This window comes from Picosynechococcus sp. NKBG042902 (assembly GCF_963864045.1).
Classification (GTDB): domain Bacteria; phylum Cyanobacteriota; class Cyanobacteriia; order Cyanobacteriales; family MRBY01; genus MRBY01.
In genome coordinates this window covers 57,672-173,014 of the sequence record NZ_CAWLTV010000073.1, presented here as the reverse complement: position 1 = coordinate 173,014, position 115,343 = coordinate 57,672, and the positions used below count along the sequence as shown (strand labels likewise).

Below are 115,343 nucleotides of genomic sequence, written 5' to 3'. Positions count from 1 at the left end.
AAATAAGGGCCGTATCCCCTTCGAGATCCGTGGCATTGACCACCGCCCCAGCAGCCAACAGCATATCAACGACCTCATCGTAACCCGCAATAACTGCGTGCATGAGGGGGGTCTTCCCGTCACTACTGGGGAGATTCACATTTAACCCGGCCTTGAGTAGGACTTCTAAACAGGCGATCGCCCGCTCCGACACGGCCACTGTCATCGCCCCTAGGCCTTGGTAAGGGTTAGCCCGCTGGGCCAGGAGTATCTGCACCACCACCGGGTATTGCCCTTGAATCGCTAAATTGAGCGCCGTATCTCCATCGAAATCTTCGTGGTTGATTTTGGCTCCGGCCTTCAACAAAATTTCTACGGTGGCGATCGCCCCCCGATAGGCCGCCACCATCAGCGCGGTACTGCCGTCTTCATTAGTTGCGTTAGGATTCGCGCCTGCCCCAATCAAAAAATGTAGGACTGCCGTTTGTCCTGCTGCCGCCGCCACCATCAGCGCCGTGAGGCCATATTTTCCTCGTAATTCTAAATCTGCGCCGTGGGTGAGGCAGAGTTTAACAAGATCCAAAGCCCCAACTTGGCAGGCATACATCAAAGGACTCGTGCGATCGCCATCCAAAATATTGACTGGTACCCCCTGGGTGAGCAAGGCGGCCACTCGATCCACATTTTGGGCGCGAATTGCCTGGAATAACTGGGCGCGGTCCACGGGGGCTGTCATCGCGAAACATACAATAAAGGTTAATTTCTATTGTAGAAGTATCCCGGATCGATCCTGTCCCAAGCCGTCCCAGATTCTAGTTGATAATTTCCATTTACCAGGGGAATCGGTTAAGTTTTATAAAGATTTCAGCATCCTGAACGAAGGAGAAAACACCCATGAGTTTTGAAATTCCAGAGTCCGTCAAAGTCTGGTCCCAGTTTGGTCACCCCATTATGATGTGGGTCTTGTTTGGGCTTTGTATTTATGCGATGTACCTCGGCATTCAGATCCGTCGCATCCGGAGTGCCGATAAAGAAGTCCGCAAAGAATTGGTCAAAAAACAATTTAACTTCAAGCACCACCAGGTGGGTTCGGCCCTGCTGGCATTTATGGTTTTGGGCACCATTGGCGGGATGGCCGTCACCTACATCAACAACGGGAAATTATTCGTTGGCCCCCACCTCCTTGTCGGTTTAGGGATGACCGGTTTAATTGCCATCTCAGCCTCTTTAGTGCCTTTTATGCAACGGGGCAACGACTTGGCGCGGGTAACCCACATTGGCTTGAATACGTTGCTGGTGGCTCTGTTTGGTTGGCAGGCAGTGAGTGGTATGGATATTGTGACGAAAATTATTGGCCGTCTGTAGGTAGCGTCCAGGCAAAATTTTCGGGGGGGACAGGGGGACTGTCCTCTTTTTTGTGGGTTTCTGGATTGTCTTCGGGAGGACGAATGACGGTACAACCTCGACCACTCTTGAGGGGTAAGGGGAGATTGAAACAGTCGTGGAAGTCTTGCTGAACTTTTGTGGTGAGGCGCGGCGAAACCTGGGAAACAATGGTCGCGAGGAGGCGATCGCCTGTGGTTTTCAGTAGACCCTGGGGCAACTTGTAGATAAACCGGGGAAACTGAACCAGCACCTGTAAATGCAGCTCCCAATTCACCTGGGTAATCACCGGCGGCATCGGGCGATCGCCGAGTAGTTTGTGTGCCTGGGCATCGTTGGCAAGTACCTGTTCCCAGGGGAGATGATCGAGGCACATTAACGCATCATAATCAATGGCATAGCCCTGGGATTGGGCCTCAGGGAGGGGCACATTGTACATTCTGTAGGCATTTTCAACGGGGGGGTCAAAAACCACCGCCAGTTTTGGTTCTACTTCATAGCCGAAATTGCCAAACTTGCCCACCGTCAGAATATAGCCATTCTCGGTGAGGGGTTCTACCTGCATCGGTTTTGCACAACGGTGAAACCAACCGCCATGGCGGTCTAGGTAGGCCGCAACCTCCTCTAGGGGCGCGTACATTTGCATGATCCCTCGATAGTGGGTCTCAAAATGCATCGGTGGCGTTTCGGGGTTACCGTCACCAAAGGCCGTGAATAGACGAGACGATTCCGCAGGGTTCATAGCAGCAAAAGACAAGAAATAAACTTGTTGTACCTAAAATCATGCCCGCTTTTCTGTAAAGTTGCACCCCAAGACCGAGGAATTCAGGGTAATAATTGTAAATCGAAGGCAAATTTCCGCCAGCGATTTTAGGAGGTTAACGAGGATGAAAGTTTTAGTGGTCGGGGCGACGGGGGAAACGGGACGGCGCGTTGTCGAAACCCTAATTGCTCAAAATATCCCGGTGCGGGCCATGGTGCGGGATCTCACCAAAGGCAAAGAAATTTTGCCCTCGGACGCGGAATTAGTCGTTGGCGATCTCCTCGATAAAAAATCCCTCCCAGGGGCGATCGCCGACTGTGACCACATCATTTGTGCCGCCGCCGCCCGACCCAGTTTGAACCCTGCCGCATTTTTTCAAGTGGATTATGTCGGCACCAAATCGCTGATCGATGCTGCCGTGGCCCAGGGAGTTAAGCAATTTGTCCTCGTCACGTCCCTTTGTGTATCTAAATTTTTCCATCCGTTGAATCTATTTGGTCTGGTGCTGTTCTGGAAAAAACAAACCGAGGCTTACCTCATCAACAGTTCCCTCAATTACACGATTGTCCGTCCCGGTGGCTTGAATGCCGAAGCCGCAGCGCCCCTGGTACTCGCCCAAGCCGATACCCTGTTTGAAGGACGAATTCCCCGGCAGCAGGTGGCAGAATTATGCGTGGCCGCCCTTGATCATCCCCAGGCAAACCGACAAATTATTGAAGCGATTACGGACAGTGACCGTGAGCCTCAGCCGATCCCTGACCTGATTCGTGCCTTGGGCTCTGCGTAATGGCGATCGCCTCGTCACCATTCATTCAGTTGCCAAATCCCCTAGAAAAATTGATCAATATTGGGTGATCAAGGATAATCTAGGGAATTCCTCTGGTCCATCGTTCGTAGAAGGCGACTATTCCTTTCGGGAAAAAGCATTTCTTAATGAGTATTCAAACCTCGGTTGTCAAACAATTATTTGAAGCCGTTCCCCATGGGCGATCGCAACTCTATTTCAAATCTTCCCTAACGGCACTCTCCCACGCGATGGAAGATCAAGTCCTTGCAGGTCAAGATTCCCCCTTGGTGATCGCCAGCTTCCAGCAAGAAAGATACTACCGCCAGGAAGCAACCCGTTATCGTCGCATTGCCGATAAATCCCAACAGGTTTACGTCCTCGCGGCCCCAGAAACAGAATTTGAAAACGCTTCTGACACCTACGAGCGCATTGCCTTTACGCCAGATGATGCCCTAAGCGAAGAGTGGCACCTAGTGGTGATTGGGGAGAATTTTGCCAGTTGTCTCCTCTGCCGAGAAAAACACAACAATTCTGAAAAGGGAGATCACTTCGCCGATAATGCCCGTCGTTTTGAAGGTATTTGGACCGAAGACCGCAACATTACCGAAAAAGCAGCGGAAATCCTCCTCGATCGCATTGCCCAATATCGCCCGGAACTCCAGGAAAAAATTCAAACGGCCAAGGAAACTTACCTCCAAAATGGTCACCAAGATCTAACGGAACATCAGCCTAATTCCACCGCCGATCCCTTTGTGCAGCGCTTGGTGAACTATCTCCAGGCGGGTCAATACAAAATCCTCAAAGCCAACCGCTCCCTAGCGAATAAAGAACAAAAGGAGCGTTTAATTAATACGGTCACAGCGGCCATTCGGCGATCGCTCGACACCGAAGACATCTTGCAATTGGCCGTCGAAAAATTGGGAGAAGGTCTCGGAGTCTGTCGCTGCATTATTTACCGTTGCAAAGAGTCGGACGAACAAGCCCAGATCCAGCATGAATTTCTCCATGGGGATCAAATTTCTGTAAAAGGTCGCAATTGGCCCCTGAAGGATAATCCCCTCTTTCAAAAAGTTGTCTCCCTGGGGGAAGCCCTCGGCATTGATAATACCGAGCAAGATCCAGACTTTATCAAAGACCAGCTAGAAACCCTCACCCAAACCTGTTCCATTGTCTCCTGGCTACTGGTGCCGGTACTCTACCAAGGGCGACTGATCGGCATGATCGAGTTACATCACTGCCACCCAGAGGCAATCCACTGGCGACAGGAAGATATTGCCCTTGTCGGGGCGATCGCCATCCAAGTAGGTGTGGCCCTAATTCAGGCCGAAGCCTACAACAACCTCGAAGAACTCAACGAACAATTGGCGGCCCTTGACCGTACCCGTTCTAACCTTGTGGCGATCACAGGCCATGAACTCCGGACACCTTTATCGACGATTCAAGTCTGCCTAGAAAGCCTTGCCAATGAGCCGGATATGCCGGAGGAACTGCGCCAGGTGATGCTAGATACCGCCCTCCAGGATGCAGAACGTCTACGCACCCTCGTCCAGGATTTTCTGACCCTGTCCCAGCTCGAAAGTGGTCGGGTGGAGTGGAATATTGAACCCCTGATGCTCTATGAATGTGTGGAACTGGCCATGAGCCACGTGCGGGCCAAACGTCATCAAAGTGGCGGCCAACCCCTGCCCCAACTGATCAATCAGGTTTCGCCAGATTTGCCCCTCGTCCAAGCTGACGGAGAATGGCTTGTAGAAGTGATTGCCAAGTTGCTGGACAATGCCTGTAAATTTAGCGATGCCAAGCAGGGTCAAGTGGCGATCGCCATCACCGCCGAAGATCCCCATAAACTCACCGTGAGCATTATCGATAATGGCCGGGGCATTGAACCCAAACGCCTCGAAACAGTCTTTGATCGCTTTTACCAAGAAGAAGGGGCATTGCGACGGAGCGCTGGCGGCACTGGCTTAGGATTAGCGATTTGTCGCCAGATTGTCACCGCCTGGGGGGGAGCGATCTGGGCAGAATCTGAAGGCAAAAATCAGGGGAGTCAATTTTCCTTTACGGTGCCGGTCTTTGAAGAACCCAGCCCACCGAAAACGAACCAGACCAGCAAAACAAAAACGAAAACGAAGCGTTCCCGGCGTCGCTAACAAACGCTCACAGAACTGAGCAATTCACCTTAAGCTTTGTGAATATTCCCAACTAAATATCAGCATGGGCCTACAGAGGACTAAGGGCGCAGGACAATAAAGATAGAGGGACACCACAGAATCCACAGACTCCCTATCTGAGCGAGAGATCCCTGAGTGAAGTCCCAAGGAGGCTTTATGTTAAGCACCTATTTATTTCCAGATGGCACCCTGTACATTTTAGTAAAACTGCTTGTCCTGGCCCTCGTCATTTTGCTGTGGCTGACGGTCAAGTCGTCCCCTGTGGTTTAGCCAAAATAACTGGGGGCATTGCCTGGTTTCCATTTGATATTGCAACCAAGGCTGGGCTTTTGGTTCAGATCAGGGGTTTCTTTTGCCAAAACAGCGGCGATCGCCTGGCGAAGATCAGCTCCCGTCACGGGCTTGTCATTACCGGGGCGCGCGTCGTCCAATTGGCCCCGATAGACCAGCTTTAAGTCCTGATCAAAAAGGAAAAAATCAGGGGTACAGGCCGCTTGATAACTTTTGGCGATCGCCTGGGACTCATCATAGAGAATCGGAAAATTTAATTGGAGTGCTGCCGCCATTTCCTTGAGCTTCTCTGGGCCATCATCCGGATAATTCTCTGCATCATTGGCACTAATGGCGACAATGCCTAGCTCCTGGGGGACGAAATCTACTCCCAACCGGGCTAGCTCATCCTGGACGTGGATCACAAACGGACAGTGACGACACATAAAAATCACGAGCAAACCCGCTTTCCCCCGGAAATTTCCAAGGCTAACGGTTTTTCCGGTGGTGACATCCGGTAGGGCAAAATCAGGGGCCGGAGCACCCAGGGGAAGCATGGTGGATTCAGTGCGAGCCATAAAAAATTACCTCAATAATTGTGTGTAAGTTGCTGGGACTGACGCAAACCATCAAAATCAATTTAGCGATCGCCTTCATAAACCCAAGTGAGATGAAGATGGGTCTGAAGCATCTCCAATAAATTTGAAAAATCCAGTGGTTTTTCTAAAAAAGCGTCAAAATCCGAATTTATATTATGCCAACCATGATCCAAAACATCCCCGGACATGGCGAAGATAGGGATTGTCCTAAATTTTTCGAGTTGACGAATCTGGTGGGCCATGGCTTGACCGTCCATCCGGGGCATTACCATCTCTGAAATGATGAGATCGACTGGATGGGCCTCTGCCACCATCAAACCATCTTTTCCGTTTTCGGCTTCGAGAATCTGAAAACCCAAAGGCATCAAGAAGTGTTTAATCACAGAACGATTAACCCAACGGCTATCCACAATCAGAATGGTCTGCCGGCGGCCCACATAACCAATAATTTGTAGGTGATCACGGGTCGCTTGATCCTCAGCAACCAGGGGAGGACTAACGAGCACCTCCGACAGCTCCAGGTCAAAGGAAAAACAACTCCCTTTGTTCGGATAACTCGTTAACTGGAGTTCGCCCCCCATCATCGCCACTAATTTTTGGCTGATCGCTAATCCTAAACCTGTACCGTGGGGACGACTGCGGCGATCGCCGACCTGCTCGAAGGGTAAGAAAATTTTCTGATGGTTTTCGGGGTCAATGCCACAGCCTGTATCCCGAACCGCGAAGTGTACTCTGTGCCAATGGTGCTTAGGAGATTTGGGGGGAGTCTGCGGGGGCTGGCTTAATTGAACGTCTAAAACAACGCTTCCCTGGTGGGTAAATTTAATCGCATTGCCCAATAGATTCAGCAACACTTGCCGGAGACGTTGATCATCAACCAGTAAATAATCAGGAATATTTGGATCAATATCGTAATTAAGGAGGAGTTGTTTTTCTGTGGCCTTGATCTGACAGGTTTGGATAATATCCAGAATAAAGTAATGGAATTGTACCGCCGTTGGCATTAGTTCTAGGCGTTGGGCTTCAATTTTAGAAAAGTCAAGCACATCAGTAATCAAACTCAAGAGATGATGACCGCATTGTTCAATGATTTTGAGGCTGCTTTTTTGCTCTGTACTCAAGGATTCATCAAACATCAAAATTTGCGTGTAACCCAAAATGCCATTTAAAGGTGTGCGTAGTTCGTGGCTCATATTGGCGAGAAACAGACTTTTTGCCCGGTTTGCTTCTTCGGCTTGTTTTTTGGCGGCTTGGAGGGCGACTTCATTGGCCTTGCGGTCCGTAACATCCATCGCCATGGTGATTTGCAGTTTACGCCCATCGGGCAAGGTTCCAAGGGGAGCACTACTAAAATCCCAAATACGTTGGTCGCCGCCTTTGATCAGGATGGCGTATTCACCGTCATGGGTGGAATTTTGGATCTCATAAACTTTCTCGATCCCCTGTAGGGCCGTCAGATATGCTTCACCGTAGGCTTTTGCGGCCCAGGCTGCGATCGTGGGAATTTCCATGATGTCATAGCCAGTTAACGCTGTCCAAGTACGATTGAGCTGCAAAATTTCACCATCACTGGCGTAGAGCAGAATGGGAAAGGGTGCGTCTTGAATCGCCCGGTAGAGACGTTGTTCGCTTTCGCCGAGGGCGGCATTGGCTTGTTTTTGCTGGGTGATGTCTTGGACGAAGATAAAAAATCGGCTTTGATCTTCGCTGAGGTCAGTGGTCAAACTCAGTTGCATTTCTCGGATCTGACCTTTTTGGTGTCGCCACTGTTGATAGAGTTTCAGTCTGCGGCGATCGCCCCATTCTATGAGTAGTCGCGTGGGATCAAGATCATCAGTAATGAGCAGATCAAAAATTGAGCGTTGCAGCAATTCATCGCAGTCATAGCCTGTCATTTCGCCCAGGGCCACGTTAACTTCGAGAAAATAGCCCCGATCATCTAAAACGGCATAACCATCAATAGCAGTTTCAATGGCCGTTAAATAACGGGAGGCACTGGCGGCACGGATCTGCGCTTTTTCGATTTCTGCTTCCCTGGCGATCGCCTCTAGCCTAAAGCGATGTAACCGCAGCATTTGGTAGCCCACCCAAAAAACAACCCCGATCAGTAAGCCCGATAGACCACTAATGGCGATCGCCAACTGACGAAAAGGGGCATTAGCCTCCCGGAGATTGACCTTATAAATCACAATCCAAGGGGCTTGGGTCGTTTCAAAGGAAGCCCCCACAACGGGAATATCCCGGTAATCAGTGCCCCGCACCAAACGCCGAGACTGCAAAATTGCTTGGGTTGCGAGGAGAGAATCTTGATCCAGGGAACGACTTAACCGTAATGGTGGATCACTGGCAAACCGTAGGGGATTGAGGTAACGAATATTATTTCCTTCACGACGCACCAATAAGGTTTCAGCGGTGGCATTGGCAGTTCGGCCTAACAAACTATATAAAAAATTCTGGGGATCTTTTTCTAAATACACTGCCCCAATAAAATTATTTTGCTCATCGTGGATGTAAGACAAAACACCATAAACGGGCAAGTCTTGATTATTGACTTTTAGGAGATTTAAGTCGATTAACCGTACTGCTCCCCCAAGACTGGTTTGGTGATCTGCCTCCCTAAAAACTGTATTAATTTCCTGGGGTAGGGGATTTTGCGCCCCCGTTTGCCAAACAACTTGTCCCTGGCGGTTAAAAAAACGATGCGGCGGTAATCGTAACTGGTTTGCACATCGAGGGCCAATTGGGTTAAATTCGCCTGTTGCTGTTGGACGATGGCGGAATTCGGCTCATTAGTCGCAAAGGCTTTTAGGGCATCAATAGTCGTGGGCCTTGAAGCAATTACCCGGGCATCACCTTTCCGTTCCAATAACCACTGGTCGATTTGGGTTGCCTGGAGTTTAGCCACTCCCAAAAGACTGTCCTGTAGATCGAGTAACAGTTTTTCACTAAACCACCGGAAGCTAAAAATACCACCAGCAACGACACCAACAACGGCGATCGCCAACCCCCAAGATAAATACCGGACATTGAAGCGCGCTTTGTACGGACTTTGATGTGACTGGGAATTCGGCAGCTTGGAGGAATCCTGGAACATTTGTCTGGAAAGCCGACTAGGATAACGATGATTTTTGTAATGAATAAAATCAATCTTCTAGAAGTCACCTTACCCATTCTCACCCAGTTATTAAGGATTTGTAGCGAATTTCTTACATTTGTTATCCATTCACTCGTTACGGACGTGGGCAATGCGCCAACTGAGAAAAATCACCGGAATCAAGCCCACCGCCAAAATCGCCAGGGCGGGCACGGAAGCTTCAACTAACCGTTCATCGGAAGCGTATTGATAAACCTTCACGGCCAGGGTATCGAAGTTAAAGGGACGAATCACCAGGGTCGCCGGGAGTTCCTTCATCACATCCACAAACACCAACATCGCAGCGGTTAACAAACCACTCCACATCAGGGGAGTATGCACACTCACCAGGGTACGAATCGGGGTATAACCGAGGCTGCGGGAAGCGTCATCTAGGGTGGGCTTAATTTTGCCGAGGCTCGTTTCGACGGCCCCAAAGGACACTGCCAGAAAGCGCACTAAATAGGCAAAAACCAGGGCGGTAATCGTGCCACTCAGGAGTAAGCCCGTGGAGATATTGAACTGGGCTTGGAAAAAATTGGCGATCGCATTGTCGAGTTTCCCCATGGGAATCAGAATCCCCACCGCAATTACCGAGCCGGGAATGGCATAACCTAGGGACGCAATCCGCACACCCAAGGCCATCCAGAGGCTGTGATTTAACCGCTGACCGTAGGCCAAAATCAAGGCGATCGCCACCGCTAAAATTGCCGTCACACTGGCTAAGACAAAACTATGCTGGGCAAACTCCCAGAACTGTGTCCGAAACCGCGCCTGGGGACGATTGAAGGCCATTTCCAAAAGAGTACCGACGGGCACAACAAACCCAAAAAAACCGGAATCCCACAGGTCATCGTGGCGACCCCAGCCCGCCATCCTTGCAACTCATAGGCCTGGGGTTTGTCGTAGTTATTACTGGTTTGATAATACTGGGCTTGGTGCCGCGACCATTTTTCGAGAACCAACAGCCCCGCAATAAATAGCATCAACACCGCTGCCAGTTGCGCTGCTGCCTGGGGTGCTCCCAACCCAAACCAAGTGCGATAGATCCCGGTAGTAAAGGTTTCGACGCCAAAATATTGCACGGTGCCAAAATCATTCAAGGTTTCCATCAGAGCCAGGGCCAGACCCGCCGTAATCGCTGGCCGAGCTAAGGGTAAGGCGATCGCCCAAAAACTTTTCCAGGGGCCGCAGCCCAAAGCGCGACTCGCCTCTAGGGTTGTGACCGACTGCTCTAAAAAAGTCACCCGCGCTAACAAGTAAACATAGGGGTACAACACCAAGATCAGCATGATGATTGCCCCCCCCAGAGAACGAACCTCCGGAAACCAATAATCCTGGGCCGATTGCCAACCGAATATCAATCGCAAAAACCGCTGCACCCAGCCGAAGTAGTCCAAAATATCCGTGTAAATATAGGCCAACAGGTAAGCCGGTGCTGCAAGGGGCAAGAGTAAGAGCACCTCCCAAAAACTTTGGCCCCGAAAGCGGCACATCGTTACCAACCAAGCCGTGGCCACCCCGACAACTGTGACCCCCACGCCAACCCCCAGCATCAACCACAGGGAATTGAACACATAACGCCCCAGCACCGTTTCGACCAAGTGACGCCAAATTTCGCCAGAATCCGTAAAAACACTCCCCAATACAGAAAAAATTGGCAGGGCAATCAAAGCGGCGATCGCCAAAGTCATCGGAGTCCAAAAATTAAGCTGTAAACGTTTCAAGGGATTCACAATTAGGAGAGGTACTAAAATCCCATTGTGGATTGAAGGGGAAAACTAATGCAACTCATTTGCACCAAAGGCCACTTCACCGGGACGATAAAATAGGCAACATTAACCATCATTGCCCAAGACAACAAAGCAAACCTCAATCCATTAGTTATGAATCAACCTAATTTCCTCACCCCAGAAGAATCCCTCGATGTCGATGCTGCCCTCTTGAGCAGTCCAGAGAAATTTCTCGCCCGTCTTACTATTTCCTCCCAACGGCTATTGGGGATCATCGCCCAAGATCTCGATTGCCCCATCGAAAACCTGAGCCACAAAGAAATTATCCAGTGGTTTGAAAAGGACGCCAAAACACGCCAGGAAAAAGGCCCAGAAGCGGCTATTTTAAAGTGGTAAATTTTGACAGATTTCCTAGTTACTGGTTTTTAACGGTTCCGTCAGCATTAATTTCGCTAGGGCAACACACAGGAGTCCATTAATCCCTAAAAATGCCTGGGCTAAAATACCCGATCCCAAACCCCAAACCATCGGCCCGGCGATCGCACTAACCCAGAGACAACTCGCCACCCCCAAACAGAGACCAACCCCAAAGCGTTTCCCCCCCTCGGTGCCAGCAAACAGGAGCAACACCCCAAAGGGAATCAAAACACTGGCGAACAGCGGATTTAAAGCAGGATTTCCGTTGATGGCATTGCCCAATTCCGGGAGAGAACTGCCCAGAAGCCGAAAAGGAGCCTGGGGCAAATCAAAAATATAAATACCCTTGAGGAAAAATAACCCCGAACTGCCGAAAACTAAGCCACTACTGAGGGGCAAACTCCACCCAAAGGGCAAATAGTTCCGCAGGAAAAAGGCGAGGAGATAGGAACCTAAAACCATCGCTAACTTCGGCAAAAGGGCGACTGTGCCCCCATCAATCCAAAAACGAGGATTTAGATATCCATTATCCCGGAGCCAGCGGAAGAAATCTTTGACGGTAATTTTGCCTTTAAGAGCTTCTGCTACTGCTTGTCCCGCATTCAGATACCCAGCACCGTAGTGGTTTAAAGGATCTTCCGTAACCTTTTGGGCTGATTGGGTTAAGACCTGTAAAACTTCGGCTGGTTCAGTCACACCAGTCGCTTTCACCATGGCCGCCACGCCAGCCACATGGGGCGCAGCCATACTGGTGCCTTTGTAGTCGATAAATTCTGGTTTGCCTGTTTTTGGGTTAAGGATTTCCTGGAGAATGCCTCCCGCTTCACTGCCCCCAGGAGCCGCAAGATCAATTCCTGCCCCGTAATTGGAATAGGGCGCTTTTTTGCCAGCCGCATCGGTGGCCGCAACACCGATCACCTTGGGATATCGAGCTGGATAGGCAGCAGCATTTTTGTTGGCATTCCCCGCAGCGGCAATGATCACCACGTCTTTGCGATAGGCATAATCAATTGCTTCTTGCATCAGCTGGCTCGCACCAGCCCCCCCAAGACTGAGGTTAATCACATCGGCCCCTTGATCGGTGGCAAAATGGATTCCCTCGGCGATGTCAGCGACGGTTCCCCCACCATTAGCGGCGAGAACTTTAATGGGCATAATCTTCGCTTTATAGGCAATGCCCGCAACACCGTAGTTATTGTTTGTCGACTGGGCAATTGTCCCGGCAACGTGGGTGCCATGGCCCACATCATCTAAAGCTTCCGGGCGATCGCCCACGAAATCGTAGCCCCCAACAAAGGCGGTTTGTTCTAAATCTGGCACAGGACTCACCCCAGTATCGATAACCGCCACGGTGATCCCTTCCCCTTGGGTTTCTGACCAGGCGGCTTCGACATTAATGCTGCGTAAATTCCATTGCTTTGGGTAATCTGGGTCGTTTGGCACCCCATAGGCCCGGTAAATGTAGTTGGGCTCGATGTATTCCGTTGCTTTTTTAATGGGGTCAGATTGGCGCAACCACTGGAGCATTTCTCGCTTGCCCTCGATGACGTAGATCTGGTCGGCGGCGGAAAATTCACTATTGAGCCGGGGGATGACATTGAATTGTTGGGCGATCGCCTTTAACTGTTGCTCAACGACACTGGTTTCTACGGTTTCGCGAAAATCTAAGATTAAAGAATCGTATTCCCCTTGGGTCGCCAAGCTCGGCGATCGCCAAAGGCCAAACCCAAGACCAACACAAAAAAGAAACAAAATCAGAAATTTGCGCATGGGGAAGTTTTGCCAAATCTATTGCCCCAGCCTAGCTCAAACTTCTGTGAAAACGGGCCAATGTATACAGAGTTAAACCGGGGGGTTTAAGCAACAACCAGGGGTTCTCTAGTGAGGCGAATTTGGGCCAAGGTGACAATCATCGGGATAATACGCCCGTAATTAGTGGCGATCGCCCGCCAACCGAGATCGACAAGAAACCAACTCCACAAGGCCGGGACAACAGCCCCCAACACACTACGGGTGAGGCCATAACGCAGGGCAGTTTGGGTCAACATCAAAGAACCCAGACGAGTTGTGGTTGTTTTTAGGGCTTGGCCCGTCGCAAAATGTAGCGCCAACTGTCGGGCAACCTGCTTCATTAAAAATGATTTCAGCACACTACTAATCACCAAGGTGCTACTCCCTTTAAGGAAAATTCTCAGGGGGTTATGTTGGAGTTGGACGGGCAAAGCTTCCGGTAAATCCGTTTGGGCCAGCGATCGCCTCACTCGATCAATCAAGGCCCGTTGTTCTTTTTGGGGGAGTTTATCCCAAGCTCGGCTGGTCAAGGCGAGGAAAATTTCTGCTTCAAGCTCAATGGTATCCAGGGCAGTCCCACAGGGAATATCGAGGAATTCTCCTACCTGAAACAGGATCTGGCGGTAGGTGAGGGTTTTGGTTTGGCGACGGAGCACCGTAACCCCATCGGCGGCTAAAAAACGGAAGCGGGTTTCGATGTGCTGAATTTGGCGATCGCGGTCTTGACTACGAATGGCGCTGGGTTGGGGCGTTTGCCAATAGTCGAGGGGATTAAATTTACGGCTAAAGAGCAGTTGAGTAAGGTGGTGCAGTTCCTCATCCGTTGCTAATTCCAGGGCTGTCCGTAGTTCATCCACAGCAAACATCATCTCCACGCTTGATGCTGCCTATTGTAATCTAGCTTTTCGCTGGTCAACTTTTTACAATGGGGCGCGGACAGAGAACATCAGGAAATGTGATCAAATGTTGGATGTGGCGATTATTGGGGCAGGCTTAGCAGGGATTCATTGTGGCCGAAAAATTAAACAGGCAGGCCAACAGGTCGCACTTTTCGATAAATCCCGTGGTGTGGGTGGTCGCCTCGCAACCAGACGGATTGCAGCACAGCCCCTTGACCATGGTTTACCCTACTGGGAGATTTTAGGAGCCCATACAGCGGCTTTAACGGAAACTTTAGTTGCAGCCGATCTTTTAAAACCCTGGTCGGTGGCAACGACCAATCGCCTTGATCCAGAGATTTGGCAAACCCTTGCGGGGGAACAACAGTGGATGGTGCCAGCGGGAATGACGGCGATCGCCAAATATTTAGCCCAAGATTTAACAATTCATCGAAGTCAACGCCTGATCCACCTCGAAGAAGTTGCGGGCCATTGGCGACTGACCTTTGAACAAGGGGAAACCGTCCGCGCGAGGCAGGTGGTTTTAGCGCTGCCCCTGCCCCAGGTGATCACACTCACTTATTCTTTTATTACCGTGCGCGATCGCCTTGCGGAAATTTTCTATGCGCCAGCCCTCTCTCTCATGGTTGGTTATGACCAGTTTGATTGGAGATTTCCCTGGCAAGCACTCCGCCTTAGCCAACATCCCCGATGGCGCACAATTAGCTACGAAGGCCAAAAGCGATCGCCTGGGAATTTCACCCTAGTCTGTCAAACGACGGGAAATTTTGCCCAAGAATATCTAGAGACAGCGGATTTAACCCCCGTCGCCACCACGCTATTGGATGAATTACAAAATCTTTTTACCTTACCGACACCCCAATGGTGGCAGATCCAGCGTTGGCGCTATGCTCTCCCTGCAACGAACTATGGCCAAGCCTATTATCGTTTTGCGACGGACTCTCCCCTAATCGCCTGTGGAGATTGGTGTTTGGGAAATGGTATCGAAGGGGCGATCGCCGCTGGTTTGGCCACTGGTGATGCGCTTTTATCTGTGTAAATTTAATTAGTCCTACGGAGAGTGAGTCGCCTCGGCCATGGTTTGTTCGAGTTCCTGGGCGAGCTGTTGCTGTTGTTCGTTGACCTTGAGGAACTGATGGATTGAATTTTCTAGGGTGCGGAGGGACTGGATAATTTGTTCTAAGGTGTCCTTGAGTGGAAGTAACTCCCCTTGATAAAGCTGAACTTTTCCCTGTAATTGCGCCTGTTCCCGCTGTTTGGCTTCGTATTCAGCTTGTTTTTGCTCTAGATCCTTTTGTTGTTGCGCTAACTCCCGTTCCTGGGGCATGAGGATATTTTCAAGCTGCTGAATCGTATGGTGCATCGCCTCAATTTCTGCTTCAAGCTTCTGCTTTTGGGTTTCATCTTCCTCCTGATAATCTTCGAGGTAGGCGATCGCCGGACTTAGGTCAATATTTTGCTCGGCTTCTACTTCAATAATTCCTTGGCGACGCTTGAGAATGCGTAAATGCTGTTGTAATGCCCCTTGGCGTTCCCGGAGGGTGCGTCGCTGACCCACTAAAGTCTGGTTGAGCATCCCTAATTTTTCTTCTTCGTCCCTGAGTTCTTCTTCGAGCTCTTGGAGTTCCATCACATTGTCTGGTTCAACTGTCGCCAAAGACGCTTTAATTTCTCCTACCGCCTCATGTTGGAGGGTGAGTTCTTCTTCCTGGTCATTGACAAAGCGAACTAGCTTATCTAAATCGTCCCGCAGTTTCTCGACGGTGGTTTCGAGTTCTCCGAGGGGCATGGCCTCGATCGCCGCTAAATCCACTCCATAGTGCTCGATGCCCCCCATTCCGGCAGCGAGATTATTGAGCAAATCCTGCATATCTTCTTGGCGCTGACGTGACGTAGCTAATTGGTTGAGGTGGCTTTGTTTAGCCTGTAGAAGTTGCCGTTGGATCTGGAGCTGGGTTTTGGCGTTTTCTAGGGCTTGGCGCCTCTCTTCAACGTTGGTGGTTTCGGTCTGGACTTGGGTGGCGATCGCCGCGAGTTGGGTCTCTAGTTCCTGAAGCTGTTGGGGATATTGCGTGAAGGTTTGAAAAAGTTCTTCCTGTTGCGTGAGTTCGTCGAGCAACTCATTTAGTTGGGTACGTACTTCGTCTGTGGGGGCATTATTACTTTGGCACTGGACGAGAATTTGCTGAATTTTTGTGGCGATCGCTGGGCTTAATCCCTGCCCATCGGTTTCTTCCTGGAGATTGGCTAGCCGTTGTTGTTCTCCCCGGAGCTGCTGCCAGGCCCCTTCTAATTCTGCTTGCTTACGGGCAAATTCTGCTTTAATTTCGTCGGCCTCGGCCTTGAGTTTTTCAAAGGCTAGTTTTTCATCCTGGAGCTTTTGCAGCTCGGCTTCGGTTTCTTCAATTTGGTCAAGGCGACTATTCATTTCCTCCTGGCGACGATTGAGTTCATCGGCTTGGTAGGTCAATGACTGCCGCCATTGTTCAATTTCTTCCTCTTGGGATTTGGATTTGTCCATGAGGCGAGAAAAGTTCTGGAGCACCGTCAACAGGCGGTTTGTGGCGATTTCGGGGGAGCCTTGAATTGTCCGATTATTGCCAAGATTGACGACCACGAGGGTTCCGTCATTGAAATTACTCAATTCATCGGCAGGGACTAATTCTTCCCCAGGCACCGTGCTCCAACTGCGATCATTACGTTCACAGGCAAGCAATTTGATTTCGGTCTTGCTTCCCATGAATCCTTTCGTTTTTTTGACCTCTGCAAGGTATAGCACGTGAATGTATTCCCCCTGAAACTGCTAGTGCCTGAGCGAAGTGGTGATGAGTCATGGATAGAGTGTAGTGCGTAGGTGACCTAACTTTAAAGTCTTAGGCGATCGCCATTGGTTGGGACTGACCGGAGGACTGCCATCACGAAACATTTTTAGGATTACCCATGGTCAAGGGGGCACTTACGACTGGAGTTGACTCACCTTCAATGATTTTAGAAGATCATTGTACTGGCTTAATCTTCTTGGCTAGGAGTGTAATTTTTCGTGATTTTCTGACATAGCAACGAACGACTTGTCTTACCCTAAAGGGAAAATGATAGGCCAGTTAGTCTTGATACTTGTCCACGACAGTGAATTGCGCCTGGGTTAGTTAAGCTTTAAATCCAAGGGCGATCGCCCTGTTCCCATGATCCCAATGATCCCCAAAAAAGTATGCAAGGGACTCTCAATGAAATTGATCTCCGTAGTATTTTGCAGCTCCTTGAGCTGGGACAACGGACTGGGCAATTGTGGATCGAAGCTCGACCATCGGGGGCCGTTGATGATTTGAGTTGGCAGTTTCCACAAGCGCCGCGTTTCCAACACTCGCTGCCTTTGTCCACCTGGTTAGTCTTTTTTGTGAATGGTCAAATTGTCTACGGGACTGATGACTATTCCCCCCAGATGCACCGTTTGCAGGATTACCTTGTCCATTACCATCTCACCCACAAGCTAGAGGATCTTGATCGGGGGGCGATCGCCGAAACCACAATCCCTGAATATGCAGCCCTATGGCGACTTTTAGAAACCCAAACAATTACCGTTGATCAAGCGCGGCATATCCTCCAGGCAATGGTGCAAGAAACTTTGTTTGATCTCCTGAGTCTCCACCAGGGTCACTTTAATTTTCAGTTGGGGACTCCCTTTGGGCCACAGCTAAGCACCTATGCAGTGACTTCATTGCTGTTCGAGACGGTTAAAAAAGTCCAGAAATGGAAGCAACTCTATCCCCAGATTCAATTTCCCCAACAACGTCTACTGCTGGCCCAACCCCAAAAACTTGCCGCCGCGCTACCGGCGATCGCCTACCAAAAATTAGCCCAGTGGACTACTGGAGAAACAACCCTCCGCCAACTGGCCCGTTACCTCAATCGTGACCTCGTTGCCCTTGCGAGGGCCTTGCTTCCCTATATCCAAAAAGGTTGGCTCCAAGTTCTAGATCCTCTCCCTCCCCAAAGTTTGTCACGTCCCAGTGAAATGTCGTCTCATCAGACCTGGCGAATTCTTTGCATTGATGATGACTTCACCATCGGTAAGGCCGTAGAGCAAATCCTCAGCACCCAGGGATATCAAGTGCACCTCGTCCAAAATCCCCTAGAGGCAATTCAAGCGGCCTTTGCTGAGGTGCCCCACTTAATTCTCTGTGATATCGCCATGCCCCACCTAGATGGCCATGAAATTTGTATGATGCTGCGTCACAGTAAGCGATTTCAAAATGTTCCTATCATTATGCTGACGGGGCAAGAGCAGTTTATTAACCGAATTCAGGCAGATTTTGCTGGGGCAACGGATTATTTAACAAAACCCTTCGGCCAGCAGGAGTTGTTAACCCTGCTAGAAAAATATCTCCCAAACCATTAGCCAGTGCAGATCTCCCCAGGCGATCGCCCCCGGAGTGAAAAAACAAGCTATGATAGCGATGGCCTAACCCTTAGTCTCCATCGCACCCTTGCTAAATACCAAGATTCACGGCAATTCCCCAGAAATTTCTCAAGAAATAAACATTTTGTAATCCTTCTCCCTGATAAATTAAAGTCTGTCCGTCCCAGGGCATGTTTTTGACAATGTTGATGCTACGGTGATTATTACGCCGGTGATTTTATTGCTAGGACATTTGTAATGAGTAGAATTTTGGTTGTTGAGGATAGCCTCTCTCAACGGGAAATGATTTCAGAATTACTGAAAGGCAACGGCTTGACAGTGGATGTTGCCGGTGATGGTCTTGAGGCGTTAGAAACCCTCAGTCAAATGGCTAAAAATGCGGCTGAAACCCTGCCCAACTTAATTGTGCTCGACATTGTCATGCCACGGATGAACGGTTACGAACTCTGTCGTCGCCTCAAATCCGACCCGAAAATTCAAAATATCCCCATTGTGATGTGCTCTTCAAAGGGGGAAGAATTTGACCGATATTGGGGCATGAAGCAGGGAGCCGACGCTTATATCGCGAAACCCTTTCAGCCAGCGGAGTTAATTGGCACCATCAAGCAACTTCTACGCAGCAATAAAAAGTAAGTTAAGCCCTGGGGAATAGCCGTTTTTAGCGAAACCTGAATTGTCTGTTTTTTTCGATCTATGTCTACACCTGATGACAGTTCCTTACAACAAAACCTGACGTCCTTAGAAACCCAGTTACAGGGTTTAGAAAGCCCGGAAGGGGAGTTACACCTCAAGTTTCAGCTTCCTTCAGGGACTGGGTTTGTGCTTCCGGCGTTTGGCATCCGTGAAGTGATGCAACAATCACCGGATCGGATCACTCCGATTCCCAATGTTTCGCCACTGCTACTAGGGACGATTAATCTCCGGGGTCAGGTTATTTGGGTGGCAGATTTGGGGCAATTTTTAGGCGATAGTGCCCCCTTACGGACAGACCGTGCCGAAATTCCAGTGATTGCCATAGAGGATCAAGATATGCTCCTGGGTTTAGCCGTCGAAGAAATGCAAGGGATGCAGTGGCTTGCTGCGGAAACGTTGCAGATTCAGCTTAGTGATCTGTCGGATGTTATGGCCCCATTTGTCCGGGGGATTTGGACGGATGGTGATGATGCCAGTAAATCTTGGCATTTATTAGACCATGTGGCGATTTTAAAATCGGCCCGTTGGGCAACATAAGGGTGTTAATACTTACTGCGGTGGTGCTGTGATCTGCGAGAAAGTAGATTACATTAAAAATACGTTTTGCATCCGTTAAAAAGTTTGTGCAGCGCTCAGTAAGATAATCCTAAAAATGTGCCAGTCCAGGAGGGAACCCGATGCCGCCCAGCACCACTGATTATTCAAAGGAGTATGCTGAGGCCCAGAAGGCCTATTATCAGAATAATTTGCCTGAAGCAGAGGCGATCGCCAATCGGTTACTCAAAGATTACCCGGACGATCCCCATTTGCTCCTCTTAAGTGGCCATATTTCCCTCGGTTTACAAGATTTAGGGCGGGCCTCCGCGTTCTACCATCGGGTTTTGGATGTCACCAACCAGCGGGACTACCATGAATACGCTCGCCAAGGTTTGACCCAGGTCAATGCCTACAGCGATCAAGTCAATGGTCACCGGGAAACCAGCGGTGGACAGCCGACCCTCACCCAGCCAGAAGATTATCCGCTTGCAGCAGAATATAACTCCCCAGAAAACTTTGTCACAGCAGCGGGGGAACAACCAATTTCGGCGGATGATTATTCAGAACAATGGGCAGAACCAGAGTTGCCCTTGAGAAATTTCCCGGAAGATGAAGAAACTTTTTTAGTGCCCCACCCCGGCGATCGCTCCCCTGAACCAGGTTTAAATCAGTCCCTTAATGATCCTTTTTTCGAGGCAGAGGCTGGCGAATTCATTGAATTTAACGAAGACGAATTGGTTGAATTCGATAGTGCGGCTGGCCTAGAAGAAGACGGAGATTTCCTAGGGAGCGAAGATACGTCTCCTTTCGATTTAGATTGGTCACCGACCCATGAAAATGGCAGAATTTCAGCAGATCAAGACCATTTTGATGCAGTGGATACTGCACCACTCGGCTTTGAAAGTGAGTCCCCCACTTGGCTCGAAAATCCTCCTTTAGCCGATGCAGACGCATTGACATTTGATGAGCCAGCGCACCCAAGTTTTGCACCTGACTCCCTCTCCCCTGATGAGGCGGCAGATTTTGACGATGAAATTAGCTTGGGTAGCCTTGGGGCAGAACTATTTGATGAAGAACCAGAAGCGCTACCAAAACAGGATGAAGGGGGCTTTTTAGAGGAATTTGGCATTCTCAACGAACAGGATCTAGATGATTTTGGTGATCTCGGTTCGGATATTCTCGATGATGACCAAAAAATGCCGGATACAGGTCTGTTTGAAGCGCCCCTAGAAGCACCGACGACCTCAGGGGAGTTTAATTTTGATGATTTTCCCGAAGAATTGGGCCTCACCGAAGACGACAGCCTATTTATCACCCTAGGGGAGGATAGTCTCTCTGGCGGTCTAGGGACAGATTTTACTGTTTCTGATAAACCCCAGGAAATTGTCGCGGAAAACCCCAAGGGTTATTTGGCCTGGTTTGAAAATGTGCCTCTCCAGAAAAAACAATTGTTCACTGCGACTGGTGCTGCTGCCGCATCGGCGATCGCCACTTTGATTGTGACAGTGGGCGTATTTCAAACCACCCCAGCCGAACAACGGCCCCAAGCCCTCTGGCCCGTGGCCAAAACAGGTTTACTCACCAGCTTATTGGCTGGGGCAGCCAGCTTTGGTACGACCCTCTTTTTTGGGAAGTTAACAACCCGACAGATCAAACGCAGCACTGACAACCTACAAAACCAGTTCGACGCGGTTTCCCAGGGGAATCTCAATGTCAAAGCAACGGTTTTTGCGGAGGATGAGTTTGGTGCCTTAGCCACGGGCTTCAATAAAATGGCCCGAGTTATTTTAAATACCACCAGTGAGGCCCAGCGGCGGGCTGAGGAAACAGAACAGTCCAAAGAAGACCTCCAGCGCCAGGTGATCCGCCTCCTTGATGATGTGGAAGGGGCCGCCCGGGGAGACTTTACCGTCCAAGCAGAGGTCACAGCCGATGTCTTAGGGGCCGTCGCCGACGCCTTTAACCTCACCATTCAAAATCTCCGGGAAATTGTTCAACAGGTTAAACAAGCGGCGCGCCAGGTGAATAAAAACGCCGCCGATAGTGAATCTTTTGCCCGGGGTCTATCCAGCGATGCCCTCCGCCAAGCTGAAGAATTGGCCGTTACCCTCAACTCCGTACAGATGATGACCGATTCGATCCAGCGGGTTGCAGAAAATGCCCGGGAAGCGGAGGAGGTGGCCCGAACTGCTTCGAGTACGGCCCTCAAGGGGGGAGAATCCGTAGAGCACACCGTGGCGGGGATTTTACAGATTCGAGAAACGGTGGCCGAAACAGCCCGCAAGGTAAAACGTCTAGCCGAATCTTCCCAGGAAATTTCTAAAATTGTCGCGGTGGTTTCCCAGATTGCGTCCCGGACAAACCTCCTGGCATTGAATGCGTCCATTGAGGCGGCCCGGGCAGGGGAGTCTGGTAAAGGATTTGCGATTGTGGCCGATGAAGTCCGTCAGTTGGCAGACCGTTCCGCCAAAGCCCTGAAGGAAATTGAGCAAATTGTTTTACAAATTCAAAGTGAAACAAGCTCGGTAATGATTGCAATGGAGGAGGGCACCCAGCAGGTTATTGACGGGACTAAACGGGCTGAGCAGGCGAAACAATCCCTAGAGGACATTATTCAGGTATCAAACCGTATTGATGCCCTCGTGCGCTCAATTACAGCGGATACCGTTGAACAGCGGGAAAATTCCCGTGCTGTGGCCCAGGTCATGCAATCGGTGGAATTAACGGCCCAGGAAACCTCAAGAGAATCCCAACGGGTGGCTGGATCGTTACAAAAGTTGGTGGGCATCGCCCGGGATCTCCTGGCTTCTGTGGAGCGATTCCGCATAGAATCCACGGATGAGGCGTAATATGGTTTGGCAATGGCGTTAGTGCCCGTAAAATTTGCATAAAGTTTGGCGATCGCCTTTTCCCTTTGCCTTTTTTTATTTTCAGTTGTCCCATCCGATCACCTATGACCAGCCAACGCAGATCAAAAAGTTCCCTTGGGAAATGGTTTGAGCGGTTAGTTGCCGCAACCCTTCTAGGGGGGCAAGTCATCGTACATCTCCTGCGGGGGCGTTTCAACCGACGCATTACCATTGAACAGATGGCGGCGGTGGGACCTGATTCCCTCCTCATTGCCCTAGTCACGGCTGGGTTTGTCGGCATGGTATTTACCATCCAGGTGGCGCGGGAATTTATTTACTTCGGCGCAGGCACGGCGGTGGGGGGCGTTTTGGGTCTTTCCTTGTCCCGGGAATTAGCCCCTGTATTAACGGCGGTGGTCTTGGCGGGGCGTGTCGGCTCGGCCTTTGCAGCGGAGATTGGCACCATGCGCGTCACTGAACAAATCGATGCGTTGCATATTTTACGCACGGATCCCATTGATTATTTGGTCGTCCCCCGCTTCTTGGCCTGCTGTTTGATGTTGCCTTTATTGACTGTTTTATCGCTCCTCACGGGAATGGCTGGTGGGTTAATCATCGCCATAAATTTATATCAAATTCCCCAGTCTATTTTTATCAACTCGGCCCAGAGTTTTTTAGAATATTGGGACATTATCAGTGCAATGATTAAATCTGTTGTTTTTGGGGGCTTAATTGCCGTCATTGGCTGCAGTTGGGGCTTGACAACAACTGGAGGAGCAAAGGGCGTAGGACAATCGACAACAACGGCCGTTGTTACATCTCTACTAGCGATTTTTATTGCTAACTTTTTCCTATCTTGGTTGATGTTCCAAGGTTTAGGTAGTGCCCTAGTGGGATGAAATTCAAACTGCCACATTTTGTTTGGGGTCTAAGCATTGCCCTTGTAATCAATCTACATGGTTGTACTTTTGGTAATTCTGGGCAAACTTTAGTGGTGGCGATCGCCGCTTCCTTGACCGATGTCATGGCAGAGATTCGTACCGAGTTTCAAACACAGTATCCAGACATTTCAATTCAATTTAATACCGCTGCCTCCGGGACATTGCAAAGGCAAATCGAGCAACAAGCTCCCATTGACATTTTTGCTAGTGCGGCCCTAGAACCCGTTGAATCCTTGGCCCAAAAAGGGTTTGTCGCAGCAGAAGCAATTCGTATTTTTGCGGAAAATCAACTTGTTCTGATTCAAAGTCAACAAAGCCAACCGCAACTGAATCGTTTGGAAGATTTAGCGGGTGAGGATGTTCAAAAAATTGCCCTGGGTAATCCCAAAACAGTACCAGCGGGACGATATGCCGCCAATCTTTTAGAAAAATATCCCCAGCTTTACCAAACCCTAGAGCAGTCCCAAAAATTAGTTTTTGGGGAGAACGTGCGGCAAGTTTTAACCTATGTCCAAAATCAATCGGCAACGGCGGGGTTTGTCTACCAAACAGATATTTTCCAGCAATCTAATTTGCGAATGATTGAATCTTTTGCGCCAGAATCAACAGGGTCAATTTTGTATGCGATCGCCCCAATTAAAGTCTCACCCAAGCAAACCCAAGGGCAACTTTTTATCGATTTTATTCTGGGTCAAAAAGGTCAGGCCATTTTACAAAAATATGGCTTTCGTCCCCCTAGGGATTAACTGTTTTTTGCTGCCAAGTACCGTCGGCTGTGAGGTCATATAAAAAGCGATTTTGGGGATTGCCCCGCAGTTCGAGGTGATCGACCTTTGTCACCTGAAACAGGAGAAGCACGAAATTAGAAACAGGCTCTTGATCATTCACTGCGGTTGGCTGGAAATCCGCTAAATTTTCACTACGGCGATCGCCAGGCTGGGGCCAGAGAAATTGAGCCCGGGCTGCATCCGAAAGGGCTTGCCAGGTCTGTTGTCTAGCGCGATTTAGTCGTGATGAAGAGCTTGCTGCTGTAACCAGCTTAATCTGACCACTAAAGCGGAATTGTTCCCGGGTTTTGGTGAAATACCAAGCAATTTCGGCATCGGGGCAAGTAGCGAGGTGGTTGATTTTTTCACTGCGCTGATCCGTAATAATTTTGAGGTCATTGCTCCCTTCGAGGAACCCCCGAAAAACCACCGTGCGATTCCTGGGTTTTCCCGTCGGCGTTACGGTGGCCAACTGAAAAAAGCGGTGGTGGGGCTGACTTTTATTCCGGTGTAAGGCCCGGGCTAGGGGCGATCGCCAAGGAGCCAATTCAAACGTTACAGACATGATTGTTTACGGTAGGGCCAAGCATAATCCAGTATCGAATAATTAGGCCTCTCCTTCTAACTGACGTCGCTTTTGGGCCACTTGCCAACATTCAGAAACCAATTGGTGCCAGGGCATCAGCACCTGAAAATCGACCCCAGCATTGCCATCGGTGGCTTGGAAAAGAGACTTGGTCGCCATTACCTCCCCCTGGGCCTGGCGAATGCGGGCGATGAGGTCTTCCTGCTCGGCGGGGGCCATAAAACTTAAGGATTTTTTTTCGAGGGCCGTTAAAGATAGGTCAAACCAATAAAGAAAATCATCCAAAAGCGGGGCCAGCACAGCCTTTAAAAGTTGCTTTTCATCGGCGGGTTCTGGAGAAAACATAGATATTTTTGAAAATGAGACTTTCTTTACATATCTTAACATTTTGAGGCGATCGCCGCTGTCGAGGATGATTTCCTTGAATATTAAGCAACCTTAACAAACATTTCTTCACTCCCATTGCCCTGCTAAAAATAAGGGGAATTAGCTTGTATTGGGCTAGTTTATTCAAACTCTTATCAGGTAGAGTCACGGTGAAATACGAAATCCGCTATAAACCCGCCTTTGCTTGTCTATTTGTCACCCTCGAACCCGGCGAACAGGTCACAGCCGAATCCGGTGCAATGGTCAGCATGGATGGTGGAATCTCAATGAAAACTGAATTTTCGGGGGGATTTTTCCCGGCGATTCTCCGTCGGTTATTTGGGGGAGAATCCCTGTTTGTGAATGTTTATCGCAACACAAGTCAGCGGCCCCAGACCGTCATTTTAACCCAGTCAATGGTGGGTGATATCCACCGCATTGATTTGTCCCAAGGGCCGATCTGTTTTCAGCCCGGTGCTTACATTGCCCATACCCCCGGCGCAAAAATGGGAATCCGTTGGGCTGGCTTTGCCAGTTGGTTTGCGGGGGAAGGCCTCTTTAAACTGCAATTCACAGGTAGTGGCCGGGTCTTTTACGGGTGCTATGGCGGCATCATCGAAAAACAAATTGCGGGGGAATTTATCGTCGATAACAGCCACCTCGTTGCCTACGATCCAGGCATCACCATGAATATTCGGATGTCTGGGGGCTTATTTGGTTCCCTCACCTCCGGCGAAGGCCTGGTGAATAAACTCAAAGGCCGTGGCCGAATCTACCTCCAATCGCGGAGTGTGTCAGGTCTTGTGGGCTTTTTACGTCCAAAATGTCGTTAGGGGGTAGCTATGGAAATTAAACTCTTACATCAACCAGATAATGCGATCGCCCATGTCACCCTCGACGCTGGGGAAGAAATCATTGCCCAAGCCGGCGCCATGGTTGCCATGAGCGGCAATATCAATGCCAGCACGACCCTCCGCAAAGGCAAAGGGGGCGGCATCATGGGAGGGCTAAAACGGATGCTTGCCGGAGAATCCCTCTTTCTGAGCGTTTTTCGAGCACCCTTACCCAATAGTGAAATTTGGTTTGCCCCCAAGCTGATGGGGGATCTCCTCCTGTACGAAATGCGGGGCGATGAATTTGTTGTCCAAGCCTCTTCCTACCTTGCCTCTGGCCCCAATGTGGACATTGATCTCGGTTGGCAGGGCTTTAAATCCTTCTTTTCAGGGGAATCTATCTTTTGGCTTAGCATCAGTGGCCAAGGGCCTTTGCTGGTGACGTCCTTTGGGGCCATTTACGAAGTGGATGTGGATGGCGAATACGTCGTGGATACAGGCCATATCGTTGCCTTTGAAAAGAGCCTGAGCTTCACCGTGGGTAAAGCAAATCCCTCTTGGATTGGGGCATTCCTCGGTGGAGAAGGGCTAGTCTGTCGCTTCCGAGGTAAGGGCAAACTGTACTGCCAAACCCACAATCCCGGAGCCTTTGGTTCCCTGGTTGGTTCCCAATTACCTCCCCGTTAAGTTGTCCTTTGAAGCCAGTGCTGAAAGTGCTTAAAAATTATGTCTCAGTTTGAATTTCGCGTTGAAAATAATCCCTCCTATGCCTCGCTCATTGTGACCTTACCGCCCAACCAAACCCTGCTCGTAGAGGCGGGGGCGATGGCGGCAATGGATGCCAACATTGAGATGAAGTCGAAGATGCGGGGGGGCTTGATGAAGGGCATCGGGCGGATGTTCAGTGGAGAATCCCTATTTATCAGTGAATTTACTGCTAGAAATACTGCCGGGGAACTCTATATCTCGCCAGGGGTGCCGGGGGATGTGACCTACTATCATTTGGACGGTTCTAAAAGTCTTATGGTTCAGTCTTCGGGTTTTGTGGCATCTAGTCCCTCGGTGGATCTCGACACCAAATTCCAGGGGCTGAAGGGTTTCTTTACAGGAGAATCGATCTTTTTCCTGCGGGCATCGGGCCAGGGGGATTTTTGGTTTAGCTCCTATGGGGCGATCATTGAAATCCCTGTAGAAGGGGATTATGTGGTGGATACGGGCTACATTGTCGCCTTTGAGGATACGCTGCAATACAACGTGGAAATGATTGGGGGGTTATCTTTCCGGAGCCTGCGCACAGGGATTCTCGGCGGAGAAGGCCTAGTTTGTCGTTTTAGTGGTAAAGGTAGGCTTTGGGTGCAATCGCGGAATCTCTTTCCTCTCTTGAATTTCCTTTATCCGTTCCGCCCAGTCCCGAATAATAATTAACCTCGTTCGTTCTCAGGACAATTAATCAGCTGCTGTGCGCTGCGCCTTCGGGGTGATTACGATATCCTGAAGGCAAATTCCATGCACGCAACAAGAGCAACCATGGCCCAAAAAAATGATACGTTGCCTTTAATGATGGCCCTCATCGTTACCCTAGGCATTCTGGGGGGCGGTGGTTGGTGGTTTTTAAATCGTTCCGGCTTCCAGGGTTTGGCCCCAAATGGTGCAGAAACGGGAACTAATGATGGGGCGATCGCCCCAGGTTCCCAAGCCACAGATAATCCTTTCAGTCCACCGGCAACAGTGGCCCCAGGGACAGTGGTCAAAATTTCTGGCTCTACCAGCATGGTGCAGATTAATACCGCCCTAAAAAATCGGTTCGAGTTGCAATATCCCCAGACCCGTGTCGAAACTACTGCTAATGGGTCGAGTAAGGGACTTGAAGATCTGCTGGTGGGAAATATTGACCTCGCGGCGATCTCCCGCCCCCTCCAGCCGGAGGAAATGCAACAGGGCCTCAAGGCGATCGCCGTTACCACCGATGCCGTCGCCATTGTAGTCGCCAAGGAAAATCCCTTTAGTACAGGGCTGACTGGGGAACAGGTACAGGGCATTTTCCAAGGGAATCTCACCGATTGGCCAGCGATTACCGATAAAGCGACGGGAACAATTCGGGTTATTAATCGCCCTCCAGTGAGTGGCACTTACCAAACTTTCCAAGAAACGGTACTCAACGGCTCAAACTTTGGGAATGGCCCTAATTTTATGAATATGGAACAGGATGCCACCACGCCGATTTTGCAGGCCCTGGGTGCAGATGGAATCAGTTATGCCACCTACAGCCAGATCGCCAATCAGCAAACCGTCAGAACAGTGCCCATCGATGGGGTTACCCCAGAATCAGACCTCTATCCCTACACCCGCACCCTTTATTACGCCTACCAAGAACCTGCTTCCCCCCAGGTTGAGGCTTTCCTTGGTTTCGTTGGGACTCCTGTGGGAGCAGAGTTGATCCAAGCGGCGCAGCAGTAATGTTTCAAACCACCCGTAATCGTCTGGCCCTCTGGTACACGGCGATCACCGCAGTGTTGCTTTTGGTTTTCGCGACGGGGGTTTATTTTTATGTGCGCTATACCCTGATTGAGCGCATCGATGACACCCTAAAGCACGTAGTGGAAGTGGTAGAGCGATCGCTGATCATTGAGCCAGATGATCCTGTGGGCTATCACATCAATTTAGAAGCCAGCTTTCGGCAACAGTCCCCCACCGTCGAGGATGACCGCATTGACCTCGAATTTTTTAACCCAGCCGGAGAATTGCTCTGGTCTACTTTTTCTGAACCATTAGTCTTGCCCCTAGAGTGGCACCCCCGGGGGGAAACGGTACGTCTGGGTGATGATTATCTTCTGCGACAAATCACCGATCGCCTCGAAGTGGATCGCTATGTTTTGGGTTATCTACGGGTGAGCCATCCTTGGTTTGAGGTGACGCGACCGATTCGCAAATTAGTCCTTGATCTCAGCCTGGGGATCGCGATCATGATTACCTGTGGGGCGGTAATTGGCTGGTTACTGTCTGGCATTGCCATCGAACCGGTAAAGGATTCCTATCAACAATTGCGGCAATTTACGGCGGATGCATCCCACGAGTTGCGTAATCCCATTGCAATGATCCAAACCAATGTACAAATGGCGATCGCCTACCCAGATCCCGACCAACGCCAACAAAATCTCAAGGTGATCGAGCGACTCACCCAACGGTTGGGCCGTTTAGTGAATGACCTCTTATTTCTCGCCCGCAGTGATAGTGGGGTACTTCAGGCGGAATTTGAACGATTACCCCTGGATGCTCTATTGCTGGAGGTCATTGAAGAACAACGGGCCATCTGCCGTCAGGAAAAAATTGAGTTGCAGTTGGATATTCAAGGGGATGCCACCGAAGAAGCCTATCTCATCTTGGGAGACTGGGATCAGATGGCGCGCCTCTTTACAAATCTGATCGGCAATGCGATCGCCTATGCTTTTCCAGGAGACTGGGGTGACAAACCCAAGCAAATTACCGTTACCATGGCCCTTAAGGAGAAAACAGGGCGGACAACCGGAGAAACCCTCCAAGTGACGGTTAAAGATAATGGCATCGGTATTCCTGCCGAAAATTTGACCAATATTTTCGACCGTTTTTATCGTCTTGATCCCGCCCGGACAAACCCCGGGGAAAGTAGCACTGGTTCAGGTCTGGGTCTCGCCATTGCGGCGGCGATCGCCAAAAATCATAAAGGCAAAATCACCGTCGAAAGCAAAGACCAAGGCACAACATTTTCCGTTTTTTTACCACGAGCGACTTAAGAGCTTATTTATAAAGCCCTGCTACCCTCAGTCTGGGGGAGATTTTCGGACAATCAATTGGGATCAAAGTCCTCCAAAATGAAAGTCTCTAAATCCCCAGCGAAAAATTCCTAAGAAAAAAGCCCCAACAGTTTTAATCTGCGGGACTCTTAATCTCCCCTTGAGAGGAGCTAGAGGGGTGTTCCTGAAGGGGAGCTAAGGAGATGTAGTTACTCCCACTCGATGGTGCCAGGAGGCTTAGAAGTGATGTCATAGACCACGCGGTTAACCCCTTTCACCTCATTCACCATGCGATTAGAAATGGTTTCCAAAAGCTCATAGGGAGGGCGAGCCCAATCCGCGGTCATCCCATCTTCACTGGTAATCATCCGCAGTACGACGGGGTGAGCATAGGTGCGCTTATCACCCATCACACCCACACTACGAATCGGTAGTAAGACCGCAAAGGCTTGCCAAAAATCACTGTAAACCCCTTGCTTTTTGATTTCATCCCGCACAACCCAGTCTGCATCCCGGAGAATATTTAACCGTTCTGCGGTGACTTCGCCAATGATCCGAATCGCGAGGCCAGGGCCAGGGAAGGGGTGACGGCGAATAATTTCTTCGGGCAAACCAATGCTGGCTGCTACCTTACGCACTTCATCTTTGAAGAGTTTGCGGAGGGGTTCAACCAATTTAAAGCGCAGATCTTCTGGTAAACCGCCGACGTTGTGGTGACTCTTAATTTTGACCGCGACCCGTTCTCCCGTTTTGGGGTCAACGTTGGTATCCGCCGATTCGATTACATCGGGATATAGAGTCCCCTGGGCGAGGTAATCAAAGGGGCCAAGGCGTTTTGATTCTTCTTCGAAGACGGCGATAAATTCGTGGCCAATGAGGCGGCGCTTTTCTTCGGGATCGGTAACCCCTTTGAGCTTGTCGATAAAGCGATCGCGGGCGTTGATATAGGCGACGGGAATGTGGAATTGCTCATCAAAAATTTCCACAAGGCGTTCCGGTTCCCCTTTCCGCATAAAGCCTTGGTCGATGAACATACAGGTCAGTTGATCGCCGATCGCTTGGTGGAGCAAAAAGGCCAAGGTAGAAGAATCGACGCCTCCAGAAAGGGCCAGGAGTACCCGTTGATCACCGACCCGGGCCCGGATCTCACGAATTGCTTCTTCAACGAAGGCTTCTGTGGTCCAGGTGGGTTCACATTTACAAATGTGATAAACAAAGTTGCGGATCAGGGCCATACCGTCCTGGGAATGGACCACTTCTGGGTGGAACTGCACCCCGTAAAGTTGGCGGCCATGGTGGGCGATCGCCGCACAGGGAGTATTGTCCGTGTGGGCTAAAATTTCAAACCCTTCGGGCAGGTGCACACAGGAGTCCCCGTGGCTCATCCACATGGTGGAGCCTTCCTCCACATTGGTCAGCAGATCGGTGGGATCATCGATAAAGATTGATGCCTTGCCATACTCTGCATGCTTAGCGCGCTCGACGGTACCGCCGAGTTGTTTCACCATTAGCTGCATCCCGTAGCAAACCCCAAGGACAGGAATCCCAAGATTCCAAATTTCAGGGTCACAGGCCGGGGCATAGTCGTCATAGACAGAACTGGGGCCACCGGAGAGGATGATGCCGCTGGGATTAAGTTGCCGCAATTGTTCGGCGCTGGTGCGATAGGAAATGACCTCAGAGTAAACTTCCGTTTCGCGAATTCTTCTGGCAATCAGTTCAGAGTATTGGGAGCCAAAATCTAAGATAACGATGATTTGGCGTTGAAGACTATTGCCTGTATTGGTGGCGTCAATCGGTTTTTGGAGTGGAGTCGTAGTCACGTTCAGCAAAAAATCCCTAGTGGAAGTTAACAGATAAAACAAGCCAGGGAAAAATCCAAGGCCTCATATTTCCCAGCACCAGCGATCGCCGGGTTGCTGTGGAGATTGGGGAAAATTGTGAATGCTGAAGAGAGATTAAAAACGGTATTTTATAGAGCAAATAAATATTCCGAACAAAATAACACAGATCGATATTTTTTTAAAGTCTGATCTGAACCAGACAGAGGATCGTCATCTTCTGTATCCTCAAAGGAAGCTTGTCCTTTATTTGTCGTGGTAGCAGTAAGCATGAATCCGGTAGATTATCTCCGCATTAGCTTGATTGATCGATGTAATTTTCGTTGCCATTACTGCGTCCCAGATGAAGCGAGCCTCCAATATTTGCTGACCTCAGAGCAGTTGAGCAATGGGGAAATTCTTACGCTCCTCGAACAGGTGTTTATTCCCTTGGGATTCCGTAAATTTCGCCTCACCGGGGGAGAGCCTCTCCTACGCCCCCAGTTAGTCCCCCTCGTCCGGGCGATCGCCCACTTGCCGGGGGTAGAAGATTTATCGATGACCACAAATGCTTATTTATTAGCGGATCTGGCTCAGGATTTGTATGATGCGGGTCTGAATCGTCTCAATATCAGCCTAGACTCTTTGAATCCTGAGACCTTTGATCAAATTATTGGCAATCGGGGCAAGAGTCGCTGGCAGCAAACTTGGGAGGGCATCCAAGCGGCCCATCGGGTTGGTTTTGACCCCCTCAAGCTCAATGTCGTGGTGATCCCTGGGGTCAATGATCAAGAGGTATTAGATTTAGCCGCGTTGACAGGCGATCGCCATTGGCACGTGCGCTTTATTGAGTTTATGCCCATTGGCAACGACAAATTATTTAATGAACGAGCCTGGATTCCTTCGGAAGAATTACGCCAACGGATCCGGGCAAAATGGGGCTTAGAAACGGCATTCGTTCAGGGCAATGGCCCCGCAGATATTTTTAAGATTCCCGGGGCGAAGGGGACGCTTGGGTTTATTTCCCAGATGTCTGAATGTTTTTGCGATCGCTGTAACCGGATGCGCCTCTCAGCGGATGGTTGGCTCCGGCCTTGTCTATTGAATGAAGCGGCACAAATGGATCTCAAAACATTACTCCGGACTGGGGTTCCCCCTAGGGAAATTCGGGCGGCAGTCAAAGCACTCCTCGACCAAAAACCGGAGATTAATTTCAAAATGCGCGATATGGGAACCACCACGGGTCAATATGGCCGCACCATGTCGCAAATTGGCGGCTAAAGGGCGTTATTGTCTAGGATTCATTACATTTCGCGGCACAAAACGTCAATAAACGTGAATTAGGTTCCCCAAAGGGAGCTTTTTTTCTAGAATATTTGTAGCGAATGTTACCGAATAAATTTCGATTTGTGCATCAGTCCAAACCTATGATCAAAGAACGCCTTACTACCTGCGAAACCCTCCTCTACCGTTGGCTCCATTTTCACCAAAACCAAACGAAGCCAGAGGAGCTGAATTTACAGTATTTTCAAGTCTGGACCGCAGAATTTCTCACGGAAAAGGCCAGTGGCGAGGATATTGATCAAGCTCTGCTGCGGTTGATGCAATTGCGCCTGATTTATCTCAATGATGGTGGGACATTGGCGATCGCCCCAGAAGAGCAACCGGGCGTACAAATGGCTCCCCTCCCCCGGAAATTTTGGCAAGCGTGGTCTTGGGAGCACCATTTGGCGGCGGGCAGTTTAGCGATCGCCTCGGTGGTTTTGATGGCCGTCTCTGCCTTTGCCCTGTGGCAAAACACCAACGCGCCCTTAGACATGACAGAATCAGCAACCGTTACGGAACAGGTGCTTGGAGAAAATAACCCAGAATAACGGTACTAGGGCAAGCACAAACTGGCGCAATCCATTAGCGGCGAAGGGAACGGGGGTTGAGATATTTTGCGGCGATCGCCCCGCCGATAAGTCCGAATAAATGCCCCTCCCAAGACACCCCTGGGGTCGTCGGCAGAACACTCCAAAGCACCCCACCGTAGAGAAAAAATACCAAGAGTGAAACGGCAATGGATGGGATATCCCGCCGAAAGTAGCCCCGAAACAATAGAAATCCCAAATACCCAAAAATTAAAATACTGGCCCCAATATGCACAGAATTTTGGGCACCAATGAGCCATACCCCCAGGCCACCGACAAGCATTGTGATCAAGGTGACCGTAAAAAAGTCACGGATGCGGTCTAGCATCACGAGCCAGCCCAACAGCGCAAAGGGGATTGAGTTGGTGACGAGGTGCTGAAAACCACCATGGAGAAAGGGCGCAAAGAAGATTCCCCTGAGTCCCAACAGTTGTCGGGGCAGAATGCCGAATACATCTAGGCCACCCCGCCAAAGATTTTGAAAAACAAACTGATCACTAATTTCTAGGCCCCAAAAACTCGCAAGAAACAAACCCAAAATCATGATTTGCTGCTTTAATTCCTGGGCAACAGCCTGGGCTTCGGGATCGCGCTGGTGGGTCATGGATTCGGCGAAAAGTTAGTTGTAATATTCCTTCCCACGTTAACAAGTTTCGCGATCAATGGGACGACTGCATTCACGAAAAGCGAAACAAGTGCAACCACTGCATGATCTGTGCCCCAGAAAGCTGCAACCGACTCTGTAAATCTGCAAAATCACGATAATGCCCCCGTTGCCGCTCTGTAATGATCTGTTGGGCCAAGGGAGCCTCGACGCCAAAATCGACTAGCGCCCCAAGGTCAGCGCGGTTTAGGTCAATTTGTACTGGGGCTAATTCCGGGGCATAGTAAGCAAAACTGAGGATCGCGGCCAAGGGCTGGAGACGTTGACTGGGAACCCCTAGGGCCGCTGCCACATCGTCGAGGCTATAGAATTGCACCCCCTGGCTGGTGAGCTGCACGAGCGATCGCCCCTGGTGAATGGAAATACCTGGTAGACGGAGCCAATCATCGACGGTGGCTTGGTTGACATCGATCTTGATTCCCATGGCCGCAGCGAGGGCGACTTCTTCGAGGGAACGAAGGCGGTAGTAAGGATCCTGGCGTAGACGTTGCTGTAATTGCTTTTTCCGGAGAAAATTCATGGTCTTTTGCGGGCCTCAATCTTGTTTACTCTACAGGCGATCGCCTCTATTTTTTAGCATTGCCGAAAAGATCCCTTAGCCTTTACAATAGGCCGATAGACTTATTTTTATGCTTTATTCCGTAGGAATGCCTGGCCTAGTCCATCTGCTAACCTACACTATATTTCTCTTTTATTTTTATTGCGAGGGAACAACTTCCTTCCCTTTATTTAAACCCAAACTAAAACCCTATATTTTAAAAAATCACCCTATTATTTTAGGGCCAATTTTGCTATGAACTTTTATCAGCGTCGCCTGTCTATTTTTGTAGATGGGAATAATATGTTTTATGCACAACAGAAAAATAATTGGTTTTTTGACCCCCGTCGTGTTTTAGATTATTTTACTTGCGATCCCACCGTGCGCCTGATTAATGCCTTTTGGTACACAGGGCTAAAGGATTCCCAAGATCAGCGGGGTTTCCGCGATGCCTTAATTAGTCTGGGTTATACAGTACGTACAAAAATCCTCAAAGAATACTATGATGATGTCTCCGGTCGCTACTCCCAAAAAGCAAATTTAGACATTGAAATTGTGGTCGATATGTTTAATACAGTCGATCAATATGATCAAGTTATTTTGTTTAGTGGCGATGGTGATTTTGAACGGGCGATCGAACTTTTGCGCTCAAAAAATACCCACATTACCGTTGTTTCGACGGAAGGAATGATCGCCCGGGAACTGAGAAATGCCACGGATTGTTACATTGATCTAAATAATCTGCGGGCCGAAATTGAAAAAACAGAACCTTAAGCAATCACAGTAGCCATAAATGCTTTAAAAATGCCTTGAATGACGCCACTATTTTTGACTGAATTAAGGCCAAAGATTTAGTGTTGTGTTCCAATAACGTGGGTACCCTCAATCGCAAATGCTCTGGATGACTGGCAACCATAACTCTCGCCCGATATTCCGACTTTTTTTAGCTACCTATAGGGGCAGTAAGCCATTACCTCTGACCATGGGTCATGCTTGGATAAACGCCACCTGTCCTTTTTTACGGCAGAATATCTAATTCCTAAGGAATTGGTTTATCCTAGGGAGATAGCTATGGACTCTTTTAAAGTGGAGCATAGCCAGTACTTTTATTCCAATCAACATAGAGTTTTTATTTAGACTATTTTCACGCTAAGGGAGCGGGAAATGATGAACAACCAAGACGATCGCATTATTATTTTCGACACAACATTACGGGATGGTGAACAATCTCCGGGGGCAACCCTAAATGGAGACGAAAAGCTGGCGATCGCCCGTGCCCTGGCGCGACTTGGTGTAGATGTCATTGAAGCGGGTTTCCCCAGGGCGAGTCGGGGTGATTTTGATGCTGTGCAACGTATCGCCGCCGAAGTCGGCACAGAAAATGGGCCAACGATCTGTGGTCTAGCCCGGGCAACTAAGGGCGACATTGAAGCGGCAGGCAATGCCCTGAAGCCAGCTTTTAAAAATCGAATCCACACCTTTATCGCCACCTCCGATATTCACCTCGAATACAAACTCCGCAAAAGCCGCAAGGATGTGTTGGCGATCGCCCCGGAAATGGTTGCCTACGCTAAAACCTTTACCAACGATGTGGAATTTTCCCCCGAAGACGCAGGCCGCTCGGATCCTGAATTCCTTTATCAAATCCTCGAAGCAGTCATTGATGCCGGGGCAACCACCGTTAATATTCCTGACACCGTCGGCTACACAACCCCCGCCGAATTTGGCGCTCTGATCAAAGGCATCAAAGAAAACGTCCCCAATATTGACCGCGCAATTATCTCTGTCCATGGCCACAACGATTTGGGCCTAGCGGTGGCCAATTTCCTCGAAGCCGTAAAAAATGGCGCTCGGCAGTTGGAATGCACCATTAACGGCATTGGCGAACGGGCCGGGAATGCCGCCCTCGAAGAATTGGTGATGGCTCTCCATGTGCGCCGCCAGTATTACAATCCTTTCCTTGGTCGGCCTGCTGACTCAGAAGCGCCCTTGACCAATATCAATACCAAAGAGATCTACAAAACATCTCGCTTGGTATCTAACTTGACGGGGCTTTCTGTCCAGGCCAATAAAGCGATTGTGGGTTTGAATGCCTTTGCCCACGAGTCAGGCATTCACCAGGATGGCGTCCTGAAAAACAAGCTTACCTACGAGATCATGGATGCCCAGTCCATTGGCTTAACTGATAATCAAATTATCTTGGGTAAACATTCTGGTCGGAATGCTTTTCGCACCCGCTTAGCAGAATTAGGGTTCGATCTTTCTGATAATGATCTCAACAAAGCTTTTCTGCGCTTTAAAGATCTAGCCGATAAGAAAAAGAAATTACCGACTGGGATCTTGAGGCGATCGTTAAGGATGAAACCCAGCAACCGCCGGAATTATTCCGTCTGGAGCTGGTGCAGGTTTCCTGTGGTGACCATGCCCAACCCACAGCCACCATTACGATCCGTACTCCCGGAGGGAAAGAATTAACCGATGCAGCCATTGGTACCGGGCCTGTAGATGCCATCTATAAGGCGATCAACCGGGTCGTTCAGGTGCCCAATGAATTAATTGAATATTCCGTGCAGTCGGTGACGGCGGGCATTGATGCCATTGGTGAAGTCACGATTCGTTTGCGGCACGAGGGACGAATTTATTCTGGCCATGCTGCAAATACAGATATTGTGGTGGCGTCGGCTCGGGCGTACATCAGCGCCTTAAATCGTTTGTATGCCGCTCTTCAGGAAGATGTGTCGGCTAATCCAGCGAAGGCTTCTCTGTAGTTGCTGCGACAGTTAACCCGCGCGCTTTTTCCCTGCTTTTTTTCAAGGGGACTTTTTCTCTAAATAATTGGGGAAAAGTCTCTTTTTTTATGCGTGGGATTTACACTGTGCCTCAGAGCTTATTGACACAGCCCCCCTGCCCCCAGTTGGGGGAAGATTTTTTTAGTTATGATCTCTCAGGCTAGCTGAAGTGGGCTAAATTCAAGGTAATTCAAAGACTTCTGAACGCGCGCGTCCCTTGGCTTTGGCATGGTACATCGCTAGGTCTGCGTCGCGTAAAATGCCCGTCGCCGTCAGATAGCGATCAAGTTTAGGTAAGACACCAATGCTCACCTTTACAAATAGGGACTGGCCTGCGAGTTCAAAGGGGGTTTGTAGGGCTTTATGGATCCGTTGACTAACCTCAAAGGCGGTCTGGGGCTCGGTTATTTCTGTGAGGAGCACGACAAATTCGTCTCCTCCCAAACGGGCCAGGGTATCCACATCCCGGAGACAATGACAAATGCGTTTGGCAAAGTCTTGTAGGAGCTGGTCGCCAACGAGGTGGCCGAGGCGGTCATTAATCGCTTTGAAATAATCTAAGTCAAGGAATAAGAGGGCGTTGTGGTGCTGGGGATAGCGTTGTTGTTGTTTAATGACTTGCTCGAGGCGCTCTTCTAGGAGGGAGCGATTGGGGAGGCCGGTGAGGTGATCATAGAAGGCTTCTTGGACAAGACGCTGTTCTATTTGTTTGCGATCGCCAATGTCTACCATTTGCCGAATTACATGGAGGGGTTTGCCTTCGGCATCGCGCACGAGGGCGACTTGTTCTAGGATGTGAATTTTTTGGCCATCTTGGGCGATGTAGCGTTTTTCCCGCTGAAATTCCTGGCGATCGCCTTGCTTGAGAATTTCATTGAGGCGTTCATCTTCCGCTTGATCATCGGGATGGGTTAACTCTAGATAGGTTTTTTCCAAGAGGGTCTCTTGATCGTAGCCAGTGATCCGACACCAGGCTTGGTTGACCCGTTCATAGTGGCCCCCCAAGGTAGTGATCGCCATGCCAATGGGGGCGAGTTGGAAGGTTTGGTGAAATTGCGCTTCGGTTTTTTGGAGGTTAGCGGCGGCGGCCTTTTCGTGGCTAATATCCGTTTGAATCCCAATAAAGTGGGTTAGATAACCGGCAGGATCTCGTACCGGAAAAATGTGGAGGGCATTCCAAAAGGGTTCACCATTTTTGCGGTAGTTGCGGAGGGTGACGTTACATTCTTGGCCCTTGAGGATCGCAGCCCGCAATTCTGTGAGGGGAGGCTGGCGGCGATCGCGGCCCTGGAGAAAATTGCAGTTACGACCAAGGATTTCATCTGCGCTGTAGCCAGTAATTTTTTCAAAACCTTGGTTGACATAAATAATTGGATTATTCTCTTCCCGGGCATCGGTGATTACCACTCCCTGGCGGATCACATTGATCGAGCGGTGTAAAAGGTTCATGTCCGCTGCCTGGCGATCGCGTTCGATACTACTAGACAGAACATGGGCGATCGCCTGGAGAAAATAAGTCTCATCCCCACTGAAATGACGTTCTTCGGTACTATAAACCGCCAGTACTCCCCAGGGATTATCCACTGGGCCAATGGGCATACTAATTCCACTGACTACTTGATAATTGTGCAGTAGCGTTTCGCCCCGAAAACGACTTTCAACGCGCAAATCCTCGATGCTGATCGCCTGTTGTTGGGTCAGGGTATAGCCAACGTGGCTATCTGGAGTCGTACTCACTGTGACCGCACCGATAAGATCGACAGGCCAACCATAACCTGCTTCTAGGGTACAAATAGAGGTCTTTTTTTGTTTCAGATAGAGGCAACTATAGGGAACGTCCAGGGTGCGGGCCACAAAAATCACCGCTTGACGAAATAATTTCGCTAGATCTGATGTGTTGAGGCTGATGCTCCCTAATTTGGCGATCGCCGACTGTTGGCGCACCTGTTGGCGGAGTTGTTGTTCCGTGAGGAGTTGTTCGCTCTCGTCGAGAATACACATCAGGATTTGATCTGGAGCAATAAACACATACTCCACCCGGAGGTACAAATTTAAGCGAATAAATTGCAATCGCTGACTGTTCGAGACCTCCCGTTTGAGGCAATTTTCTAGGTGGTGGTAGAGGGTGGGTAACGCAGCAAAAATTTTTTGGGGGCGTTGCCCAAGATTCAAAGAAGGCTGCTGGAGTGCTTGGCTATTGAACCGTGCCGCCGCCGGATTAAAGTCCGATAAATAAAGCTCTCCCTCAATGGCTTGCCAGCGGTAGCAGGGCAGGGGCAACGAAAAATATTCTTGGTACTGTTGACTGTATTGGTGATCGTATTGCTCTTTTAACTGATGGTATTGCTGGAGTGCCTCTCGATATTGGTTGGCGAGATGATCTTTTTCACGTTCTAAAGTTTCGATCTGGGCCGCTTGATTTTCTAACAGGGCGATCGCCTGACCATAGGCCTCAATTAACCACGCAAAACTGCCGATTCCCCTCGGTTGTTGCCCCCCTTGATCTGACGATTCATTAACCATAAAGTCTCTATTCCTAATCCAACGTTCCTTCTGTTTTTGTTACACAATCTGCTCTGATGTTGTTTATGGGGGGCACGTGCGAGAAGAGCTAAAAATGAAGCAACAAAAAGAGGACTTCTCCGTACTGGCTGTTAGCAGTTGCCTAGGGGAGAAATTTGATCCCATCGCCGTTTTCTAGAGGTAGACCCTTAACCTGAGATAGAAGCAGCCTTTCTATCCTACCAAATTTCCTTTGTTTTCTCGGAAGAATCAAGGATTGATCGGCCTAAGATTACGGCTTTTCTAGGGGACTCTTTTTTGAGGGGATAATGCAGACTGAAATAATTTAAACTACTGAGGAGCGCCAATATCAACTAGATAAAATCATTTCTAAATAATTGGTGGGCTTGGGCCAAAAGGGGCGATCGCCCTATCAAAGAAATTGAGTATTTAAACTTATTAATTGCCCCATTTCCCTGCAATGACCTGGGTATAATGAAGCTAAAGAAGCAACGCCGTAACCGCCATCGGGTTCAACGTTTAAAATAGGGGATTCCGCTGTTCAACCAGCAGTTGAGTCGAAATTAACCTGGGGTGATGTGCCATGTTTTCGCTGAGCAACCGTGATCGCGTTCTGGTCGTGGATGATTCGCCGGATAATTTATTGTTGATCCAGAGCATTTTAGAAGATGAAGATTTAGACCTGGTGACGGTTAATAACGGCCAAAAAGCCCTGGAGCTTGTGGCACAACAGCCTTTTCATCTGATCTTGCTCGATGTGATGATGCCCCACATGGATGGCTTTGAGATCACACGGCACATTCGTAACGACCCCGACATCCCTTACATTCCCATCCTGTTGATCACTGCCCATGCCCAACCGAGTGTTGCCCTAGGTTTGGATATTGGTGCTGATGATTTTATCCGCAAACCCGTGGAGATTGATGAATTGATTGCCCGGGTGCGATCGCTGCTGCGGTTTAAACATACCGTCGATGAGAAAAATATGATTGTCCGGCAACGGGAAGACTTCGCCTCCCGGTTGACCCACGATATGCGTACTCCCTTGATTGCGGCGGATCGGATGCTCAATCTCCTTTTGCAGGGGGCTTTGGGGGAACTGTCGGAGGCAATGCAAGAGGTTTTACGCACCATGTCCCGCAGTAATGCCAATCTATTGGAGATGGTGAACAATATTTTGGAGGTTTATCGCTACGAATCCGAGCGGAAAACGTTCTATTTTAGTCGGGTGGATCTCAAGACCATGATTACCAATGTGCTTGAGGAATTACGTCCCCTCGCCCAGGAAAAACAACTGCAACTCCAGGGGGAACTCCCCGAAGTCCCCGTGTGGCTCGAAGGCGATCGCCTGGCCATGCATCGCGTTTTAGTGAACCTGGTGAGCAACGCCATTAAATTTACTGATCAAGGCCATGTCACCGTTAAATTGACCCCAGTCGATCAAGAGCAAGTGCAAATTCAAGTAATCGATACGGGGAGCGGCATTAGCCCGGAAGATCAATTAGAAATCTTTGAGCGATTCCGCCAAGGCAAGCATTACAACGGGGGCAGCGGTCTGGGGCTACACCTTTCAAAACTGATCCTCGAAGCCCACCAAGGTCAGATCAGTCTCACCTCCCGTCTCCAGGAAGGTAGTACCTTTACAATCACCTTGCCCCTCTCCCAAACCCCTGCCCAAAGCGAGGAAAAAAAGTTGTATGATTGAAGCTCTACACAGAATATTATTGGCGTACTTGAGCAATTCAGTTCTATGAGCAAAGGCACTCTTTTTGATAAGGTTTGGGACTTACACACCGTTAAAGTTTTACCCTCTGGCCAAACGCAACTATTTATCGGACTGCACCTGATCCATGAAGTGACCAGTCCCCAGGCCTTTGCCATGCTCAGAGACCGCAATCTCCAGGTCATGTATCCAGAACGCACGGTCGCTACGGTGGATCACATTGTCCCGACAGAAAATCAAGCGCGACCCTTTGCGGATCCCCTCGCCGAAGCGATGATGCAGGAACTGGAAAAAATACGGCTACCAACAAAATTCGTTTTTATAATGTCGGCTCCGGGGGCCAGGGGATTGTCCATGTGATTGCCCCAGAACAGGGATTAACTCAACCAGGCATGACCGTTGCTTGCGGCGATTCCCACACTTCTACCCACGGCGCTTTTGGGGCGATCGCCTTTGGCATTGGGACTTCCCAAGTGCGGGATGTGCTCGCCTCCCAAACCTTGGCCCTGGCAAAATTGAAAGTTCGTAAAATCGAAGTGAATGGTGATCTCCAGCCCGGAGTTTATGCCAAAGATGTAATCCTACACATTATCCGCAAACTGGGCGTTAAAGGGGGCGTCGGCTACGCCTATGAATATGCCGGGACAACCTTTGAAAAAATGTCCATGGAAGAGCGGATGACGGTTTGTAATATGTCCATCGAAGGGGGCGCCCGCTGCGGCTATGTCAACCCCGATTCAGTAACCTATGACTATTTGAAAGACCGTCCCTTTGCGCCCAAGGGAGAAGCCTGGGAAAAGGCGATCGCCTGGTGGGATAGTCTCCGCAGTGAAGCCGACGCCGAATATGACGATGTGGTCACCTTTGACGCAGCAGACATTGCCCCCACCGTCACCTGGGGGATCACACCGGGTCAGGGCATTGGCGTTGATGAATCAGTGCCGACCCCAGAAATGATGGCCGAAGATGAACAGGCGATCGCCGCTGAAGCTTACAAATATATGCAGCTTCAACCAGGTCAAGCGATCCAAGGCACCAAAATTGATGTCTGCTTTATTGGTAGTTGCACCAATGGTCGCTTGAGCGATCTCCAGGAAGCTGCTAAATATGCCAAAGGCCATCACGTTGCTCCGGGAGTAAAAGCCTTTGTCGTGCCCGGTTCTGAGCAAGTGAAACAACAGGCTGAGGCCGAGGGACTTGACCAAATTTTTACCGAAGCAGGCTTTGAATGGCGGGAACCCGGCTGCTCCATGTGTCTCGCCATGAACCCCGATAAGCTCGAAGGCAACCAGATCAGCGCCTCTTCTTCGAACCGCAACTTTAAAGGACGGCAGGGTTCTGCGACGGGGCGCACCCTACTCATGAGTCCGGCGATGGTCGTAGCTGCCGCCGTTACAGGTCAAGTTACCGATGTGCGCACCCTCAACTAAATGATTGCCTCCAGGGTTAATCTTTCTCTGGAGATAATACCCTCTGTCTTCGGCACCTCCCCCAAGGAATAGCTTTCCGGTTCCCTTCCACTGGAAAGGCTAGGGGAGGGTTATTTCGCAACTGTGGTATTCAGTGATAACCCTCTAGTTCCCCCTCTTCATTAAGCAAAAAAAGTGAGTCCTATTCTCACTGGAATAGGACTCAAGTCAGACTGGCTTAGACAATAACATCTAAGGCCGGAAGGAGTTTAAGCTTAGGCGTTAACTGCAGTTTTTGCTGCGAGTTCACCGCTAGCATATTTCTTCGCAAACTCATCCAAGGGGATTTGCTTGATCTTGCTGGCGTTACCAGCACACCAGAATTGCTGATAGCGATCGCTACAAACCTGCTTCATGTACTTGATCGAAGGCTTGAGGAAGTGACGGGGATCGAAGTTCTTCGGATCCTTCATCGCTGCTTCACGAATTGCCGCAGTGATCGCCAGACGGTTGTCGGTGTCGATGTTTACTTTACGAACACCGCTCTTGATCCCTTTTTGAATTTCTTCTACGGGTACACCATAGGTTTCAGGAATGGCACCACCGTACTCGTTGATCATGTCGAGCCACTCTTGGGGTACGGAGGAAGAACCGTGCATGACCAAGTGAGTGTTGGGAAGCTTCGCGTGGATTTCAGCGATCCGGCTAATGGCGAGGATCTCACCAGTTGGCTTCCGGGTAAATTTGTAAGCACCGTGGCTGGTTCCGATCGCTACAGCAAGGGCATCTACTTGGGTCCGCTCAACAAATTCGACAGCTTCGTCGGGATCGGTTAGGAGTTGTTCTTTGCTGAGGGCACCTTCAAAACCGTGGCCGTCTTCTGCTTCACCCATCCCTGTTTCGAGGGAGCCAAGGCAGCCGAGTTCCCCTTCGACGGAAGCACCAACGGAGTGGGCTACTTTTACAACTTCAGCAGTCACACTGACGTTGTAGTCAAAGCTCGCGGGAGTTTTGGCATCGGCTTCGAGGGAGCCGTCCATCATTACGGAGGTGAAGCCGTTACGGATTGCGGAATAGCAGGTGGCCGGGCTGTTGCCATGGTCTTGGTGCATCGCAACGGGGATGTGGGGGTAGGTTTCCACGGCGGCAAGCACGAGGTGACGGAGGAAGTTTTCCCCGGCATAACTACGGGCACCACGGGACGCTTGGAGAATTACGGGGCTATCGGTCTCATCAGCAGCCTGCATGATGGACAGAATCTGTTCCATGTTGTTGACGTTGAACGCAGGAATGCCATAACTATTTTCTGCAGCGTGATCTAAGAGCAAACGCATTGGGACGAGAGCCATAGATGTCCTCCTATCTTACTTGCTTATTTTATTCGTGATTTTGTCAAGAAAATTAATTCTCTTATCTGACAATCTTAAGATACATTCACCCTTTTGACGAATGCTTTTGTTGAGTTTTGGCGATCGCCTTTATTGTTGGGGATTTCTGATCACTGGGTTTAACTCCACCAATTATCAAAGGGATAACCGAAGAATATGGATATTCTCCAAGGCGATCACCCCACAACTTACTTGCACCTTTGATTGGCCCAGGGTGCTTTTTGGGGAAACTTTCCAGTATTGGATAAGTTTAATAACGTTTTAAGGCCCGCGCCATTTCCCGGCTATCCTGGCGGCGCTTGATCGTTTCGCGCTTATCGTGGAGCTTTTTCCCACGGCCTAGCCCCAGGCTGACTTTCACTAAGCTGCCCTTGAGGTACATTTTTAAAGGAATCAGCGTTAATCCCTTTTGTTCTAGTTGACCGATCAAGCGGCGAATTTCTTTACGGTGTAGCAATAATTTGCGATCGCGCTTGGGTTCATGGTTAAAGTACTGGCCACTGGCCGTGTATGGCGAAATATGCACATTGAGCAGCCACGCCTCGTTATTGCGAATTAACACATAACCGTCCCCTAGGTTCACCTTGCCAGCCCGCACCGATTTTACCTCCGTTCCCTGGAGCTGAATCCCGGCCTCTAAGGTTTCGAGGATTTCATACTGGAAACGGGCTTTGCGATTATCACTAATGATTTTGATCGGTTTTTTGGTGTCTGCCATAGGGTTTTGAACAACTGCGGAACAAGAAATATGTAATCTCTAATCCTAACAAATTCCCCGAAGCCCCTGATCCCTCTCCCACCAGGCGCTTAATGAACCGCAATGGTCAGCAAAAGCTTTCGATCAATATATTTTTTGATGCAGATTGCCTAATTCGCGCAGGCAACACAGCCTTCAGATCCTTCTTTGAAGTCATCTTTTTGCACGGTGCGGATGTAGTAAATCGCCTTGCATCCTTCAGCCCAAGCCAACATCAAGATTTCAAAAATATCCTTCGCCTTTAGCGCCCGTTCCGGTTCGTTGGGAAAATAAATACCTTGGTTGAGGTTGAAGATTAATTCCATCGAGATGCCTGTATCGATCCACTTTTGCATGGTGGCGACGGCTTTGACCACGGTGCGCTGATCCATACTTTTGTTTTCTTGGTAGAACCAGAAAGATTTACCGATAAACGGTGGCGCGATAGGAACGGTGCCTTTTGCCCATTTGTCATAGAAAAATTTGCTGTAGGTCGGCAAAATACTTGCGCTACAACCTTGCACTAGGGAAGAGGAAGTATTGGGGGCGATCGCCGTAATGTGGCTGTTGCGGATGCCATACTTTTGCACATCCTCACTGAGGCTTTCCCAGCGGTCTACCTCGTGGGCATTTTCTCGATACCAAGTAATCGGTTTCGCGCCGATTAAATGCCCCTTACTCCATTCACTGCCCGGAAAGGCTGGGTAGGCGCCTCGTTCTTTGGCGAGGTCCACAGAGGTGCGGGTGCAATAGTAGCCAATATCTTCAAACAGGCGATCGATCGCCTCAACATTTTTATAAGAAAGCTTATTTTTCGCGAGCCAATCCGCCAGACCCATCGCCCCGACGCCAATGGTGCGGTAACGCTGGTTGTGGATGCTGCTGTCTTCAAAGGGGGTATTGGTAATTTCGATGGTGTTATCGAGGATGCGCACCGCCACTTCACAGGCATCGGCCAGTTCTTCGGCTTCAATATTGGCTAGGTTTAAAGAGTCGAGATTACAGGTGTGGGCTAGCTGACCCGGCACGACATTGGAGAAGGATTCGACGCACAAGTTGACCCCAGGAATATAGCCCTCGTGCTGGTTGGGGTTGGCGCGGTTAATGGTGTCCTTAAAGGCGATGTAAGGCATCCCGGTTTCGATCTGCGATCGCATAATTTCCTTAAACAGGTGCCGGGCATCTACTTTTTTGTAGAGCTTAATTTCTTTGTCGAGGCTTGCTTCAATTTGACGGTAGGCTGCGTCAAATTTTTCTCCCCAGAGGGCCGCGAGATCAATGCCGAGGTTTTCTTTGATTTCATAGGGATCGACCAGAGTCCAGGCTTCTTTGTTTTGTACCCGTCGCATGAATTCATCGGTGACCACCAATTGGGGAAACACATCGTAGGCTTTGCGCCGCTGATCCCCGTTTTCGGTCTGCATTTCGAGGAATTCTGGCACGTCTAAATGCCACACATCGAGGGAAACGGTGATTGCCCCAGCTCTGCGTCCCCCCTGATTAACGGCGATCGCCGTATCGTTGAGGAGTTTAATCCAAGGGATCACGCCCCCGGAGGCATTCGCTTTACCCATGACGCGGCTACCTGTAGCGCGAATCCGACTGACATTACAGCCGACTCCACCACCATTTTTAGAAATGCGGGCCGCGTTGGTGATTTCCCGGAAAATACTTTCTAGGTTGTCTTCCATGCCGATGATGAAACAGGAAGAAAGGGAACCATTGGGGACGCGTAAATTGGCGAGGATCGGCGTCGCTAAAGAAATCTGCCGTTGGGCGATCGCCTCGTAGAATTTCTTTGCCCACTTCAGTCGATTTTCTGGTTTTTCCGGGAGAGCCAGGAGAAGAGCACAGGTTAAAAAGGCTTCCTGGGGGAGTTCATCATCTAGAAGATAGCGCTTTGTGAGCAGCACCGCCCCCGCATAGTCATAATCCATATCCCAATCGGGATTGATCCAACCATTGGCAATTTCTAGCTCCGCCGCACTGTATTGCAACAGCCTTTCGTCGTAGGCTTTAGCCGCGACTTTTTCGGCCACAAGCTGGGGATATTGACCATACTGATAACCGCGCGCCACGAGGGTATCTTTCCAGAGGCTCCAGATATGTAGACGCCCAGCCACATAACGCCAGTCCGGTTCTTCGGGACTGCACATTTCCAGGGCGCATTGAATCAAATTTTCTTGAATTTCCCGGGTGGTGACCCCATCTTTGAGGCGTGTTTTCAGGCCGGCTTCAAGTTCAATGGTGTTGGCCTCTAAATCCTGACAGGCCCATTGCACCACGTTGCGAATTCTGGTGACATCGAGGGGGGCCCGTTTACCGCTCCGTTTGATCACATAGGTTTGGGGTTTCGTCGGTGTTACCGCCGCCCTGGAAGCAGAGTAGGTTGCCGTGGCGCTAGTGGTGCTTCTGGAGGGGGCAGTATCTTGACGGAGATCCATAGGGCAGACGGGATGAAGAGGTTAAATTACAAAAAAATTCTGTTTAGAGATAGCACCATATTTATGGTGAAAAACAGAAAGCTTGCATATATTAACACTAGATAAGCTTGAAAAACAAATAATTTTTTTACAGAAATTTTCAGTCAATTTGGGGTATCTACGCTAGGGAAGATCCGCTTTTTTCTGTCCTCTCTGTGGCGATCGCCAATCGCTGAGGGGACTCCCTTACAATGGCAAGGGTACAAAACTTTTTCTGAATCCTGACGACTTTGTTTGAGCAAGAACGCCTCCTTTTTGATCCTGTAACACCGACGACCAACGCGATCCCCTTGATTTTTGCCTTTCCGAATACCTACACCGTGGGGATTACGAGCTTGGGCTACCAATTGGTATGGGCAAAATTTAGCCAACGGCCCGATGTGGATGTGCATCGTCTATTCACAGATTTAGAGGAAAAACTGCCGTCTCAGCCAGAAATTGTCGGCTTTTCTTTTTCTTGGGAACTGGATTATACAAATCTCTTTAGCTTGTTAGAAAAACTAAAAATTCCGCTGCGGGCAGCCGAGCGTGACGAACAGCATCCCCTTGTGTTTGGGGGTGGGTCGGTATTGAGTGCTAACCCAGAACCTTTTGCGGACTTTTTTGATGTGATCCTCCTGGGAGACGGGGAAAATCTCCTGGATGAATTTATCGATCAGTATCAAAGAATGCGCCAAGGCGATCGCCAAAGCAAATTACGTCACCTCGCCCAAACGCCGGGGATCTATGTGCCTAGTCTGTACGAAGTAACTTACCGGGAGCCGACGGGGGAAATCGAAACCATTCGTCCCAAATATCCTGATATTCCTGAAAGTGTTGAAAAACAAACTTACCGGGGGAATACCCTCTCGGCTTCGACGGTGGTGACGGAAAAAGCCGCCTGGGAAAATATCTACATGGTAGAAGTGGTACGTAGTTGCCCAGAGATGTGCCGCTTTTGCCTCGCTAGCTATGTCACCTTGCCCTTCCGGACAGCCAATTTAGAGCAGTCCTTGATCCCGGCCATTGAGCGGGGTCTTAAAGTTACGGATCGCCTTGGTTTGCTCGGTGCTTCCGTGACCCAACACCCGGAATTTGAACAACTATTAGACTACCTTTCCCAACCCCAGTATGCCGATGTGCGTTTGAGTATTGCCTCGGTACGGACGAACACCGTCACGGAAAAATTAGCCCGGACTCTTGCGGCACGGGATACCCGTTCGATCACAATCGCCGTAGAAAGTGGTTCGGAACGGCTCCGGGAGATTGTCAATAAAAAGCTCACCAACGACGAAATTATTACCGCAGCAGTGAACGCAAAAGCAGGCGGCCTCAAGGGGATTAAATTCTATGGCATGGTGGGCATTCCAGGGGAAGAGATGGCCGATGTGGAAGCAACCATTGCGATGATGCAGACTGTGAAAAAAGCGGCCCCAGGCTTGCGCTTGACCCTCGGTTGTAGCACTTTTGTCCCCAAAGCCCATACGCCTTTTCAGTGGTTTGGGGTGAACCCAGCGGCCAAAAAACGGCTGCAATTCCTCCAAAAGCATCTCCGCTCCCAGGGCATGGAGTTCCGGCCCGAAAGCTATAACTGGTCTGTGATTCAGGGGTTGCTTTCTAGGGGCGATCGCCGTCTCTCTAGCCTTTTAGAATTAACCAGGGATTACGGTGATACCCTCGGCAGCTACAAGCGGGCCTTTAAGGAACTGAAAGGCAAAATTCCCCCCCTAGATTTCTATGTGCATCAGGATTGGGCGACGACCCAGGTGCTCCCTTGGCAGCACTTAAACACGGCTATCCCCAAGGTCACCATCAAAAAACACCTGGCAACGGCGGGAGTGCCCCTCCAGGTTTAGCCCAATCTAAAACTGAAATAAGTTGGCGATCGCCTTCCCAGGATCCGGCTGTTTTACAAGGGATTCGCCGATTAACACTGCCTTGGCCCCGGCTTCTTTGACAAACTGGAGATCCAGGGGCGTATGTAAGCCCGATTCACTGACAACGCGGACACCCTTAGCCTGGAGTTCAGCGCGACGACTTTCCAGCAACATGGTGGTTGTTTCCAAATCAACAGAAAAATCTTCTAGATTGCGATTATTAATCCCCACGAGGCTGACCCCCTCGATGGCGAGGACGCGGTCTAATTCCGCGAGGGTATGGACTTCCACCAGGGCGGTCATCCCTAAGCTGCGGATAATTTTGACAAAATAGGCGAGGTCTTGGTCACTGAGGATCGCGGCGATCAGCAAAACCGCATCGGCACCATGGCTGCGGGCCTTAAAGATTTGATAGGGATAAATAATAAATTCTTTGCAGAGCAGGGGCAGATCGACGGCATCACGCACGAGACTCAGGTTTTCGAAGCTGCCCTGGAAAAACTTGTTATCGGTGAGGACTGAGAGGCAACTGGCTCCCCCGGCGGCATAACTTTTGGCGATCGCCACAGGGTCAAAATCTTCCCGAATTACCCCCTTACTAGGCGAGGCTTTTTTTACTTCGGCGATGAGGGCTGGCTGGGTCTTGCCGTGGACTAAGGCCCCCAGAAAATCTTTTGCGGGCGGCACCGTTGTGACCCGCTGGCGTAGCTCTAGCAGAGAAACCTTATCGCGTAGTTGCTCCACCTCTTTTTCTTTATGCCAAACAATTTCTTCCAGGATATGCTGGGGTTTGGCATCGGGCACCGCCACTTGGTACTGCAAAATGCTGACGTTAACGGGACGGCTGGGGTGGAGACGACGGATTTGCACAGTCATAGATTTGCTGGGGATGAAAAAGCAACCCCTAGGGGCTGCTCCTGTCAAAAACAAAGGGTAATTTACGCGAAAAGCAGTAGAGATAAAGACTTATTTCTTCGTTTGCATATTGCGGAGTTGGTTCAGGGCAGCCGCAGCAATGTTAAAGATTGCCCAAGAGCCAGCGATGATTACGGGAGCTAAAACAACAACAACTCGCCAATCCATGGTTTGATTCCTCTCAGTTAAAAAATGATGATAAACAAAGTTTTTCAATTCTATACTAATAACCCATTAAGCTCCTTTTTCCAAGGGTTGCAAGAAGATCTCCAGGGGGGTGTCTGACCAGGGCGATCGCCGCTCAAAATCGAGCAAAAGACCAGGGATCGGTTAGGGTAAATGGAGCAATTTTTCTGGAATTTAGGTGTGGTAATGGTCGCTTTGCAACAGTGGTTTACCCTGATGATCGCCCAATGGCTGATCCTTTGGCCCTGGCTTTTTGTGGGGGTATGTCTCTCGACGGTGGCTTTAATTTTTACGCCCCGTCCCTGGTGGGAAAAAGTTCTTCCCCAAAGCGCCTGGTTACAATTACTGGCTGGTCTTGGTCTCGGTCTTATCTTGCCCGTGGGTCAAGTGGGCGGGCTGCCCCTTATGCGACGGCTCCTGTGGCAATCCGGCTCCTCGGTGGGGGCGATCGCCTTTTGGTTGGGGACTGTTTCCCTGAGTCCCTTTGTGCTGGTTAAATTTTGGCAGCAGCTACCTGGGCGGGGAGGCCTCCTGTTGTTCTATGGCAGCCTAAGCCTGGGAATTTTACTTTTGATTGCCAGTATTTTTGTGGGAGCGCGTCAACAACGCAGTTACCAACAGGGAGATCTAGACACTTTTTTGTATCCGGCGATCGCCCGTCCCAGTTCCCACCGAGTTCCCAACGCCCAACCAGACACCCTTTCGCCACCGAGTAAATTAACCATTCTGCCCACTTCTCGCCGATTTCGATCCCTCATGGCGAGCCAAAACCTTATGCAAGAACTGCTGGAATGGTCGGTTTGGCTCCTAATCGCCTGTGGTGTGATGGCCTGGGGCCAAGTCCTTTTCCCCCTAGAAACATTACTCAGCCACGGTATGACGGGTCTGTTTGGCGCGGGGATCTTGTACGCCGTTCAACCGACACAAATGACGGCGATCGCCGATCTGATCTTGGGCAATAGTAGCCCTGGTGTTGCCCTTGGCTTTCTCCTGACTGGGACTTTCTTCAATGGCATCACCCTAATTTTGTTGATTAATGTTGTCCGCTGGCGGGCCTATTTTTATCTCAGTCTGCTTTTGGGGTTGACCCTCTTGGCCCTGGATCTATGGCTGAATTTTTATGTTTTTTAATCTTTTGTAAGTGCCTACTTTTAGTGGCCCAAAGAAAAATCACGTTCCCCCAGATCTCCCAAATTGGGTGATATCGTTAGAGACAAGAAGCAAAGCGCTTCTCCTGGCAGATTAAACAGCTTAATCTAAACAATAGAAAAAAGAGGTGAAAACGCTGTTCCAAACTACGTCTGTCCATCCATATCCAAAAGCAATAATCCTCACGAACATTCGCTATTTTCCAGAGTGCTGAACAGGGGAGTTTGATCAAGGCTAGTTCTTTGGCAGCTCCAAGATTTTCTGAAATAGATTCGGAAAAGCAAGCTTGAGTATTCGGACTGGATTCTTGTTTTTGTCATGAACTCTCTGTTACACATTCGTTTATCAACTGCACATTCTCTAAGCTCACAGTTTGTGGGCTTTTTTTGTGGGTAAAAAGCCAAGGACAGATCAATTTATTGGTTGTAGCGGCGTCCCCGGAGATTTTCTTTTATCTTTAAGGATGCATTCTGTTTAGATTTTTGCGACGTAATCCATGGCCTACCCCTCGATTCATCCTGACACCATCGAAGAAATTCGCGCCAAGGTTGATATTGCGGAGGTGGTATCTGATTATGTGGTGCTTAAAAAGCGGGGCAAGGATTTACTGGGGCTTTGTCCATTCCATGATGAGAAGACCCCCAGTTTTACGGTGAGTCCGACGAAGCAGTTCTATCACTGTTTTGGCTGTGGGGCAGGGGGCAATGCGATCAAGTTTTTGATGGAAATCAATAAGTCTCCCTTTGCCCAGGTGGTGCTGGACTTGGCCCAACGGTATCAAGTCCCGGTCAAAACCCTCGAACCAGAACGGCACCAAGAGATCCAGCGGGAACTGTCCCTCAAGGAGCAGCTCTACGAAATTGTGGCGATCGCCAATGATTTTTATCAATACTCCCTGCGGCAACCGGAAGGGCAAACGGCCTTAGCTTATGTCCGCGAGCAACGGCGATTAACGGAAGCAACGATTCAAAACTTCGGCCTGGGCTATGCGCCGGGGGCCTGGGATACCCTCTACCACTACCTTGTGGAACAAAAGCGCTATCCTATCGATTTGGTCGAAAAAGCAGGCTTAATTAAACCACGCCAGTCTGGGAACGGCCATTATGATCAGTTCCGCGATCGCCTGATGATCCCGATCTACGATGTCCAGGGTCGGGCGATCGCCTTTGGCAGCCGCACCCTCACGAACGAAGAACCGAAATATCTCAACTCCCCAGAAACGCCCTTATTTGATAAGAGCCGGACTTTATTCGCCCTCGACCAAGCAAAGGGGGCGATCGCCAAACAGGATGCTGCCGTGGTCGTAGAAGGCTATTTCGATGCGATCGCCCTCCACGCAGCGGGCTTTGAAAATGCGGTGGCTTCCCTCGGCACTGCCTTTACCCAGGGGCAGATTAAACAACTGCTGCGCTACACCGATTCCAAGCAAATTATTTTTAACTTTGACGCGGACAAAGCGGGGATCAAAGCCACCCAACGTACCCTCACAGAAATCGAACCCCTAATTTACAGTGGCCAGGCCCAGGTGCGGATCCTCAATCTCCCTGGAGGGAAGGATGCAGACGAGTTTTTGCAAACAGACCAAGGCCCGGCGCAGTATCAAACGGCCCTTACAACGGCGCCCCTCTGGCTCGATTGGCAACTGGAGCAAATTTTGCTGGGCCAAGATGTCACCCAAGCCGACCAATTCCAAGGGGTGATTAAACAAATGATTCGCCTGATCGCCAAAATTGATCATCCGAGTTTTCGGAGCCACTACATCGCTAAAGCCAGTGAACTCATTAATCACGAAGATTCCCACTACAAAAAACAATTGGAAGCGACCCTCCTAACCCAGGTAAACCGTTTCCGCAAAGCCCAAGCCCGGAATCCGACGGCGATCCCGGAGGTGCAACCAGAGGCGATCGCCCTTTCGTCCCAAACCATTGTCCTCGCCCAGGCCGAAGAATTGCTGCTACGGATCTATCTCCACAGTCCGGCCCAGCGTCACCCCATCGAAGCGCGCCTCGCCGAAAAGGAAGTGATGTTTAGCCTGTCCCACCACCGTTGGCTCTGGCAACAAATCCTTGAAACGCCCCTGGAAATCAAACAAAACCATGTCCATAACCAATTGTTGGGCCGGATGCTCGATATTTTGACCCACCACCCCGAACGGATGCATAGCCTTGGTTCTTTGCTCTACCTCACCGAAACCACTGAAATCGACGTGCGTCGGGCAACTTTGAATATCCATGCGGCGATCGCCACCCTCGAACACGTCAACTGGACCCAGCATCGCCGTTATTGTCAAGAGAAATGGCAAGGCCTCGATCCCCAGCACCCGGATTTTGCCTATTACCTACGGGAATTTGAACAGGCTGACCGCAAACTGAAGGCGATCGCCCAAGAACGGCAATTTTCCCACCTGGAGATCCTCCACTACGAAACATAACTCGCCCCATTCCCACAATGGAAAGAACAGAAACTGATACCATGAGAGCTTGCAGATAGCCATGCTTTTATATCCTAAATTTTATGAGTACCCCATCCGGTCTAATTGCGCCCCACGGTGGCCAATTAATTAACCGCATCGCCTCCGACGCCGAGAAGCAAGAATTCCTCGCCCAAGGCGATCGCCTCCCCCGCATCACCCTCGATGCCCGCGCCCAATCCGACCTCGAAATGATTGCCATCGGTGGCTTCAGTCCCCTCAAGGGTTTTATGGAGCAAAAAGACTACGAACTCGTAGTTGAAGAAATGCACCTCAGCAATGGCCTGCCCTGGTCTGTGCCTGTCACCCTCTCCGTTTCCGAAGAAATTGCTGATCCCCTCAAAGAAGGCAATTGGGTACGCCTTGATGATCCCAACGGTCGCTTTATTGGTGTCCTCGAACTGACCGAAAAATACCACTACAATAAAGCCCACGAAGCGATCAACGTCTATCGCACCGACGAAGAAAAACATCCTGGCGTCAAGGTCGTCTACGAACAGGGTGCTGTAAATCTCGCTGGCCCCGTCTGGTTACTCGAACGGGATGATCACCCCCTTTTCCCCAAATATCAAATTGATCCCGCCGCCTCCCGGGCCGCTTTCCAAGCGCGCGGCTGGAAAACCGTGGTTGGCTTCCAAACCCGGAACCCGATCCACCGTGCCCACGAATACATCATTAAATGTGCCCTCGAAACCGTCGATGGTCTGTTCCTCCATCCCCTCGTTGGCGCAACCAAGAGCGATGATATCCCGGCTGATGTGCGGATGCGTTGCTATGAAATTATGCTGGAAAACTATTTCCCCCAAGAGCGTGTGATTTTGGCAATTAATCCTTCAGCGATGCGTTATGCTGGCCCCCGTGAAGCGATTTTCCACGCCCTAATCCGGAAAAACTACGGTTGTACCCACTTCATCGTTGGTCGTGACCATGCCGGTGTTGGCGATTACTACGGCACTTACGACGCCCAAAAGATCTTTGATGAGTTTGATCCCCAAGCCCTTGGCATCACCCCGATGAAATTTGAGCACGCCTTTTTCTGTAAGAAAACAGAACAGATGGCGACCTCGAAAACCAGTCCTAGTGGCCCCGAAGATCGGATCCACCTCTCTGGCACGAAGGTTCGGGAAATGCTCCGTCGTGGGGAATTACCGCCGCCACAGTTTTCCCGTCCCCTCGTTGCGGCTGAACTCGCGAAAGCAATGCATGATTAATTGCTGAATTGCTAATTTTTTAAGAAAAAACAAAACCTCCTTTTCGTTGCGATTAGGAGGCTTTTTGTCTGGTTTTGAAAATGTCAATTAAATATCGAGATCGTCCATGTTGAGTTTGGGGGCATTCATCTCGATAAATTCTCGCCGGGGGGCAACGCGATCGCCCATCAATACCGTAAAGATTCGGTCAGCTTCGGCGGCGTCCTCAATTTCTACCCGCTTGAGGGTGCGAGTTTCTGGATTCATGGTGGTATCCCAAAGCTGTTGGGGCATCATTTCCCCGAGACCCTTAAAACGTTGGATATTATATTTCGCGTTATCAGGAAGCTGGCTAATTTGATCTTGCAGTTCGCGATCGCTGTAACAGTAGGCGTGATTTTTACCCCGTTCCAGCTTATAGAGGGGCGGGCAGGCAATGTAAATGTAACCCTGATCAACCAGTTCTCGCTGATAGCGATAGAAGAAGGTTAATAGGAGTGTCCGAATGTGCGCCCCATCCACGTCCGCGTCGGTCATGATCACCACCCGATGGTAACGGAGTTTTTCCGGGTTAAATTCCTCCCCTTTAATCCCTAAGCCCAATGCCGTGATCAGGGACTGAATTTCGTTATTTTTATAGATTTTTGCATCGTCCGTTTTCTCAATATTGAGGATTTTTCCCCGCAATGGCAAAATGGCTTGGAAGGCGCGATCTCGGCCCTGTTTCGCACTACCGCCCGCAGAATCCCCTTCCACTAAATAAATTTCTGTCTTCGCCGGATCTCGTTCACTACAATCGGCTAATTTACCGGGGAGCAAAGAAGACTCTAAAACGGATTTACGGCGCACCAATTCCCGCGCCCGCCGTGCTGCTTCTGCTGCCTTAAAGGCTTGGATTGCCTTTTCTAAAATCGCATCAACAACATTTAAATTAAATTCAAAATATTCCGTTAACACCTCGCCCACAAAGGAATCAACAATCCCCCGCACTTCGGAGTTGCCGAGCTTCGTTTTCGTTTGCCCTTCAAATTCTGGATCGGGCACCTTCACCGAAATTACCGCCGTTAACCCTTCACGAATATTTTCACCCGCTAAATTTGAATCATTATCCTTAAGCTTATTGCGTTTGCGGGCAACGGTATTCATCGTCCGGGTGAGGACACTTTTTAGGCCTTCAAGGTGCGTCCCGCCGTCAACGGTGCGAATATTGTTGGCAAAGCCCAGCAGGTTATCGCTATAGGCATCGGTACACCATTGCAAGGCTACTTCTAGCTGGACACCGTTCTTTTCGCCCGTCACGTAAATGATTTCTTCGTGGAGGGGTGATTTTTCGCGGTTCATGTAGGCGACATATTCTTTGATGCCTCCTTCATAAAAATAAGTATTGCTGGCCTGTTTTTCGGAGCGATGATCCGTAAAGACAATTCTGACGCCAGCATTTAGATATGCCAGTTCCCGCAGGCGTCCGGCGAGGGTATTGTAATCAAAAACAGTAGTTTCAGTGAAAATTTTCGCATCGGGCAAAAAACAAACGGATGTTCCCGATAAATGCTGCGGGGCCGGGGCTTCAGCGAGTTCGCCTTGGGGGACGCCCCGTTCGTACCGTTGTTTGTAGGTGGTTTCGTCGCGCCACACGGTAACTTCGACCCATTCAGAGAGGGCATTAACCACAGAAACGCCGACCCCGTGCAGACCACCGGAGACTTTATAGCCACCTGCGCCAAACTTTCCGCCCGCGTGGAGCACGGTCATCACGGTTTCGAGGGCTGATTTTCCGGTACTGGGGTGCACATCAACGGGAATGCCGCGGCCATTGTCGGTAACAGTAACGGAGCCATCAACATTAATTTCAACGTTAATTTCTGTGCAGTATCCGGCAAGGGCTTCATCGACGGAGTTATCAACCACTTCATAAACGAGGTGATGTAAGCCACGGGGACCAGTGGTGCCGATGTACATTCCGGGACGTTTGCGAACCGGTTCTAATCCTTCGAGAACCTGGATCTGCTGGGCACTGTAATTACTGGTCATGGACGAACTCCGAATTTTGGGCGTAAAAACTCTGTAGCCTGTTTTTGGGTTAAATCAGGCAAAAATTATACCATAAAAGGCTTCTGGGAGGAGTGGGCTGAATTTGCGGCAAGATTTACCAAGGGGGTGGAGCGGGGATTTTGCGGCCAAAAAAAATATACGGAAATTAAGCAAAAAATAAACTCGGGGTGATCGCCATAAAAAGACTCAATGAAGCGGGAAGAAATTAGTACGTCTATTTCACAATTTTAGCGCAGGGGCGAGGGATCAGAAAAAATGTTTGGGAGCTAGAAGATGTTGAGATGTTGGGGTTGTTCGGCGGCGGCAATAAGGCGATCGCAGCCAGATTTGGGGGCGGCCCAACGATAGTGACATTCCTTCGGGTTGCCCCAGCAGAGGGCGAGGTAAAATTCACCGTGGCCCACGTCTAATTCCGCCCATTCAGCGAGTCGACTGGCCCGCTCTAGCTCCGTAAAAGTCAAGGGAGAAAGTTGGTGATCGACTAACTGCCAGAGGTTTAAGCCAGTGGTGATGTGGTGCCAAAAGTCGAGGACGTTTTGTTTGGCTGCCCGGAGAATCGCTTTGTCGCTGTCGATGGCAATGAGTTGCTGATGAATTTCCGGCAGGCGCAGTTGGCGATCTCCGACGCTGATTTCCCGCCAAACGATGCCGGAAACATGATTTTCCCGTTGGTATTGATGAATCTGTTGGGTAAAGTCCTGACAGGCAAACACTTTTCCCAGTTGGTCTTGATCGAGGGCCATGGTCACAATCGGTACCCCCACCCGCGCATCGGGGGAGAGCAAAAGGCGATCGCCCCGGAGGGTTGCCTTTAACTCTTGGTTGAGGATTTCAATTAAATCTTGGGTACTGTAGACCATGGCTTTCAGGTGGTCGCTTTCTTCTAACGATAACCTGCCCAGGGACTCACTTCGATCACGCCGTTGGGTTGAAAGACCACATTCACCTGGGTCAGCGGTTCCGTGGGCAAGATGGTTTCGCCAGGGACAATGCCCGCCGCCGCTGGTTCGACTAAGGCCGGGAGGGGGGTCTGATCAAGGGCTGTTTTCGCAGCGTTATTATCGGCGATGACAATGGCGATCGCCCCGTCGTTGGTTACCCCTAGGGTATAGGCCAGGGTTTGGGGGATGGTGGCATTTTCTCGGTCAAACTCAGCGGCGATGGTGTCTTTGACCTGTTGGATCAATTGTCGGAGCGTTTCTCCTTCTACTTCGCGGGAGTCAAAATCCAATTCGCTAGAACTTTGAAAGCCATCCCAGGGGCTTACTTCCAGGACATTTCCTGCAAAATTGACCCGAAATTGAGCCATGGCTTGTTCGTTGGCGATCGCCGCCACTTCTGGAGTATGACCCAACTCACCCAATGCCGTTGTTCCCGTTGTCACCGCAGCATCAGCTAAGGGTTGCACCCCCAAAAGACGACCATCGGTTCCCAGGGCCAAGCGATAGGAAGCATTCTCTGTGGTATCGCGCTCCGTCCAGGCCGAGTCCAAAGTGCCATAGAGATAAGCTTGCATTAACTGGAGATCGCGGTCTGTGGCAATGGTGGGTAAGGTTTCACCAAGGCGATCAAAATCAGCTTCCGTCCAGAGGGCCGTATCCGGTAAAGTTGCGCTGGCGAGTTGTTCCGTTTCCTCCCCAGAGCTAACTTGTTCACTGTCGGTACGTGTTGTTTCCGGTGCTGGGACAAAGAATAATGCAAAGGCCGTTAGGGCTAACCCACTGACGCCAACCAGGGGCGGCACCGCCCGATCCGCAAAGGATTCTTCTGGTACGCAATGGCGACGGCTCAGGGGCGTTAGGGGTAAAACAAAATCCGGGAGGGTCAAACCATCGGCCAGGAATTGATCAATTGCTTCGGTTAAATCAAACAACTCCGCCGTGGTTAATTCGAGGGTTTCGGCGGCGCTGCCATCGGGTTGTTGCCAATGGAGATGATGGGTATAGGTTGCCGTGGCTGTTTCTAAGCGAACTTGGCCTTTTGCATCGAGGATTTCGGGGGGGCGTTGGAGGCCGCTTAAAATACCCTGGGCATATTCACTCACGGCTTGGACGAGGTGATCAAAGAAAATTTTCCCACCACTGAGCACTTTCTGGGAGGTAGTAAAACGACATTCCACATTGGAAAGAATGGTCAGGGTGTCGAGGAGTTTGCCGCTCCCATCATCGAATCCTTCGAGGGTGAGGGTGCAATTGGGGAGGTTATATTGGCGACGAATATTCATGGTAATTGTTTAGCTCACTTCTCCATCAAAGAGGCTGACCCATAGCCGTTGGGTACCAACGGTGCCTGTGCAAAACAGCAGTTTTTCGAGGAGGGCGATCGCCAGTTCGTTTAAATCTTGTTTTGACTGGTTGTAGAGGGTGACACGGACGCGCCGGGGATTCATCCGACTCCGGAAGTGGGCCCGAAACCGCTCTAGGTATTCCGAAAGGCGAAAATGACTGTCCAGGGGGAGATTGCGTTCCCGGAGGTGCTGGGCGGCGGGTAAAAGTTGTCGCAATAAAGCCAGTAAATTCTTGGCGCGATCGCCAATGATCAATACCAACGCCTTTGCTTCTGTGGGGGTCAGGTGGCCGTGGGTGTGGGAACGTCGCCAGGGGTTGGTGCGCCGCAATCGCCAGAGGACGACCCGATTTGGGATAATTTCTGTCAATTCTAGTTTTTGGGCAGAGCGCAGCATCAGTTCTGAGCCGCCCAACTCCAGCGCTTCTAGGGCCAAGAGAAGCAGGTCAATTTGCTGTTGTGCCCGGCGCGGGAACACTTTTCCCTCCGGCAACAGATCCGGCAGATTTTGCAACAGGTAGGGTTGTCCTGGGGATACCGATGGGGAACTAGGATTGGGCATTACGCTCACAGAATCATTCATACTCTCAGAAAAACAAGCTTGGTTCGCTGCAAACCCACGACGGGAGATGATTGCTATCTATCGCCAGACCATCAATGAGGCTCAAACCCGATCATACGCGATGATTAGGGGTCTCACACCAGGGCAATGGATTGTTCTCAATCAGTTTACCCCACAAGACCCGTCGTCCCAGCGAAAAAATTCCGGGCGATCGCCCCTTAAATTTCTGGGCGGTCGCCACTGATCAGCACAAAGGGCTGCACAATTAATGTCGCAAATACGAGGGTCTGGGTTGCTTGGTTCCAGCGTTCTAGTTCTTCTTTTGTGGGCTTACGCACTAGGCCACCGCCCATCCATTTGCCCACTAGGGCCGCATTATCCGTGGCGATCGCCTCTCCGACCTGCAATAAATCCAGGGAAGGGTGTACCACAATCAGCGCATCACGGGCCGCATGGGGCGCGAGGTCATGCCACTCACTGTCGCCAAAACTGGACTGGAGTTGTTTAATCAAATCTGACATCAAAAAATAATGAGGTTAAGGGCAACGGTTAAGGTTTACTGGATTTTTGGGTTTTTGACAATTATCCAGGGCCACCCAAAAAAGATTTGGTGAGACTGTTGACGCTTCCGAAAAATTGGTGTTATATTTCTAAAGGCTTAAACGCAATGGGGTGTCGCCAAGCGGTAAGGCATCGGATTTTGGTTCCGACATTCCCAGGTTCGAATCCTGGCACCCCAGTTAAGATTATCAATTTTGAATAACCCCAGCACTCTCAGGCTTCCAACGTTATTGGCCCGTTTGGTTTTAGAGAGTTTTGTTTGGGAATTGGCGGCAGAAACTCCTACCCCAGTTTTACGGCGGTTCCGGTGGCAGTGATCAGCAGCAGAACGCCTTTATCATCGATGTTGATCGTGCCTGTGTCCATGCTAATGCCAATTACGGCATCAGCTCCACACTTTTTAGCATTGCTTTCTAGTTCCCGCAGCGCTTCCTGATGGCCTTTTTCAAAGATGCGCTCGTAACTAGCGGTGCGACCGCCGATCATGTCTCGGATGCCCGCAAAAAAATCCCGGAGAGCATTGGTGCCATAGACTACTTCGGCGGTGACGACCCCCTGGTAACTGGTGATGGTTGCTCCTTCGATGGTGTTGGTGGTGCTTAGAATCATGTTTTTTATGAATATTAATGTGACAAAAATTTAGTGAGGCGATCGCCTCTGTTTCTTTCAATGTCAATTAGTCGTAGAAAGATTGCGGAATTCTTTCTTTTCGAGGATCGGGTAACTTTTGCCCATGGCTTTATCAAAGGCTTTCTCAGCGGCCTCAACTTCCTCTGGGGAAACGACTTTCCGTAGGGCTTGGCTCGACCAAGACACAACAACGGTGAGCTGATCCGGGTGGTCGGCATCTTGCCAAATTTCTTTGCGTACAAAGGCAGGCGATCGCCGATCGATGGGATTCCAGATTTCTAGTTCTGTTTCGATAAATTTTGCTTGGTCGGCCTGGGGCACGTCAAAGGTTAGCCATTCCACCACAGGCTCATCTGTTGTACCTTCAGCAAAACTCTGCCCTTGTCCCAAACCGAAAATTAAAGCCAGTACCAAGGCGATCGCCCCGAACCATCTACCCATCGGCTCCGTTACTCCTAACTAAAACTGTTACCCGCTATTTTACTCCTCCCCCAAAATGCGAATCCGCACACTACTCTCGCCGGAATCATCTAAATCAACTTCCAAAACCTCGCTACTCAGGGCTTCTAGGGTGCCCAACATCGACCGTAAATAGGGATTGCTCGCCCCCGTATCCACATAAAGGCGATCGGCTAATTTTCCTAGGCGCTTCCAGGTGGTAAAGAGCTTCACCACACATTGCTCCATCTGGGTAGCCTGTTTCACCAGATCGGCGGTGGTACCCAGACAATCTAAGCGTAGGGCTTCTTCGAGGGCCATTTCCAGATCAATATTCGCCTTACGGAGGGTCTGCACCTGGGCGGCGGCATCGATATATTTCGCTAAACTTTTCGCTTCACGGGTCATCGCTTTGACGGTGTTGGTGTTGGGGGCTTCGCGGATTTCTTCTTGGATCGCTTTGACGTGGGTTTCTGGTAATTTCTCTAGTTCTTTGACTAGAGGCGAAAGAAACCGACTGGGGAGGGCACCGCTGGCGGCCTGTTCTTTAACTTCATCGGGGAGCAGCTCCGAACTCATGCTCGTCCATTCGTCGGCCAACTGTTTTACTTCCCGTCTGGTAATGCGATCGCCTTTTTGGGCGGCATCGGCGACGAGTTTTTGAATTTCGGGGGCCGATTTCGCCGTTTCGACGAAAGCATTTTTACTGAAATTATTAATGCTGTTGGGGTCTAGTTGCCCTTCGGCGAGGAGAGTATCTGCACTGTTAGCCAGTTCGATGAGGCCGTAGGCTTGACTCTTGCTAATTTCCCGCTGTTTGAGCCAGTTTAAAAAGCCTGTTCCGCGCCCGTCACCGCCGCGTTTTTCTCGATCTCGCACGGCCCGCATAATCCGGCCCCGCCAAATGTCCGTTTGCAGGTCAAAACGATCGCAAATTTGCCAGACCCGCTCGATCTGGGTATCAAATTCCGCGTCGTGGAGTTGATCGTCCTCTGGATCGGGCAGCTCCAAGTTAAAGTCAACGTCAGTGGTCAAGGCGGCGGCAAGGTCTGCCGTTGAAATGTCGGTCAAGCTGGTCATAAGGGCGATCGCGTTTAAAAACGACAGGGAGTAAAGGTTTAGCTTTCGTTAAGCCCCACTGATTTTAGAGGGAATTTCCCCACCCGACAAGGCGCGTCCTAACGGCGATGAAGGCCATGATTTGGGGTGAAATACGTTAATCTAGTCCTGAGAAAAGAGCCAAAATCTGCGCCTATTTGGTGACGCGAAACAACCGTTATGAGTCAATCTATCTTTACGCCCAACTCGATTCTGTCCCCCACCGCTAAGGTCAATGTCTCTGAGAGCAATGGCTGGCAGGATTTTTTTCAGGAAACGGTGGCCCTCACCCAACGGCTGGTGATTCAACTGCAACGGCGACCGACGACCCTGGTGGCAGGGATTATTCAACCGTTCATGTGGCTGATTTTGTTTGGGGCCTTGTTTTATAAAGCGCCCCAAGGACTGTTTGGCAACGACATCAACTATGCCCAATTTCTCGCGCCGGGGATTATTGTGTTTACGGCCTTTTCCGGGGCACTGAATGCAGGTTTACCCGTGATGTTTGACCGGGAATTTGGCTTTTTAAACCGGCTTCTGGTGGCTCCTCTGGCGACCCGTTATTCCATCGTGGCGGCCTCAACGATTTACATCATGGGTCTGACCTTGATCCAAACGGCGGTGATCGTCGGGGCCAGTGCTTTATTGGGGGCCGGTTTACCTAGTGCTTTGGGTCTGGGGGCGATCGCCTTGGTGGTGTTTTTAATCGTCTTGGCGGTAACAGCTTTGAGCTTGGGTTTGGCCTTTGCCCTGCCGGGACATATTGAATTGATCGCTGTGATTTTTGTGGTGAATTTGCCCTTGCTGTTTGCCAGTACCGCTTTAGCGCCCTTGGATTTTATGGCGAACTGGTTGCAGCTTGTCGCGAGCTTAAACCCTTTGACCTATGCCATTGAGCCGATTCGCTATTTGTATATGCACAGTGATTGGACATTCCAGAGTGTGGTCTTCAGTGCCCCCTGGGGAAATTTAAACTTTGGGGCTGTGCTCGGAATTTTGACGGGTTTTGGGGCGATCGCCTTGGCGACCATTCAACCGCTCCTCAAACGTCGTTTAGGTTAATTGGCACAAAAAAAGGAACGAAAACCGTCCCCAAATCTTTTTAAATTCTTGCTTGACCAGGGAGAACCTAAGCCAGTTGATCCTTGGTCTTTTTACGTTTTGTCCAGCGGTAGACAATGAAGCCACAGAGACCGAGGGCCAGAAAAATCATGATCGGACTGTGGAGAATAATCGACACAATGATCGTTAACCCAGACAAAATCGCCGCCACAATAAACGTGGCAAACCCTGTGGCGGTGCGGGTTAAATCTCCTAAAAACGGAATGACATCTAGGACAACACCAAGAGGTTCTATCACCAAATTTAAGCCGATCCACATCAGCAAAAAGCCCCCAAACCGTAGGCCCCAGGTGATCAACTTATGTTGGGTTGCCAAGTTGGCGATCGCCTGGTCACGGGTACCGGGAAAGAGTCGATAAAAAGTCACATTTTTTTTGCCTTGGTGGGGGGTGAGTTGGTTACCATTGCCCAAATCACCGAAGACCGTCGCTTGAATATTTTTGTTTAGGGCTTGGTAACTGAGGCGCAGATCGCCAATTTCTGGGCTGCCAAGGCTACCTGTCCCAAAAAATAAGTAACTGCCGTTGAGTTTGTTTTTTGATTCTGCCGGGATCTGGGCCGCCGTTAAATTAACGGGTTGGTTGATGGGAAACTGCAACTGATTTACATCCAGTTGATAATCACCCACCTGGGCCTGGGAAACCCGTAGTTCCTGACTCTCGATGCTTTTGGCTGGATTATTATGGCCCGTTGGATTCTTAAAACGAGAGGAATCATCGGGATTTTCGGCCCACTCCTTGGCGTAGGTATAGGTTGTCGTTTTCGTTTCTGAACCCCCGGCATTTTTCTGGGTGGTGGTGCGGCTATTTTCTTCCCAGGCATACATCTCTGTTTTGCGCCGGAGGGCGATGTATTCACCGGGTTCTAGATAGGGGCGATCGCCGAGGGTTTCTGGGCTGCTTAGGTTACCCGTAATTGATACAAAACTATTGGCTTTTACCGTGGCGGTGCCGGTGGCGGGAATTTCGGTGGCCGTAGCCGCGATTTTCGAAAGGTCTACCCGGCCCTCATTCCAGTAGAGCACCCCAAAGGACGCTAAAAAGAGAACAACACCTAAGAAAATCCCCACAAGCGAATTGCCGAGGCGCTGAAAATACCCCGTTGTTTTTTGTTCAACAAATTGGTCACTCATTGGCTTTGGAACAGTACAAAACATTTCCTTTTTATTCACTTCAACCGAGGGAAAGCTTTCGGTTAATCGGTGAGTTAAGGTGCCTTCAGGATATAACTTGGCCCCCGTTTTTTTGGACTTTGTGACGCTTCTCAATCATCCTTAACGTTTTCCGTCGCGACTCCGCGAAACTTTTGCTTTTCGTGAACAAATAAACAGCATCTCAGTGGCTTGATCTGGGCGATCGCATAGGATAGGATTTAGCTTTTGCGGAACGTCCCTAGACTTTTGGGGATTAACGGCATTTTCAATCACGGTCTAAGCGAAGGACAAACACACCATGGAAGACAAACATATGCTGATGATTCCCGGCCCGACCCCTGTGCCGGAGCAGGTTTTGCTAGCAATGGCCAAACACCCCATCGGTCACCGGAGCGCCCAGTTTAGCGAAATCATGGCCGAGGTCACTGCGCAACTCAAATGGCTCTTCCAAACTCAGAACGATGTGTATTGCCTCGCCGCTAGCGGTACCGGCGCGATGGAAGCGGGTTTGATCAACTTTATTAATGCGGGCGATAAAGTCCTCGTCGGCGATAACGGTAAATTTGGCGAACGTTGGGCGATCGTCTGTGAAACCTACGGCATGGACGTAGAACGGGTCAAAGCCCCCTGGGGTGAAGCACTGGATCCTGAAGTTTTCCGCACCAAACTCGAAGCCGACACCGCCAAAGAAATTAAAGCCGTCGTCGTCACCCACTCGGAAACTTCTACTGGCGTCCTCAACGACCTCGAAACCATCAGCCGTTACGTCAAAGCCCACGGAGCCTTGATGATCGTCGATGCGGTGACTAGCCTAGGGGCCTGCAATGTCCCCACCGATGCATGGGGCCTTGATGTGGTCGCCTCCGGTTCCCAGAAAGGCTTTATGATTCCGCCGGGCTTGGGCTTTGTTTCCGTCAGCGATAAAGCTTGGGCCGCCTACGAAAACGCAAAAATTCCCCGTTTCTACTTTGATCTCAAGGCCGCGAAAAAGAATTTAGCGAAAAACACCACGCCTTTTACACCCCCGGTGAATTTAATCTTTGCGCTCCAGGCAGCCCTGGGGATGATGCAGCGGGAAGGCTTAGAGAATATTTTTTCCCGCCACCAACGCTTAACCGATGCCACTCGGGCCGCAGTCAAGGCTTTGGGCCTAAAGACCTTTGCCCCCGATGGTAATGCCAGCACAGCGGTTACTGCCGTTGATCCTGCCCCCATTGGCGCAGAAGATATCCGCAAGGCGATGCGCACAAACTTTGATATTGCCCTCGCGGGTGGCCAGGATGATTACAAAGGAAAAATCTTCCGCATTGGTCACCTAGGCTTTGTCCATGACCGAGATGTGATTACGGCGATCGCCGCCCTCGAAGCAACTCTCCAAGGGTTGGGTCACGGTGATTTTGAGTCTGGGGCTGGGGTGAAAGCGGCTGCTGCGGTGTTCCAAAACGCCTAGAACAATTAACTTTCTAAACTTCACACTGAAATTTTCGTCTCTGGTCTGTAGTGCCGGGGGCGAACTTTTTTGCGAGATCCCGTTTCGTGAATAAATCCTACAGGGTGGCTAGGGACAGGGACAGAATTTCTAAAATTGCAGTGATTTCCTTACTTAAATCAGGATTTTTCACGCTATGGAACCGCCAACCCTCCCTCTCCATACCCAATTGCTCCAAATGGCCTCCGGTTATTGGCTTTCCCAGTGCATTTATGTGGCGGCAAAATTGGCGATCGCCGATCACCTCAAAGCCGGAGAACAACCTTGCCGTGTGTTAGCCCACCTCACCGAAACAGACGAAACGGCTTTGTATCGCATTCTCTGGGCCTTGGCCAGTGTGGGCATTTTCCAAGAAACGGCCCCCCAAACCTTTGCCCTGACGCCCCTTGCCGATTTTCTCCGCAGTGATCATCCCCGATCCATGCGAGGTTCTGTGGTGATGTTGGGCGAACCAGAGCATTACGAAGCCTGGAGTAATATTCTCCACAGCGTTAAAACCGGTGAACCTGCCTTTGACCATCGCTATGGCCAGGGGGTGTTTGAATATTTCGGCAATCATCCAGAAGCGGCTGCCATTTTTGAAGAGGCGATGAACAGTTTCTCCAGGAATGAAGAGCCGGAAATTTTGGCCCATTATGATTTTTCGGCTTTCTCAACCATCGTTGATGTGGGTGGGGGCTACGGGGAATTGCTCGGCAGCATTTTGGCGAAATATCCCCAATTACAAGGTATTTTGTTCGATGAAGATTATGTAGTGGATAATGCGGCACCAACGTTAAACCGCCATGGGGTCGGCGATCGCTGTCAACGGATTGGCGGCAGTTTCTTTAACAAAATTCCTGCTGGGGGCGATGCCTATCTGCTCAAACACATTATTCACGATTGGGGTGATGACCAGGCGATCGCCATTTTGCAAAATTGTCGCGCTGTGCTGCCGGATGACGGCAAAATCTTGATCTGTGAAGCGGTGGTTCCAGAGGGAAATCAACCTAGTGGCGCAAAAATGCTCGATATCAATATGCTGGTGATGTGTCCCGGTGGCAAAGAACGCACCGCCGCTGAGTTTGAAACCCTGTTGGCAGCGGCGGACTTAAAACTGACGCGCATTGTTAGAACCACCGAAGAAATTTGCGTCATCGAAGCCTGTAAAGCTTAACAAAACCAATTCACTCAAGAGGAGATTGCTAGGGCAAATTTCTATAGAAATCAAAAAAATCCCCTGTATTGAGGGGATTCTTTAAATCGCCATGATTTGCGTTGAATTGCTTTAGATTTTGGTCTAGTTATACAAGATTAATGTCGGGGTAGTAGGTCAAAATATCGTCAGTGCTGAGGGTGTCACCAATCGCTTGGGGCGTCCATAAAACCTCAAGGGCCAAAAGGCGATCGCCACCGAGGGCACCAATTTGACGAATCGCTTGTTCGAGGGATTGGGAATCGGTCACTTTCGGTAAATCCACTTTTCCCATGGCCCCAGCGATAATCGTTACCATGATGTATTCGTTTGGTGTGCCGTCACTTTTGACTAAATCAGCACTTGCACGCTTCCCAGCCACATCCCGTTCGTTGTCAACGTTACTGAGGGTCTCGGCGGTAAATTTACTCCGCTCGTTCAGGGCCAATTGATTAAACTTGGCTTCGGCAGCATCAACCCCAGCTTCAAGGGATTCGCTCGCACCATAGACCCAATATTCTGGGTGGCGCAACAGGGCCAGAGTCGATTCTTGAAGAACCTTGGCGCGTCCGGCGGGGGTTCCGGTATCAGCGGTGCTCGCCAGGCGATTTAAATCCTGCTGGAGATCCCGCGCTTGGGCCAACAGCCCCACCTGTACCTTCGCCACAGAAATTTTGCTACTGGGGGCAGAGTAACCGAGACTGTCGCCCTCATTCATGCCACCCCCCATCACGTTCTGGAAGGTGCGGACAAGGAAGCCGGCGATCGCCAACATAATGAAAAGACCGAAAAATGCCGCTAAAAACCACCGAATCCGAAGAAAGGCAGCAGGAAGGGGAACCCAAATCCGCCCCCAAATCCGTAGCCATAGCCACCCCCAACGGGAGCTCGTCGCGCTGGGCCAGGGGAAAAACTGCGACTAGGGGCACTGCGGAAGGAACCACCACCAATGCGTCCCCCACTCCGGGCCGCCCAGGCATTGTCCGCTGGGGTAAAGATCAGAGTGAAGGCCAAGACAATGGCGATCGCCCCATAAAAAAACCGTTTAATCATGATTGAGTTGTTAAATGTGCTGCGTAAAAATCCTGAGATCTATTCTATCAAGCCCCAGAATTCCGAGCATTGGCGGTTTTTCCCCTAATCAAACCAACCGATTTCCTCATCGGGGATACTGGAGGGGGGCTGATCGGGAAATTGCAAATTTGCTTGGTAACTGGCAATGCGGGCCAGTACAAGGGCGCGGTCTTCCTCAACGGTGCGTTCTATGGCGGCTTCTTTTTCCGTCTGTTGCGCTTCGAGGCTCTGGATTTGACCGTATAACTTTTCGACGAGGCCCCGTTGTGCGTCTAATTCTTGTTCGAGCTTTGTCTTTTCAGAAGAATCCGCTTCGAGGGTCTTAATGGTTTTCTCTGCATTGGCGATCGCCTTTTGTTGGGCGGCAATTTTTTCTTCCAGGGCTTTTACTTCCCTCGCCAAGGTTTCCTTCTCCGTGAGCAATGTTTGATCAACAGAATCTGTCGCGACCGTTTCCTGTTGGGCGTAGAGGGTTTCAATGTGGGCCAGTAATTGCGCCTTCGTCATCCGGGAAAGGGCCGTTGGTGAAGGTTTCTCCGGTGTATCATTAACCGTCGTTTCGGGGGCAGCAGCCTTGGTTTTGTCCTGCTTTGCCTCCTGCCGTAATAAGTCCGATAAATTTTGTTTGCTGCTAGCCATAACCGTTAAGTCCAATCTCGTTGCAATTCATCCGCGACACGACGATAATCCGTTTCCGCATCCTTAGCCTTTTTACCACGCATTTGGGTCATGGGAACGCCTGCGAGGACAGCTTGCTCGTGGGCTTTATAACTGCGCACAAAGGCATGGCACACCGGAATCCCCAACTCAATCAAGGTATTTTGGGCATCAATGCTCTCCCGGAGGCTGCGGCTATCGACTTTTGTCAGGAGCACTCGGTGACTAATTTCAACGGGGTTAATGGCCGTTTGCACTGTTTCAATTAAGGCGCTTAAGTCCATCGGCGCTGGTGGTGTCGGCAAGATCACATAATCCGCAATCCGGAGGACGGTCTTGAGGGCCTGCGATCGCAAGGCTGGGGGGGTATCCACCACGATCAAGTCATAGCCTTTAATCTGTCGGAGATTTTGAAGTAAATCCGGTTGATGTTCTCTACTGACATCCAGTTGCCATTCATCGGGGTTACGGTCTACCCACCAAGAGGCCGATCCCTGGGGATCGCTATCCACCAAGAGAACCTGCTGTTTTTCGGCAAAAATGGCCGCAAGGTTAACGGCGGTTGTTGTTTTACCAACGCCCCCTTTACCATTCACAACTGCTAAAATCCGCTGGGATGCCACGATAGATTCGTTTTTTGCTTATTAGCCTTGATTTATGGTGAGACATTATAGCGGCTCTGTTCCCACTCCCTAGTAAATGCAACGTTTCTTGAGGGAGAAGTGACGATCAAAAAGACGATCGCTCTTCCCAATATGTTCTGGTGGTAGGGGCAAGTTCTAGATCAGCACTGAGCAAATCCAGGCCATCAATCACATCGGGCCAAAAGTCTCGTTTTATTTGAAGACTTTCAAAACATTGCTGGCGATAATCAGGGTTTGTTTGAAAGGATTTAATCGCATCACCCAGGGGACGGAGCACTTCATAGGCATTTTCTGCTTTGGCGATCGCCTCGCGGGAAAGCCCTGTGTGTAACCGTAAAACAGCCAAATCGATTAGATCGCGGGATTCAACGCTTCTATCCATGTAGCGATCAGCATTTGCTAATAATTTACTGGTTAAACAGTCGTTCAAACTCAGACAAGGGACAGGGGACCACGGAGGGAAGCGCGGCTCATCCAGTTCAAAACGGACTTCAGCAATGATTTCTAATTTAATCGGCACTTGATTGATTTCTACCAACAATCGCACGCCATACTGATCAGTGGTTGCTCGTCTAATTGTTAACGAAGAATTTTTATTTAAAAATAAACCTTGGTCCCCTGTCTGATATAAATGGGTACGCAGTTTTTTGTAACCTTGGGAAGTAACAGAGCAGATAAGATCAATGTCTTTACTCCAGCGATATTCTTTCATATCTAAAGCGAGAAGTGTTCCACCACCAAAATAAGCCTGACAATCGAGTAATAATTTTGGATCAAGGGATTTGAGAATTTCTAAAATGTAATTATGGTGGGGGATTTTAAACTTCACAGCTGAGCCTGGAGCCAGGAATGATATTGTTTTGCAAGACGTTGGACAAACTCCAACTCTTCTCCTTGAGGAGGCTGAAAAATATCTTTATAATGCCAACCTCGTTCATATCGTGACAGCATTTGTTGGGGCGTGAATCGATAAACATCTTCTGTTTGCCAGCAAATCGCCTCTAAAAATGGCAAATATTGAGGATGATCAAGATTTTGAGATCGGGTTTCTTTGGCCATAGCTTAAGTAAGAAACATGACTCATAATGTTATTTTAATCACAGTATAGCCTACCCAAAATATTCCTTTCCCTGCAATTTTATGGATATAATTCTCTGTCACCAAACCGTTGATTTTGATGCCCTGGGGGCGGCGATCGGCTTGGCATATTTGCGGGTTGGGGCGCGGGTCGTGCTGACTGGCGGAGCACATCCAGGGGTGAAACGGTTTCTGGCACTGTATCGGGGGGAATTTCCGTTTATTGAGATGCGCTCAGTCCATCCGGAACAGTTGCGAACCATTATGGTGGTGGACAACCAGCAGCGACAACGGCTTGGCAAAGCCCAGGAATGGCTAGATCGACCCCAAGTGAAGCAGATCGAAGTTTATGATCATCACCTCGATCAAGAGCGGGATATTCCGGCAACCTATGTGGAAATTGAGGACGTGGGGGCCACAACAACAATCATTGCCGAAAAATTGCAGGCGCGGGGGGTAGAACTCGATCCCTATACGGCGACGGTGATGGCCTTGGGGATTCATGTGGATACGGGGTCACTCACCTTTGACCAAACAACGGTGCGAGATGCCCAGGCGTTGACGTGGCTAATGGGTCAGGGAGCGATGGTGAAAATTATTGCGGAGTATGCCGAACCCGGTTTTTCGCCCCAGGTGCAACATTTGTTTTCGGAGGCGATCGCCAACCTGGAGCGGGAAAATGTTGATGGCCATCGGGTAGCGCGAGTCTTGTTAAAAACAGCGAATTTTGTGCCGGGACTATCGAATCTCGTCGAGCAGATGATGCAGATGACGGATCTCGATGCGCTGTTACTGGGGCATTTTTATCATCAGACCGATGCGGAAGGGAAAATGGTGATCATTGGGCGATCGCGGATTGTGGGGACAAGCCTCAATCGACTTTTTGCCCCCTATGGTGGCGGTGGTCACGATCAAGCTGCATCCCTAAGCTTGCGCCTCAACAAACCAGAGGCAATGTTACACAAAATCTATGCTGAATTCATTGCCCAGGTGCCCCCTGCCCTGACAGCGCGGGATTTAATGACGGCCCCTGTGCGCACCATTTTGCCCCAAACTTCCATCGAGGAAGCCCAGCGGGTGTTGTTTCGTTACGGCCATTCCGGATTAGTGGTGGTGGATGATCAGCAACAACTGGTTGGGGTCATTTCGCGGCGGGATCTCGATTTGGCGATTCACCATGGCTTTCACCATGCCCCCGTTAAGGGTTATATGAGTCGAGAGGTGCGCACGATCCAGCCGGACACGACCATGCGCGACATTGAAACGATTATGGTGACGGATGATGTGGGGCGATTACCGGTGATCGAGGGCGATCAACTTTTGGGCATTGTGACGCGGACGGATGTTTTGCGACAACATCACCAGGATGAGCAGCCTTTTGATCTGTTACCCACCCCTAAAGACGATAAAAATCGCTATCCTTTGCGGGAAATTTTTGCGGAACGGCTGGCCCCTTCCCTGTGGCAGTTATTGCAAGGGGTGGCAACGGAAGCCGAAAAACGGGGCTGGCATTTGTACCTCGTCGGTGGGGCGGTGCGGGACGTATTGCTTTCAGATTCCGACGAAGAATTACTGCTCCAGGATATTGATCTGGTGGTAGATGGTTTCCATACGGCGGCGGATGTGGGAGCAGGGGTGACTTTGGCGAATTACATTTGCGATCGCCAACCGAACGCGCGGTTATCGGTGCATGGGGAATTCCAAACGGCGGCGATTTTGTGGCATAAAGATCCGGTGTTGGGTTCCCTATGGCTGGACATTGCCACGGCCCGAACGGAATTTTATCCCTATCCAGCGGCGAATCCGGAGGTGGAAGCGAGTTCGATTCGACAGGATTTGTATCGGCGCGATTTTTCGATCAATGCCCTCTGTTTGCGCCTGACGGAACCCCGGTCGGGGGAATTGCTCGATTTTTTCGGGGGGCTTTGGGATCTCAAAAAACGCCAAATTCGGGTACTCCATGCCAACAGTTTTATCGAAGACCCGACGCGCATCTATCGGGCGGTGCGGTTTGCGGTGCGGTTAAATTTTCAGCTAGAAGTGCAGACGGAGGAATATATTCGCTATGCGATCGCCTCTGGCATTTACGACAAATTGCACCACGAAAAACCCCAGGCCCCTGCTTTAACGACGCGATTAAGGGCAGAATTAAAATATCTTTTAACAGCAAAATATTGGAAACCTGCATTGCAATTGTTGGACGATCTGGGTGCTTTGAAATGTATCCATAAAAATCTGGCTTTAATAGATGCGGTCTGGTGGCAAATTCGCTGTGTGGATCGTTGGTTACGCTATCATGACCCCGATTATGAATTGGAACATTGGCGTCTTCGCCTGGAAGCTTTGTTGTTAAATTTGACCACAGCAGAACGCTTAAAAGTGGGCGATCGCCTGCAATTACCGAAGGATAGTTTGCAACGGTTAGAGACAATTTCCCAGCATGAAGCGCAAATTTTGCCCAAACTTTTCCAGGCCACAAAACTGAGTGAAAAAGTCTTTGCCCTTAAGCATTTATCCTTGCCAGAAATTATCTTACTAGCCGCCATCAGCCCGAAAAAAATACGTCACGATTTATGGCATTATCTCCGTCGCTGGCAATTTATTCAAGCACCCCTTAATGGTTTTGATTTAAAAGAATTAGGTTATAAACCGGGGCCACAATTTCGCGATATTTTATCAGATCTTCTCAAACAAACCCTCGACCAAAACATTGGCGATCGCCCCTCTGCTTTAGCTTATTTAGAAACCCACTATCCTCTCAATTAACTATTCTTCCATGAGGATTGCTTTCGGTTCCCCGACGGTCAACAGAGAAGTGGCGAGCAAAATAACTGGATCAGGGGTTTCATTTTGGCCGAAATGTACCATTCCCTCGGATTCTGTTACCGCATCCCCAGGTTTGAGGAGGGTTTTTTGTCCCGCAGTTAAGGTTTCTTTTGTGCCATCCGTGCGGGTGATGAGTGCCGTGCCTTTGATGACCGCATAGGTCAACAAGCCAAATTCCACCCGGGCGATTTGCAAACCAGGATGGATGTGGGGTGGCAGGGTCGCAAAGGGGGGAATTTCATAACGCACCAACTCCAAAATTTGATTGGGGGCCGCTTCCGGCAACCCTTCAGCTAGAACAGTGCGAGTGACGGTTTGGGTATATTGATTTTTGGATTCTGATTCAGCTAAGGCCGCTGGGGAGACAGAAAAACAGCTACAGAATAGTAATGAAGAAAGAAAATGATAGGGTTTCACAGCGAATGGAACTCACTTTTGTTAAAAGACAATAGTTGCAGTGTAAAAGTCCCTTTGGCGATCGCCTTTCCTCTGTTTCAAAACGACACAAAAAAAAGAGAGAACTCAGTGCCCTCTCCTTTGTCGTTTAGATAATTTCAGTTAGTAGTAATTACCCACTTTGCGGTGGTGAACAGCAGTTAAACCATCGGGGTTGGAGACGCGACCCGCAGCGACTTTGCTATACACAATCCAGTGATCGCTACATTCCATCCGACTGACCACTTCGCATTCGAGGTAGGCCAGGGCATCATTCAAAATCGGGGAACCATTTTTCGCGGTTTGCACTTTTACCCCTTCAAAGCGGTCTGCGCCGGGGGGAAAACGCTTGAGGAAATGTTTCATCAAAGGTTGGTATTTCCCTTCCTCGAGGATATTCAACACAAAGCGATCGCCCACTTGCATCAGGGATTCAATCGCCCGGTCTTTTGCTACGGCTACCGTAAAACCGGGGGGTTCAAAACTGGCTTGGGTCACCCAGGAGGCGACCATCGCCCCTTTCATGTCGCCTTTCTGGGCGGTGATGATGTACAGGCCGCCACTGATGCGTCCCATCGCTTTATCGAGTTCAGTATCGATATTTTTCCGTTGTTTGAGCTTTTCTTTTTGGGTGAGCAATTGGCCGAGGTCAGTACCAGATTCTTCACAGAGCTGATAAAGACCTTCGCTGGGTTCATCCTTGACGCGGATCGAATCAAAAGCTTTGGTCAGGCCAGCATCCCGGAAGCGCATCAGCAACGGATCAATGGGTTCGTCGTTGCCGCCGTAGGATTCAAATAATCCCACAACTTGTTTGTCCTTTGAGGCGGCGAGAATGGTGCCCACGGCTTTGCTTAATTCGGCGTTGTAGGCACTGTCGATGGGGGGCATGCCGATCACTAGCCCTGCGGCGCGACCAACGATTTCGTGGACATCTTGGGGATCTGCAACTTTGAGATCGACCATTTCTACGGCAACTCCAGCTTTGGTAATCCCTTTGGCGATCGCCTGGGAAATACGGTCACTGTAGCCATAATCAGAGACATAAAATACCGCCGCCATTTTATCGCCCTTGGTTTGGGCCTCGCTCCACTGGCGATACCACTCCATCATTTCCTTAGTGTTGTGCTTCAGCAGGGGGCCATGGCCATTGGCAACTAAGGTGATTTCCCCGTCGAGCTTGTCCACCCGTTTCATTGCACTGAGAACGGAGCGGGCGTTGGGAGCCATCAAGCATTCGTAATAAAAACGGTAATCCGGTGTGATCGCCTGGAGATCTTCGTCGTAGGTGGCATCAGAACAATAGTGCATCCCGAAGGCATCGCAGGTAAACAGAATTTCGCTCGCCGGATCGTAGGTAAAAATCGTGTCGGGCCAGTGGAGGTTCGGTGCACTGACAAATTCAAGGTTGTGACCGTTGCCTAAATCGAGGCGATCGCCACTTTTCACTTCGATAAATTCAAAGGGATCGTGTACCAAATCTTTAAGGAACTTAATCGCAATTTTTGCGCCGACCACCACTGCTTGGGGGGCAATTTTCAAAACATCTTTAACGAGGCCACTGTGATCTGGTTCCGTGTGGCTAATGATCAGGTAATCAATGGTTTTCGGGTCAATTTCGCCGGTGAGCGCATCGAGGTATCGCTGCCGAAACTTCGCGTGGGAGGTATCCACAAGGGCAATCTTTTCGCCCCGGATAATGTAGGAATTGTAGGTGGTGCCATTTTGCAAACCGAACTCGATGTCAAAGCGATCGCGGTCCCAGTCCAGTGAACGAATCGTTGTGGTATTGTCGTTAACCTTTTCTGTCTGGATCGTTAACCGCTTTTCGGTTTTAATTGGCGTAGCAACCATAGGTAACCCTCCTACACTGTGATGCAATAGTCATCTTTCACTTATTGTGGCACGAATTTATTAGGGGTTGTGGCCTAGGCAGAGGGGGAAATGATTAAACATTTCGATAACATTCATCATGGCGCAATGGTCTGAACTGCGGGAGATTTCTCGATTATTTTTGCGATTAGGTTTTACGGCGTTTGGCGGCCCTGTGGCTCACATTGCGATGATGCACGACGAGGTGGTAAAAAAACGCCACTGGCTCACGGAACAGGAATTTCTCGACATTCTCGGCGCAACAAATTTAATTCCTGGCCCCAATTCTACGGAAATGGCAATCCACCTCAGTTTTAAGCGCGCCGGTTGGTGGGGTTTGCTCATGGGGGGCCTTAGTTTTACGGCTCCGGCGGTGGGTTTAATGCTGCTCTGTGCGATCGCCTATCAGCAGTTTGGCACAACACCCCAGGGGACATGGTTGCTCTATGGGGTCAAACCAGTGGCGATCGCCATTATTGCCCAGGCCCTATGGAAGCTTGGGAAAAAGGCAATTAAAGATAGATTTGGGATCGGCTTAGCGGTATTTAATGTGGTGCTATCCCTGGTCGGTCTCCATGAACTGTGGTTGTTGTTTCTGAGTGGCTTCATTGGTCTAGGGAAAAAACTAGGGGGCCAATGGCTAAAAACAAAACAAACCCGCAGCATTGTTCCCGCTCCGTTGCTGTTGCTATTAAATGGCACCCCTGCAAATTTCAGTTTAGGCTGGCTGTTTCTCATGTTCCTCAAGGTGGGGGCGGTGCTCTATGGCAGTGGTTACGTCCTCGTGGCTTTTTTGCGGGCAGATTTTGTGGAGCGCCTCGGTTGGCTGACGGATCAACAGCTTCTTGATGCGATCGCCATCGGTCAAATCACCCCAGGGCCTTTATCTTCGACGGCGACGTTTATCGGCTATTTGCTCGGCGGAGTGCCAGGGGCCGGGGTTGCCACCTTGGGGATGTTCCTGCCTTCGTTTTTGTTTGTGGCGATTCTCAATCCAATTTTGCCGAAACTGCTCCAGGCCAAATCATTCCGGGCCTTTCTCGATGGGGTGAATATTGGTGCGCTGAGTCTTATGACCGTTGTCACCGTGTTTCTGGCGCAATCTTCTTTAGTTGATCCTCTGACCATTGGGGTGGCGATCGCCGCTTTATTCCTCTTGACCAAATACAAAATCAATTCTCTCTGGCTGGTCTTAGGTGGAATGGCGATCGGGTTACTGGCCCCCTTTGTCGTGGCGCAATAGTTTCAAAACCTTACTGGTGTTGTCTCGCATAGGCATCCACAAGATTACGAATCATCGCTTGGTAGGAAGCGTTGTGGCGTTTTGCTTCTTGTTTAAAAAATTCAATGCTTTCCTGGGTAAATTCCATCGTCACCTGCACATGGTTTTTCTTGGGAATCAATTCCTCCGGTGCCGGTAAAAAATCTCTCACCACAGTAACTTCACCAATCGGTTTAGCGGGATCCGGCGTGATATTGCTCATAAAATTTTCTCCATTGACGCCATTCAGCAGCACCAAAAATACGAATAACCTGATGGCGATAGGTAAACCGCACCGTCAAAATACGCTCTTCTACTTTACCAATGCAGAACCATCGTTCTTCCACCTCGCTATGCTGAGCATCATGGACAATTAAACGATGGGGATCAAAGAAAGCATATTGGGCCGTTTCAAAATCAACTCCATGTTTTGCTTTGTTACTAATATTCCGTTGATGATGCCACTCAAACGATGAGTACATATAGCTTTACACATTTTTATCCATATTACTTTACTGATTAGCTCAGAAAAATAAAAAGTTCTCGACCTGATTACTGGGGTAGTGGGTTTGAATTTAGAGGAGTCAAGGTAGACTAAAATCACATTCATCTGCGTATCAGTCCAAACCATGCAACTCTCGCCCCAGGAAAAAGACAAGCTGCTCATTTTCACGGCCTTTCTAGTGGCGGAACGCCGGAAAAATAAAGGACTCAAGCTCAACTATCCTGAAGCGGTGGCCTACATTTCAGGCTTAATCCTGGAAGGAGCACGGGAAGGTAAACTGGTCGCCGAACTGATGAGCGAAGGACAGACTTGGCTGACCCGTGATGATGTCATGGCCGGGGTCGCCGAAATGGTGGATGAAGTACAGGTAGAAGCGACTTTTCCCGACGGGACAAAACTGGTAACGATCCACAATCCGATCCAATAATCAAAAAATCCAGAAATTTCCCTAAAAATTTCTGCCCTCCAACAGACGGATAAAACACCATTAAAAACCTTAGAATTGGAGCAGTCTTTTTTTTGGTGTGACCGGAGTGAGGTGCCTCGGTGAATGTTCTAGATATCCTAAACCGTGGGGGGCCAGCGATGTGGCCCTTAGTACTCTTGTCGATTATGGCTCTGAGTACGATTATTGAGCGGCTGTGGTTTTGGTGGAAAGTGATCCAACAAAGCCAGCGGGTCCAGGACAAAATTTTGGATGCTGCCCATTACCAATGGCAAGCGGTGAGTGAAATTGCCCGCACCTGCCAGAAACATCCCCTTGGTCGCTTCCTCTATGCTCCTTTGAAGCAACAGGCCACCGACCCAGAAATTTTTCACTTGGCTCTCGAAGCGGCCGCTGATGAAGAATTGGCGAATATGCGTCGCGGTGAAAAGGTCTTAGAAGCAGTCATTGCCCTCTCGCCTTTGTTGGGACTCCTGGGAACTGTTTTGGGCTTAATCAACTCCTTAGGATCAATCCAATTGAGTGATTTAGGTACAGATTCGACCACGGGGGTGACCTTGGGGATCAGTGAGTCGCTCTTTTCGACGGCGATGGGTTTGATCGTCGCGATTGTGGCCCTAGCTTTTTACCGTTTATTCCAAGCGCTTTCGAGCAATCAGGTGCGCCTTTTCCGTCAAGCAGGCAGTGAACTGGAAATGCTCTATCGCCAAAATTATCTCGAAGGATTACCTGCTTCTGTTGACAATGTAGATGCAATGCTCATTGAAGGAGACCAAAATGAAGCGTGAGCCAATTAAGCCAGAAACTTTGGGTTTAAGGCCGTTCCAACTCTGGCAAGAAAATTCTGCGCCGGATCTGCGCATCGAAATTATTCCGCTGATCGATGTAATTTTTTGTGTGCTGACCTTTTTTATCCTGGCGGCAGTGAATTTATCGCGACAGCAAGCGATTAACTTAAATTTACCTGTGGCGGAGAGCGCAACGACCCAAATGCCCGATATGGTCATTGTAAGTTTGACGGACTTTGGGCAAATCTATGTGGAAAAACAACTGATTGAGACCCAGGCCCAATTTTCACAAATTGTTGAGGATTATTTAGGGCGCAATCCTAATGGTGTCGTTGTGCTCAATGCGTCGGAAAAGCGGCCCTATCAGGAAGTGATTCAGGTTTTAGATTGGCTCAAATCCATTGGTGGCGAACGGGTCGCCTTGGGAACGGGCGCAGGCACCCAGGGGGAACAGGCCCTTGATTCTTTCTTTGAGGGCCAACAAACTCCGGGCTTGAATCCAGGTGCGCCGACAATTCCCCAGGTGCCGGGAGTCAATCCGAATAATGATTTTCAGCTTGAGCCCCTCGATAGTGGCACGCCGCTACCGCCGCCCAATGGGAATGGGTTTGATTTGGAGTTACAGCCCCTAGAGGAGTTCGGGACGCCACCTAGTCCAACCCAGATTCAGGAGCAGTTACAAAATCAGCAATAGTTTGGAGAATTTGCTGGTGGATGGTTTCAGGGGGTTGGGTGGCGTCGAGTTGTTGCCAATTCCCTGGATAGGTTTGAAAAATTTGTTGGTAGTTTTGGCGCACTTGGGTAAGTTTGGCTTTGGTTTCGTAGATTTCTTGGTGCGATCGCCTTTGGACGCGCTCTAGGGCCACCTCCACGGGAAGATCGCAATAAAACACCAGATCGGGATTGGGAAAATCTTGATTGAGACGGTAAATAAATTCGTATTCGGCGGCATTGTTGGCGTTGTAGGCGAGGGAAGAAAAATAATAGCGGGTCGTAATCACCTGGATCCCAGCAGCGAGTTGTTTAAAGACGCCATCAATTTCGTTGTAAAGGTGATCATGGCGATCGCCAGCGAAGAGATAGGCCAGTTGCCGATTTAGTTGGGTTGGATCGGTGGTAAAGCGCAGCCGTTGCCGTAGGGTCTCGCGAACGAGGTTGCCGATAATGCCGTTGGAGGGTTCGGGACTGAGGACGGCGGGGATCTTTTGTCGCTGAAAATGTTGATACAAAAGCTCGGCTTGGGTAGAGCTACCGGAACCGTCAATCCCTTCAAAAACGATAAATTTTGCTTGGGTTTCACGCTGCATCACCACACCATCTCCGCCAAAAGGCCCGCATTTTCTAGGAGATTGTCCCATGTCTGGAAAGGTTTTTTAGTTTGAATCAAATCACGGCAATGGTAAATCAGTTTGCCGGAGCGATCGCCGAGGATGGTGGCCCCCAACAGTTGATCCTGGCCATCGAGCCACAATTTGAGCGTTAAGTCTTGGGGAAATTGCAGTTGATCAACGCGATCGATCATTAGAGTCTTACTCAGGATTTTTGCGTCGGGGGGCAGATTTTGACCTTGGGCACCCACATGATCAAAAGGTAGCGGTTCAAACAAACGATAGGGAATTTCGCCGTAAACACAGGGCATTTTCCGGCGCTGGGCCATATTGTTCACGAGGGTTGTCGCTTCGGCGATCGCCAATTCCGGCAAAGCATAACCGCCAAGCACTGGCCCGACCCCATAAATATTGCTGCGGGGAGTTCTAAGCTCAGGATCAACCCGTAGCCACATCTGGGGCGGCTGACAAAAATCGGGGGGCAAATTCAGTTGCGTCGTTAAACCCCGGCGCTCTTTGGCCCAAATGACGGCTTTATTTTCCTGGTTAAAAAGGTCTGGGATGATCCCAAACTGGAGCGTTACCCCCGCCACTTCGAGGCAAGTCTGTAACCGTTGGACGCAGTCAGGATCTTCCGTGGGCAATAGGCTTTTTGCGCTAATTAACGTGACTGTTTTTCCTAATTTTGCGAGGCAGTAGGCAAGGGTAAGACAATGGGGATCGTGACCGACAAGGACAATTTTTTCTGGCAGGGTGCGCCAAATTTCTGGATTTAAGAGGTCAGTGGGGCTTAAAAAACCATCCTGGGGAGGCGTAGCCCAAGTAGCGCCCGTGGCGATCGCATAATGTTTGCTTTGGAGGCGACGGGTTGCGGTGACAAAACAGGTGCTGGGTTTCCAGACAAAATTGCCCATTTCTGGGATCACATCAACGCCCGCTTCTGCCAGGCGTGCCAAGGGTTCATAGAAATCATCAGGGGCGATCGCCCCCTTGACCCAAGCGGCAATATCCATTGGTTGAGATTGTTCGGCTAGGTGTAGCAAGGTTTTTTCGAGGGCGAGTACCTGTTGATCCTGGAGTGGCTGCCCCGTTTGTTGCACTAAAGCGACTTTTTTACCAGAGGCGATCGCCCGTTTTGCCGTCGCAATGCCGGCCCCCGTTGCCCCAATCACCACCAAGTCGTAGTCCACTGCCATACCAACCCCAATTGCTCACGTTCAGAAGGGATATCATAACCCAGGTTTCGGATCGTCCTAAAGCTGCTGCAATACAGGCTCGGCTGTCGCTTTTTCCTGGGGAACAGGGCCGGTGATTTTTTGCACATTCACGGCACAGGCTTTTAATTCCGGCTGCAATGAATCGGGACAGGCTTCGGCGTGGCTCAGGGCATTAGCTTCGGTATCTTCTCCCCACAAAGCGCCCCAGTGCATCGGCGCAAAAACGGTGCCAGGGGTGATATTTTTCGTGATCAGCGCTGGAAATCGGGCCATACCGCGCGGCGATCGCACTTCCACCATTTCCCCATCGGTAATGCTGAGACGGTCTGCATCGCGGGGGTGAATTTCTAGGAAAGGATTTGGGTGCATTTTTTGGATTTTTTTGATTCGTCCCGTGCGGGTCATCGTATGCCAATGGCCATAAAGTCGTCCAATGGTCAGCACAAAAGGATAGTCGGTGTTTGGCGGCTCTGCCAGACCCCGGGAGTGGTACGCCGCAAATCTGGCCCGGCCATCGGGGGTATGGAACCGTCGGTCGGTGTAAAGCCGTTTGCCCTTGAGGGGTTCGTCCTGGTGGAATAATTTTTGCAATAAACCCCGGTTGTCAGCTGTTGTTTCTGGATCGCTCTTGGTCTCATTGGCGGGACAGGGCCATTGGATCGGCCCTTCGGTGGCCAAACGTTGGTGACTTAGCCCCGTCATATCACAGGGGCGATCGCCCGTGAGCTGCACAAATTCTGCGTAAACCTCCGCTGAAGATACCGCCCGGAACTGTTGCTGAAATCCGAGGCGGCGTCCTACCTCGGCGAAAATCTCCCAATCAGCCCAGGCTTCACCGGGGCGATCGCGGAACTGGGGACAATAGGTCACAACTCGCTCCGAATTGGTCATTGCGCCTGTTTTCTCGCCCCACTGCAACGCTGGCAAGAGGAGATGGGCGTAGTTAGACGTTTCCGTGGGGTAATAGGCATCCTGGCAAATGGTGAAAGGAGATTTTAACAGTGCGGCCTTGGTGCGTTCCAAATCGGGCATACTCACCGCTGGATTCGTCGCCACCACCCACAACAAACCCACTGTCCCCCTGTCTAGCCCCTCGATCATTGCCCAGGCATCTTTTCCGGGCAGTGGTGAAATGGTTCCTGGGGGTAATTGCCAGGCTTTTTCTAAGGTGGCGCGGTGCTCTGGATTTTTGACGAGGCGATATCCGGGCAGTAAATGGGCCAGTCCTCCCGCTTCTCTGCCCCCCATGGCATTGGGTTGACCTGTGAGGGAAAAAGGCCCGGCCCCCGGCTTGCCAATTTCTCCGGTCATTAGGTGCAAATTAATTAGGGTGCGTACCTTGGCTGTGCCCTCAGCGGATTGATTCATCCCCATCGACCACAGGGACAGAACATTGTCCGCATTGGCCCAATATTTTGCGGCTTGTTCGAGGTGATCAATGCGAATCCCACAGCGTCGGGCCACCGTTTCGGGAGTGTAGCTCTGGATGAGCATCGCATATTTAGAAAAGCCCTTGGTACATTCATCGATGAAGAGGGTATCGATTTTGCTCCATTTCAGTAATAGATGCGCAATGCCGTTGAGTAAATCAATATCGGTGCCGGGTTTGATCGCCAGGTGAAGATCGGCCACTTCGGCGGTTTTGGTGCGGCGGGGATCAACGACAATTAATTTTGCTTTAGAGCGTTTGTGGTGTTCGCGTAGGCGATTAAACACAATCGGGTGACATTCAGCGGTATTGCTGCCGATGATAAAGGCGCAATCGGTTAATTCTAGGTCTTCGTAGCAGGGGGGCGGCCCATCGGCCCCAAAGCTCTGGATATAGCCCGCCACGGCGGAGGACATACAAAGGCGGGAGTTGGCATCGAAATTGTTGGTGCCGAGGCAGCCCTTGAGGAGTTTTTGGGCGGTGTAATAGTCTTCGGTTTGGAGTTGTCCGGAGCCATACATGGCAATGCCTTCAACACCGAGGGTTGCCTGTACCGTTTTGATTCGCTCCACAATTAGCTCAAAGGCGTCATCCCAACTGATGCGCTGGAATTGATCCTGTAGCGATCGCCGATACATGGGGTAGAGTAAGCGGTCTTGATCGAGGGATTCGGCAATGGTCGCGCCCTTAACACAGACTTTACCGAGGCTGGATGGATGTTGGCGATCGCCCATGACTTTGAGGGTGGGTTGTTCATTTTTGATCACCTCAGAAACTTCGAGGCCACAACCAACACCACAATAGGGACAAAGGGTTTTCGTTTTGCGTTGATCCATTGCTAAACCGCTAACTTTAAGACTTCAATAATAGAGTTAAAAAATGCCAGAAAATTAAATGGCATTAGTTAAGGAAAAAATCCCCTGGGGCGATGATCAAGAGAGACTTACCATGGCCCCAAAGCGCGTAATAGAAAAAACCTGTAAAACGCCATTACTTGCCATGACTTTTGTTTTACAGGTTGTGCCTAAACTAATCTCAAAAACCTAATAGGTTGCTTCTTCCTCAACGGGAGGAGTCGCTGTCATTTCCGTTTCGCCTTCATGGAACTCAGCAAAGGAACCCTTGGGTTCTTTGAGGAAAAAGGCACAGAGGAAAGCAACAATTAAACCCGTAATCCCCAACACTTGGAAGAAACCGGCATTCACCGCTGCCATCACGGGTTCGCCCCCATTGGCCCCTGCCGAAGCTTCGGTGAGCAACAATAGCACTGTTAAATAGGCCACTGCTCCCACATTGCCGTAGGCGCCAACGTTTCCAGCAATTTGTCCGGTAATGCGTCGTTTGACGAGGGGAACAATCGCAAAGGTTGAACCCTCTGCGGCTTGCACAAAGAAGGAACAGGCCATCGTTAACAAAACGGCGATCGCCAAGGGCCAAGTTCCCGCCACCGAACTCATCAGGAGATAACCAATCCCCATGCCCACCGTGAGGACAACCATTGTCCATTTCCGGCTGCCCATCTTATCGGAGATTAAGCCTCCCCCTGGGCGAGACATCAAGTTCATAAACGCATAGCTAGAAGCAATAATTCCCGCCGTTGCCTTGTCTAAACTAAAGGTGCCTTCAAAGAAAGCCGGCAACATGGTCACCACCGCAAGCTCAGAACCGAAATTCACAATATAGGTCAGTTCTAAAATGGCCACTTGGCTAAAGTCATAGCGGTCTTCCGGGGCATAGCGTTTTTTCCCGGTCATTAAGTCCTTATTCACAGTCCAGCAGTTGTAGGTCTGGAACAGGTAGAGACCCACTAGCGCCAGGATGGCGATCGCCAAGCCAGTGCCATTTAAAAAATTCACCTTTTGCAAACGCCACGCCAGCACCATCAAAATCAGGGTCAAAGGCAAATTCATGGCCAACAGGAACCAGAAATCCTTTTTGGTGGTGACTTCTATGCCCCGGGCACTCTTCGGGCGGTGGTACGTTTTCCCAGGGGGGGTATCACTTACGCTGAAGTAATACAACATCCCATACAAAGCCGCGATAATCCCTGTACCGGCGATCGCCGCCCGCCAATTCAAAATAGCCGTATTAAATTCCGGGAAAAAGAGAATCTTAAAACTTTCCGGCTGGCCGAAATTAAACGCACCGGGGAGGAAGGCCAAAATGATCCCAAAAATCACCATGGTAAAGGCCGAAAATGCCGAGCCAAAGTTGCCCCAGCCCCCATAAATGCCTTCTGCCGTACCCACATCTTTGGGGGGAAACCATTCTGCGACCATCCGAATCCCGATCACAAAACCAGCCCCAACAATCCCCATCAAGAGGCGTCCTAATACCAGTTGATTAAAGCTCTGGGCCGTCGCGAAAATCAAACAGGGAACCGCAGCGTAGATCAACAATAATGAGTAGGTTAACCGGGGGCCGTATTTATCTAACAGCATGCCGATAATGATCCGTGCGGGCACCGTCAAAGCAACATTACACAACCCGATTGTGCCTAGTTGAGCATTGTCTAAGCCAAAGTCCTGGGCGATGGTGGTTGCGAAAGGTGGAAAATTAAACCACACCACGAACGACAGGAAAAAAGCAAACCAGGTCATGTGCAGGATCTTATACCTGCCATTAAATGACCACATTTCTCCAAGCATTGTTTACCATCCTAAAAAGAGTATTCTCAAGCTGCAGGTCAGACTGTCAATTTTCGACCTTATGGGAGTTCGAACTAATCAATTAATTATGAATATCAAGAAAATAAACGAGGAAATTATTCTTTCCCATTGTGAGGAGACCAATATTATTTGATTCCGACAATTGTTTATTTTCCTGCTGATAGTTCGAATGGCCTAAAAATCTCTCGCCACCGCAAGAAGTTGTGATAAAGAATCACATTCTTTCTTCGCTAAATTCGTAACCGCTGATACTCTTTATGGGGATCGATGCGCTTTTGGGATGACAAGGGGCTTAATCCTGCATCCTAAGCTTCTGAATCTGTTTCTGATGTTAATGGGGATGGTTCATTGGAGGTCTCAGCACTTTCACCATAGGCAAAACCATGTTCATCGGCGTAGCGGTGCATGAAACGCATGAATCTTTCCCAGTGGTCAGCATTATCAATTTCAAAGCGACAAATGACGCCCCGCAGTTCGTCTCCTTCTTCACCACCAAAGACGATGCGGCAACTGGAGGGGGTAACGGCGATGTCTCCTTCTTCGTCGATCAGTCGGACAATGCCATTAGAACCAGCGGTAAAGCTCTGGAAACGGTCAAGGGCATTGAGTTGGGCAAAGGTCATGGAGACGGATTTGACCCCTGTTTTGGGGTTGCGCTGCAGGCTAACGTTGCTGAGTTCTTCGCTGATGCCGTTGAAAAATTCGATCCGTGGTGTTGGGTCTTGCGGTGGGGGCGGAGCGGCTGGTTCGGTTTGTTTATTTTTAAAAAAGTTAAACATGATTGTGGAGGGCGATCGCCAGTGAGGGAGGGATATAAGGCTATACCCCTATCCTAACAATCGTGTGCTGAACCTATTCGGCTTTGCCTGCTTTATTTTGGATTTTGAGGATCAAAAATCCCCAAGCTACACCAAAGAGGACTGCGGTGATGGCAATGATAAAGCCGTTGAACATCATGCTTTCTGCGCTCATGGAAATACTCCTTTGTCTGGTTATAATGGCTTGATTTTAAAGCGATTTGGCTACAAACGGTATTTTAAAGCAGGGAGTGTTTTTTGGCGGTTGGGGAATTCCGGGGGCGCGGTTGGGGGATTCCAGGGGCGATCGCCTAGCCGTAGGCCTATAAATTTGTAAGCAGTTGTGGGAATATATAATGTCTGATTTTTGCCGTAGGGAACATGCTGAAAAACGATATTTGGATCCTCGAACAAGCCCAACAGGGGATGATTTCTCCCTTTGAAGCCTCACTGATCCGCCAGATCCAACTGTCCCCCCAGCAGACTGTACCGGCCCTCAGCTACGGCCTTTCTAGCTATGGCTACGATATTCGCCTCAGCCCCGAAGAATTTCTCATTTTCCGCCACATCCCTGGCACCGTTGTAAACCCCAAAGCCTTCAGCCCGGAAAACCTTGAACGGGTTGACCTCAAGCGCGATGAATACGGTGACTACTTTATTATTCCGGCTAATTCCTATGGTTTGGGCGTGTCCCTCGAAAAAATTCAGATGCCCCCCAACGTCACCGCGATCTGTCTTGGTAAGTCCACCTATGCCCGTGTCGGTCTGATTGCGAACACAACTCCCCTAGAGGCTTCCTGGTGCGGTGCAATCACCCTTGAATTTAGCAATGCCTCTAGTACCGACTGCCGTATTTATGCCAATGAAGGGGTTGTGCAACTACTTTTCTTTGAAGGAGATCCTTGCAATACCACCTATTCTGATCGGGGGGGCAAATACCAAAACCAAGCCGGAAAAGTCACTTTGCCCAGGGTCTAGATAGATTCTGAATGTGTTTGGCGATCGCCCCAATTTTTATTACAACCCCCATGGACATCGCTTATTTTTGTCTATGGTGAAATCAAATCTTTTCTTTCCCTGTATCTCCATTTGCTCCTGAGTTTGAATTGTCATGGATAAATTTCGCGTTGAAGTGCTCCGCTCTACCCCCAACCCCCAACAAACCATCTGGAGTGCCATGCACCAGGACTACTGCGAGGAATTTGTGTGGGAACAACAGAGTAATTTTCCAGACGAACAAAAAGCGGGGGAGTTAATTGTCAAACATCTTTTGGCGGGTGGTCGCGGTCACTATGGCCCCCTGGAACATCCCCAGATTGTTTTTAATGTGGGCTATTTTCCCCACTCGATGATGCAGCAAATCCGGACTCATCGCGTGGGCGTCTCCTTTGATGTACAGTGCCTCGCCGGAGATACAGAAATCACCTTTGTTCAAGCCTCTGGATCTCTCCGCAAAATTAAAATTAGCGATCTCCATGACCTCTGGCACAACGGAGAAAAAGCCATACGGGAACGCAAAATTCGTGGTCGCAAAGGTGAACAACCGGGCTTTTACCGCCGCGACTGCAAAACTCGCTTGCGAAAAATGTCACTAAGGGTGCTGAATGAGGACACTGGTAATTTTGAAATTGGCCATCTCCAAGATGTAATGAGTAGCGGTGAGCAGCCCGTTTATCGCCTGACCTTAGCCGATGGAAAAACCCTTGACTGCACCGTTAATCATCGTCTCTACACGACCCAAGGCTGGCAACGTATGGGAGAAGCTCTGGGTTTAATGACCGATGAAGATCATCAAGTCCTAGCAGTGACAAAAACCTGTGAAGTCATGACCAACGGCGTTGTCCGTCCCGATGCTCTCTACAGTCAGCAATCTTGGTTAGCCGCACAGGTAAAACAAGGGTTAACAGCTCAGCAAATTGCTATTATTTGTGACTGCTCCCCAGACGTGATTCGCCATTGGGCCAAGAAATTTCAATTAAAACTTCCTGCGGGTCATCGACAGCATCTAGAGATTGTCGTTAATAATTCTCGTCGTAATGATCGAGTATGTTCACAAAAGCTCCTTCGTTTTCAGATCGAGTCAAAAGATAGCGGTCCCCGCTTAAAAGCGCATCCGGTGAAGGTGGTTGCCGTGGAATATCTTGGGATCCAGCCCACCTACGATCTGGAAGTACAAGGGCCTTGGCATAATTTTGTGGCGAATGGTGTTGTTGTGCACAATTCTTTCCGCTATACAGGACAGCGGATTATTGACGTTGCAGAAGGCAAGCGGGACGTAGAAGAGGTCTTTTACCTGCGGCCTGTGGGTAAGTATGACAATCGTCAAGGGAAAAAATATTTTTACTCAGAAGAACAACGCCAGGCGGATAAGGAATGGTGTCTGGCTGCCTGCGATCGCTATCGGCAACGGATTGAAGAAGGCTTGGCAGAGGAGCACGCTCGGAGTTTGATTCCTTTTGATGCACGGCAACACTTTGTTATGAGTTGTAATGTGCGATCGCTGATGCATTTGTTAGATTTGCGTTGGAAAAAAGACGCCCAACTAGAAGCCCAACAACTTTGTGAATTATTATTTGTTCACTTTGAAACTTGGTGTCCAGAAATTGCAGCTTGGTACCATAAGAATCGCGCCCAAAAAGCACGCTTGTCGCCTTAAGATTTTCTTTAGATTTTTGAGGCTGAGTGCCGATAAATTTACGCAAAAGTTAACATTGCTTGGTAATCTGTAATGTTCTTTCTAAATAGATCGAGTGGATGAAACCTTTGAAAATCAAAGAATAAGGCCGATTATCCATAAATTTTGATTGTCATGACCGGGGAATTTTGTGAAAATTCCTTAATCCTTTTGAATTTTCCTTTTAAGATAGAAGCAGTTGCTTTAGCTTGGTTGTGATGCCTCGAATTTTAATTATTGATGATGATCCGGCGATCGCCGAATTGGTTGCGATAAACCTTGAAATGGCGGGTTATGACGTCAGTCGTGCCGAAGACGGTATTAAAGGTCAGGCATTGGCGGTGCAGCTACAACCCGATTTGGTCATGCTGGATCTGATGTTGCCGAAAGTGGACGGGTTTACCGTTTGTCAACGGATCCGGCGGGAAGAACGCACAGCAGATATCCCCATTTTGATGTTAACCGCCCTGGGACAGACCCAAGATAAGGTGGATGGCTTTAATGCCGGGGCTGATGATTACCTCACGAAGCCCTTTGAAGTCGAAGAAATGTTGGTGCGGGTGCGGGCTTTATTGCGACGGAGCGATCGCATTCCCCAGGCCGCCAAACACACAGAAATTTTGAACTACGGCCCGTTAACATTAATCCCAGAGCGATTCGAGGCGATTTGGTTTGATCAGACCATCAAGTTGACTCACCTTGAATTTGAATTACTCCACTGTCTCCTGCAACGTCACGGCCAGACCATTTCTCCCAGCGAAATCCTCAAGGAAGTGTGGGGTTATGATCCTTCCGATGATATTGAGACCATCCGGGTGCACGTTCGCCACCTGCGCACGAAGTTAGAGCCGGAGCCCCGTCGTCCCCAGTACATCAAAACGGTTTATGGGGCGGGTTACTGCCTGGAGTTGCCGTCGCGGGTAAACCACGGGGAGACAACTCAGGTCTCGGAGCCAATGAACTCCTAGGCCCAAGTTTGCTTTGGCGTTAATTGATCAGCGATCAAAGGTAATGGAGCCAGCGGAGTCCCCAATTTCTAAGGCGATCGCGCTGGGCAAAGCGGCCATAAAGTACCTGGGAGAGCAACCAGCGTTTTAGGGGATATCGCCATTGTCGTAATAAGGTCTGCAATCCCCAGCCGAGCAGACCCAAGACGATGGGAACGAGGATCCACAGTAGGGGTTGCATCATCAGCGTTGACCAACCCAAGATCACAGAGATGAATACAAAGGCGATCGCCAAGGGCCAGGCAAGATAACTGAAGCCATACTTTCGTTGTCGCCAGGGTAATTGCGTCAATAATTGCCCAATAAACCACCCTTGAATTTCTGCTAACTGTTGATAGAGGGAAGGCGACGGCAGTAGATCCGCTACCACTTGGTGCAACACACCGCCATCAAGTCCAATTTGGGTTTTCAAAACGTTGATCCCTTCGTAACGCAACAGAAAAGAGAGGGACGCCTGGGGCCAATCACCTTCTCGAAAAAGCACATATTTTCGCCAAGTGAGGTTGAACTCATCGGTAAACGTTAGGGTTTGCCCTTGGTTTTTGAGCGCTAGGAGCTGCAAAAGGGCATCGTGATCCAACACAAATAAAACCCCGTGGCAGAGTGTGGACTGCGGTGGCGGCGTTAGCTGTTCTTGATCCAGTTGGATGTAGGGGTGTGCGGAAACAGTCACGGGAGGAAGGGCAAAAAGCGTAAATGACAGAGGAAACTATTGGGGCTTGGCAAGGGGCGCTCTGGGGAGGCTTGGTCGGGCTTTGGACGTTTGTGAACTCGGTTTGGGTTGTCGTTTGAACGTGCCTTGAATGAGACTGATAAAAAATCTTAAGAGTCCCTGCCATTGCTGTTCGCTGGTTTGGATATTGTGCTGGTGGGCCTGGAGGACTGTCGTGCAGTGGGGATGGCTCATCAGGGCTTCGGTGTAGGTATTCGCAATGGTGCCATCCAGTTGCAGGATTGTTTTCGCGTAAATAATGCCTTCGGGGAGGGGCTGTTTCGCTTGTTGGTGCTGTCGTTTGCGTTGGTCAAGGGCAATTTTTAGTTCTCCTAGTTTGCGTAGGCAACAGAGAAATTGGCGATCGCCAAGTAGATTTTGAATTTGCCGCTGATCTTGGGCATTGCCCGTGGGATTAGGGAGTGGGGGTAGAGGGCCGGAGTTTTCGCCATGATACAAAGGGTGTGTCGGTTCCCTAAGGAGGGCGTGGTATTGTCGCGCCAGTTGCGATCGCAAATTGCCGTAGGCCGCCTGTAAATCGGGGGAATAATGCTGCTGGCTGAGCGTATCCTCCCTGAGATAATACAAATCTTGATAAACCTCCTGGGGAATGAATCGCTGACCATCAATGGCATCGACCACCATCGTACTGACCTCTAAGGTGGTTGCATCCAGAAAAACCTGATTTAGAGCCTGGATAAATGGGTCCATGGCAGCAGGCTGGGGCTGAGGGGATTTGGCTTCGGGAGCAGAACGATTCATGGGAGACCAAAAAAGTGGGATGAAACAATTGGGAGCGTCGTTAGCAGTAACACCTAGGACTCTTCTTCTAGAAAAAGAGGCGCCTCGTCTCCAAAATCAAAATCATCAAAGTCCTTGCTATCAAAGGCACTCAGTTCTTCTAAATCTGCTAGCGCTTCTTCTAAATCTAGATCCCCTAGGGGGGCGATCGCCTCATCGCTGGCGGATAGATCAATGGCACTTTCTTGATCCAGATTATCAAGGCTGGTGATATCTATCGCTGAATTTTCCCCATCAAGGGCAAGATCGAAATTAGGATCTAGTTCACCCGATAGATCAAGTTCCTCTAACCAACTATCATCGCTGAAATCATTGGTCGGGGCGGCTGTTGCGTCATGGTGATGATTGGCCTCGCTGGTGCCGTTGCTTTCATCTCCTAGGGAAGGGAGATCGGCTGTAAGGTCAAGATCATCATCCCAAAGGGCCATGCCCTCCGGTGGTAAAGTCTGGGGGTCAAGGTCAAGGTCTAAGTCGTCAAAATCCAGGGCTGCAGCATCTTGCGGACTAAGATCATCTGGCTGTTGAAAATCTGCCTGAATCACAGTCTCTTTGCTGAACTCACTGGCCTCAAAGTCGTGGGAATTTTCTTGGTGATCAAGGGCTTCGATTTCAAGTTCGGAGAGATGGTCTTGATCGAGATCAAAGTCAAGCAGTGCTGCCTCATCGAGTTCCCCTAGGTTAAAGATATCGGCATCTTCTTCCTCTGGGTCGGCTCTCTCTGACAGCCAAGCGTCGGAATCCGTCGTGGATTCTGGTGGGGCATCAGGATCAGCAGGGGCGATGTGAATATCCTCGGTGAAGTCTTGTTGTTCTAGATCTAAATCAAAGGATGCATCGAGGGGATCAAGGGCCATTTCCCCAGAGAGATCCATCTGGTCGAGGTCAAACTCAAAATCGTCAAATTGCTCAAAATCTTCTTCAGATAGAGCTTCTGGAGCTTCTAGGGAATCGGTATCTGACCCAGAATCATCACTAATATTGTTGGAATGATCAATGGGTTCGAGATCAAGCTCAAAATCACTGGGCAGATCGAAGTCTTCCTCGGCTAGGGGATCTGCCGTTGCCAAGGGATCCGCCCCAAGCTCAAAATCGGCATCAAAAGCATCGGGATCGAGGTCTAGGTCTCCGTCGTCATCTAATTCTAGATCCAGGGCTAAGTCTGAACTGCCAAGGTCTGGGGCATTTAAGGGGCCGAGGGTATTTTCGTCTAAATCTGTGGGGAAGAGGTTGAAATCAAAGGCGTCCAAATCCTCTAGATCCGTGGGTAGGTCTTGGTGATCTGTAATGGTTTCTTCGGGGGCGATCGCCGCATCTGCTTCGGTAGTTTCAATGAGCGTTTCTTCATTACTCCCCAGAAGATCGTCCAAGTCAGCGGCGGCCAAAGTCTCTAAACGTTCTAAATCAGAGTCCGTAAAGTCTAATTCTTCTTCGCTGAATTCCTCGCTGGGCAAGGCCTCATCTGTCGTCAACTCTGATGAGGCTTCCGGGTCACTGTCAAAATTGGCGGTGGTGACATCCGGGAAGGCTTGGCTTAGGCGATCGCCAAGTTCATCTTCCGGGAGTTCGCCGAGGGCCAGATCCTCTATGAAAATATCCTCCCCAAAGTCAGCGATGGTTTCATTGAAGTCCCCTAAGTCTGCTTCACTATCACCATCATTAGCTTCGGACTCTGCCAGATCAGGTAAAGCCTCTGCTTCTGCGGCCAGTTCCTGCTCCAACCAATTTTCCGGAAGGGGAGGTAAAGGCAATCGGTCTGTCTCCGGCCCATCGAGGGACGTGATCTCTGTGACGCCTGGGTGATTGTGCCAATCCTGATTCAAAAATGCAAATAAAGTCTCATCATCGACCGCATCTAGATCCGTGGTTTCTAACGATGTCGCTGTCTCTGCTACGGGAGTTTCAGGGTCTTCGAGTAAATCTTCTAATTCTAAATCGTCTACTGCCTCATCTCCGAAGGGATCGCTGTCTACTTCAAAATCTGCCAAATTGGGGACATAGGCATCGGGGCGATCGCCGTTGGCCCGTTCTGCCGCCGTGCTATCAACGGGGGTTTCCCAATCTTCAATTTCTGGGGCCTCATGGGTCGTCAGGGTCGCCTCTGGCGTTTCATCCAGGACAATTTCCGCAAAATTATCTAAAAAGTTGAGAGAATCAGCATCCGCTAGATCCTTCGCCTCGTTCTTTTCTGCGACAAGGCTGGGCTGAGGTTCCGCAGCTGATTCGGTCGGGGCCTCTGGGGCTACCGTTGGCAGGGGGGTTATGGGCAAGAGGGGGAATTTTGTCACTCTCCGGCGGCGTTTCTGAAAAAGGCTCAACAACCTTAACCGTGGCGGCCATGAGCGTTTGGTTAGGAATTTCAAGGAATTTCAGGTCTAGGGGTTCCTCGGCATTCATCAAGCGGTCATATTGCTGCAGGGTCACGAGCAACTGAAATAGCTGCTGCAAACCCTGGAAATTCTCTTGAATTTTACGGTGACCCAGGGCAACCTGCTGTTGGTGAAAATGCTGGAGATTTTGGTACTGAGCGTTATTAAGTACGGCCTCGCCGACATCATTTTCGACGGTGCCATTAATGAGATCGACTTGGGTATGGAGGCTCGTATCGGGAGGGTAGGGCTCACCCTGGTCAGGATGACGGACAATGCGAGTTGTAATATTTAGGGTTGCTGCCTTACTCGCCACCATCGTAAAGGCTTTGGAAAGGTCGCCGCTGCGGAGGGCTTGCTTAAATTCATCGCTTAAGGACATGGTGGAATCTCCTTGGTCACTGGGTTGGCGCAAAAATGGGGGCGCAGTATGGATAAAAGCCTGGGGATGATGGCTGAGCGGATGTTATTTCTTCTCAGAATATCCCATCCCTAAAATGTCGTTGGTAAAATGCCAGTAAATGTAACATTGCCCTATTTGTTTGACATTGCCGCTGATCCTAGGGCCACAGGTGCTGAACGGTATAGCCGAGGTGGGTCAGCATTTCCCGCAATAGCGGCAGGCTCAAGCCAATAACATTACTATGGCAGCCTTCAATTTTTTCGATAAAAAGCCCCCCTTTTCCTTCAAGGGCAAAACACCCTGCACATTGTAGGGGTTCACCGCTGCGCACATAGGCCGCAATGGTGTCATCGTCAATGGCCGCGAAATAGACTTTGGTGACTCCGTGGCGCACGAGTAGTTGGTTTTGAGTTTGATCCACGAGGGCATGGCCTGTGTAGAGCAAACCGTAATGGCCCCGCATGGTTTGCCACCGGGCGATCGCCTCAGTAGGGGAGGCCGGTTTCCCCAGGATTTCGCCCCGGACATGGAGCACCGAATCGCAGCCGAGGATTAAAGCATCTTGGCGATGTTGGGCCACGGTTTTTGCTTTGGCCGCAGCGAGGGCTTCGACCAACTGGGCCGGATCATCATGGTGAATTTGGGATTCATCAAAGTGACTCACGTGGACAATGGGGTTGATCCCAATGCCTTGGAGTAAACGACGACGGGCTGGGGAAGCGGACGCAAGGACAAATTCCATGGTGTTTTGAGATAAGGCGGCGCAAACAAAGGCAATTACAGCATACCCAGGTGGATGCACTGGCGGATCAAGGTGTCAAAAATATTGCTTCAATATGGCTCATCAATTAGACCTTAAAGGAATTGACCATCGCGTTAAAGAGTTTCTCCACTTGGGGCCAACGGCTTTCGCGGGTCGAGAGATTGAAGGTATAGAGTTTGCCTAGCTTGACGGCAACGGTGGCGAGGTCATGGCGCATTTGACCTTCAGGGAGGGTGACGCGATATTCGAGGGTGTAATAGGTTTGGCCCTTGTCGGTGCGGCTTTCGGCCCGGATCAATTCAGGTTGGCGATCGCTATTTTGGCTTGCTTCTTTCATGAACCGATAGCCAACGTCGGTGGGGGTGCCGAGATCGTTTAAGGCTTTATCGGCGGGAACATCACTGATAATGACGCTCAAATTTTCGGAATATTCCACCAAATCCCGAAACACCACATCTACGCCAGTATCGCTCTTGCTGACGTCAACGGGAATCCAACCATTGGGATAAAGAAACTGATAGCCATAGGTGCCATTGCTATAGCCCTGGAGGCTACCAACGCCACCACAAGCAGCCAACGTACAACTAATCACGATCAACAAACTGGCGATCGCCTTTTTCCATCGATTTTGGCGCATTTATTTACCTCAGAAATTTAAAAGAAATTAAAAAATAAACTTACAGAGCCGGAGTCTCCGCGTTCATCATCCTAGCGAAAACACCGGCTCAAACCGAAATTTATTGGGTTTAATAATGCCTTAGGCTCTTGCTAAATCGCCTCTTCCGTTTCGAGGTTAAACAGCATCTGCAGCGATTGTAGACAAACTCGACGGGCTTCGATATCCTGTTGGGCTCGCAGTTGCACCATCGGATCATGGAGAATTTTATTAACAATCCCCCGGGTCAAGGTTTCAATGACTTCCTGGTGCTTCTCTTCAAATTCTGCACCGAGGCGAGAGAGGGCTTTTTCCAGCTCCTGCTCCCGAATGCTTTCGACTTTGCTGCGTAGGGAACTAATGGTCGGAACGGTTTCGAGGGACTGCCACCATTGGATATAGTTTTCCACTTCCTCTTCTAAAAGGGCTTCGGCTTCTTCGGCCATTTTGCGGCGGGATGCTTGGTTTTGGGCCACTACTTCCTTGAGGGCGTCCACATTATATAAACGCACGCCGGCGATTTCTTCCACATCGGCAGCAACGTTAAGGGGCACAGAAATATCGATCAAAATTAACGTGTGAAGATCGAGATTTTCCAGTTTTGCCCGGTCGAGAATCGGTTCCGTCGCCCCGGTACTGGTAAAGACAATGTCCGCCTGTTCAACAACATTGAGCATCTCTGGCAACAGTTCTAATTGCAGATCCACATCGGGGAATTTTTTCGCGAGATCCCGCGCCCCCCGTTCGGAACGGTTGACGATAGTGATGTCTTCGGCTCCTTTAGAAACGAGGTGTTGCACCAACAGGCGCGACATTTTCCCGGCACCGATAATCGCAATTTTTTGATCGGAAAGATCCTTGACCTTCATCTGGGCCAATTCCACGGCGGCGGAGCTAATGGAAACGGCTCCGGTGCCGATGTTGGTTTCACTGCGGACGCGTTTCCCGGCAGTGATCGCCCGTTTGAACATCCGATCCAGTAAGCGGCCCAGACCTTTGTGCTGTTGGCCAAGTTTGTGGGCGGCTTTGACCTGGGCGAGGATTTGGCCTTCGCCGAGAACGAGGCTTTCTAGGCCCGCAGCGACTCGCAATAAATGACGAATGGCATCTTGGTGCAGCAGGGTGAAGAGGTAACGGCGCAGGCGGTTGAGTTGGAGTTGTCCTGTTTCCGCGAGAAATTGGCAAATTTCCCGCACGCCCTGTTCTGTTTCCTGCACGACGGCATAGATTTCAAGGCGGTTACAGGTACTGATAACGGCGACTTCCTCTACGTGGGGGTAGGATTTGAGGTGGGCGATCGCCTCGTCCATTTTCGCTTCTTGAATACTGAGTTTTTCGCGGATTTCGACGGGGGCTGTTTTATGACTCAGGCCAACAACAACGATATTCATGGGGTTTTCTCTAAAGGTTTGATCTCTCTAGGGCTCCAACATCCAAGGGAAGCGCAGAGTTCTATTAAAGGATTTTTTTAACTTCCTATGCAATGTAGTCTCCGAACATTTAGGGACAAAAGGTTTTGTAAAGAAAATTTATGTAACTTTACGGCATCCCAATCGCTGACAGCGCACGAAAAAAAGGCGACCCCTCGTTGGCGATCGCCCTTTTGTTGCAGACAGATTAAACTCCAATGATCGCCGTCAAGTTTGATCCTAGAGTTGAATGTTTTGGGGGTTGTCCCACATGTGAATGGTATCCACGAAGCGAGCCGTCATGGATTGGCTAGAAATAACCAGAGACTGGGTGCGTGCGCCACCATGGAACAGACGAACCCCTTCCATGAGGGTGCCGGGGGTAATCCCACAGGCCGCAAACAGAACCGTTTCACCGGAAGCTAATTCTTCTGCTTCGTAAACCTTGTCCGGATCTTCAACGCCCATGGACTTGAGGCGTTTGATATTTTCTTCGCGATTCCAGTCCGCACTTTCGGGGGTATTCACATCGGCGGGATCGTAAATCAGTTGCCCTTGGAAGTGACCACCCAAACAACGCATCGCGGCGGCACTGATCACCCCTTCTGGAGCGGCCCCAATTCCCATCAGCGCATGGATGTTCGTCCCAGCAAAGGCAGCACAAATTGCTGCAGAAACGTCCCCATCGCTAATCAAACGAACCCGGGCGCCAGTGGCCCGAATTTCTTTGATCAGATCTTTGTGACGGGGGCGATCCATCACGATGATGACTAATTCTTCTGGGCTACGATTTAAGCACTCAGACAAAATTTTGATGTTTTCGGTGGCTGACTTGCGAATGTCAACTTTCCCTTTGGCGGCTGGGGGCGCGGCCAATTTTTTCATGTAGTAGTCGGGGGCATGGAACAGACCGCCTTTTTCGGAAATGGCGAGGACTGCCATGGAACCGGGTTGACCATTGGCGACGAGGTTGGTGCCTTCACAGGGGTCAACGGCAATGTCAATTTCAATCAGTTCATCGGGGTTGCAATAGGCTTTGGCATCTTCACGGGTACAGATACCGACTTCTTCACCGATGTAAAGCATGGGGGCATCATCCCGCTCCCCTTCACCGATAACGATGCGACCGCGCATATGAATTTGATTCATCCGTTCCCGCATGGCTTCAACGGCCACTTGGTCGGCGGTATCTTTTTCGCCCATCCCCATCCATTTGGCAGAGGCGATCGCCGCTTGTTCGACAACTTCAATAATTTCTAAACCGAGGGTGCTTTCCACGCTTTTTATCCTCCAGACTGCGACTGTTGATCAAAACCACCAGTCATTTAGTTTTTTGTAAACACCCCAAAGTCTATCAGAGAAGGGCGATCGCCTCAGAAGATTCCCAGAAAAGTTTTTCCTTTAAATATCTCCGGATGGGCTAGAGAAAATAGGTCGTTAAGGTTTCATATAGAAGGGTGAGATTGGTTTGGCGATAGTCGTGCTGGAGGGAGTTTGCAGGGGGCGTGTTTTGGGCAAGTCGCCGCAAATTTGCTTGGATTTGTGAAAAATCCCGATAACGATTTTGCAGTCCCTTCAGGATCGGGCAAATGACGGGGGAAGTCAGGATATTTGGATCGGCTCCCTGGGGCATGAGGGGGAAATGTTTGAGGTGATTAAAGTGGGTTTGGGGTAAGGTGGCGATCGCCTGGATAATTTCTTGGCAACATTCCCGGGTAAATTCCTGGGCGAGGTAACGCTGGATAGACGGTTGCAGGCCAAAGTAGGGGCGATGATTTTCTTTTTTCTCCAGGAGGAAACGTCGGTCAAGGGAGCGCACCGCATCCCAAACTTCACTGGCAAAGGGCATTTCTACATGAAAGTTAGCCTGCAGTTGTTCGAGGGTAATGGATTTGCCCCACAACATCAGCCAGTAGAGCACTTCCTGTTCGGAGTTGCTAATGCGGCAGGTGAGATTGTAGAGGATATCCCGTAGGGTATTGCCACCGATAATTGTTTCTTGGTTTTGAAATTGCGCCACAGAACCGCCGTACCATTCTTGAATCCCCGTGGCAATTAGCCGGAGCTTGAGGGGGTTGCCGCGATAGGTCTCGACCAAATCAGCCCAAAGCTCTGGGTCTTGGAGGTTATATTCCTGGAGGATTTGCTGGGCGACTAAATTACTGAGGCCTTCGACGGTGATCAATGTGACCCTGGGGTTATCCGTGGCTAAGGCTTCGATGGCGGGGGAATGTTCCCGGGAAATCACGACAACGGTGCCAGCTAGACTCTGGTGGGCGATCGCCTCTAAAAATTCCACATACATTACGTGTTGCGGTTGATAGTTCCCCGACAGACAAGCGGTGGCAAAGAGTAGTTCCCAGTGGTCAAAGACTAAAATCTTCGGCTGCTGTTGCAAATGATTCTGGAGTTGGGCGATCGCCCCGTCAGGGTGTTCTTCTAAAGCCCATTCCTGCTGAATCAAAGCCCAATTGTGATCAAACATGAGGCGATCGCTGAGGTTACACCAGAGCGTGTTTTCCTGGAGTGGTGGGTGGTGCCGGAGCACTTCGCTGACAAGGGTGGTCTTTCCCAGGCCGCCACCCCCTAGCACGAAGATTAATGAAATATCCCTTTGTTGGAGCCGTTGCCCTAGGGTGCGCAGGGTTGACTCTTGGTTATAAAAATGATTCTTGTTTCTCGGAATCCCTTGGTACTGGGGTGGTGTTGGGGCTGGCACTTGGGACTCCGTCGTTGCGGCCATACCGTTGGGCACGATTTTATCGACCGCTGCCTTTTCTTGTTCCGAGAGCTGCTCATATTTAGTGGTCAAAGCCAACTGGAGTGAACGAATCCCCACCCGTTGGTTACAATAACGTCCGAGGCGTTTCCAAAGATCCGGAGCAATAACCCGTTTTACATAGCTGTGGGAATAGCCATCGATCTGAATATCTTTTAATTTGTACCCTTCTAACGCCCGTAATAATAGCTCTTGACGCAGTCCATCCAGGGGGTCCCCGTGTTTGTGACTAAGCCAAATACAAAGCTGAAGAAGCGTAAGGTTGGTCATGTGGCGTTATTCGATGAAATGTTAGGTGACGGCTGCAATGGACAATGCTCTGCCACACACTAAGGCAACTATCTAAGAGTTTATCTGTATTCCTTTCCTTCCTGGTGTCCTTGACCAAAAGTTGTGAATAATATGACTTTGTGAATAAAATGACTTTCTGCAGTTGCCAATAAAGAGCAAAATGTTGCAGAAAATGCATTGTGAGCATTTTTGAGTTGCTTCATTTTTGACCATTCGGTCAAGATAAAAAATGCATTGTCAGAGCCGTTAAGCATTAATCGTGATTGGCCGTCACTTTTATGCAAAATTTGGATGCAAAATATTCATCGCAGCGATGGTGAGAGTAAGGGACTTTTGGCGATCGCCTAGGTCTTAAGGAAAATCCTTTAGGATCAAAAAAGCATTGCGCAAGCGAAAAACGTCACCGAAATTGATGGGATCAGTTATGGAAATTAGTGCAGCATTACCCGCCTTTGTGATTACGTTGCGGGAGGGCTTTGAAGCGGCCCTGGTGGTGGGCATTGTCTTGGCTTGTCTGGCGAAAGCGCAGCAGATGTCCCTCCAAAAGTGGGTCTATGGTGGCATTGGTGCCGGGTTGGGGGCGAGTGTCCTGGTGGGCTGGGGTCTGTGGGGGCTGCTGTTACAGGTGGCAACGGCGGATGGAGCCTATGCGCCAGTTTTTTAAACAAATCCTCGAAGGGAGTTTTGGGGTTGTGGCGATCGCCATGTTGAGTTGGATGCTCATTTGGATGACCCGCCAGGCCAAATCTTTAAAGTCCGACGTCGAAGGGGCATTGCAAGCGGCACTCCAGGACAGAGAAACGGCGGCCTGGGCTGTTTTTTCCCTGATTTTTATTGCGGTACTCCGGGAGGGATTTGAAACGGTGATTTTTATCGTGGCCCAATTCCAAGGAGGATGGCTGCCGCCGAGTCTTGGGGCGATGGCTGGCTTGACTGTGGCAACGGTGCTAGGGTTTCTCCTCTTTGCCCTGGGGGTACGGCTGAATATCAAGTTATTTTTTCAGGTGATGGGAATCTTTCTGCTGCTGATTATTGCGGGGCTGGTGGTCGGTGTTTTAAAGCACATCGATGCGGCGATCGCCCTTTTCGCCCAGATCCAAACCCAATATCAAGCCCTCTGCATTTCCCCTGCCCCAGCCTGCGTTTTGGGGATTCAGCTTTGGGATTTGTCAGAAACTTTACCCGACAAACAGTTTCCGGGGATTCTGCTGAAATCTTTGTTGGGTTATCGCCAAAAAATTTATCTGGCCCAGGCGATCGCCTATGTGCTCTTTCTCAGTTCCGTTGGCACACTCTATCTTTATAGCCTCGGTTTGTTCCGTAGACTCGATGTCCCTTCAGTGAAACAACCCTAGGGAAATCGTTTTAGCTAATCATCGTAATCATACGAACGCACGCGACCACATTGCCGCAACAAATAGGGAGGCACTGGGTTGCCGCGATAATATTCCTGTCGCCACCGGGCTGGTAAGCAACTAGCATCGATGCCGTAGTCAAACCCGCGCTGATAACGGTAGTTGTTGTAATTGTTGTAGTTACGATCAAAAAGAACACCGAGAATAATGTCACGGATCAAACTGTCATTTCCCCTAGGCAGACCGAAGGTTTGAAACAGGCTCCGACGCAGATTTTGGTCACGTCTTAGGAAGTAAAAAAGCTCGCGGGGAATACGATTGTTGTAATTGCGATCAATGTCATTAAAAATTCTATCCCAGGAAGAAATTTCATCTCGCCAGTCGTATCGACGGTATTGATCTCGATAGCGATCATCGTCGTCATCGTCATAATCATCCCAGTCATCATCGTCATCATAATCCCAACGATATCTATAGTATTCGTAGGAATTTTCGGGGGTGTTGTTTCTTCTGGGGTCAGCGGCGGCGGGCAATGTGGGCAGTAGTGACCCCAAAGTCAGGAGGGGAATAAGGCCCAGCAGTACCCATTGACGTGTGAAGGGTTTCATGGTGCTAAATATCCTGCTTAACTCAATCCTTGTGTAAAAGTCCATGACAGGTTAAGCCACGGAAAAGTTTCCCAATGGGCGTGAAATTAATAATGTAAAAATTTGTACTAATTGCTGTTTTACCGTGGCGAAAAACATCAAAAAAGCAAGCCTGGAATGATATTTTTCCAAAACTTGCCGATAATGAACTGTAACTTTTCTGAAATGAAAAATTGATCTGGTTTAAAAAACTGTTTTTAAAAATTCGAGCAATTCATCCCAGGATTTGAGATCCGCTTGGGGGTCATAATCGCTAGAATCCCACTTGGTAAAAGAGTGCAAGCCACCCCCATAGATTTCCATGTCGTAGGTCACGCCTGCTTCGTTTAAATCTGTGGCGAGGGCGGCCACCTCAGCGATGGGAGAGACAGGATCAGCGGAGCCATGGAGCACTAAAACGGAACCTGTGGTTTCACTGTAATCTTGGCCTTCTGGTAGGGCTAAGCCGCCATGGAAGGAAATGAAGCCGTCGAGATCTGCCCCTGACCGGGCCATTTCTAGTACCGCTGACCCCCCAAAGCAATAGCCCATGATGGCAACTTTTTCTGGGTCAACCCCTTCGAGTTGCTTGGCGACTTCTAAGCCTGATTGTAATCTTTCGCGCATCAGTTGGCGATCGCCATAGAGTTTGCCACTTTCTGCTTGGGATTCAGCGACATTTTTTGGTCGTACCCCCTGACCATACAGATCAAGGGCAAGTACCGTATAACCTTGGGTCGAGAGCATATTCGCGCGCATTTTCTCGTAGCGATTGAGGCCATCCCAGTCGTGCACGAGTAAAACAATCGGCTGATCATTCCCAAAGCCTTCGTTGCGGGCAACATACCCCTCAAAGGGTTGGTCATCGATGTTATAAACCAAAGGATAGGCAACAACATCCGCCTGGGCCGGCATACTGAAGCCAGCACCCACCATGAGCGTTAGGCCAAACAAGAGTTTTCGTAACATTTTCAAAGGAGTTCCCATCGAGTAAATCAACTAATTAACTCGTATTGTAGTGGTTTCAGACAATCACCCCTTGGCCTGGGGAAAGCGGGCGACAAAACTGAAGCTAAGCAGAAAAAGAGTTAAAAATTTCCTGAAAATCCCAACGTTAGCGATACAAAGGGGAAATTTTCGCGCAAAATAAAATCACTTGACTGCACCAATGGAGAAACTTAACTGTGGCTGTGGATTACGATATTGTCATCATCGGCGGTGGTTCTGGAGGCCTCGTGGTGGCCAGTGCAGCGGCCCAGTTAAAGGCAAAGGTGGCCCTGGTCGAAAAGGATCGCCTTGGGGGAGATTGCCTCTGGTATGGTTGCGTTCCCAGTAAGTCTTTTCTCCATGCGGCAAAAGTTGCCCACCAAGTGCGCCACGCAGGACGGGTCGGCGTTCATACGAAAGCGCCAGAAATTAATTTTTCAGAAGCAATGGGCCATGTACAAAAGGCGATCGCCACCATTGAACCCCATGATTCTCCAGAACGATTTGAGGGGCTTGGGGTCGAGGTGATTTTTGGCGATGGCCAGTTTCTCGACGGCAAAACTTTTCTCGTCAATGGTCGCAAGCTAACGGCCCGCGCCTTTGTGATTGCCACCGGGTCACGGCCTGCTGTCCCCCCCGTCGAAGGGCTCCAGGAAGCGGGCTTTATTACCAATGAACAGGTGTTTTCCCTCACAGAGCAGCCAGCATCCCTTGCGGTGATTGGGTCAGGGCCGATTGGCTGTGAGTTGGGGCAAGCCTTCCACCGTTTGGGGACAGAAGTGACTCTGTTTGCGAGCCGCGATCGCCTTTTGCCCAAAGAAGACCCCGACGCCGCCGCCGTCCTGGAGCAACAATTTAACCAAGAAGGAATCACCATTCTGAAAAATGCCCGGTTAAAACGGGTAGCAGTGGTCAAGGGCAAAAAACACCTCTACACCGAGGATGATTCCCAGGTGGCGGCGATCGCCGATGAAATTCTCCTGGCCACGGGCCGCACTCCCAATATCAAGTCCCTCAACCTAGAAGCCGCTGGAGTGGACTACGACAGTCAAGGCATCCATGTAAACGAAAAACTCCAAACGACCAATGGTCGGATCTATGCTTGCGGCGATGTGATTGGGGGCTATCAGTTTACCCATGTGGCGGGTTACGAAGCCGTTGTGGTACTCCAAAATGCCCTGAATCCACTGCAATTATTTCTCAAAAGCGTCAATTATCGGGTGATTCCCTGGGCAACCTTTACCGATCCGGAGGTGGCACGGGTTGGCATGACCGAGGAACAAGCCCGTAAACGTTACGGTGATGTGCTGATTTTGAAAGTGCCTTTCGCGTCAGTGGATCGCGCCCAGGCGGAGGATTCTACCGTGGGCTTTAATAAGTTGATTGTGCGTCATAACGGCGAAATCCTAGGGGCGCATCTGGTAGGGCCAATGGCAGGGGAGCTGATCCATGAAATTGTTCTGGCGATGACCTATCGCTTACCGGTTTCGGCCTTAACGGGGATTCATGTTTACCCGACCCTGAGCGAAATTAATAGTAAAACGGCGCTGTTACTCTCCAAGAAAAAATACGCCGATAACGAAAAACTTCAAAATTTCTTGACCGAATTCTTTAAGTTTCTGCGCTCTTTGTAGGCCGCCAAATCGCATCGGCAATTTTCGCCACATCGATCATTTCTGGGCCATCATGCACCCGGAGGATATCAGCTCCAAAGGCGATCGCCCCGGCACAGGCCGCCGCCGTCCCCCACACCCGTTGCGTGGGATCTGGTTCGTTGAGGATGTGGCCAATGAAACTTTTGCGAGATGGCCCCACCAGCAGAGGATAACCTAAAGCGCGAAAATCCTGGAGCTGGCGGATTAGATCGTAATTTTGCAGAGCCGTTTTCGCAAAACCAATGCCCGGATCGAGGATCAGGTGATTTTTCGGGATGCCCAATTTTAGGGCGGCAGCGATGCGCCCTTGGAAAAAGGTTTTCAGATCGGCAATCAGATCTTGGTAGTCCGTCAGGCTTTGCATGGTTTCGGGTGTGCCCCGGATGTGCATCAAAATAATTGGCACGTTTAAATCCCGTACCACTGTCAGCATTTGCGCGTCAAAGGTCGCCCCAGAAATATCATTAACAATATCGGCCCCAGCGGCGATCGCCTCTTTTGCCACGGTTGCACGGGTGGTGTCGATGGAAATCACCGTTTGAAATTTTTCTCGAAGCGCTCGAATCACAGGAATTGTCCGGTCTAACTCTTCCGCGAGGGAAATTTGTGCCGCACCGGGTCGGGTCGATTGACCACCAATGTCAAGAATATCAATGCCAGCAGCGACCATTTTTTCCGCTTGGGCCAAGGCCGAAGCAACGGAATTAAACTGACCTCCATCACTAAAGCTATCGGGGGTGACATTGAGAATCCCCATCACATAGGTGCGATCGCCCCAGGTAAAAGTTTGATTCCGGAGGGTAAGCGGTTCCATCGGTTTAAAGCTCCACAATCACAGGGGTATGGTCACTGGGTTTTTCCCAACCGCGCGGCTCCCGGTCGATCCAACAGCGTTTTGCCTGGCCGTAAAGCTTTTTCGTCAGATAAATGTGGTCAATGCGCCAGCCACGATTCCGACTAAAGCCCCGGGTCCGATAATCCCACCAGCTAAATTGATCTGCATCTTGGTTAAATTTGCGGAACACATCCTGAAAGCCGAAGCCTAGAATCTCCGTGAGTGTTTCCCGTTCTGCGGGGGAAGCCATAATGTGATCGGGTTTTTTCGGCATATAAATATCCCGGTCTTCAAGGGCAATATTAAAATCACCGCACATTAAAATCTCTCGATCGTCTTTGCACAATTCTTTTAAGTAGGCCTTGAGAACCTCAAACCAGCCCAGCTTGTAGTCATATTTTTCGCTACCGACGGCGGAACCATTGGGCACATAGAGATTCACCACCCGCACATCGCCAATCACCCCAGAAATCACCCGTTTCTGCGCGTCAAAATCCTGGGCGATCGCCGCCCCGACCACAGGCGTAAAACCAATGATCACATCCTGGAGCGGTTCCCGACTGAGGAGAGCAACGCCATTGTAGGATTTTTGGCCAGAGATCGAGGTGTGATACCCCAGGGCTTCAAAGGGCTGCCGGGGAAAATCTTCATCTACCACCTTTGTTTCTTGGAGACAGAGCAGATCAACCCCCGTTTGTTCTAACCATTGGCAGATGTGGGTTTGACGAGAACGCACCGAGTTCACGTTCCAGGTTGCGATTTCCATGGGCTTCGAGAATTGGACTTAGTTAATTTAGCGTAGTTTGCGGCCAGGAATCCGACTGATAGCTAGGCGATCGCCTTTTATTGCATGAATGCCAACTGATAATTAATAGTGATAAAACTTGTCTGAAATAATTATTGGGTTTCTTCATATCAAAACTAATTAGCAAAAAAGACGTGATCGTTGCGGCGAGAAGTGGAGCGAGAAATTCGTAAAAACTCCTATTTTCTTTGTAAAGATAAGGTTTTTGGTCTCATGGAGTGATTGGCCAGGGCAACTTTTTACAAAAGTTAACTTGACTTTACTGAGAATAATTGTAGGATAAAGCCAATCCTTTATTGCTAAATATATGCGATAAGTGATTAGCCTGATTAGTTTTAACGACCACTCTTTTTAAAATCACGATGCAAACCTACGATAATCCAGACGTTAAATACGAATGGTGGGCAGGCAATGCCCGGTTTGCTGACCTTTCCGGTCAGTTTATTGGTGCCCACGTAGCCCATGCTGCCTTAATTGTTTTCTGGGCAGGGGCCTTCACGTTGTTCGAAATTTCTTACTTTGACCCGACCCTACCCATGGGCGAGCAAAATTTAATCCTCTTGCCCCATTTAGCCACCCTTGGCCTGGGCATTGAAGGAAACGGTGCGATCAATACAGAGCCTTATTTTGTCATTGGTGCAATTCACCTAATTTCTTCAGCGGTACTGGCGGCAGGGGGATTGTTCCATGTGTTGCGTGGCCCCCAAGATCTCAAAACAGCCACCGGCCCAGCCCGTCGTTTCCATTTTGATTGGGAAGACCCGAAGCAATTGGGTTTAATTTTGGGCCATCACTTACTGTTGCTGGGACTGGGTGCTTTCTTGCTCGTAGTGAAAGCGATGTACTTTGGCGGTTTGTACGACACAGCGACCCAAACCGTGCGCTTGGTTACAGAGCCGACCCTCGATCCGGCGGTGATCTACGGGTATCAAACCCACTTCGCCACCGTTGATAATCTCGAAGATATCGTTGGTGGCCATATTTATGTGGGTGTGCTGCTTGTGGCTGGGGGAATTTGGCACATTCTCGTGCCGCCACTCCAGTGGGCAAAAAAGGTGCTCCTGTTCTCTGGGGAAGCGATTTTGTCCTATTCCCTGGGGGCGATCGCCTTGGCGGGATTTGTGGCCGCCTACTTCTGCGCAGTGAATACCACGGCCTATCCCGTTGAATTTTATGGGCCTGTTCTCGATGTCAAACTCAGCATTGTGCCTTACTTTGCCGACACCATCGAGCTCCCCATGAACGAACACACTTCCCGTGCCTGGTTAGCCAATGCCCATTTCTTCTTTGCCTTTTTCTTCCTCCAGGGGCACCTCTGGCACGCCCTCCGCGCCATGGGCTTTGATTTCCGTCGAGTCGAAAAAGTCCTTAGCGATCCACTGGATGCCTAGGTTTTTTTAACCGCTACACATCAACTTAGTAAAAGTTTTCCTCTCATAGACAATCGGGTTCCATGCAGTGATTTGGAACCTTTTTTCTTTCTCCTAACGCGACTCTTTTTAGAGTAATTGATTTTTCAATTCAAACAACTTTCTAAAGCAAGATTACGGTTTTAATCATGTCAAAAATTGGTTTATTTTTCGGCACACAAACAGGCAACACAGAAGAACTTGCCCAAGCGATCCAAGCGGCCTTTGGTGGTTCAGATATTGTCGAACTTTTTGATGTGGCTGAGGTTGATATCGAAGCACTACGGGATTTTGATCAGCTGATCATTGGTTGTCCAACCTGGAATGTGGGAGAACTACAGTCAGACTGGGAAGCCCTCTATGATGATCTCGATGACGTAGACTTTTCAGGAAAAACCATTGCCTATTTTGGGGCTGGGGATCAAGTGGGCTATGCCGACAATTTTCAGGATGCCATGGGCATTTTAGAAGAAAAAATTACCAGCCTTGGCGGGAAAACCGTAGGCCAATGGCCCACCGCTGGTTATGACCACAGCGAATCCAAAGCGGAACGGGACGGTAAATTTGTCGGTTTGGCGATCGATGAAGATAATCAACCGGAATTGACGGCAGAACGTATTCAAGCTTGGGTTGCCCAACTTAAACCAGCCTTTGGTCTGTAGAACGCTTGATTAATGTCATTCAGGGGAGGAGCTTGTTGTACTCTTCCTCTGGTGGAATCAAAAGGAATTCGGTAAAGGGATTTTTCCAAATAAATTTTTTAATCAATAACAACAATAAAAAATTATTCTAAAAATAAAAATGTACCAAACCAATGATGTGCTGTGGTTAAACGTTAATCCCGCTTTTAAATCCTTTGATATACCTCTCCTGAAGGTATTAGCAAAAAAACACTCAGTTCACTATTGGGAATATCAGCAATCGATGGACGAAGCCCGTTCCCTTGATGATGTTTTAGTCTTGCTTCATGATTACCTCAAGCAGTGCGATCGCCCCGTTCATTTACTAGGCCATGGCACTGGCGGATTAGTGGCCTTGCTCTATGGCGATCGCCACCCAGAACGGGTGAAATCCCTGACCTTGCTGTCGGTAGGGGCTTATCCGGCGGTGGATTGGCAGGCCCATTATTATGCCCAGTTGCGCCTGTTACCTTGTCCGAGAAGTATTCTCCTAAAGCAGACCGTTTACAACCTATTTGGGATTCAACCGCCAGCCACCGTTTATCAACTGCGGGACGTGCTCGAAGCCGACCTCAAAACGGCCCTGCCTCTCCACACCCTTTGTCGGAATCAATCTTTGCCGCCCCGCTCGGTCTCAATGCCTTTGTTGGTTTGTGGGAGCAGTGATGATGTGGTGATTGATCAGAAACTTCAAACAGATTGGCAGCCTTGGCTCAAGCCGGAGGATACCCTGTGGCAATGCCCCCAAGGTCGATACTTTTTCCATTATTTTTATCCTGAAAAAGTGGCCCATAAAATTTCGACTTTCCTGCAACTCAAGCAATCGGCCCTAACAGCGACAGTTTAAAAATAGTGACCAGATTTCTAGTGAATGTTCAATTGGCGATCGCCTAATTCTTTTCAGAAGGTTGAATGTTCCAAGAAAGTTGGAGTTGATGCTGGCGTGCCCAGGCCAAAAACAAATCACTAGGAATAATCTGCTCGACGGGATAGAGACCGGGCTGGTTAATTTGCTCACCCAAAACTAACTCCGCCACCAGAGCAACCCCTAAGCCAGCGGCGATCGCCGTGTGTTTATGAACAAAATCCACCGTAACCTGCTGGGGCGTACCATCTTTTATGCCGCTAACAATCGCTCGCATCGCCACCCCAACCCCCGTAAAGGGATCCGTGAGCTTAGTCATGCCGTAGCCAATTTTGCTGAGACCTTGAATGATGCGGGGATGTTGGCGTAATGATTCCGGTAATAGGGTCATGGCCCGCGTCAGCTGATTATAAAAATTGGGCAGAGAACCAAATTTTGTGACCACCGTTTCTACCGGAAAAGACTCAGCAAAGGTAAAAGTTTCCGCCACATCAAACCAATACACCGTCGTTTTGCCAATGGGTGCCGGGAAATCGATAATCGTCGGCTTGGAATAGGGTTGTTTGGCTTGCCAAGTGCCCCCTTGGAACACCAGAAAAGGTTCTCCTAACCCCAGAAAAGTCGTGGTCAGCACCGTTTCTCCAGCGCCTCCGGAACCTGCGACACCATAATAAAGCTCAATTTGGTGAGGTTCGTCGAGCTGCTCTACACCGAGGCGCACCATACTGTTAGAGATCCCCGGAAAGACCCCTGCATTGCACACCGCGATAATTCCGGCTTCCCTGGCGGCTTGGGTCAGGGGTTTGAGCTTTTGGTACAGGCAACGGTGATCACTAACGTCAATGTAATTTTTGCCTTGGTGGATGCAGGTTTGTAGGACTCGCCCATCCCGGCGGTGAAATGGCCCCGCACAGTGAATCACCAGATCATGGTTGGCGATCGCCTTTTCTAAAGCTGCTAAATCTTCTAAATCAAGGCGCAGAAATGTTCCCTGGAGCGCCTTTGCTGTCTGCCCAGAACGTCCCGTAACTGTCACCGCACCCAGGGGGGCGATCGCCGCTGCCACCCGTTGACCGATGCGGCCCGTGCCCCCCAAAATCAAAATCTTCCTTACCATCGGCGCTATCCTGTACTCTGGCTGCCACACCCTGGGCATTTTATCAGGCCGCTCCCTGGGACAGTAGACAACGACCCACCACGCCACCGCAAGCCTGAGCCTAAAAAATCCAATTTTCCCCGCCAGGTTGCCCCTAGGCTCGGATAATATTTAAGGTAGAAACGCCATTTGTTGCCAAGCCCATGGATTGAAAAGAATAGGTCTGGTTCAAAGGACGACAATGTAGACTAAGCTAAAACAGTCCCCCTGGGTCACTGCGCTTGAGGACAACGCCTCACCTTCTTGACCATCAATATTGATTTAAAATTTTTACCTAGTTTTTGATTCTTTTTTAACGATTCTGCGTTCATTATGGATAACAAAATTGCAGTCTTTCACCCCACGGGCATTTTTGATAATATTAAATCCCTTGAGTTTAAAGATGATTTACTCAAAAGTATTACCGAGGAAAAAAAGAAGTTGTTGTCCTTGATTTTGCTGGAATCACATTTATGGACAGTGCCGGCCTCGGATCATTGGTTTTATTATTAAAAACGGTGCGCTCCCACGGGGCGAAAATGATTTTATGTAACGTCAATGAACAGGTACAAATGCTGTTTGAGTTGACCAATATGAACCGTGTGTTTGAAATTTTTGCGACCCAAGCAGACTTCTTTGAACAGCAGGCAGCGCAATCCTAAACAAGCCCCAAAAAGCCGAAGCGATCGCCGTAATCTTTTGTTGATTTTTTTATTGATTTTGCGGCCCCGTAAAGAACTGTAATACATTTAATGAACCCCTAAACGCTTCCTGTCACCGTCGCCATTACCTATGACTTTTTCTTCGGTTGTCCGTTTTTTGAGCCGCGCTGCCCTCACCGCAGAATTAAACCAAAAGCTCCAGACCCAAGGGGAACTCGCATTAAGTGGCCTGCCAAGACTCCCCAAAGGACTGTTGGCCTCAAGTTTGGCGCAGTTGCAGGAGAAAAATTTATTAGTAGTCTGTGCCACCCTAGAGGAAGCCGGACGTTGGGCGGCCCAATTAGAGGCCATGGGCTGGGGGCAGGTCTTGTTTTATCCCACCTCGGAAGCGTCCCCCTACGAGGCCTTTGATCCAGAGTCAGAAATGATCTGGGGGCAGATGCAAACCCTAGGGGCGATCGCCCAGGGTCAGTCGTCTAATGCTGGTAAGGGCATGGTCGTGGTGACAACGGAGCGCGCTCTCCAGCCCCATCTGCCACCCCAAACGGTTTTCCAAGATTATTGTTTGACCTTAACGCCGGGAGAAGAACTCGATCACGCCGGGGCGATCGCCACTCAGTTAACGCGCCTGGGTTATGAGCGGGTGAACATCGTCGAAACCGAAGGCCAATGGACTCGTCGGGGGGATATTGTTGATATTTTTCCGGTGTCGGGGGAGTTACCGATCCGCTTAGATTTTTTCGGTGATCAGCTCGAAAGCATCCGGGAGTTTGACCCCAACAGCCAGCGTTCCCTCGATAAAGTAGACCAACTGGTTTTGACCCCCACGGCCTGGGCTCCTTTAATTGGTCAACAGATCCTTGATCCGGCGGATCTCCCTTTAACCCCAGAGGAAAAAGAACAATGGGCGGATGGTGTTTACCCGGAGGGAATGCAACGCTTTTTAGGGATCGCCTTTGCGGATCAGGTGGCCTCGATTCTGGAATATTTACCCGAAAATACCTTGGTGGCCATCGATGAACTCTCCCAATGTCTGGCCCATGGCGATCGCACCTACGAAACCAGCGAGGCCCAGTGGCAGTTACTCAATGGCGACTTTCCCTTGCCGAAAATTCACCGCAGGGTGCAAGAAAATTTCGACCAAGTCAGCCAACGGTATCAAAAAATCACTTTGGCAGAACTTGATGATGTCAGTGAAACCAGTGTTAACTTGTCCAGTCGCCCGGTGCCCATTACACCGCACCAGTTTGGTAAATTAGCAGAAATTTTGCGGGGTAAACGGGAAATCTACAGCACCATTACCCTCGATAAATACAATGCTTGGCTGGTCTCGGCCCAACCCTCACGCTCTGTGTCCCTACTCCAGGAACATGACTGCGCCGCCCAGTTCATCCCCAACCCTAGGGATTATCCCGCCATCGAAAAGCACCAACGCCAAGGCACGGCGATCGCCCTCAAATACAAAGGCCAGGCAGAACTCGAAGGTTTTATTCTACCCACCTTTAGAATTGCCGTTGTTACCGACCGAGAATTCTATGGCCAACACGCCCTCACCACCTTTGGTTACATCAGAAAACGTCGGCGGGCCGCCTCAAAAACCGTTGACGTTAATAAGCTCAATCCCGGTGATTATATTGTCCACAAAAGCCACGGTATTGGTCGCTTTATTAAAATTGAAACCCTGCAAAGTCGAGAATATTTAGTTCTCAAATATGCCGATGGAATTTTGAGAATTCCCGCAGATTCTCTAGATACCCTGTCCCGCTATCGCCACACCGCCAAGGGGCGTCCGGAACTCCACCGCATGGGCGGCAAAACCTGGGAAAAAACCAAGGCCAAGGTCAGAAAGTCCGTTAAAAAGCTGGCCGTTGACCTGTTGAAAATCTATGCCCAGCGGGCGGAAATGAAGGGCACAACCTACCCAAGCGATGCCCCCTGGCAACAGGAAATGGAGGATTCTTTCCCGTACCAAGCAACCCCAGACCAACTGAAGGCCGTTCAGGATATTAAGCGGGATCTCGAAAGCGATCGCCCAATGGATCGTCTCGTTTGTGGCGATGTGGGATTTGGGAAAACAGAGGTGGCGATCCGGGCCATTTTTAAGGTGGTGACTGGCGGCCATAAACAGGTGGCTCTCTTGGCACCGACCACAATTTTGACCCAACAGCATTACCACACTTTAAAAGAACGCTTTTCTCCCTACCCGATCAATATTGGCCTTTTAAACCGCTTCCGCACCACCTCCGAACGCAAGGACATTTTGGAGCGGCTCCACAAGGGCGAATTAGACATTGTGGTCGGCACCCAACAACTCCTCGGCAAAGACGTGCAATTTAAGGATTTAGGTTTGCTTGTGGTCGATGAAGAACAACGCTTTGGGGTGAATCAAAAGGAAAAAATTAAGGCCCTCAAAACGAAGGTCGATGTTTTGACGTTGTCCGCCACCCCGATTCCGCGCACCCTGTATATGTCCCTGTCGGGCATTCGGGAAATGAGCCTGATCACCACGCCACCGCCCTCCCGTCGCCCGATCCAAACCCACGTGTCCCGCCATAACCCCGAAATTATCCGTACTGCGATTCGCAATGAATTAGATCGGGGCGGACAAATTTTCTATGTGGTGCCTCGCGTTGAAGGGATTGAGACCATTGCCACCCAATTACAAGAAATGATTCCCTCGGCGCGGGTGGCGATCGCCCACGGTCAGATGAACGAAGCCGACCTCGAAACGACGATGTTGACCTTTAATAATGGCGAGGCGGATATTCTTCTCTGTACGACCATTGTGGAGTCTGGCTTAGATATTCCCAGGGTGAACACGATTATCGTCGAAGATGCCCAAAAATTTGGCCTCTCCCAGCTCTATCAACTGCGGGGTCGGGTGGGACGCTCCGGGATCCAGGCCCACGCGTGGCTCCTTTATCCGAGCAAAGGGGAACTGACCGAAAAAGCCCGGAAACGATTGCGCGCCTTGCAGGAATTTAGTCAACTGGGTTCTGGTTATCAATTGGCGATGCGGGATATGGAAATTCGCGGCGTGGGAAATCTCCTTGGGGCAGAGCAGTCCGGGCAAATGGAGGCCATTGGCTTTGATCTGTACATGGAGATGCTCCAGGATTGCATCAGTGAAATTCGCGGCCAGGAAATTCCCCAGGTGGATGACTGTCAGGTGGATCTACGGCTCACGGCTTTTATTCCGAGCAACTACATCACCGATGCCGACCAAAAACTTGATGCCTATCGTCTGATTACCCAGGCCAACTCCAAACCGGAACTGATGCAAATTGCTGCCGATTGGGGCGATCGCTACGGTAAATTACCCCCCTCGGTCGAGCAACTGCTCCAGGTCATTGAGTTAAAAATGATTGCCAAATCCCTTGGTTTTGCGCGCATCAAACCCGAAGGCAAACAAAATATCGTCCTAGAAACGCCCATGGAGGAACC

General features: G+C 49.9%; 100 protein-coding genes, 1 tRNA gene and 4 pseudogenes (2 of these 105 cut by a window edge). 46 read left to right on the top strand and 59 right to left on the bottom strand.

Annotated features, from left to right (window positions below; genetic code table 11):
* A protein-coding gene (locus AACR41_RS11875) for an ankyrin repeat domain-containing protein (RefSeq protein WP_030006584.1) crosses the window boundary here: on the bottom strand, positions 1-715 show its 5' portion. Its footprint begins 746 nt before the window's first position; the window shows 715 of its 1,461 coding nt (coding positions 1-715); the start codon lies at positions 713-715; the stop codon falls past the left edge of the window.
* Between the two features lie 158 nt (positions 716-873).
* Between AACR41_RS11875 and AACR41_RS11870 the strand changes: the two genes are divergently transcribed.
* Positions 874-1,344 (top strand): DUF4079 domain-containing protein, encoded by a 471-nt coding sequence (locus AACR41_RS11870; RefSeq protein WP_012307006.1) that lies wholly within the window; start codon positions 874-876, stop codon positions 1,342-1,344.
* On the opposite strand, the gene AACR41_RS11865 is transcribed toward AACR41_RS11870, so the two are convergent.
* Positions 1,328-2,104: a DUF1997 domain-containing protein gene (locus AACR41_RS11865; RefSeq protein ID WP_223209882.1), complete on the bottom strand. Its 777-nt coding sequence runs from the start codon at positions 2,102-2,104 to the stop codon at positions 1,328-1,330. The genes AACR41_RS11870 and AACR41_RS11865 overlap by 17 nt on opposite strands.
* Positions 2,105-2,249: 145 nt before the next feature.
* Between AACR41_RS11865 and AACR41_RS11860 the strand changes: the two genes are divergently transcribed.
* The 3 genes from AACR41_RS11860 to AACR41_RS11850 are packed head-to-tail and all read left to right on the top strand — an operon-like array spanning position 2,250 to position 5,062.
* Positions 2,250-2,912 carry an SDR family oxidoreductase gene (locus tag AACR41_RS11860; RefSeq protein WP_030006582.1) on the top strand — a complete coding sequence of 221 codons (663 nt, stop codon included), beginning with the start codon at positions 2,250-2,252 and terminating at the stop codon, positions 2,910-2,912.
* Positions 2,893-3,096: a hypothetical protein gene (locus tag AACR41_RS11855; RefSeq protein ID WP_158227946.1), complete on the top strand. Its 204-nt coding sequence runs from the start codon at positions 2,893-2,895 to the stop codon at positions 3,094-3,096. The genes AACR41_RS11860 and AACR41_RS11855 overlap by 20 nt, the downstream gene beginning before the upstream one ends.
* Entirely contained in the window at positions 3,059-5,062 is a 2,004-nt protein-coding gene (locus AACR41_RS11850; protein ID WP_030006581.1) for a DICT sensory domain-containing protein, read from the top strand. Before AACR41_RS11855 ends, AACR41_RS11850 begins: the two co-directional genes overlap by 38 nt.
* Positions 5,063-5,349: 287 nt before the next feature.
* Here AACR41_RS11850 and AACR41_RS11845 read toward each other — a convergent pair whose 3' ends face one another.
* The 5 genes from AACR41_RS11845 to AACR41_RS11825 all read right to left on the bottom strand — a co-directional run bounded on the left by AACR41_RS11845 (position 5,350) and on the right by AACR41_RS11825 (position 10,812).
* Positions 5,350-5,931 carry a thioredoxin family protein gene (locus AACR41_RS11845; RefSeq protein WP_030006580.1) on the bottom strand — a complete coding sequence of 194 codons (582 nt, stop codon included), beginning with the start codon at positions 5,929-5,931 and terminating at the stop codon, positions 5,350-5,352.
* Between the two features lie 62 nt (positions 5,932-5,993).
* Positions 5,994-8,471, bottom strand: coding sequence for a PAS domain-containing hybrid sensor histidine kinase/response regulator (locus tag AACR41_RS11840; protein ID WP_152550982.1), 2,478 nt, complete (start codon positions 8,469-8,471; stop codon positions 5,994-5,996).
* Between the two features lie 53 nt (positions 8,472-8,524).
* Positions 8,525-9,046, bottom strand: a complete 522-nt coding sequence (locus AACR41_RS11835; protein WP_030006578.1) for a hypothetical protein — start codon at positions 9,044-9,046, stop codon at positions 8,525-8,527.
* Between the two features lie 129 nt (positions 9,047-9,175).
* Entirely contained in the window at positions 9,176-9,880 is a 705-nt protein-coding gene (locus AACR41_RS11830) for an ABC transporter permease (RefSeq protein ID WP_228657487.1), read from the bottom strand.
* Positions 9,808-10,812 (bottom strand): ABC transporter permease, encoded by a 1,005-nt coding sequence (locus AACR41_RS11825; RefSeq protein WP_339367640.1) that lies wholly within the window; start codon positions 10,810-10,812, stop codon positions 9,808-9,810. The genes AACR41_RS11830 and AACR41_RS11825 overlap by 73 nt, the downstream gene beginning before the upstream one ends.
* Before the next feature lie 159 nt (positions 10,813-10,971).
* On the opposite strand from AACR41_RS11825, the gene AACR41_RS11820 reads away from it, so the two are divergent.
* Positions 10,972-11,214 (top strand): hypothetical protein, encoded by a 243-nt coding sequence (locus AACR41_RS11820; protein ID WP_030006577.1) that lies wholly within the window; start codon positions 10,972-10,974, stop codon positions 11,212-11,214.
* A gap of 15 nt (positions 11,215-11,229) precedes the next feature.
* Here AACR41_RS11820 and AACR41_RS11815 read toward each other — a convergent pair whose 3' ends face one another.
* Both AACR41_RS11815 and AACR41_RS11810 read right to left on the bottom strand, forming a co-directional pair.
* Positions 11,230-13,005 (bottom strand): S8 family peptidase, encoded by a 1,776-nt coding sequence (locus AACR41_RS11815; RefSeq protein WP_030006576.1) that lies wholly within the window; start codon positions 13,003-13,005, stop codon positions 11,230-11,232.
* Positions 13,006-13,091: 86 nt separating this feature from the next.
* The gene (locus AACR41_RS11810) at positions 13,092-13,883 is read right to left on the bottom strand and encodes a YaaW family protein (protein WP_030006575.1); all 792 of its coding nucleotides are present in this window, start codon (positions 13,881-13,883) and stop codon (positions 13,092-13,094) included.
* 106 nt (positions 13,884-13,989) lie between these two features.
* On the opposite strand from AACR41_RS11810, the gene AACR41_RS11805 reads away from it, so the two are divergent.
* A complete protein-coding gene (locus tag AACR41_RS11805) occupies positions 13,990-14,964 on the top strand; it encodes an NAD(P)/FAD-dependent oxidoreductase (protein ID WP_030006574.1) in 975 nt (324 codons plus the stop codon).
* A 12-nt stretch (positions 14,965-14,976) separates the two neighbouring features.
* Here AACR41_RS11805 and hmpF read toward each other — a convergent pair whose 3' ends face one another.
* Positions 14,977-16,704: a pilus motility taxis protein HmpF gene (gene hmpF, locus AACR41_RS11800; protein WP_030006573.1), complete on the bottom strand. Its 1,728-nt coding sequence runs from the start codon at positions 16,702-16,704 to the stop codon at positions 14,977-14,979.
* Between the two features lie 429 nt (positions 16,705-17,133).
* Here hmpF and AACR41_RS11795 point away from each other — a divergent pair, with 429 nt between their 5' ends.
* The 6 genes from AACR41_RS11795 (at position 17,134) to modA (ending at position 24,108) form a co-directional block, all read left to right on the top strand.
* Positions 17,134-18,321, top strand: a complete 1,188-nt coding sequence (locus tag AACR41_RS11795) for a response regulator (RefSeq protein ID WP_030006572.1) — start codon at positions 17,134-17,136, stop codon at positions 18,319-18,321.
* Positions 18,322-18,579: 258 nt separating this feature from the next.
* Positions 18,580-18,975, top strand: a complete 396-nt coding sequence (locus AACR41_RS11790) for a response regulator transcription factor (protein ID WP_012306993.1) — start codon at positions 18,580-18,582, stop codon at positions 18,973-18,975.
* A gap of 60 nt (positions 18,976-19,035) precedes the next feature.
* Positions 19,036-19,572, top strand: coding sequence for a chemotaxis protein CheW (locus AACR41_RS11785; protein WP_030006571.1), 537 nt, complete (start codon positions 19,036-19,038; stop codon positions 19,570-19,572).
* Between the two features lie 140 nt (positions 19,573-19,712).
* A complete protein-coding gene (locus tag AACR41_RS11780) occupies positions 19,713-22,421 on the top strand; it encodes a methyl-accepting chemotaxis protein (RefSeq protein ID WP_030006570.1) in 2,709 nt (902 codons plus the stop codon).
* Positions 22,422-22,525: 104 nt separating this feature from the next.
* On the top strand, positions 22,526-23,320 hold the full coding sequence (locus tag AACR41_RS11775) for an MlaE family lipid ABC transporter permease subunit (protein ID WP_012306990.1): 795 nt from the start codon (positions 22,526-22,528) through the stop codon (positions 23,318-23,320).
* Complete coding sequence (modA, locus tag AACR41_RS11770) at positions 23,317-24,108, top strand: molybdate ABC transporter substrate-binding protein (RefSeq protein WP_052349628.1); 792 nt, start codon at positions 23,317-23,319, stop codon at positions 24,106-24,108. The genes AACR41_RS11775 and modA overlap by 4 nt, the downstream gene beginning before the upstream one ends.
* On the opposite strand, the gene AACR41_RS11765 is transcribed toward modA, so the two are convergent.
* Positions 24,098-24,694 carry an Npun_F5749 family FMN-dependent PPOX-type flavoprotein gene (locus tag AACR41_RS11765; protein ID WP_030006568.1) on the bottom strand — a complete coding sequence of 199 codons (597 nt, stop codon included), beginning with the start codon at positions 24,692-24,694 and terminating at the stop codon, positions 24,098-24,100. The genes modA and AACR41_RS11765 overlap by 11 nt on opposite strands.
* A gap of 42 nt (positions 24,695-24,736) precedes the next feature.
* Positions 24,737-25,060, bottom strand: a complete 324-nt coding sequence (locus AACR41_RS11760; RefSeq protein ID WP_030006567.1) for a DUF2605 domain-containing protein — start codon at positions 25,058-25,060, stop codon at positions 24,737-24,739.
* Between the two features lie 191 nt (positions 25,061-25,251).
* Here AACR41_RS11760 and AACR41_RS11755 point away from each other — a divergent pair, with 191 nt between their 5' ends.
* The 5 genes from AACR41_RS11755 to AACR41_RS11735 all read left to right on the top strand — a co-directional run bounded on the left by AACR41_RS11755 (position 25,252) and on the right by AACR41_RS11735 (position 29,684).
* Positions 25,252-25,914, top strand: a complete 663-nt coding sequence (locus AACR41_RS11755) for a TIGR00266 family protein (RefSeq protein ID WP_030006566.1) — start codon at positions 25,252-25,254, stop codon at positions 25,912-25,914.
* Positions 25,915-25,923: 9 nt separating this feature from the next.
* Positions 25,924-26,601 (top strand): TIGR00266 family protein, encoded by a 678-nt coding sequence (locus AACR41_RS11750; protein WP_012306985.1) that lies wholly within the window; start codon positions 25,924-25,926, stop codon positions 26,599-26,601.
* Between the two features lie 39 nt (positions 26,602-26,640).
* Positions 26,641-27,339 carry a TIGR00266 family protein gene (locus AACR41_RS11745; RefSeq protein ID WP_030006565.1) on the top strand — a complete coding sequence of 233 codons (699 nt, stop codon included), beginning with the start codon at positions 26,641-26,643 and terminating at the stop codon, positions 27,337-27,339.
* 102 nt (positions 27,340-27,441) lie between these two features.
* Positions 27,442-28,371, top strand: a complete 930-nt coding sequence (locus AACR41_RS11740) for a substrate-binding domain-containing protein (protein WP_030006564.1) — start codon at positions 27,442-27,444, stop codon at positions 28,369-28,371.
* Positions 28,371-29,684, top strand: coding sequence for a sensor histidine kinase (locus tag AACR41_RS11735; protein WP_030006563.1), 1,314 nt, complete (start codon positions 28,371-28,373; stop codon positions 29,682-29,684). Before AACR41_RS11740 ends, AACR41_RS11735 begins: the two co-directional genes overlap by 1 nt.
* Positions 29,685-29,893: 209 nt before the next feature.
* Here AACR41_RS11735 and guaA read toward each other — a convergent pair whose 3' ends face one another.
* On the bottom strand, positions 29,894-31,516 hold the full coding sequence (gene guaA, locus AACR41_RS11730; protein WP_012306981.1) for a glutamine-hydrolyzing GMP synthase: 1,623 nt from the start codon (positions 31,514-31,516) through the stop codon (positions 29,894-29,896).
* Positions 31,517-31,795: 279 nt separating this feature from the next.
* On the opposite strand from guaA, the gene moaA reads away from it, so the two are divergent.
* Positions 31,796-32,785 (top strand): GTP 3',8-cyclase MoaA, encoded by a 990-nt coding sequence (moaA, locus tag AACR41_RS11725; protein ID WP_030006562.1) that lies wholly within the window; start codon positions 31,796-31,798, stop codon positions 32,783-32,785.
* Positions 32,786-32,931: 146 nt separating this feature from the next.
* Positions 32,932-33,378, top strand: a complete 447-nt coding sequence (locus AACR41_RS11720; protein ID WP_138073205.1) for a hypothetical protein — start codon at positions 32,932-32,934, stop codon at positions 33,376-33,378.
* 34 nt (positions 33,379-33,412) lie between these two features.
* On the opposite strand, the gene AACR41_RS11715 is transcribed toward AACR41_RS11720, so the two are convergent.
* Positions 33,413-34,021, bottom strand: coding sequence for a rhomboid family intramembrane serine protease (locus tag AACR41_RS11715; RefSeq protein WP_012306978.1), 609 nt, complete (start codon positions 34,019-34,021; stop codon positions 33,413-33,415).
* 73 nt (positions 34,022-34,094) lie between these two features.
* On the bottom strand, positions 34,095-34,601 hold the full coding sequence (locus AACR41_RS11710; protein WP_030006560.1) for a hypothetical protein: 507 nt from the start codon (positions 34,599-34,601) through the stop codon (positions 34,095-34,097).
* A 273-nt stretch (positions 34,602-34,874) separates the two neighbouring features.
* On the opposite strand from AACR41_RS11710, the gene AACR41_RS11705 reads away from it, so the two are divergent.
* Together AACR41_RS11705 and AACR41_RS11700 are read left to right on the top strand one after the other, a co-directional pair.
* The gene (locus tag AACR41_RS11705; protein WP_012306976.1) at positions 34,875-35,393 is read left to right on the top strand and encodes a LabA-like NYN domain-containing protein; all 519 of its coding nucleotides are present in this window, start codon (positions 34,875-34,877) and stop codon (positions 35,391-35,393) included.
* Positions 35,394-35,786: 393 nt separating this feature from the next.
* Positions 35,787-37,387, top strand: a pseudogene (locus AACR41_RS11700) (2-isopropylmalate synthase).
* 201 nt (positions 37,388-37,588) lie between these two features.
* On the opposite strand, the gene AACR41_RS11695 reads toward AACR41_RS11700, so the two are convergent.
* Positions 37,589-39,931, bottom strand: coding sequence for a sensor domain-containing diguanylate cyclase (locus AACR41_RS11695; RefSeq protein ID WP_030006559.1), 2,343 nt, complete (start codon positions 39,929-39,931; stop codon positions 37,589-37,591).
* A gap of 583 nt (positions 39,932-40,514) precedes the next feature.
* Between AACR41_RS11695 and AACR41_RS11690 the strand changes: the two genes are divergently transcribed.
* Both AACR41_RS11690 and leuC read left to right on the top strand, forming a co-directional pair.
* Positions 40,515-41,636, top strand: coding sequence for a sensor histidine kinase (locus tag AACR41_RS11690; protein WP_030006558.1), 1,122 nt, complete (start codon positions 40,515-40,517; stop codon positions 41,634-41,636).
* A 45-nt stretch (positions 41,637-41,681) separates the two neighbouring features.
* Positions 41,682-43,084 (top strand): annotated as a pseudogene (leuC, locus tag AACR41_RS11685) (3-isopropylmalate dehydratase large subunit).
* 254 nt (positions 43,085-43,338) lie between these two features.
* On the opposite strand, the gene fba reads toward leuC, so the two are convergent.
* The 3 genes from fba to AACR41_RS11670 all read right to left on the bottom strand — a co-directional run bounded on the left by fba (position 43,339) and on the right by AACR41_RS11670 (position 47,631).
* A complete protein-coding gene (fba, locus tag AACR41_RS11680; RefSeq protein WP_030006557.1) occupies positions 43,339-44,412 on the bottom strand; it encodes a class II fructose-bisphosphate aldolase in 1,074 nt (357 codons plus the stop codon).
* Positions 44,413-44,701: 289 nt separating this feature from the next.
* A complete protein-coding gene (smpB, locus tag AACR41_RS11675) occupies positions 44,702-45,169 on the bottom strand; it encodes an SsrA-binding protein SmpB (protein ID WP_012306970.1) in 468 nt (155 codons plus the stop codon).
* A 149-nt stretch (positions 45,170-45,318) separates the two neighbouring features.
* Positions 45,319-47,631, bottom strand: coding sequence for a ribonucleoside-diphosphate reductase subunit alpha (locus AACR41_RS11670; protein WP_084149997.1), 2,313 nt, complete (start codon positions 47,629-47,631; stop codon positions 45,319-45,321).
* A gap of 269 nt (positions 47,632-47,900) precedes the next feature.
* On the opposite strand from AACR41_RS11670, the gene AACR41_RS11665 reads away from it, so the two are divergent.
* A complete protein-coding gene (locus tag AACR41_RS11665; RefSeq protein ID WP_030006555.1) occupies positions 47,901-49,505 on the top strand; it encodes a radical SAM protein in 1,605 nt (534 codons plus the stop codon).
* A 6-nt stretch (positions 49,506-49,511) separates the two neighbouring features.
* Here the strand turns inward: AACR41_RS11665 and trpC are convergent, their stop codons facing one another.
* Positions 49,512-50,396: an indole-3-glycerol phosphate synthase TrpC gene (gene trpC / locus AACR41_RS11660; protein WP_030006554.1), complete on the bottom strand. Its 885-nt coding sequence runs from the start codon at positions 50,394-50,396 to the stop codon at positions 49,512-49,514.
* A 96-nt stretch (positions 50,397-50,492) separates the two neighbouring features.
* Positions 50,493-50,609 carry a photosystem II protein Y gene (locus AACR41_RS11655; protein ID WP_012306966.1) on the bottom strand — a complete coding sequence of 39 codons (117 nt, stop codon included), beginning with the start codon at positions 50,607-50,609 and terminating at the stop codon, positions 50,493-50,495.
* Between the two features lie 204 nt (positions 50,610-50,813).
* Between AACR41_RS11655 and AACR41_RS11650 the strand changes: the two genes are divergently transcribed.
* The 3 genes from AACR41_RS11650 (at position 50,814) to sat (ending at position 55,457) form a co-directional block, all read left to right on the top strand.
* Positions 50,814-51,758: a permease gene (locus tag AACR41_RS11650; protein ID WP_223209885.1), complete on the top strand. Its 945-nt coding sequence runs from the start codon at positions 50,814-50,816 to the stop codon at positions 51,756-51,758.
* Between the two features lie 514 nt (positions 51,759-52,272).
* On the top strand, positions 52,273-54,207 hold the full coding sequence (dnaG, locus tag AACR41_RS11645) for a DNA primase (protein WP_030006552.1): 1,935 nt from the start codon (positions 52,273-52,275) through the stop codon (positions 54,205-54,207).
* An 83-nt stretch (positions 54,208-54,290) separates the two neighbouring features.
* Complete coding sequence (sat, locus tag AACR41_RS11640; RefSeq protein WP_030006551.1) at positions 54,291-55,457, top strand: sulfate adenylyltransferase; 1,167 nt, start codon at positions 54,291-54,293, stop codon at positions 55,455-55,457.
* Between the two features lie 87 nt (positions 55,458-55,544).
* Here the strand turns inward: sat and gyrB are convergent, their stop codons facing one another.
* The 5 genes from gyrB to AACR41_RS11615 form a co-directional block, all read right to left on the bottom strand.
* On the bottom strand, positions 55,545-57,467 hold the full coding sequence (gene gyrB / locus AACR41_RS11635) for a DNA topoisomerase (ATP-hydrolyzing) subunit B (protein ID WP_030006550.1): 1,923 nt from the start codon (positions 57,465-57,467) through the stop codon (positions 55,545-55,547).
* 287 nt (positions 57,468-57,754) lie between these two features.
* The gene (locus AACR41_RS11630) at positions 57,755-58,348 is read right to left on the bottom strand and encodes a hypothetical protein (RefSeq protein ID WP_030006549.1); all 594 of its coding nucleotides are present in this window, start codon (positions 58,346-58,348) and stop codon (positions 57,755-57,757) included.
* A gap of 23 nt (positions 58,349-58,371) precedes the next feature.
* Entirely contained in the window at positions 58,372-59,712 is a 1,341-nt protein-coding gene (locus AACR41_RS11625) for a DUF4335 domain-containing protein (protein ID WP_030006548.1), read from the bottom strand.
* Between the two features lie 9 nt (positions 59,713-59,721).
* Positions 59,722-60,357, bottom strand: coding sequence for a DUF3038 domain-containing protein (locus AACR41_RS11620; RefSeq protein WP_012306959.1), 636 nt, complete (start codon positions 60,355-60,357; stop codon positions 59,722-59,724).
* A 197-nt stretch (positions 60,358-60,554) separates the two neighbouring features.
* Entirely contained in the window at positions 60,555-60,857 is a 303-nt protein-coding gene (locus AACR41_RS11615) for a DUF2288 domain-containing protein (RefSeq protein WP_030006547.1), read from the bottom strand.
* Positions 60,858-61,004: 147 nt separating this feature from the next.
* Between AACR41_RS11615 and AACR41_RS11610 the strand changes: the two genes are divergently transcribed.
* Positions 61,005-61,076: transfer RNA gene (locus AACR41_RS11610), tRNA-Gln, on the top strand.
* A 103-nt stretch (positions 61,077-61,179) separates the two neighbouring features.
* On the opposite strand, the gene AACR41_RS11605 is transcribed toward AACR41_RS11610, so the two are convergent.
* The 3 genes from AACR41_RS11605 to AACR41_RS11595 form a co-directional block, all read right to left on the bottom strand.
* Positions 61,180-61,506 (bottom strand): YbjQ family protein, encoded by a 327-nt coding sequence (locus AACR41_RS11605; RefSeq protein ID WP_030006546.1) that lies wholly within the window; start codon positions 61,504-61,506, stop codon positions 61,180-61,182.
* Between the two features lie 63 nt (positions 61,507-61,569).
* Complete coding sequence (locus AACR41_RS11600) at positions 61,570-61,968, bottom strand: TIGR03792 family protein (protein WP_030006545.1); 399 nt, start codon at positions 61,966-61,968, stop codon at positions 61,570-61,572.
* Between the two features lie 39 nt (positions 61,969-62,007).
* Positions 62,008-63,045, bottom strand: a complete 1,038-nt coding sequence (locus AACR41_RS11595) for a hypothetical protein (RefSeq protein WP_045441685.1) — start codon at positions 63,043-63,045, stop codon at positions 62,008-62,010.
* Positions 63,046-63,243: 198 nt separating this feature from the next.
* Here AACR41_RS11595 and AACR41_RS11590 point away from each other — a divergent pair, with 198 nt between their 5' ends.
* Positions 63,244-64,125, top strand: coding sequence for an ABC transporter permease (locus AACR41_RS11590; RefSeq protein ID WP_030006543.1), 882 nt, complete (start codon positions 63,244-63,246; stop codon positions 64,123-64,125).
* Between the two features lie 67 nt (positions 64,126-64,192).
* On the opposite strand, the gene AACR41_RS11585 is transcribed toward AACR41_RS11590, so the two are convergent.
* Positions 64,193-65,317 carry a TMEM43 family protein gene (locus tag AACR41_RS11585; protein ID WP_045441682.1) on the bottom strand — a complete coding sequence of 375 codons (1,125 nt, stop codon included), beginning with the start codon at positions 65,315-65,317 and terminating at the stop codon, positions 64,193-64,195.
* 319 nt (positions 65,318-65,636) lie between these two features.
* Between AACR41_RS11585 and AACR41_RS11580 the strand changes: the two genes are divergently transcribed.
* On the top strand, positions 65,637-66,788 hold the full coding sequence (locus AACR41_RS11580) for a pyridoxal-phosphate-dependent aminotransferase family protein (protein ID WP_030006541.1): 1,152 nt from the start codon (positions 65,637-65,639) through the stop codon (positions 66,786-66,788).
* 175 nt (positions 66,789-66,963) lie between these two features.
* Positions 66,964-67,983, top strand: a complete 1,020-nt coding sequence (locus AACR41_RS11575) for a methyltransferase (protein ID WP_030006540.1) — start codon at positions 66,964-66,966, stop codon at positions 67,981-67,983.
* A gap of 127 nt (positions 67,984-68,110) precedes the next feature.
* Here AACR41_RS11575 and AACR41_RS11570 read toward each other — a convergent pair.
* From AACR41_RS11570 to AACR41_RS11545, 5 genes and pseudogenes are all read right to left on the bottom strand, one after another.
* Positions 68,111-69,054: pseudogene (locus AACR41_RS11570) on the bottom strand (DUF1517 domain-containing protein).
* Positions 69,055-69,138: 84 nt separating this feature from the next.
* Positions 69,139-69,714 (bottom strand): hypothetical protein, encoded by a 576-nt coding sequence (locus tag AACR41_RS11560; RefSeq protein ID WP_030006539.1) that lies wholly within the window; start codon positions 69,712-69,714, stop codon positions 69,139-69,141.
* Positions 69,715-69,719: 5 nt separating this feature from the next.
* Positions 69,720-70,355 carry a ParA family protein gene (locus tag AACR41_RS11555; RefSeq protein ID WP_012306948.1) on the bottom strand — a complete coding sequence of 212 codons (636 nt, stop codon included), beginning with the start codon at positions 70,353-70,355 and terminating at the stop codon, positions 69,720-69,722.
* A gap of 106 nt (positions 70,356-70,461) precedes the next feature.
* On the bottom strand, positions 70,462-71,205 hold the full coding sequence (locus tag AACR41_RS11550) for a nucleotidyl transferase AbiEii/AbiGii toxin family protein (protein WP_030006538.1): 744 nt from the start codon (positions 71,203-71,205) through the stop codon (positions 70,462-70,464).
* Positions 71,202-71,435, bottom strand: a complete 234-nt coding sequence (locus tag AACR41_RS11545; protein WP_030006537.1) for a hypothetical protein — start codon at positions 71,433-71,435, stop codon at positions 71,202-71,204. Before AACR41_RS11545 ends, AACR41_RS11550 begins: the two co-directional genes overlap by 4 nt.
* Before the next feature lie 81 nt (positions 71,436-71,516).
* On the opposite strand from AACR41_RS11545, the gene AACR41_RS11540 reads away from it, so the two are divergent.
* Positions 71,517-74,219: a CBS domain-containing protein gene (locus tag AACR41_RS11540; protein WP_030006536.1), complete on the top strand. Its 2,703-nt coding sequence runs from the start codon at positions 71,517-71,519 to the stop codon at positions 74,217-74,219.
* On the opposite strand, the gene AACR41_RS11535 is transcribed toward AACR41_RS11540, so the two are convergent.
* The gene (locus tag AACR41_RS11535) at positions 74,220-74,696 is read right to left on the bottom strand and encodes a cupin domain-containing protein (RefSeq protein ID WP_030006535.1); all 477 of its coding nucleotides are present in this window, start codon (positions 74,694-74,696) and stop codon (positions 74,220-74,222) included.
* A 141-nt stretch (positions 74,697-74,837) separates the two neighbouring features.
* Positions 74,838-76,568: a diflavin flavoprotein gene (locus AACR41_RS11530; protein WP_030006534.1), complete on the bottom strand. Its 1,731-nt coding sequence runs from the start codon at positions 76,566-76,568 to the stop codon at positions 74,838-74,840.
* A gap of 118 nt (positions 76,569-76,686) precedes the next feature.
* Here AACR41_RS11530 and chrA point away from each other — a divergent pair, with 118 nt between their 5' ends.
* Positions 76,687-77,829, top strand: coding sequence for a chromate efflux transporter (gene chrA, locus AACR41_RS11525; RefSeq protein WP_030006533.1), 1,143 nt, complete (start codon positions 76,687-76,689; stop codon positions 77,827-77,829).
* Between the two features lie 10 nt (positions 77,830-77,839).
* On the opposite strand, the gene AACR41_RS11520 is transcribed toward chrA, so the two are convergent.
* The gene (locus AACR41_RS11520; RefSeq protein WP_030006532.1) at positions 77,840-78,070 is read right to left on the bottom strand and encodes a hypothetical protein; all 231 of its coding nucleotides are present in this window, start codon (positions 78,068-78,070) and stop codon (positions 77,840-77,842) included.
* Positions 78,042-78,329 (bottom strand): BrnT family toxin, encoded by a 288-nt coding sequence (locus AACR41_RS11515; RefSeq protein ID WP_030006531.1) that lies wholly within the window; start codon positions 78,327-78,329, stop codon positions 78,042-78,044. The genes AACR41_RS11520 and AACR41_RS11515 overlap by 29 nt, the downstream gene beginning before the upstream one ends.
* 147 nt (positions 78,330-78,476) lie before the next feature.
* On the opposite strand from AACR41_RS11515, the gene ureA reads away from it, so the two are divergent.
* From ureA to AACR41_RS11500, 3 genes are all read left to right on the top strand, one after another.
* Positions 78,477-78,779 carry an urease subunit gamma gene (gene ureA, locus AACR41_RS11510; RefSeq protein ID WP_012306939.1) on the top strand — a complete coding sequence of 101 codons (303 nt, stop codon included), beginning with the start codon at positions 78,477-78,479 and terminating at the stop codon, positions 78,777-78,779.
* Positions 78,780-78,964: 185 nt separating this feature from the next.
* On the top strand, positions 78,965-79,585 hold the full coding sequence (locus AACR41_RS11505; RefSeq protein WP_303396470.1) for a MotA/TolQ/ExbB proton channel family protein: 621 nt from the start codon (positions 78,965-78,967) through the stop codon (positions 79,583-79,585).
* On the top strand, positions 79,575-80,279 hold the full coding sequence (locus AACR41_RS11500; protein ID WP_030006529.1) for an ExbD/TolR family protein: 705 nt from the start codon (positions 79,575-79,577) through the stop codon (positions 80,277-80,279). The genes AACR41_RS11505 and AACR41_RS11500 overlap by 11 nt, the downstream gene beginning before the upstream one ends.
* On the opposite strand, the gene tmk is transcribed toward AACR41_RS11500, so the two are convergent.
* From tmk to petM, 6 genes are all read right to left on the bottom strand, one after another.
* Positions 80,236-80,892 (bottom strand): dTMP kinase, encoded by a 657-nt coding sequence (gene tmk / locus AACR41_RS11495; protein ID WP_045441677.1) that lies wholly within the window; start codon positions 80,890-80,892, stop codon positions 80,236-80,238. The genes AACR41_RS11500 and tmk overlap by 44 nt on opposite strands.
* Complete coding sequence (locus tag AACR41_RS11490) at positions 80,892-82,109, bottom strand: FAD-dependent oxidoreductase (RefSeq protein WP_030006527.1); 1,218 nt, start codon at positions 82,107-82,109, stop codon at positions 80,892-80,894. The genes tmk and AACR41_RS11490 overlap by 1 nt, the downstream gene beginning before the upstream one ends.
* A 57-nt stretch (positions 82,110-82,166) precedes the next feature.
* Positions 82,167-84,395 carry a molybdopterin oxidoreductase family protein gene (locus AACR41_RS11485; RefSeq protein WP_030006526.1) on the bottom strand — a complete coding sequence of 743 codons (2,229 nt, stop codon included), beginning with the start codon at positions 84,393-84,395 and terminating at the stop codon, positions 82,167-82,169.
* A gap of 207 nt (positions 84,396-84,602) precedes the next feature.
* Positions 84,603-86,207 carry an MFS transporter gene (locus tag AACR41_RS11480; protein ID WP_030006525.1) on the bottom strand — a complete coding sequence of 535 codons (1,605 nt, stop codon included), beginning with the start codon at positions 86,205-86,207 and terminating at the stop codon, positions 84,603-84,605.
* Between the two features lie 326 nt (positions 86,208-86,533).
* Entirely contained in the window at positions 86,534-87,007 is a 474-nt protein-coding gene (gene psb28, locus AACR41_RS11475) for a photosystem II reaction center protein Psb28 (protein ID WP_030006524.1), read from the bottom strand.
* A 73-nt stretch (positions 87,008-87,080) separates the two neighbouring features.
* Positions 87,081-87,200 (bottom strand): cytochrome b6-f complex subunit PetM, encoded by a 120-nt coding sequence (gene petM / locus AACR41_RS11470; RefSeq protein ID WP_012306931.1) that lies wholly within the window; start codon positions 87,198-87,200, stop codon positions 87,081-87,083.
* 206 nt (positions 87,201-87,406) lie between these two features.
* Here petM and dcd point away from each other — a divergent pair, with 206 nt between their 5' ends.
* The 3 genes from dcd (at position 87,407) to AACR41_RS11455 (ending at position 90,667) form a co-directional block, all read left to right on the top strand.
* Positions 87,407-88,003 carry a dCTP deaminase gene (gene dcd / locus AACR41_RS11465; protein WP_030006523.1) on the top strand — a complete coding sequence of 199 codons (597 nt, stop codon included), beginning with the start codon at positions 87,407-87,409 and terminating at the stop codon, positions 88,001-88,003.
* Positions 88,004-88,136: 133 nt separating this feature from the next.
* Positions 88,137-89,681 carry an FAD-dependent thymidylate synthase gene (gene thyX, locus AACR41_RS11460; RefSeq protein ID WP_030006522.1) on the top strand — a complete coding sequence of 515 codons (1,545 nt, stop codon included), beginning with the start codon at positions 88,137-88,139 and terminating at the stop codon, positions 89,679-89,681.
* 236 nt (positions 89,682-89,917) lie between these two features.
* The gene (locus tag AACR41_RS11455) at positions 89,918-90,667 is read left to right on the top strand and encodes a response regulator transcription factor (RefSeq protein WP_012306928.1); all 750 of its coding nucleotides are present in this window, start codon (positions 89,918-89,920) and stop codon (positions 90,665-90,667) included.
* 34 nt (positions 90,668-90,701) lie between these two features.
* Here AACR41_RS11455 and AACR41_RS11450 read toward each other — a convergent pair whose 3' ends face one another.
* From AACR41_RS11450 to AACR41_RS11410, 9 genes are all read right to left on the bottom strand, one after another.
* Positions 90,702-91,379 carry a hypothetical protein gene (locus AACR41_RS11450; protein WP_152550981.1) on the bottom strand — a complete coding sequence of 226 codons (678 nt, stop codon included), beginning with the start codon at positions 91,377-91,379 and terminating at the stop codon, positions 90,702-90,704.
* A 36-nt stretch (positions 91,380-91,415) separates the two neighbouring features.
* Entirely contained in the window at positions 91,416-92,180 is a 765-nt protein-coding gene (locus tag AACR41_RS11445; RefSeq protein ID WP_030006520.1) for a hypothetical protein, read from the bottom strand.
* A gap of 53 nt (positions 92,181-92,233) precedes the next feature.
* The gene (locus AACR41_RS11440) at positions 92,234-94,486 is read right to left on the bottom strand and encodes a hypothetical protein (protein WP_030006519.1); all 2,253 of its coding nucleotides are present in this window, start codon (positions 94,484-94,486) and stop codon (positions 92,234-92,236) included.
* Positions 94,371-94,967, bottom strand: a complete 597-nt coding sequence (locus AACR41_RS11435) for a hypothetical protein (protein ID WP_030006518.1) — start codon at positions 94,965-94,967, stop codon at positions 94,371-94,373. The genes AACR41_RS11440 and AACR41_RS11435 overlap by 116 nt, the downstream gene beginning before the upstream one ends.
* A gap of 178 nt (positions 94,968-95,145) precedes the next feature.
* Entirely contained in the window at positions 95,146-95,730 is a 585-nt protein-coding gene (locus AACR41_RS11430) for a Maf family protein (RefSeq protein WP_030006517.1), read from the bottom strand.
* Between the two features lie 106 nt (positions 95,731-95,836).
* Positions 95,837-96,388: a photosystem II reaction center PsbP gene (gene psbP / locus AACR41_RS11425; protein WP_012306923.1), complete on the bottom strand. Its 552-nt coding sequence runs from the start codon at positions 96,386-96,388 to the stop codon at positions 95,837-95,839.
* A 131-nt stretch (positions 96,389-96,519) separates the two neighbouring features.
* Entirely contained in the window at positions 96,520-97,797 is a 1,278-nt protein-coding gene (locus tag AACR41_RS11420) for a glutamyl-tRNA reductase (RefSeq protein WP_030006516.1), read from the bottom strand.
* A 258-nt stretch (positions 97,798-98,055) separates the two neighbouring features.
* Entirely contained in the window at positions 98,056-99,093 is a 1,038-nt protein-coding gene (gene glpX / locus AACR41_RS11415) for a class II fructose-bisphosphatase (RefSeq protein ID WP_012306921.1), read from the bottom strand.
* 142 nt (positions 99,094-99,235) lie between these two features.
* Positions 99,236-100,864: an NB-ARC domain-containing protein gene (locus tag AACR41_RS11410; protein ID WP_030006515.1), complete on the bottom strand. Its 1,629-nt coding sequence runs from the start codon at positions 100,862-100,864 to the stop codon at positions 99,236-99,238.
* 445 nt (positions 100,865-101,309) lie between these two features.
* Here AACR41_RS11410 and AACR41_RS11405 point away from each other — a divergent pair.
* Positions 101,310-102,240: pseudogene (locus AACR41_RS11405) on the top strand (FTR1 family iron permease).
* Positions 102,241-102,254: 14 nt separating this feature from the next.
* Here the strand turns inward: AACR41_RS11405 and AACR41_RS11400 are convergent.
* Both AACR41_RS11400 and AACR41_RS11395 read right to left on the bottom strand, forming a co-directional pair.
* Complete coding sequence (locus tag AACR41_RS11400; RefSeq protein ID WP_030006514.1) at positions 102,255-102,848, bottom strand: hypothetical protein; 594 nt, start codon at positions 102,846-102,848, stop codon at positions 102,255-102,257.
* 222 nt (positions 102,849-103,070) lie between these two features.
* The gene (locus AACR41_RS11395) at positions 103,071-103,835 is read right to left on the bottom strand and encodes a dienelactone hydrolase family protein (protein ID WP_030006513.1); all 765 of its coding nucleotides are present in this window, start codon (positions 103,833-103,835) and stop codon (positions 103,071-103,073) included.
* A gap of 215 nt (positions 103,836-104,050) precedes the next feature.
* Here AACR41_RS11395 and AACR41_RS11390 point away from each other — a divergent pair, with 215 nt between their 5' ends.
* The gene (locus tag AACR41_RS11390; RefSeq protein ID WP_030006512.1) at positions 104,051-105,487 is read left to right on the top strand and encodes a dihydrolipoyl dehydrogenase family protein; all 1,437 of its coding nucleotides are present in this window, start codon (positions 104,051-104,053) and stop codon (positions 105,485-105,487) included.
* On the opposite strand, the gene folP is transcribed toward AACR41_RS11390, so the two are convergent.
* Together folP and xth are read right to left on the bottom strand one after the other, a co-directional pair.
* Positions 105,465-106,322 (bottom strand): dihydropteroate synthase, encoded by an 858-nt coding sequence (gene folP, locus AACR41_RS11385; RefSeq protein WP_030006511.1) that lies wholly within the window; start codon positions 106,320-106,322, stop codon positions 105,465-105,467. The genes AACR41_RS11390 and folP overlap by 23 nt on opposite strands.
* A gap of 4 nt (positions 106,323-106,326) precedes the next feature.
* The gene (gene xth, locus AACR41_RS11380) at positions 106,327-107,109 is read right to left on the bottom strand and encodes an exodeoxyribonuclease III (protein ID WP_030006510.1); all 783 of its coding nucleotides are present in this window, start codon (positions 107,107-107,109) and stop codon (positions 106,327-106,329) included.
* 401 nt (positions 107,110-107,510) lie between these two features.
* Here xth and AACR41_RS11375 point away from each other — a divergent pair, with 401 nt between their 5' ends.
* The 3 genes from AACR41_RS11375 (at position 107,511) to AACR41_RS11365 (ending at position 110,084) form a co-directional block, all read left to right on the top strand.
* Positions 107,511-108,539, top strand: coding sequence for a chlorophyll a/b binding light-harvesting protein (locus AACR41_RS11375; protein WP_030006509.1), 1,029 nt, complete (start codon positions 107,511-107,513; stop codon positions 108,537-108,539).
* A 167-nt stretch (positions 108,540-108,706) separates the two neighbouring features.
* A complete protein-coding gene (fldA, locus tag AACR41_RS11370) occupies positions 108,707-109,219 on the top strand; it encodes a flavodoxin FldA (protein ID WP_030006508.1) in 513 nt (170 codons plus the stop codon).
* Between the two features lie 139 nt (positions 109,220-109,358).
* Entirely contained in the window at positions 109,359-110,084 is a 726-nt protein-coding gene (locus tag AACR41_RS11365; RefSeq protein WP_030006507.1) for an alpha/beta fold hydrolase, read from the top strand.
* Positions 110,085-110,127: 43 nt separating this feature from the next.
* On the opposite strand, the gene AACR41_RS11360 is transcribed toward AACR41_RS11365, so the two are convergent.
* The gene (locus tag AACR41_RS11360; protein WP_030006506.1) at positions 110,128-111,219 is read right to left on the bottom strand and encodes a saccharopine dehydrogenase family protein; all 1,092 of its coding nucleotides are present in this window, start codon (positions 111,217-111,219) and stop codon (positions 110,128-110,130) included.
* A 491-nt stretch (positions 111,220-111,710) separates the two neighbouring features.
* Between AACR41_RS11360 and AACR41_RS16550 the strand changes: the two genes are divergently transcribed.
* Entirely contained in the window at positions 111,711-111,899 is a 189-nt protein-coding gene (locus tag AACR41_RS16550) for an STAS domain-containing protein (protein WP_229364864.1), read from the top strand.
* A 130-nt stretch (positions 111,900-112,029) separates the two neighbouring features.
* Positions 112,030-115,343: the 5' portion of a transcription-repair coupling factor gene (gene mfd / locus AACR41_RS11350; RefSeq protein WP_030006505.1), read on the top strand. Its footprint extends 175 nt past the window's final position; 3,314 of the gene's 3,489 nt are visible here — the first part of the coding sequence; the start codon lies at positions 112,030-112,032; the stop codon falls past the right edge of the window.

What these genes read in the sequence shown, in the direction of transcription:
- AACR41_RS11870 (WP_012307006.1), top strand. Translation starts at nt 874, where the DNA reads ATGAGTTTTGAAATTCCAGAGTCCGTCAAAGTCTGGTCCCAGTTTGGT.
- AACR41_RS11865 (WP_223209882.1), bottom strand. Translation starts at nt 2,104, where the DNA reads ATGAACCCTGCGGAATCGTCTCGTCTATTCACGGCCTTTGGTGACGGT.
- AACR41_RS11860 (WP_030006582.1), top strand. Translation starts at nt 2,250, where the DNA reads ATGAAAGTTTTAGTGGTCGGGGCGACGGGGGAAACGGGACGGCGCGTT.
- AACR41_RS11850 (WP_030006581.1), top strand. Translation starts at nt 3,059, where the DNA reads ATGAGTATTCAAACCTCGGTTGTCAAACAATTATTTGAAGCCGTTCCC.
- AACR41_RS11845 (WP_030006580.1), bottom strand. Translation starts at nt 5,931, where the DNA reads ATGGCTCGCACTGAATCCACCATGCTTCCCCTGGGTGCTCCGGCCCCT.
- AACR41_RS11835 (WP_030006578.1), bottom strand. Translation starts at nt 9,046, where the DNA reads ATGTTCCAGGATTCCTCCAAGCTGCCGAATTCCCAGTCACATCAAAGT.
- AACR41_RS11830 (WP_228657487.1), bottom strand. Translation starts at nt 9,880, where the DNA reads ATGGCCTTCAATCGTCCCCAGGCGCGGTTTCGGACACAGTTCTGGGAG.
- AACR41_RS11820 (WP_030006577.1), top strand. Translation starts at nt 10,972, where the DNA reads ATGAATCAACCTAATTTCCTCACCCCAGAAGAATCCCTCGATGTCGAT.
- AACR41_RS11815 (WP_030006576.1), bottom strand. Translation starts at nt 13,005, where the DNA reads ATGCGCAAATTTCTGATTTTGTTTCTTTTTTGTGTTGGTCTTGGGTTT.
- AACR41_RS11805 (WP_030006574.1), top strand. Translation starts at nt 13,990, where the DNA reads ATGTTGGATGTGGCGATTATTGGGGCAGGCTTAGCAGGGATTCATTGT.
- AACR41_RS11795 (WP_030006572.1), top strand. Translation starts at nt 17,134, where the DNA reads ATGCAAGGGACTCTCAATGAAATTGATCTCCGTAGTATTTTGCAGCTC.
- AACR41_RS11790 (WP_012306993.1), top strand. Translation starts at nt 18,580, where the DNA reads ATGAGTAGAATTTTGGTTGTTGAGGATAGCCTCTCTCAACGGGAAATG.
- AACR41_RS11785 (WP_030006571.1), top strand. Translation starts at nt 19,036, where the DNA reads ATGTCTACACCTGATGACAGTTCCTTACAACAAAACCTGACGTCCTTA.
- AACR41_RS11780 (WP_030006570.1), top strand. Translation starts at nt 19,713, where the DNA reads ATGCCGCCCAGCACCACTGATTATTCAAAGGAGTATGCTGAGGCCCAG.
- AACR41_RS11775 (WP_012306990.1), top strand. Translation starts at nt 22,526, where the DNA reads ATGACCAGCCAACGCAGATCAAAAAGTTCCCTTGGGAAATGGTTTGAG.
- modA (WP_052349628.1), top strand. Translation starts at nt 23,317, where the DNA reads ATGAAATTCAAACTGCCACATTTTGTTTGGGGTCTAAGCATTGCCCTT.
- AACR41_RS11765 (WP_030006568.1), bottom strand. Translation starts at nt 24,694, where the DNA reads ATGTCTGTAACGTTTGAATTGGCTCCTTGGCGATCGCCCCTAGCCCGG.
- AACR41_RS11760 (WP_030006567.1), bottom strand. Translation starts at nt 25,060, where the DNA reads ATGTTTTCTCCAGAACCCGCCGATGAAAAGCAACTTTTAAAGGCTGTG.
- AACR41_RS11750 (WP_012306985.1), top strand. Translation starts at nt 25,924, where the DNA reads ATGGAAATTAAACTCTTACATCAACCAGATAATGCGATCGCCCATGTC.
- AACR41_RS11745 (WP_030006565.1), top strand. Translation starts at nt 26,641, where the DNA reads ATGTCTCAGTTTGAATTTCGCGTTGAAAATAATCCCTCCTATGCCTCG.
- AACR41_RS11740 (WP_030006564.1), top strand. Translation starts at nt 27,442, where the DNA reads ATGGCCCAAAAAAATGATACGTTGCCTTTAATGATGGCCCTCATCGTT.
- AACR41_RS11735 (WP_030006563.1), top strand. Translation starts at nt 28,371, where the DNA reads ATGTTTCAAACCACCCGTAATCGTCTGGCCCTCTGGTACACGGCGATC.
- moaA (WP_030006562.1), top strand. Translation starts at nt 31,796, where the DNA reads ATGAATCCGGTAGATTATCTCCGCATTAGCTTGATTGATCGATGTAAT.
- AACR41_RS11720 (WP_138073205.1), top strand. Translation starts at nt 32,932, where the DNA reads ATGATCAAAGAACGCCTTACTACCTGCGAAACCCTCCTCTACCGTTGG.
- AACR41_RS11715 (WP_012306978.1), bottom strand. Translation starts at nt 34,021, where the DNA reads ATGACCCACCAGCGCGATCCCGAAGCCCAGGCTGTTGCCCAGGAATTA.
- AACR41_RS11710 (WP_030006560.1), bottom strand. Translation starts at nt 34,601, where the DNA reads ATGAATTTTCTCCGGAAAAAGCAATTACAGCAACGTCTACGCCAGGAT.
- AACR41_RS11705 (WP_012306976.1), top strand. Translation starts at nt 34,875, where the DNA reads ATGAACTTTTATCAGCGTCGCCTGTCTATTTTTGTAGATGGGAATAAT.
- AACR41_RS11695 (WP_030006559.1), bottom strand. Translation starts at nt 39,931, where the DNA reads ATGGTTAATGAATCGTCAGATCAAGGGGGGCAACAACCGAGGGGAATC.
- AACR41_RS11690 (WP_030006558.1), top strand. Translation starts at nt 40,515, where the DNA reads ATGTTTTCGCTGAGCAACCGTGATCGCGTTCTGGTCGTGGATGATTCG.
- fba (WP_030006557.1), bottom strand. Translation starts at nt 44,412, where the DNA reads ATGGCTCTCGTCCCAATGCGTTTGCTCTTAGATCACGCTGCAGAAAAT.
- smpB (WP_012306970.1), bottom strand. Translation starts at nt 45,169, where the DNA reads ATGGCAGACACCAAAAAACCGATCAAAATCATTAGTGATAATCGCAAA.
- AACR41_RS11670 (WP_084149997.1), bottom strand. Translation starts at nt 47,631, where the DNA reads ATGGATCTCCGTCAAGATACTGCCCCCTCCAGAAGCACCACTAGCGCC.
- AACR41_RS11655 (WP_012306966.1), bottom strand. Translation starts at nt 50,609, where the DNA reads ATGGATTGGCGAGTTGTTGTTGTTTTAGCTCCCGTAATCATCGCTGGC.
- AACR41_RS11650 (WP_223209885.1), top strand. Translation starts at nt 50,814, where the DNA reads ATGGTCGCTTTGCAACAGTGGTTTACCCTGATGATCGCCCAATGGCTG.
- dnaG (WP_030006552.1), top strand. Translation starts at nt 52,273, where the DNA reads ATGGCCTACCCCTCGATTCATCCTGACACCATCGAAGAAATTCGCGCC.
- sat (WP_030006551.1), top strand. Translation starts at nt 54,291, where the DNA reads ATGAGTACCCCATCCGGTCTAATTGCGCCCCACGGTGGCCAATTAATT.
- gyrB (WP_030006550.1), bottom strand. Translation starts at nt 57,467, where the DNA reads ATGACCAGTAATTACAGTGCCCAGCAGATCCAGGTTCTCGAAGGATTA.
- AACR41_RS11630 (WP_030006549.1), bottom strand. Translation starts at nt 58,348, where the DNA reads ATGGTCTACAGTACCCAAGATTTAATTGAAATCCTCAACCAAGAGTTA.
- AACR41_RS11625 (WP_030006548.1), bottom strand. Translation starts at nt 59,712, where the DNA reads ATGAATATTCGTCGCCAATATAACCTCCCCAATTGCACCCTCACCCTC.
- AACR41_RS11620 (WP_012306959.1), bottom strand. Translation starts at nt 60,357, where the DNA reads ATGAATGATTCTGTGAGCGTAATGCCCAATCCTAGTTCCCCATCGGTA.
- AACR41_RS11615 (WP_030006547.1), bottom strand. Translation starts at nt 60,857, where the DNA reads ATGTCAGATTTGATTAAACAACTCCAGTCCAGTTTTGGCGACAGTGAG.
- AACR41_RS11605 (WP_030006546.1), bottom strand. Translation starts at nt 61,506, where the DNA reads ATGATTCTAAGCACCACCAACACCATCGAAGGAGCAACCATCACCAGT.
- AACR41_RS11600 (WP_030006545.1), bottom strand. Translation starts at nt 61,968, where the DNA reads ATGGGTAGATGGTTCGGGGCGATCGCCTTGGTACTGGCTTTAATTTTC.
- AACR41_RS11595 (WP_045441685.1), bottom strand. Translation starts at nt 63,045, where the DNA reads ATGACCAGCTTGACCGACATTTCAACGGCAGACCTTGCCGCCGCCTTG.
- AACR41_RS11590 (WP_030006543.1), top strand. Translation starts at nt 63,244, where the DNA reads ATGAGTCAATCTATCTTTACGCCCAACTCGATTCTGTCCCCCACCGCT.
- AACR41_RS11585 (WP_045441682.1), bottom strand. Translation starts at nt 65,317, where the DNA reads ATGAGTGACCAATTTGTTGAACAAAAAACAACGGGGTATTTTCAGCGC.
- AACR41_RS11580 (WP_030006541.1), top strand. Translation starts at nt 65,637, where the DNA reads ATGGAAGACAAACATATGCTGATGATTCCCGGCCCGACCCCTGTGCCG.
- AACR41_RS11575 (WP_030006540.1), top strand. Translation starts at nt 66,964, where the DNA reads ATGGAACCGCCAACCCTCCCTCTCCATACCCAATTGCTCCAAATGGCC.
- AACR41_RS11560 (WP_030006539.1), bottom strand. Translation starts at nt 69,714, where the DNA reads ATGGCTAGCAGCAAACAAAATTTATCGGACTTATTACGGCAGGAGGCA.
- AACR41_RS11545 (WP_030006537.1), bottom strand. Translation starts at nt 71,435, where the DNA reads ATGGCCAAAGAAACCCGATCTCAAAATCTTGATCATCCTCAATATTTG.
- AACR41_RS11540 (WP_030006536.1), top strand. Translation starts at nt 71,517, where the DNA reads ATGGATATAATTCTCTGTCACCAAACCGTTGATTTTGATGCCCTGGGG.
- AACR41_RS11530 (WP_030006534.1), bottom strand. Translation starts at nt 76,568, where the DNA reads ATGGTTGCTACGCCAATTAAAACCGAAAAGCGGTTAACGATCCAGACA.
- chrA (WP_030006533.1), top strand. Translation starts at nt 76,687, where the DNA reads ATGGCGCAATGGTCTGAACTGCGGGAGATTTCTCGATTATTTTTGCGA.
- AACR41_RS11520 (WP_030006532.1), bottom strand. Translation starts at nt 78,070, where the DNA reads ATGAGCAATATCACGCCGGATCCCGCTAAACCGATTGGTGAAGTTACT.
- AACR41_RS11515 (WP_030006531.1), bottom strand. Translation starts at nt 78,329, where the DNA reads ATGTACTCATCGTTTGAGTGGCATCATCAACGGAATATTAGTAACAAA.
- ureA (WP_012306939.1), top strand. Translation starts at nt 78,477, where the DNA reads ATGCAACTCTCGCCCCAGGAAAAAGACAAGCTGCTCATTTTCACGGCC.
- AACR41_RS11505 (WP_303396470.1), top strand. Translation starts at nt 78,965, where the DNA reads ATGGCTCTGAGTACGATTATTGAGCGGCTGTGGTTTTGGTGGAAAGTG.
- AACR41_RS11500 (WP_030006529.1), top strand. Translation starts at nt 79,575, where the DNA reads ATGAAGCGTGAGCCAATTAAGCCAGAAACTTTGGGTTTAAGGCCGTTC.
- tmk (WP_045441677.1), bottom strand. Translation starts at nt 80,892, where the DNA reads ATGCAGCGTGAAACCCAAGCAAAATTTATCGTTTTTGAAGGGATTGAC.
- AACR41_RS11490 (WP_030006527.1), bottom strand. Translation starts at nt 82,109, where the DNA reads ATGGCAGTGGACTACGACTTGGTGGTGATTGGGGCAACGGGGGCCGGC.
- AACR41_RS11485 (WP_030006526.1), bottom strand. Translation starts at nt 84,395, where the DNA reads ATGGATCAACGCAAAACGAAAACCCTTTGTCCCTATTGTGGTGTTGGT.
- AACR41_RS11480 (WP_030006525.1), bottom strand. Translation starts at nt 86,207, where the DNA reads ATGCTTGGAGAAATGTGGTCATTTAATGGCAGGTATAAGATCCTGCAC.
- psb28 (WP_030006524.1), bottom strand. Translation starts at nt 87,007, where the DNA reads ATGTTTAACTTTTTTAAAAATAAACAAACCGAACCAGCCGCTCCGCCC.
- petM (WP_012306931.1), bottom strand. Translation starts at nt 87,200, where the DNA reads ATGAGCGCAGAAAGCATGATGTTCAACGGCTTTATCATTGCCATCACC.
- dcd (WP_030006523.1), top strand. Translation starts at nt 87,407, where the DNA reads ATGCTGAAAAACGATATTTGGATCCTCGAACAAGCCCAACAGGGGATG.
- thyX (WP_030006522.1), top strand. Translation starts at nt 88,137, where the DNA reads ATGGATAAATTTCGCGTTGAAGTGCTCCGCTCTACCCCCAACCCCCAA.
- AACR41_RS11455 (WP_012306928.1), top strand. Translation starts at nt 89,918, where the DNA reads ATGCCTCGAATTTTAATTATTGATGATGATCCGGCGATCGCCGAATTG.
- AACR41_RS11445 (WP_030006520.1), bottom strand. Translation starts at nt 92,180, where the DNA reads ATGAATCGTTCTGCTCCCGAAGCCAAATCCCCTCAGCCCCAGCCTGCT.
- AACR41_RS11435 (WP_030006518.1), bottom strand. Translation starts at nt 94,967, where the DNA reads ATGTCCTTAAGCGATGAATTTAAGCAAGCCCTCCGCAGCGGCGACCTT.
- AACR41_RS11430 (WP_030006517.1), bottom strand. Translation starts at nt 95,730, where the DNA reads ATGGAATTTGTCCTTGCGTCCGCTTCCCCAGCCCGTCGTCGTTTACTC.
- psbP (WP_012306923.1), bottom strand. Translation starts at nt 96,388, where the DNA reads ATGCGCCAAAATCGATGGAAAAAGGCGATCGCCAGTTTGTTGATCGTG.
- AACR41_RS11420 (WP_030006516.1), bottom strand. Translation starts at nt 97,797, where the DNA reads ATGAATATCGTTGTTGTTGGCCTGAGTCATAAAACAGCCCCCGTCGAA.
- AACR41_RS11410 (WP_030006515.1), bottom strand. Translation starts at nt 100,864, where the DNA reads ATGACCAACCTTACGCTTCTTCAGCTTTGTATTTGGCTTAGTCACAAA.
- AACR41_RS11400 (WP_030006514.1), bottom strand. Translation starts at nt 102,848, where the DNA reads ATGAAACCCTTCACACGTCAATGGGTACTGCTGGGCCTTATTCCCCTC.
- AACR41_RS11395 (WP_030006513.1), bottom strand. Translation starts at nt 103,835, where the DNA reads ATGTTACGAAAACTCTTGTTTGGCCTAACGCTCATGGTGGGTGCTGGC.
- folP (WP_030006511.1), bottom strand. Translation starts at nt 106,322, where the DNA reads ATGGAACCGCTTACCCTCCGGAATCAAACTTTTACCTGGGGCGATCGC.
- xth (WP_030006510.1), bottom strand. Translation starts at nt 107,109, where the DNA reads ATGGAAATCGCAACCTGGAACGTGAACTCGGTGCGTTCTCGTCAAACC.
- AACR41_RS11375 (WP_030006509.1), top strand. Translation starts at nt 107,511, where the DNA reads ATGCAAACCTACGATAATCCAGACGTTAAATACGAATGGTGGGCAGGC.
- fldA (WP_030006508.1), top strand. Translation starts at nt 108,707, where the DNA reads ATGTCAAAAATTGGTTTATTTTTCGGCACACAAACAGGCAACACAGAA.
- AACR41_RS11365 (WP_030006507.1), top strand. Translation starts at nt 109,359, where the DNA reads ATGTACCAAACCAATGATGTGCTGTGGTTAAACGTTAATCCCGCTTTT.
- AACR41_RS11360 (WP_030006506.1), bottom strand. Translation starts at nt 111,219, where the DNA reads ATGGTAAGGAAGATTTTGATTTTGGGGGGCACGGGCCGCATCGGTCAA.
- AACR41_RS16550 (WP_229364864.1), top strand. Translation starts at nt 111,711, where the DNA reads ATGGACAGTGCCGGCCTCGGATCATTGGTTTTATTATTAAAAACGGTG.